118 protein-coding genes, 1 tRNA gene and 2 pseudogenes (2 of these 121 only partly in view) are annotated in these 110134 nt (G+C 66.0%); 81 read left to right on the forward strand and 40 right to left on the reverse strand.

Annotated elements, in window-relative coordinates:
- A protein-coding gene (locus CDA09_RS07960; RefSeq protein ID WP_121428125.1) for a lanthanide ABC transporter ABC transporter substrate-binding protein PedA1 crosses the window boundary here: on the forward strand, positions 1-824 show its 3' portion. 367 nt of this gene lie to the left of the window's left edge; only the last 824 of its 1191 coding nucleotides appear in the window; its start codon lies beyond the left edge, outside the window; its stop codon occupies positions 822-824.
- A 17-nt stretch (positions 825-841) separates the two neighbouring features.
- Complete coding sequence (locus tag CDA09_RS07965; RefSeq protein WP_121428126.1) at positions 842-1654, forward strand: lanthanide ABC transporter permease protein PedC; 813 nt, start codon at positions 842-844, stop codon at positions 1652-1654.
- A gap of 149 nt (positions 1655-1803) precedes the next feature.
- Here CDA09_RS07965 and CDA09_RS07970 read toward each other — a convergent pair whose 3' ends face one another.
- Together CDA09_RS07970 and pedF are read right to left on the reverse strand one after the other, a co-directional pair.
- Complete coding sequence (locus CDA09_RS07970; protein WP_121428127.1) at positions 1804-2646, reverse strand: substrate-binding periplasmic protein; 843 nt, start codon at positions 2644-2646, stop codon at positions 1804-1806.
- A complete protein-coding gene (gene pedF / locus CDA09_RS07975) occupies positions 2636-3094 on the reverse strand; it encodes a cytochrome c-550 PedF (protein ID WP_121428128.1) in 459 nt (152 codons plus the stop codon). The genes CDA09_RS07970 and pedF overlap by 11 nt, the downstream gene beginning before the upstream one ends.
- 251 nt (positions 3095-3345) lie before the next feature.
- Here pedF and CDA09_RS07980 point away from each other — a divergent pair, with 251 nt between their 5' ends.
- The 8 genes from CDA09_RS07980 (at position 3346) to CDA09_RS08015 (ending at position 11316) form a co-directional block, all read left to right on the forward strand.
- Positions 3346-5382 (forward strand): sigma-54-dependent Fis family transcriptional regulator, encoded by a 2037-nt coding sequence (locus CDA09_RS07980; RefSeq protein ID WP_121428129.1) that lies wholly within the window; start codon positions 3346-3348, stop codon positions 5380-5382.
- A gap of 97 nt (positions 5383-5479) precedes the next feature.
- Positions 5480-5956 carry a 4Fe-4S dicluster domain-containing protein gene (locus tag CDA09_RS07985; protein ID WP_121428130.1) on the forward strand — a complete coding sequence of 159 codons (477 nt, stop codon included), beginning with the start codon at positions 5480-5482 and terminating at the stop codon, positions 5954-5956.
- A 15-nt stretch (positions 5957-5971) separates the two neighbouring features.
- On the forward strand, positions 5972-7819 hold the full coding sequence (locus tag CDA09_RS07990; RefSeq protein ID WP_121428131.1) for an aldehyde ferredoxin oxidoreductase family protein: 1848 nt from the start codon (positions 5972-5974) through the stop codon (positions 7817-7819).
- A gap of 93 nt (positions 7820-7912) precedes the next feature.
- Positions 7913-9181, forward strand: coding sequence for an NAD(P)/FAD-dependent oxidoreductase (locus tag CDA09_RS07995; protein WP_121428132.1), 1269 nt, complete (start codon positions 7913-7915; stop codon positions 9179-9181).
- 17 nt (positions 9182-9198) lie between these two features.
- Positions 9199-9450 (forward strand): sulfur carrier protein ThiS, encoded by a 252-nt coding sequence (thiS, locus tag CDA09_RS08000; protein ID WP_121428133.1) that lies wholly within the window; start codon positions 9199-9201, stop codon positions 9448-9450.
- Between the two features lie 55 nt (positions 9451-9505).
- Complete coding sequence (locus CDA09_RS08005; RefSeq protein WP_121428134.1) at positions 9506-9814, forward strand: hypothetical protein; 309 nt, start codon at positions 9506-9508, stop codon at positions 9812-9814.
- A 78-nt stretch (positions 9815-9892) separates the two neighbouring features.
- Complete coding sequence (locus CDA09_RS08010) at positions 9893-10597, forward strand: ABC transporter permease (RefSeq protein WP_121428135.1); 705 nt, start codon at positions 9893-9895, stop codon at positions 10595-10597.
- Positions 10598-10602: 5 nt separating this feature from the next.
- Entirely contained in the window at positions 10603-11316 is a 714-nt protein-coding gene (locus CDA09_RS08015) for an ABC transporter ATP-binding protein (protein ID WP_121428136.1), read from the forward strand.
- A 14-nt stretch (positions 11317-11330) separates the two neighbouring features.
- On the opposite strand, the gene CDA09_RS08020 is transcribed toward CDA09_RS08015, so the two are convergent.
- Positions 11331-12227, reverse strand: coding sequence for a LysR family transcriptional regulator (locus tag CDA09_RS08020; protein ID WP_121428137.1), 897 nt, complete (start codon positions 12225-12227; stop codon positions 11331-11333).
- A gap of 107 nt (positions 12228-12334) precedes the next feature.
- On the opposite strand from CDA09_RS08020, the gene CDA09_RS08025 reads away from it, so the two are divergent.
- The 6 genes from CDA09_RS08025 (at position 12335) to CDA09_RS08045 (ending at position 16187) form a co-directional block, all read left to right on the forward strand.
- Positions 12335-13207, forward strand: a complete 873-nt coding sequence (locus tag CDA09_RS08025; protein WP_121428138.1) for an SDR family oxidoreductase — start codon at positions 12335-12337, stop codon at positions 13205-13207.
- A gap of 37 nt (positions 13208-13244) precedes the next feature.
- Positions 13245-13787 carry a cytochrome b gene (locus CDA09_RS08030; RefSeq protein WP_121428139.1) on the forward strand — a complete coding sequence of 181 codons (543 nt, stop codon included), beginning with the start codon at positions 13245-13247 and terminating at the stop codon, positions 13785-13787.
- Positions 13788-13813: 26 nt separating this feature from the next.
- Positions 13814-14401 carry a YceI family protein gene (locus CDA09_RS08035; protein ID WP_121428140.1) on the forward strand — a complete coding sequence of 196 codons (588 nt, stop codon included), beginning with the start codon at positions 13814-13816 and terminating at the stop codon, positions 14399-14401.
- Complete coding sequence (locus CDA09_RS23315) at positions 14370-14522, forward strand: hypothetical protein (protein ID WP_164844384.1); 153 nt, start codon at positions 14370-14372, stop codon at positions 14520-14522. Before CDA09_RS08035 ends, CDA09_RS23315 begins: the two co-directional genes overlap by 32 nt.
- 44 nt (positions 14523-14566) lie before the next feature.
- On the forward strand, positions 14567-15607 hold the full coding sequence (locus tag CDA09_RS08040; protein WP_128106543.1) for a hypothetical protein: 1041 nt from the start codon (positions 14567-14569) through the stop codon (positions 15605-15607).
- A gap of 238 nt (positions 15608-15845) precedes the next feature.
- Positions 15846-16187, forward strand: a complete 342-nt coding sequence (locus CDA09_RS08045; RefSeq protein WP_286164418.1) for a c-type cytochrome — start codon at positions 15846-15848, stop codon at positions 16185-16187.
- Between the two features lie 129 nt (positions 16188-16316).
- On the opposite strand, the pseudogene CDA09_RS08050 reads toward CDA09_RS08045, so the two are convergent.
- Positions 16317-16421: pseudogene (locus CDA09_RS08050) on the reverse strand (cyclic pyranopterin monophosphate synthase MoaC); the annotation flags it as partial.
- Between the two features lie 459 nt (positions 16422-16880).
- Here CDA09_RS08050 and CDA09_RS23135 point away from each other — a divergent pair.
- On the forward strand, positions 16881-17372 hold the full coding sequence (locus CDA09_RS23135) for a hypothetical protein (protein WP_128106544.1): 492 nt from the start codon (positions 16881-16883) through the stop codon (positions 17370-17372).
- A gap of 22 nt (positions 17373-17394) precedes the next feature.
- On the forward strand, positions 17395-17802 hold the full coding sequence (locus CDA09_RS08055) for a hypothetical protein (RefSeq protein ID WP_121428143.1): 408 nt from the start codon (positions 17395-17397) through the stop codon (positions 17800-17802).
- A 190-nt stretch (positions 17803-17992) separates the two neighbouring features.
- Here CDA09_RS08055 and CDA09_RS08060 read toward each other — a convergent pair whose 3' ends face one another.
- The 9 genes from CDA09_RS08060 to moaC form a co-directional block, all read right to left on the reverse strand.
- Positions 17993-18424, reverse strand: coding sequence for a hypothetical protein (locus tag CDA09_RS08060; RefSeq protein WP_121428144.1), 432 nt, complete (start codon positions 18422-18424; stop codon positions 17993-17995).
- Positions 18421-18648 (reverse strand): hypothetical protein, encoded by a 228-nt coding sequence (locus tag CDA09_RS08065; protein ID WP_121428145.1) that lies wholly within the window; start codon positions 18646-18648, stop codon positions 18421-18423. Before CDA09_RS08065 ends, CDA09_RS08060 begins: the two co-directional genes overlap by 4 nt.
- A 419-nt stretch (positions 18649-19067) precedes the next feature.
- Positions 19068-21521 carry a bifunctional DNA primase/polymerase gene (locus tag CDA09_RS08070; protein ID WP_121428146.1) on the reverse strand — a complete coding sequence of 818 codons (2454 nt, stop codon included), beginning with the start codon at positions 21519-21521 and terminating at the stop codon, positions 19068-19070.
- Positions 21514-21762 carry a helix-turn-helix domain-containing protein gene (locus CDA09_RS08075; protein WP_121428147.1) on the reverse strand — a complete coding sequence of 83 codons (249 nt, stop codon included), beginning with the start codon at positions 21760-21762 and terminating at the stop codon, positions 21514-21516. Before CDA09_RS08075 ends, CDA09_RS08070 begins: the two co-directional genes overlap by 8 nt.
- Positions 21763-21765: 3 nt before the next feature.
- Complete coding sequence (locus CDA09_RS08080; RefSeq protein ID WP_121428148.1) at positions 21766-21999, reverse strand: hypothetical protein; 234 nt, start codon at positions 21997-21999, stop codon at positions 21766-21768.
- A gap of 117 nt (positions 22000-22116) precedes the next feature.
- The gene (locus CDA09_RS08085) at positions 22117-22908 is read right to left on the reverse strand and encodes a hypothetical protein (protein WP_121428149.1); all 792 of its coding nucleotides are present in this window, start codon (positions 22906-22908) and stop codon (positions 22117-22119) included.
- 145 nt (positions 22909-23053) lie between these two features.
- Entirely contained in the window at positions 23054-23521 is a 468-nt protein-coding gene (locus CDA09_RS08090) for a hypothetical protein (protein ID WP_121428150.1), read from the reverse strand.
- A gap of 29 nt (positions 23522-23550) precedes the next feature.
- Entirely contained in the window at positions 23551-24411 is an 861-nt protein-coding gene (locus tag CDA09_RS08095; protein ID WP_286164419.1) for a tyrosine-type recombinase/integrase, read from the reverse strand.
- A 251-nt stretch (positions 24412-24662) separates the two neighbouring features.
- Positions 24663-25157 (reverse strand): cyclic pyranopterin monophosphate synthase MoaC, encoded by a 495-nt coding sequence (gene moaC, locus CDA09_RS08100; RefSeq protein ID WP_121428152.1) that lies wholly within the window; start codon positions 25155-25157, stop codon positions 24663-24665.
- Between the two features lie 76 nt (positions 25158-25233).
- Between moaC and CDA09_RS08105 the strand changes: the two genes are divergently transcribed.
- Positions 25234-26688 carry a beta-barrel assembly-enhancing protease gene (locus CDA09_RS08105; RefSeq protein ID WP_121428153.1) on the forward strand — a complete coding sequence of 485 codons (1455 nt, stop codon included), beginning with the start codon at positions 25234-25236 and terminating at the stop codon, positions 26686-26688.
- Positions 26689-26760: 72 nt separating this feature from the next.
- Positions 26761-26991: a sulfurtransferase TusA family protein gene (locus CDA09_RS08110; RefSeq protein WP_121428154.1), complete on the forward strand. Its 231-nt coding sequence runs from the start codon at positions 26761-26763 to the stop codon at positions 26989-26991.
- Between the two features lie 102 nt (positions 26992-27093).
- On the opposite strand, the gene CDA09_RS08115 is transcribed toward CDA09_RS08110, so the two are convergent.
- The 4 genes from CDA09_RS08115 to CDA09_RS08130 form a co-directional block, all read right to left on the reverse strand.
- Positions 27094-29940, reverse strand: coding sequence for a valine--tRNA ligase (locus tag CDA09_RS08115; RefSeq protein WP_121428155.1), 2847 nt, complete (start codon positions 29938-29940; stop codon positions 27094-27096).
- 84 nt (positions 29941-30024) lie between these two features.
- Entirely contained in the window at positions 30025-30504 is a 480-nt protein-coding gene (locus tag CDA09_RS08120) for a hypothetical protein (protein WP_121428156.1), read from the reverse strand.
- Positions 30501-30941 (reverse strand): DNA polymerase III subunit chi, encoded by a 441-nt coding sequence (locus CDA09_RS08125; protein WP_121428157.1) that lies wholly within the window; start codon positions 30939-30941, stop codon positions 30501-30503. Before CDA09_RS08125 ends, CDA09_RS08120 begins: the two co-directional genes overlap by 4 nt.
- 17 nt (positions 30942-30958) lie before the next feature.
- Positions 30959-32458, reverse strand: a complete 1500-nt coding sequence (locus tag CDA09_RS08130) for a leucyl aminopeptidase (protein WP_121428158.1) — start codon at positions 32456-32458, stop codon at positions 30959-30961.
- A gap of 106 nt (positions 32459-32564) precedes the next feature.
- Between CDA09_RS08130 and lptF the strand changes: the two genes are divergently transcribed.
- Both lptF and lptG read left to right on the forward strand, forming a co-directional pair.
- Positions 32565-33644 (forward strand): LPS export ABC transporter permease LptF, encoded by a 1080-nt coding sequence (lptF, locus tag CDA09_RS08135; RefSeq protein ID WP_121428159.1) that lies wholly within the window; start codon positions 32565-32567, stop codon positions 33642-33644.
- Positions 33641-34720, forward strand: coding sequence for an LPS export ABC transporter permease LptG (gene lptG / locus CDA09_RS08140; protein ID WP_121428160.1), 1080 nt, complete (start codon positions 33641-33643; stop codon positions 34718-34720). Before lptF ends, lptG begins: the two co-directional genes overlap by 4 nt.
- A 42-nt stretch (positions 34721-34762) precedes the next feature.
- Here lptG and CDA09_RS08145 read toward each other — a convergent pair whose 3' ends face one another.
- Both CDA09_RS08145 and CDA09_RS08150 read right to left on the reverse strand, forming a co-directional pair.
- The gene (locus CDA09_RS08145; protein WP_121428161.1) at positions 34763-35539 is read right to left on the reverse strand and encodes a ferredoxin--NADP reductase; all 777 of its coding nucleotides are present in this window, start codon (positions 35537-35539) and stop codon (positions 34763-34765) included.
- A 91-nt stretch (positions 35540-35630) separates the two neighbouring features.
- Positions 35631-35870: a hypothetical protein gene (locus CDA09_RS08150; protein ID WP_121428162.1), complete on the reverse strand. Its 240-nt coding sequence runs from the start codon at positions 35868-35870 to the stop codon at positions 35631-35633.
- Between the two features lie 167 nt (positions 35871-36037).
- On the opposite strand from CDA09_RS08150, the gene CDA09_RS08155 reads away from it, so the two are divergent.
- Positions 36038-36475 (forward strand): RrF2 family transcriptional regulator, encoded by a 438-nt coding sequence (locus CDA09_RS08155; RefSeq protein ID WP_121428163.1) that lies wholly within the window; start codon positions 36038-36040, stop codon positions 36473-36475.
- Between the two features lie 137 nt (positions 36476-36612).
- The gene (locus CDA09_RS08160) at positions 36613-36930 is read left to right on the forward strand and encodes a CBS domain-containing protein (protein ID WP_286164420.1); all 318 of its coding nucleotides are present in this window, start codon (positions 36613-36615) and stop codon (positions 36928-36930) included.
- 24 nt (positions 36931-36954) lie between these two features.
- On the opposite strand, the gene CDA09_RS08165 is transcribed toward CDA09_RS08160, so the two are convergent.
- A complete protein-coding gene (locus tag CDA09_RS08165; protein WP_502697091.1) occupies positions 36955-38199 on the reverse strand; it encodes an MFS transporter in 1245 nt (414 codons plus the stop codon).
- 120 nt (positions 38200-38319) lie between these two features.
- Here CDA09_RS08165 and CDA09_RS08170 point away from each other — a divergent pair, with 120 nt between their 5' ends.
- Entirely contained in the window at positions 38320-39219 is a 900-nt protein-coding gene (locus CDA09_RS08170; protein ID WP_121428165.1) for a LysR substrate-binding domain-containing protein, read from the forward strand.
- Between the two features lie 76 nt (positions 39220-39295).
- On the forward strand, positions 39296-39940 hold the full coding sequence (locus CDA09_RS08175) for an RluA family pseudouridine synthase (protein WP_121430787.1): 645 nt from the start codon (positions 39296-39298) through the stop codon (positions 39938-39940).
- Between the two features lie 12 nt (positions 39941-39952).
- Here CDA09_RS08175 and CDA09_RS08180 read toward each other — a convergent pair whose 3' ends face one another.
- The 5 genes from CDA09_RS08180 to CDA09_RS08195 are packed head-to-tail and all read right to left on the reverse strand — an operon-like array spanning position 39953 to position 44007.
- A complete protein-coding gene (locus CDA09_RS08180) occupies positions 39953-42370 on the reverse strand; it encodes a heavy metal translocating P-type ATPase (protein WP_121428166.1) in 2418 nt (805 codons plus the stop codon).
- 10 nt (positions 42371-42380) lie between these two features.
- Positions 42381-42539: a hypothetical protein gene (locus CDA09_RS23320; RefSeq protein ID WP_164844385.1), complete on the reverse strand. Its 159-nt coding sequence runs from the start codon at positions 42537-42539 to the stop codon at positions 42381-42383.
- A 33-nt stretch (positions 42540-42572) separates the two neighbouring features.
- Positions 42573-43070 (reverse strand): hypothetical protein, encoded by a 498-nt coding sequence (locus tag CDA09_RS08185; RefSeq protein ID WP_121428167.1) that lies wholly within the window; start codon positions 43068-43070, stop codon positions 42573-42575.
- Entirely contained in the window at positions 43067-43759 is a 693-nt protein-coding gene (locus tag CDA09_RS08190) for a methyltransferase family protein (protein WP_121428168.1), read from the reverse strand. The genes CDA09_RS08185 and CDA09_RS08190 overlap by 4 nt, the downstream gene beginning before the upstream one ends.
- Complete coding sequence (locus tag CDA09_RS08195) at positions 43756-44007, reverse strand: DUF2933 domain-containing protein (RefSeq protein ID WP_121428169.1); 252 nt, start codon at positions 44005-44007, stop codon at positions 43756-43758. The genes CDA09_RS08190 and CDA09_RS08195 overlap by 4 nt, the downstream gene beginning before the upstream one ends.
- A gap of 237 nt (positions 44008-44244) precedes the next feature.
- Between CDA09_RS08195 and CDA09_RS08200 the strand changes: the two genes are divergently transcribed.
- Positions 44245-44640, forward strand: a complete 396-nt coding sequence (locus CDA09_RS08200; protein WP_286164421.1) for a CopK family periplasmic copper-binding protein — start codon at positions 44245-44247, stop codon at positions 44638-44640.
- Between the two features lie 262 nt (positions 44641-44902).
- On the forward strand, positions 44903-45952 hold the full coding sequence (locus tag CDA09_RS08205) for a patatin-like phospholipase family protein (RefSeq protein WP_121428170.1): 1050 nt from the start codon (positions 44903-44905) through the stop codon (positions 45950-45952).
- A gap of 45 nt (positions 45953-45997) precedes the next feature.
- On the opposite strand, the gene CDA09_RS08210 is transcribed toward CDA09_RS08205, so the two are convergent.
- Positions 45998-46525, reverse strand: a complete 528-nt coding sequence (locus tag CDA09_RS08210) for a CYTH domain-containing protein (protein ID WP_121428171.1) — start codon at positions 46523-46525, stop codon at positions 45998-46000.
- 114 nt (positions 46526-46639) lie between these two features.
- On the reverse strand, positions 46640-46867 hold the full coding sequence (locus CDA09_RS08215; protein ID WP_121428172.1) for a hypothetical protein: 228 nt from the start codon (positions 46865-46867) through the stop codon (positions 46640-46642).
- A gap of 297 nt (positions 46868-47164) precedes the next feature.
- Here CDA09_RS08215 and dksA point away from each other — a divergent pair, with 297 nt between their 5' ends.
- Positions 47165-47599 (forward strand): RNA polymerase-binding protein DksA, encoded by a 435-nt coding sequence (gene dksA, locus CDA09_RS08220; protein WP_121428173.1) that lies wholly within the window; start codon positions 47165-47167, stop codon positions 47597-47599.
- Between the two features lie 39 nt (positions 47600-47638).
- Here dksA and CDA09_RS08225 read toward each other — a convergent pair whose 3' ends face one another.
- Together CDA09_RS08225 and parA are read right to left on the reverse strand one after the other, a co-directional pair.
- Positions 47639-48322, reverse strand: coding sequence for a hypothetical protein (locus tag CDA09_RS08225; RefSeq protein ID WP_121428174.1), 684 nt, complete (start codon positions 48320-48322; stop codon positions 47639-47641).
- A 2-nt stretch (positions 48323-48324) separates the two neighbouring features.
- Positions 48325-48984, reverse strand: coding sequence for a ParA family partition ATPase (gene parA / locus CDA09_RS08230; RefSeq protein WP_121428175.1), 660 nt, complete (start codon positions 48982-48984; stop codon positions 48325-48327).
- Positions 48985-49334: 350 nt separating this feature from the next.
- Between parA and CDA09_RS08235 the strand changes: the two genes are divergently transcribed.
- The 3 genes from CDA09_RS08235 (at position 49335) to CDA09_RS08245 (ending at position 53111) form a co-directional block, all read left to right on the forward strand.
- Complete coding sequence (locus tag CDA09_RS08235) at positions 49335-50354, forward strand: IS110 family RNA-guided transposase (protein WP_121428176.1); 1020 nt, start codon at positions 49335-49337, stop codon at positions 50352-50354.
- Between the two features lie 270 nt (positions 50355-50624).
- Positions 50625-51557 carry a polyphosphate kinase 2 gene (gene ppk2 / locus CDA09_RS08240; RefSeq protein ID WP_121428177.1) on the forward strand — a complete coding sequence of 311 codons (933 nt, stop codon included), beginning with the start codon at positions 50625-50627 and terminating at the stop codon, positions 51555-51557.
- 84 nt (positions 51558-51641) lie between these two features.
- Positions 51642-53111 carry an ArnT family glycosyltransferase gene (locus tag CDA09_RS08245; protein ID WP_121428178.1) on the forward strand — a complete coding sequence of 490 codons (1470 nt, stop codon included), beginning with the start codon at positions 51642-51644 and terminating at the stop codon, positions 53109-53111.
- Positions 53112-53219: 108 nt separating this feature from the next.
- On the opposite strand, the gene CDA09_RS08250 is transcribed toward CDA09_RS08245, so the two are convergent.
- On the reverse strand, positions 53220-55877 hold the full coding sequence (locus tag CDA09_RS08250; protein WP_164844386.1) for a glycosyltransferase family 2 protein: 2658 nt from the start codon (positions 55875-55877) through the stop codon (positions 53220-53222).
- 222 nt (positions 55878-56099) lie between these two features.
- Complete coding sequence (locus CDA09_RS23605; protein ID WP_286164423.1) at positions 56100-56225, reverse strand: hypothetical protein; 126 nt, start codon at positions 56223-56225, stop codon at positions 56100-56102.
- A gap of 154 nt (positions 56226-56379) precedes the next feature.
- On the opposite strand from CDA09_RS23605, the gene CDA09_RS08255 reads away from it, so the two are divergent.
- Both CDA09_RS08255 and CDA09_RS08260 read left to right on the forward strand, forming a co-directional pair.
- Positions 56380-57504, forward strand: a complete 1125-nt coding sequence (locus tag CDA09_RS08255; protein WP_121428180.1) for a M14 family zinc carboxypeptidase — start codon at positions 56380-56382, stop codon at positions 57502-57504.
- Between the two features lie 4 nt (positions 57505-57508).
- Positions 57509-58279, forward strand: coding sequence for an alpha/beta fold hydrolase (locus CDA09_RS08260; protein ID WP_121428181.1), 771 nt, complete (start codon positions 57509-57511; stop codon positions 58277-58279).
- 111 nt (positions 58280-58390) lie between these two features.
- On the opposite strand, the pseudogene nosZ reads toward CDA09_RS08260, so the two are convergent.
- Positions 58391-60323, reverse strand: a pseudogene (nosZ, locus tag CDA09_RS08265) (TAT-dependent nitrous-oxide reductase).
- A 245-nt stretch (positions 60324-60568) separates the two neighbouring features.
- Between nosZ and CDA09_RS08270 the strand changes: the two are divergent.
- From CDA09_RS08270 to nifA, 10 genes are all read left to right on the forward strand, one after another.
- Positions 60569-62029, forward strand: a complete 1461-nt coding sequence (locus CDA09_RS08270; protein WP_121428182.1) for an aminotransferase-like domain-containing protein — start codon at positions 60569-60571, stop codon at positions 62027-62029.
- A 101-nt stretch (positions 62030-62130) separates the two neighbouring features.
- Positions 62131-62880 carry a sulfite exporter TauE/SafE family protein gene (locus tag CDA09_RS08275; RefSeq protein WP_121428183.1) on the forward strand — a complete coding sequence of 250 codons (750 nt, stop codon included), beginning with the start codon at positions 62131-62133 and terminating at the stop codon, positions 62878-62880.
- A 262-nt stretch (positions 62881-63142) separates the two neighbouring features.
- A complete protein-coding gene (gene nifV, locus CDA09_RS08280) occupies positions 63143-64282 on the forward strand; it encodes a homocitrate synthase (protein WP_121428184.1) in 1140 nt (379 codons plus the stop codon).
- Between the two features lie 10 nt (positions 64283-64292).
- On the forward strand, positions 64293-64652 hold the full coding sequence (gene nifW, locus CDA09_RS08285; RefSeq protein WP_121428185.1) for a nitrogenase-stabilizing/protective protein NifW: 360 nt from the start codon (positions 64293-64295) through the stop codon (positions 64650-64652).
- A 275-nt stretch (positions 64653-64927) separates the two neighbouring features.
- On the forward strand, positions 64928-65146 hold the full coding sequence (locus tag CDA09_RS08290) for a 4Fe-4S binding protein (protein ID WP_121428186.1): 219 nt from the start codon (positions 64928-64930) through the stop codon (positions 65144-65146).
- A 24-nt stretch (positions 65147-65170) separates the two neighbouring features.
- Complete coding sequence (locus CDA09_RS08295) at positions 65171-66016, forward strand: electron transfer flavoprotein subunit beta/FixA family protein (RefSeq protein ID WP_121428187.1); 846 nt, start codon at positions 65171-65173, stop codon at positions 66014-66016.
- Positions 66017-66058: 42 nt separating this feature from the next.
- Positions 66059-67150, forward strand: coding sequence for an electron transfer flavoprotein subunit alpha/FixB family protein (locus tag CDA09_RS08300; protein WP_121428188.1), 1092 nt, complete (start codon positions 66059-66061; stop codon positions 67148-67150).
- Between the two features lie 127 nt (positions 67151-67277).
- Entirely contained in the window at positions 67278-68582 is a 1305-nt protein-coding gene (locus tag CDA09_RS08305; protein ID WP_121428189.1) for an FAD-dependent oxidoreductase, read from the forward strand.
- A gap of 24 nt (positions 68583-68606) precedes the next feature.
- A complete protein-coding gene (locus CDA09_RS08310) occupies positions 68607-68894 on the forward strand; it encodes a ferredoxin family protein (RefSeq protein WP_121428190.1) in 288 nt (95 codons plus the stop codon).
- Positions 68895-69000: 106 nt separating this feature from the next.
- On the forward strand, positions 69001-70644 hold the full coding sequence (gene nifA / locus CDA09_RS08315) for a nif-specific transcriptional activator NifA (protein ID WP_121428191.1): 1644 nt from the start codon (positions 69001-69003) through the stop codon (positions 70642-70644).
- A gap of 13 nt (positions 70645-70657) precedes the next feature.
- Here nifA and CDA09_RS08320 read toward each other — a convergent pair whose 3' ends face one another.
- Together CDA09_RS08320 and CDA09_RS08325 are read right to left on the reverse strand one after the other, a co-directional pair.
- A complete protein-coding gene (locus CDA09_RS08320; protein WP_121428192.1) occupies positions 70658-70861 on the reverse strand; it encodes an FmdB family zinc ribbon protein in 204 nt (67 codons plus the stop codon).
- A 78-nt stretch (positions 70862-70939) separates the two neighbouring features.
- Entirely contained in the window at positions 70940-71509 is a 570-nt protein-coding gene (locus CDA09_RS08325; protein WP_121428193.1) for a hypothetical protein, read from the reverse strand.
- Positions 71510-71847: 338 nt separating this feature from the next.
- Between CDA09_RS08325 and nifB the strand changes: the two genes are divergently transcribed.
- From nifB to nifT, 3 genes are all read left to right on the forward strand, one after another.
- Positions 71848-73392, forward strand: coding sequence for a nitrogenase cofactor biosynthesis protein NifB (gene nifB, locus CDA09_RS08330; protein WP_286164424.1), 1545 nt, complete (start codon positions 71848-71850; stop codon positions 73390-73392).
- Positions 73393-73476: 84 nt separating this feature from the next.
- Positions 73477-73818, forward strand: a complete 342-nt coding sequence (locus tag CDA09_RS08335; protein WP_121428194.1) for a nitrogen fixation protein NifZ — start codon at positions 73477-73479, stop codon at positions 73816-73818.
- The gene (gene nifT, locus CDA09_RS08340) at positions 73815-74027 is read left to right on the forward strand and encodes a putative nitrogen fixation protein NifT (RefSeq protein ID WP_121428195.1); all 213 of its coding nucleotides are present in this window, start codon (positions 73815-73817) and stop codon (positions 74025-74027) included. The genes CDA09_RS08335 and nifT overlap by 4 nt, the downstream gene beginning before the upstream one ends.
- Here nifT and draG read toward each other — a convergent pair.
- Positions 73993-74910, reverse strand: a complete 918-nt coding sequence (gene draG / locus CDA09_RS08345; protein ID WP_286164425.1) for an ADP-ribosyl-[dinitrogen reductase] hydrolase — start codon at positions 74908-74910, stop codon at positions 73993-73995. The genes nifT and draG overlap by 35 nt on opposite strands.
- Positions 74907-75728, reverse strand: a complete 822-nt coding sequence (locus tag CDA09_RS23610; RefSeq protein WP_286164426.1) for an NAD(+)--dinitrogen-reductase ADP-D-ribosyltransferase — start codon at positions 75726-75728, stop codon at positions 74907-74909. The genes draG and CDA09_RS23610 overlap by 4 nt, the downstream gene beginning before the upstream one ends.
- 249 nt (positions 75729-75977) lie before the next feature.
- On the opposite strand from CDA09_RS23610, the gene nifH reads away from it, so the two are divergent.
- The 10 genes from nifH (at position 75978) to CDA09_RS08395 (ending at position 84700) form a co-directional block, all read left to right on the forward strand.
- The gene (gene nifH, locus CDA09_RS08350) at positions 75978-76850 is read left to right on the forward strand and encodes a nitrogenase iron protein (protein WP_121428196.1); all 873 of its coding nucleotides are present in this window, start codon (positions 75978-75980) and stop codon (positions 76848-76850) included.
- A 24-nt stretch (positions 76851-76874) separates the two neighbouring features.
- Complete coding sequence (nifD, locus tag CDA09_RS08355) at positions 76875-78344, forward strand: nitrogenase molybdenum-iron protein alpha chain (protein WP_121428197.1); 1470 nt, start codon at positions 76875-76877, stop codon at positions 78342-78344.
- An 11-nt stretch (positions 78345-78355) separates the two neighbouring features.
- Complete coding sequence (nifK, locus tag CDA09_RS08360; RefSeq protein WP_121428198.1) at positions 78356-79882, forward strand: nitrogenase molybdenum-iron protein subunit beta; 1527 nt, start codon at positions 78356-78358, stop codon at positions 79880-79882.
- 69 nt (positions 79883-79951) lie between these two features.
- Complete coding sequence (gene nifE, locus CDA09_RS08365; RefSeq protein ID WP_121428199.1) at positions 79952-81391, forward strand: nitrogenase iron-molybdenum cofactor biosynthesis protein NifE; 1440 nt, start codon at positions 79952-79954, stop codon at positions 81389-81391.
- Positions 81384-82784, forward strand: a complete 1401-nt coding sequence (nifN, locus tag CDA09_RS08370; protein ID WP_121428200.1) for a nitrogenase iron-molybdenum cofactor biosynthesis protein NifN — start codon at positions 81384-81386, stop codon at positions 82782-82784. The genes nifE and nifN overlap by 8 nt, the downstream gene beginning before the upstream one ends.
- Positions 82785-82815: 31 nt before the next feature.
- A complete protein-coding gene (nifX, locus tag CDA09_RS08375) occupies positions 82816-83214 on the forward strand; it encodes a nitrogen fixation protein NifX (RefSeq protein WP_121428201.1) in 399 nt (132 codons plus the stop codon).
- Between the two features lie 4 nt (positions 83215-83218).
- Positions 83219-83716 (forward strand): NifX-associated nitrogen fixation protein, encoded by a 498-nt coding sequence (locus CDA09_RS08380; protein ID WP_121428202.1) that lies wholly within the window; start codon positions 83219-83221, stop codon positions 83714-83716.
- A 13-nt stretch (positions 83717-83729) separates the two neighbouring features.
- Positions 83730-83921: a CCE_0567 family metalloprotein gene (locus CDA09_RS08385; protein WP_121428203.1), complete on the forward strand. Its 192-nt coding sequence runs from the start codon at positions 83730-83732 to the stop codon at positions 83919-83921.
- Positions 83922-83969: 48 nt separating this feature from the next.
- A complete protein-coding gene (gene fdxB / locus CDA09_RS08390) occupies positions 83970-84269 on the forward strand; it encodes a ferredoxin III, nif-specific (RefSeq protein WP_121428204.1) in 300 nt (99 codons plus the stop codon).
- A 2-nt stretch (positions 84270-84271) separates the two neighbouring features.
- Complete coding sequence (locus tag CDA09_RS08395; RefSeq protein WP_121428205.1) at positions 84272-84700, forward strand: nitrogen fixation protein NifQ; 429 nt, start codon at positions 84272-84274, stop codon at positions 84698-84700.
- Positions 84701-84768: 68 nt separating this feature from the next.
- Here the strand turns inward: CDA09_RS08395 and CDA09_RS08400 are convergent.
- A tRNA-Met gene (locus CDA09_RS08400) sits at positions 84769-84845 on the reverse strand.
- 186 nt (positions 84846-85031) lie between these two features.
- Here CDA09_RS08400 and CDA09_RS08405 point away from each other — a divergent pair.
- Positions 85032-85589: a 1-acyl-sn-glycerol-3-phosphate acyltransferase gene (locus CDA09_RS08405; protein WP_121428206.1), complete on the forward strand. Its 558-nt coding sequence runs from the start codon at positions 85032-85034 to the stop codon at positions 85587-85589.
- A gap of 84 nt (positions 85590-85673) precedes the next feature.
- On the opposite strand, the gene CDA09_RS08410 is transcribed toward CDA09_RS08405, so the two are convergent.
- Entirely contained in the window at positions 85674-86531 is an 858-nt protein-coding gene (locus tag CDA09_RS08410; protein WP_121428207.1) for a Tim44 domain-containing protein, read from the reverse strand.
- A 171-nt stretch (positions 86532-86702) separates the two neighbouring features.
- On the opposite strand from CDA09_RS08410, the gene nhaR reads away from it, so the two are divergent.
- From nhaR to CDA09_RS08435, 5 genes are all read left to right on the forward strand, one after another.
- Positions 86703-87596, forward strand: a complete 894-nt coding sequence (nhaR, locus tag CDA09_RS08415; protein ID WP_121428208.1) for a transcriptional activator NhaR — start codon at positions 86703-86705, stop codon at positions 87594-87596.
- Positions 87597-87707: 111 nt separating this feature from the next.
- Positions 87708-88613 (forward strand): YihY/virulence factor BrkB family protein, encoded by a 906-nt coding sequence (locus tag CDA09_RS08420; RefSeq protein ID WP_121430791.1) that lies wholly within the window; start codon positions 87708-87710, stop codon positions 88611-88613.
- 64 nt (positions 88614-88677) lie between these two features.
- The gene (locus tag CDA09_RS08425) at positions 88678-90099 is read left to right on the forward strand and encodes an AAA family ATPase (RefSeq protein WP_121428209.1); all 1422 of its coding nucleotides are present in this window, start codon (positions 88678-88680) and stop codon (positions 90097-90099) included.
- A gap of 6 nt (positions 90100-90105) precedes the next feature.
- Entirely contained in the window at positions 90106-91692 is a 1587-nt protein-coding gene (locus CDA09_RS08430; RefSeq protein WP_121428210.1) for a VWA domain-containing protein, read from the forward strand.
- Positions 91689-92528, forward strand: a complete 840-nt coding sequence (locus tag CDA09_RS08435) for a Rossmann-like domain-containing protein (RefSeq protein WP_121428211.1) — start codon at positions 91689-91691, stop codon at positions 92526-92528. Before CDA09_RS08430 ends, CDA09_RS08435 begins: the two co-directional genes overlap by 4 nt.
- On the opposite strand, the gene CDA09_RS08440 is transcribed toward CDA09_RS08435, so the two are convergent.
- On the reverse strand, positions 92525-93451 hold the full coding sequence (locus CDA09_RS08440) for a LysR family transcriptional regulator (protein ID WP_121428212.1): 927 nt from the start codon (positions 93449-93451) through the stop codon (positions 92525-92527). The genes CDA09_RS08435 and CDA09_RS08440 overlap by 4 nt on opposite strands.
- Positions 93452-93619: 168 nt before the next feature.
- Between CDA09_RS08440 and CDA09_RS08445 the strand changes: the two genes are divergently transcribed.
- The 10 genes from CDA09_RS08445 to CDA09_RS08490 all read left to right on the forward strand — a co-directional run bounded on the left by CDA09_RS08445 (position 93620) and on the right by CDA09_RS08490 (position 102522).
- Positions 93620-94657, forward strand: a complete 1038-nt coding sequence (locus CDA09_RS08445; RefSeq protein WP_121428213.1) for a cupin domain-containing protein — start codon at positions 93620-93622, stop codon at positions 94655-94657.
- Positions 94658-94690: 33 nt separating this feature from the next.
- Entirely contained in the window at positions 94691-95401 is a 711-nt protein-coding gene (locus CDA09_RS08450) for a fumarylacetoacetate hydrolase family protein (protein WP_121428214.1), read from the forward strand.
- Positions 95402-95434: 33 nt separating this feature from the next.
- The gene (locus CDA09_RS08455; protein WP_121428215.1) at positions 95435-96631 is read left to right on the forward strand and encodes a 3-hydroxybenzoate 6-monooxygenase; all 1197 of its coding nucleotides are present in this window, start codon (positions 95435-95437) and stop codon (positions 96629-96631) included.
- Between the two features lie 12 nt (positions 96632-96643).
- A complete protein-coding gene (gene maiA / locus CDA09_RS08460; protein WP_121430792.1) occupies positions 96644-97300 on the forward strand; it encodes a maleylacetoacetate isomerase in 657 nt (218 codons plus the stop codon).
- Positions 97301-97371: 71 nt separating this feature from the next.
- Positions 97372-98535: an ABC transporter substrate-binding protein gene (locus tag CDA09_RS08465; RefSeq protein ID WP_121428216.1), complete on the forward strand. Its 1164-nt coding sequence runs from the start codon at positions 97372-97374 to the stop codon at positions 98533-98535.
- Positions 98536-98610: 75 nt separating this feature from the next.
- Positions 98611-99468, forward strand: a complete 858-nt coding sequence (locus CDA09_RS08470; RefSeq protein WP_121428217.1) for a branched-chain amino acid ABC transporter permease — start codon at positions 98611-98613, stop codon at positions 99466-99468.
- A 10-nt stretch (positions 99469-99478) separates the two neighbouring features.
- Positions 99479-100468, forward strand: a complete 990-nt coding sequence (locus tag CDA09_RS08475; RefSeq protein ID WP_121428218.1) for a branched-chain amino acid ABC transporter permease — start codon at positions 99479-99481, stop codon at positions 100466-100468.
- Positions 100465-101220 carry an ABC transporter ATP-binding protein gene (locus CDA09_RS08480; RefSeq protein WP_121428219.1) on the forward strand — a complete coding sequence of 252 codons (756 nt, stop codon included), beginning with the start codon at positions 100465-100467 and terminating at the stop codon, positions 101218-101220. The genes CDA09_RS08475 and CDA09_RS08480 overlap by 4 nt, the downstream gene beginning before the upstream one ends.
- The gene (locus CDA09_RS08485; RefSeq protein ID WP_121428220.1) at positions 101213-101920 is read left to right on the forward strand and encodes an ABC transporter ATP-binding protein; all 708 of its coding nucleotides are present in this window, start codon (positions 101213-101215) and stop codon (positions 101918-101920) included. Before CDA09_RS08480 ends, CDA09_RS08485 begins: the two co-directional genes overlap by 8 nt.
- Positions 101921-101937: 17 nt before the next feature.
- Positions 101938-102522: a hemerythrin domain-containing protein gene (locus tag CDA09_RS08490; protein WP_121428221.1), complete on the forward strand. Its 585-nt coding sequence runs from the start codon at positions 101938-101940 to the stop codon at positions 102520-102522.
- A 33-nt stretch (positions 102523-102555) separates the two neighbouring features.
- Here CDA09_RS08490 and CDA09_RS08495 read toward each other — a convergent pair whose 3' ends face one another.
- Positions 102556-102978: a CBS domain-containing protein gene (locus CDA09_RS08495; protein ID WP_121428222.1), complete on the reverse strand. Its 423-nt coding sequence runs from the start codon at positions 102976-102978 to the stop codon at positions 102556-102558.
- Positions 102979-103129: 151 nt separating this feature from the next.
- Between CDA09_RS08495 and CDA09_RS08500 the strand changes: the two genes are divergently transcribed.
- The 8 genes from CDA09_RS08500 to CDA09_RS08535 form a co-directional block, all read left to right on the forward strand.
- Positions 103130-103627 carry a hypothetical protein gene (locus CDA09_RS08500; protein ID WP_121428223.1) on the forward strand — a complete coding sequence of 166 codons (498 nt, stop codon included), beginning with the start codon at positions 103130-103132 and terminating at the stop codon, positions 103625-103627.
- Between the two features lie 100 nt (positions 103628-103727).
- Positions 103728-104225 (forward strand): hypothetical protein, encoded by a 498-nt coding sequence (locus CDA09_RS08505; protein WP_286164427.1) that lies wholly within the window; start codon positions 103728-103730, stop codon positions 104223-104225.
- 139 nt (positions 104226-104364) lie between these two features.
- Positions 104365-105396: a GlxA family transcriptional regulator gene (locus CDA09_RS08510; protein WP_121428224.1), complete on the forward strand. Its 1032-nt coding sequence runs from the start codon at positions 104365-104367 to the stop codon at positions 105394-105396.
- Positions 105397-105803: 407 nt separating this feature from the next.
- Positions 105804-106019, forward strand: a complete 216-nt coding sequence (locus CDA09_RS08515; RefSeq protein ID WP_121428225.1) for a hypothetical protein — start codon at positions 105804-105806, stop codon at positions 106017-106019.
- 69 nt (positions 106020-106088) lie between these two features.
- Positions 106089-106859: a creatininase gene (locus tag CDA09_RS08520; protein WP_121428226.1), complete on the forward strand. Its 771-nt coding sequence runs from the start codon at positions 106089-106091 to the stop codon at positions 106857-106859.
- A gap of 118 nt (positions 106860-106977) precedes the next feature.
- Complete coding sequence (locus CDA09_RS08525; RefSeq protein WP_286164428.1) at positions 106978-108459, forward strand: purine-cytosine permease family protein; 1482 nt, start codon at positions 106978-106980, stop codon at positions 108457-108459.
- A gap of 584 nt (positions 108460-109043) precedes the next feature.
- Positions 109044-109877, forward strand: coding sequence for an outer membrane protein OmpK (locus CDA09_RS08530; protein ID WP_286164429.1), 834 nt, complete (start codon positions 109044-109046; stop codon positions 109875-109877).
- Positions 109878-110025: 148 nt separating this feature from the next.
- A protein-coding gene (locus tag CDA09_RS08535; RefSeq protein ID WP_121428228.1) for a polyamine ABC transporter substrate-binding protein crosses the window boundary here: on the forward strand, positions 110026-110134 show its 5' end (the start). It continues 1049 nt past the right edge of the window; 109 of the gene's 1158 nt are visible here — the first part of the coding sequence; its start codon is at positions 110026-110028; the stop codon falls past the right edge of the window.

Genomic DNA, 110134 nt, shown 5'->3' on the forward strand with positions numbered 1-110134 from the left:
TCGCCAAGGCCGTGCGGGGCAGGGAACTCCTGCTCTTCAACGTCTCGGCGCCCGACGACGCCCTGCGCCAGGCGCAGTGCCAGCCGAACCTCCTGCACACGCTGCCGAACGACGCGATGCGGATGGACGCGCTCGCGCAATATCTCGTGTCGAAGAAATGGCGCAACGTGCTGATGCTCGAAGGCCCGCGTCCCGAAGACAAACTCCTCGCCGAAGCCTTCGATCGCGCCGCCAAGCGTTTCGGCCTCAAGCTGGTCGAACGCCGGCCCTTCGTGCTCAGCAACGACCCGCGCCAGCGCGACCAGGGCAACGTCGGGCTGCTCACCGCCGGAGCCGACTACGACGTCGTCTTCATCGCCGACAGCGACGGCGAGTTCGCGCGGAGCGTTCCCTACCGCACGGTGCGCCCGCGCCCGGTGGTCGGCTCGGAAGGGCTCACCGCCGCCGCCTGGTCGTGGGCGTGGGAGCGCCACGGCGCGCCGCAGTTGAACAGCCGCCTCGAGAAGCACGCCGGGCGAAAGATGGCCGATCCCGACTGGGCCGCCTGGATGGCCGTGAAGGCGGTCGTCGAGGCGGTCGTGCGCACGCAGAATGCGCCGTTCGGCACGGTCGCGAAGTATCTCAAGGGCGACGAGATCGCCATCGACGGCTTCAAGGGCAACCGCCTGGGCTTCCGCCCCTGGGACAATCAGCTGCGCCAGCCCATCCTGCTCGCGACCCACAACGCCGTGATCGAGCGCGCCCCGATCGCGGGCTTCCTGCACCCGACCAACAACATGGACACCCTCGGCTTCGACCAGCGCGACAGCCGCTGCGCGTTCTGAACGGAAAAACCGGCCCCATGAGACTCTCCCACGCATGGCTCGCGCTGCAGGCGATCGCGGGCCGCGAGATCGCCAAGTTCGTGCGCCAGGGCGGGCGCTTCGCCTCGGCGCTGGTGCGCCCGCTGCTCTGGCTCGTCGTCTTCGCAGCCGGCTTCCAGAACGTCTTCGGCGTGTCGATCATCCCGCCTTACGACACCTACATCCCGTACCAGGTCTACATCGTGCCGGGGCTGCTCGGCATGGTGCTGCTCTTCAACGGCATGCAGTCCTCGCTCGCGATGGTGTACGACCGCGAGATGGGCATGATGCGGCTCCTGCTCACCGCACCGCTGCCGCGCAGCTTCCTCCTGTTCGCGAAGCTCCTCGCCGGCACGCTGCTGTCGGTGCTGCAGGCCTACGTCTTCCTCGTGATCGCGTGGCTCTTCGGCGTCGAGGTGCCGTGGAGCGGCTGGCTCTATGCGTTGCCGGTCGTCGTGCTGTCGGGAATGATGCTCGGCGCGCTCGGGCTGCTGCTGTCCGTGCAGGTGCGCCAGCTGGAGAACTTCGCCGGCACGATGAACTTCGTGATCTTCCCGATGTTCTTCCTCTCGCCCGCGCTCTATCCGCTATGGAAACTGGAAGAATCGGGCGCGGCCGCCGTGCATCTGGTCGCGCAGTGGAACCCCTTCACGCACGCCGTCGAGGCGATCCGCTTCGCCCTCTACGGCCAGCTCGCCGCGACCTCGCTCGCGATCGTCGCGGGCTGTCTCGTCGCCTTCTTCACGCTCGCGGTGCGCGGATACGACCCGCAGCGCGGAATGCTGAGGCGAACCGGCGGCAAACCGGCCTGAGCGGCCTGGGGTTCGGCTGTAACGTCGTGGAGCAGGTGTTCCAGAACGGAGCAGTCGCGGCCAAAAAAAGCCGGATGTTCGGCAAAACCTTGCATGGGTTTTGCCGTGCATCCGGCAATTTCGCGGGTCCGTTCGCGCCCGCGGGTGCTTCACGGCACGTGGTGCGTGATTCCGTAGGCCGTAAAGATGCGGTCGACCTCGCCCGAGCGCTGCAGGTCGGCGAGTGCGCCCGACAGCGCCGACGCGAGTTCCTTGCTGCCGGCCTTCACGGCCATGCCCAGCGGCCAGCCCTTGACGCGCATTTCGGGCATGTCGAGCGTGTTCAGTTCGAACTGCTTGTGGTCCTTGAGCGCCGCTTCGAGCTGGCTGCGCGGCGCCATCACCGCGCTGACCTCACCCTTGACCATGGCCGCGGCGGCTTCATCGACGCTGCGGAAATGCACGACGTTCTCGCGCAGCCGGCCGTTCAGCACGTGCAGCATGAAGTCGCTCGCGTGCGTGTCCAGCTCGACGCCGATCTTTTCGCGCGTGAAGGCCTCGAACGCGACCGCGGCCGAACCCGACACCGGCGGCACGCGCTCGGGATTGCGCGCGATCGCCATCGTTTCGAGGTGGTAGGGGCCGAAGATCGCGACCTTGTCGTTCTGCGCCGCGAACTGCGCATCGACCGGCACGTGCAGCATCACGTCGGCCGTGCGGTGGCCGAGGTAATGCCCTTTCCACACCATGTTGCGCAGGTCGTCGCCCATGTTCTCGTCGGGCGGGAACTCGACGATCTCGGCGCGCAGGCCCAGTCGTTCCGCGAGGGCCTGCGCGAGGGCCACATCCACCCCCTTGCCGTGCGCCGAGAACGGCGGGTAGTCCGCATACACGGCCACCCGCAGGGTGCCCGCCTGCTGCACCTCGAGCTGCGCGGCCGCGTGGGCCGGAAGCAGGGCGCCCGCGCAGAGGGCGCCCGCTGCGATCAGGAATGCGCGTCGGTCATTTTTCACGTACGGTCTCCAGCCAGGCCTTGATTGCCCACATCGCCTCCTGCTGCAGCATGCCTTCGAACGGCGGCATATAGACCGCGCCGTTGCGGCTCACGCCGTGGCGGATGCGCTGCAGGAAATACTCGTCCGTTTCCGGCGCAATGTCGAGCTTGCGCAGGTCCGGCGCGATGCCGCCCGAGACCGCGCCGAGGCCGTGGCAGCGCGCGCAGTTCTGGTTGAAGGCCGAGCCGCCGATGCGGATCGCCTCCTGGTTGTCGCGGTACGGATTGACCTCGCGCCATTCGTCGCCGAGCTTCGGCAGGGTCGATACGTCCACCGCCTGCGGCGTGACGTCGCCGTGTGCGTGGGCCAGTCCCGCTCCGAGCGCGAGGGCGGCGGCGAGGGCCGCGGTGCGCAGTTTGCAGGTCAGTGTCTCCTTGTTGTGCTTGTCCACCTTGTAATTCCTCATCTCTGATTGACGACGCCCGGGGAACCGGATCTGCCCAGTCCTTCGCAAGCCCTGTGCCACGTTCGCGGAACGGGGCGGAATCCGGCGTATTTCCTTGGTAAGGCACCTGAAAGCTACTGGCAGGAAAATTGCTCACCATTGTTGCCGGGGCGGGAGAACGATTGCTTCGACCTGGTGCAGGTGCTACTTTCTGACACAAGGGACAAACAAAAAAATAGTCCCAAAAGTGATGCGCTGGAGAGGAGGAGAAGATGGCTGTATTGCCGCAATTGCGGGATCGCCGCGAGAACACCGTTTCGGACGCGCGACGATTTTTCTTCGAGCTTGGCCAGACGCCGGAGGCCGGGCTCGCTGCTCCCGTGCTGCGTTCCTGGCAACGCTGCCGGACCGACGGGCTCGACCACCTCGATGCCTACCTGATCGACCCGGCGGGCCGCGCCCAGCTCTCCGATGCACGCGACCGCAGTGCTCGGCTGCTCGAGCACGCGGGCGGGATCATGGAGCATGTGTTCGAGCAGATTCGCGCCTCGGGCAGCATGGTCATCCTGGCCGACACGCGAGGCATGATCCTGCACTGCCTCGGCGACCCGGATTTCGTCGGCCGCGCGCAACGCGTCGCGCTCCAGCCCGGCGCGTCATGGGACGAGCACGTTCGCGGCACCAACGCAATCGGCACCGCGATCCTGGAGAGCGCCCCGGTCGAAATCCACGGCGCCGAACACTACCTCGAACGCAACGGCTTCCTGACCTGCAGTGCAGCACCGGTATTCAACGCCCAGGGACGCATCGCGGGCGTGCTCGACATCTCGGGCGACTCGCGCAACAACCAGCGCCACACCCTGGGTCTCGTGCGCCTCTCGGTGCAGTTGCTCGAAAAGCGCCTGTTCGAGGCCGAGTTCGCCAGGGAAATCCGCATCGCCTTCCATCCCCGCCCCGAGTACGTCGGCAGTCTGCAGGAGGCAATGCTCGCGGTCGATGCGGACGGCCGGATCGTCGGCGCCAACCCCGTCGCGCGCGAGTGGCTCGGCCTCGGCGCCGGGCTCGCCGAGGCGCCGTCCTTCGGCACGCTCTTCCGCACCGGCTTCGGCCAGCTGCTCGACCGCGCGGCCAACGCACCCGATGACCTGCTGCTGCTCGAAATGCGCCGCGGTGAAGCCGTCTACGTGCAGGTGCGCGGCCACCGGCGCACGCGCCCGGAAGCCCCGGCCGCCAGGTTGCAGGACGCCGCGCCCCAAGCGGCGAAGGCTGCGGCGAAAACCGCCGACGGATCGAAGCACCGCATCACGCTCGACTGCCTCGCGACCGGCGACGCGCGCCTGCAACTCGCGCTCGACCGCGCGCGCCGCGTCCAGGGCAAGGACATCCCGCTGCTGATCCAGGGCGAGTCGGGCGTCGGCAAGGAACTCTTCGCGCGCGCCTTCCACAACAGCGGCGTGCGCAGCGACGGCCCGTTCGTCGCGCTCAACTGCGCGGCGATTCCCGAGAACCTCATCGAATCGGAACTCTTCGGCTACGTCGGCGGTGCCTTCACCGGCGCGCGGCGCGAGGGCGCGGTCGGCAAGCTGCAGCAGGCCCACGGCGGCACCCTGTTCCTCGACGAGATCGGCGACATGCCGCTCGGCATGCAGGCGCGCCTGCTGCGCGTGCTGCAGGAGCGCAGTGTCACGCCGATCGGCTCGATGAAATCGATCCCGGTCGATATCTCCCTCGTCTGCGCGACGCATCGCGTGCTGCGCGACGCGGTGAAGCAGGGGCTGTTCCGCGAAGACCTCTACTACCGCGTCAATAGCCTCACCGTCACGCTGCCGCCGCTGCGCGAACGCACCGACATCCGCAGCATCGTCGCGAACCTGCTCGAGCTCGAGTCGGCCGACCGGCACAGTGGGCCGATCGACATCAGCGAAGAGGTCATGAGCTTCTTCGAACGCTATCCCTGGCCCGGCAACGTCCGCCAGCTCCAGAACGTCATCCGCGTCGCGGTCGCGCTGCTCGATGACAACGAACACGAGATCGCGTCGATCCATCTGCCGGAGGAACTCTTCGGCATCGACGGCGAGGACGGCGGCGAAGCCTTTGCGCCGGCCGCGTCGATGTCGGGTGGGTCCGTCGCTGCTGCTACCGCGACGCCCACGCCGGTGGCCGCGACGGGTGCGCGCAGTCTGGACGAAATCGAACTCGACGCGATCGCGACGGTCATGCGTGAAGTGGGTGGCAACGTCTCTGCCGCCGCGCGTCGCCTCGGTGTCAGTCGGAACACTCTCTATCGCAAGCTCGGACGGATGGGCTGATCTTCCGTTTATGCGGTAGGCATTGTCAGGGGCATGGTATTTGCCTAAAGTTGTCAGTTGTGTCCCGTAGCGAATCAACCGACGGAGGAGAGCATCGATGTGGAAATCGCTCTACATTGACCCCGCGAAGTGTACCGGCTGCCTGCAGTGCGAGATGGCCTGCTCGTACGAACACACCGGCGTCATCAATCCCAGCAACTCGTTGATCAAGGTCTTCAACTTCGAGCACGAAGGGCGCAAGGTGCCTTACACCTGTACCCAGTGCACCGATGCGTGGTGCATGCACTCCTGTCCGGTCGATGCGATCCGGCTCGACCTGACGACCGGCGCCAAGGTGGTGTTCGAGGACACCTGCGTCGGCTGCAAGGTGTGCACGATCGCCTGTCCGTTCGGTACGGTCAATTACAACCAGGCCACCGGCAAGGTCCAGAAATGCGACCTGTGCGAGGGCGATCCGGCGTGCGCCAAAGCCTGCCCGACCGGCGCGATCACCTACATCGACGCCAACTGGACCGGACTCGGCCGCATGCAGGCCTGGGCCGCCAAGGCGAACACCCCCGCAGCGGCGGCCTGAGAGGAGAGGAATACCATGGCATGGAATCGCAAGCTCCTGCGCGTGAACCTCACCCAGGGTACGTGCAAGGAAGAGCCCCTCAACATGGAGTGGGCCAACGAGTACCTCGGCTCGCGCGGCCTCGCGGCGAAGTATCTCGTCTCGGAGATCGACCCCAGGGTCGACCCGCTGTCGCCCGACAACAAGCTGATCATGGCGACCGGTCCGCTTACCGGCACGATGGCCTCTACCGGCGGGCGCTACACCGTCAGCTGCAAGGGACCGCTCACCGGCGCGATCGCGTGCTCGAACTCGGGCGGCTTCTTCGGCGCCGAGATGAAGTTCGCCGGCTGGGACATGATCATCTTCGAGGGCAAGTCGCCGAAGCCCGTCTACCTCTTCATCGAGAACGACAAGGCCGAGTTGCGCGACGCCGCCCACCTGTGGGGCACCAGCTGTTGGCACACCGAAGAGCAGATCAAGGCCGACCACCAGGATCCGCTGATCCGCGTCTCGTCGATCGGCAAGGCGGGCGAGAACCAGGTGCTGTTCGCGGTCGTCATCAATGACCTGCACCGCGCCGCGGGGCGCTCGGGCGTCGGCGCCGTGATGGGCTCGAAGAACCTCAAGGCGGTCGCCATCCGCGGCACCAAGGGCGTGTCGGGCATCAAGGACTTCCCGGCCTTCCTCAAGGCGACCCAGGACGCGAAGAAGGTGCTCGCCGACAACGCCGTTACCGGCGAGGGCCTGCCCAAGTACGGGACCCAGGTGCTGATGAACGTCATCAACGAGATCGGCGCACTGCCCACGCGCAACCACCGCGACGTGCAGTTCGAGGACGCCGCCAAGATCTCCGCCGAGGCGATGCACGAGAAGCGCCCCTCCGACGGCAAGACGCACCTCATCACCAATGCCGCCTGCTTCGGCTGCACGATCGCCTGCGGACGCATCTCGCAGATCGACAAGGACCACTTCACCGTCAAGAACAGCCCGCAGTATTGGGGCGCCTCGGGCGGTCTGGAGTACGAAGCCGCGTGGGCGCTGGGGGCCGCGAACGGCGTCGGCGACCTCGAAGCCCTGCAGTACGCGAACCTGCTGTGCAACGAGCAGGGCATGGACCCGATCACCTTCGGTGCCACCGTCGCCGCGGCGATGGAACTCTACGAGATGGGCATCCTGACCAAGGAGCAGATCGGGATCGAGAGTCCGTTCGGATCGGCCGCGGCGCTCGCGAAGTTCGCAGAAATGGCCGCGAACGGTGAGGGCTTCGGCAAGGAGATCGGCATGGGTTCGGCACGCCTGTGCGAGAAGTACGGCCACCCGGAACTGTCGATGAGCGTCAAGAAGCAGGAATTCCCGGCCTACGACTCGCGCGGCATCCAGGGCATGGGCCTCGCCTATGCGACCTCGAACCGCGGTGCCTGCCACCTGCGCGGCTACACCGTCGCGTCCGAAGTGCTGGGCATCCCGGTCAAGACCGACCCGCACGTCACCGACGGCAAGGCCGAGCTCGTGAAGGCCTTCCAGGACGCGACCGCGGTGTTCGACGCGGCCGGCATCTGCGTGTTCACGTCCTTCGCCTGGACGCTCGCGGACGTGCAGCCCCAGCTCGCGGCAGCCTGCGGGCCCGAATGGACGATGGAGAAGCTCAACGAAGTGGGCGAACGCATCTGGAACCTCGAGCGCCAGTTCAACAACGCGGCCGGTTTCACCGCCAAGGACGACAACCTGCCGCCGCGCCTGACGACCGAACCAGCCAAGACCGGCCCGGCCAAGGGCCTGGTGAACCAGCTCGACAAGATGCTGCCCGAGTACTACAAGGTCCGTGGCTGGACGCCCGACGGTGTGCCGACCTCGGAGACCCTGGCGCGACTGGGACTCTGAGCATCGCCTGACGCTCGCCTGTCGAGCGTGTGATCCCTTCCCGGCGGCCCGCTGCCGGGAAGGGCGCCTGATCGCCCAAACGAGGACGAACCGATGAAACACGTGATACTCGGCAACGGACCCGCTGGCGTCGTCGCGGCCGAAACGCTGCGCCGCGCCGCCCCCGCCGACGATATCCTGATGGTCGGCAGCGAGAGCGCACCGCCGTACTCGCGCATGGCCATTCCCTACCTGCTGGAAGAGAACATCGACGAGTCGGGCACTTACCTGCGCAAGGCGCCCGACCATTTCCGCCGGCTCAACATCGGCGAACTGCGCGCACGCGCCGTGTCGCTCGACACCGACAAGCGCCGCATCCTGTTCAACGACGGCCGCTTCGAGGACTACGACCGCCTGCTCATCGCGACCGGCTCGCACCCGGTGCGCCCGCCCATCCCCGGCGTCGACCTGCCGGAAGTGCAGACCTGCTGGACCCTCGACGATGCGCGCGCGATCGCGCGTCTGGCCAAGCCCGGCTCGCGCGCGCTGCAGCTCGGCGCCGGCTTCATCGGCTGCATCATCATGCAGGCGCTGGCCGCGCGCGGCGTGCAGCTCACCGTCGTCGAAATGGGCGACCGCATGGTGCCGCGCATGATGACGCCCCAGGCCGGCGGCATGATCAAGCGCTGGGTCGAGAACAAGGGCATCCGCGTCGTCACCAACGCCGGCGTGCAGCGCATCGACCGCAGCGGCGAGGGGGTCGTCGACGTCACGCTGTCGACCGGCGACGTCCTGCCGTGCGATCTCGTCATCGTCGCGGCCGGCGTCGCCCCGAACATCGCCTTCCTCGACGCGACCCCGGTGCATGTCGCCAAGGGCGTGCTGGTCGACGACAGGCTCGAAACCAGCGTTCCCGGCATCTTCGCCGCAGGCGACGTCGCCGAGGCGCCCGACCTCTTTACCGGCGCGCACCTCGTCGCCGCGATCCAGCCCAACGCTGCCGACCAGGCGCGCGTCGCCGCGCTCAACATGGCCGGCCGCCACACCAAGCTCAACGGCGTGCTCGCGATCAACGTGCTCGACACGCTGGGCCTCATATCGGCGTCCTTCGGCCAGTGGTGGGGCGAGGGAAGCGATGCCGGGGGAAAGGGCGTCGAGCATGTCGACGAGAACGGCTTCCGCTACCTGAGCCTTCAGTTCAAGGATGACGTGATGATCGGCGCGACCGCCATCGGTCTCACGCAGCACGTCGGCGCGCTGCGCGGCCTGATCCACGGCCAGGTGAAGCTCGGCGCGTGGAGGGACCGCCTGCTCGCGAACCCGCTGCAGTTCGTCGAAGCCTACGTCGCACGCTCGCAGCAACCGATGGCGCTCGCGCGCTGAAGGAAGATCACGCGGAAATGAAGATCGGCTTCAAGCTCTTCGCCTCGCTCACCGACTACCTCCCGTCCGACCGCAAGGGCAACCGCGTCGAACTGGAGGTGGGCGAAGGCGCGACCATCTCTGAACTGATTGCGCGCTTCAACGTCCCGGAACGCAGCGCGCATCTCGTGCTGGTGAACGGCCACTTCGTTCCGCCCGCGCAGCGCACCTCGCGGCATCTCGCGGAGGGCGACGAACTGGCCATCTGGCCGCCGATTGCGGGGGGGTGAGCGGGCTGGGTGTCGCCCCTTTTCCTGCCTGCCCAGCCTGACCGGATAGCGATACATGGCATTCATCAGCGGCTTCGTCCCGGAGCAGTTCGAGCGCGAGGTCACGGCCTCTCCGGCGGAGTTCGCACGCGACCTGCGCAAGGCGTCATCGGTCGAGGTCGAAACCGTCGCGCCCGGCCATTTCCGCCTGTGCGGCGGGGCGACCCGCCTCGACATCCATGTCGCGGCCGGGGCCGTGCGGCGCATCGGCTTGCTCGAGCTGCCGACGCTCTCGGTCCGCTACCTGTTCTCCGGAGGCGGCGAAGCCGACCGCCGGGCGCTTCTCCTTCCGCTGGACCGTGGGATGCAACGCGGCGGCGGCTGACATCCGGATGCGGTCCGAATGCCGCCGGCGTGCAGGGAAGGGCTGCCGAAGTGTGGCGCTTGCGCTATCCTCCCGGCGATGTACGGACTAGCCGCGACCTTTGCCGACGCTTTCGCACTACTCGCAACCTTCGATCAGCGCGCAGTGGAGATCGCCAGCCTGTCGTTGCGGGTGAGCGGTTCGGCGGTGATCCTGGGCACCCTCGTCGGCCTTCCGCTGGGCGCCTGTCTCGCGGTCGGCCGCTTTCCCGGGCGGAGCGCCGCGCTGGTGATCATAAGCGGCCTGATGGGGGCGCCTTCCGTGGTCGTCGGCGTGGTCGTCTATCTGATCCTGTCGCGCTCGGGGCCGCTCGGCGAACTGGGCCTGCTCTACACCCCCTTCGCGATGGTCGTCGCGCAGACCGTGCTCGTGATTCCGCTGATGGCCGCCATCGCACGCCAGATCATCGAGGATGCGTGGCAGCGTTATGCCGAAGAGTTTCGCGCGATGCGCTTCTCGTGGTGGCAGAGCGTCACGACGCTGCTGTACGACTGCCGCCATTCCCTTGTCGTCGCCGTCCTTGCCGGGCTGGGGCGGGCGATGAGCGAAGTCGGCGCGGTGATGATCGTCGGCGGCAACATCGACCACGCGACGCGCGTCATGACCACCGCCATCGCGCTCGAAACCAGCAAGGGCGACCTGCCGCTCGCCATTGCGCTCGGCATCGTGCTCGTCGTGGTCATCCTGATCCTCAATGCCTTCGCCTTTGCCATGCGGGCGTGGGCGATGCGCCGCTACGGGTGAGCGAGATGTTCCCGTTGCGCCTGTGCGACATCCGTTTCCAGCCCGACGGCCGCCCCGTCCTCGATGGCATCGACCTCGAACTGGGCGGGGAAGGGATCACGCTCGTGCTGGGCCCCAACGGTGCCGGCAAGAGCGTGCTGCTGCGCACGATCTGCGGGCTGCTCCAACCGACCGGCGGGAAGATCGACTGGGGCGGAGAAAAGCGTCCCGACCTGGGTGTGATGATGGTCTTCCAGCATCCGATGATGCTGCGTGCCTCGGTGCTCGAAAACGTTGCCCTTGCGCTCAAGCCGCATGGCGTTCCGCGCGTCGAGCGCCGCCGCCGCGCGGCGGGCGTGCTCGACCGCGTCGGCCTGCTCGCGCGCGCGGCCGACAGCGCGCGCCTGCTGTCGGGCGGCGAACAGCAGCGTCTCGCCCTCGCGCGCGCCTGGGTCACGGCACCGCGCCTTCTCCTGCTCGACGAACCCACTGCCAGCCTCGACCCGTCTGCCACGGCCGAAGTCGAACGCATCGTGCGCGAGATCCGTACCGACGGCACGCGCATCCTGCTGACCACGCACAATCTCGGCCAGGCGACCCGCCTCGGGGACGACGTCGTCTTCATGAGCGCCGGGCGGGTCCGTGAGCACGCCCCGGTGCAACGCTTCTTCGCGCGCCCCGCCTCCGACGAGGCCCGCCTGTTCATCCAGGGCGAGCTGCCCTGGCGGATGAACTTCTGACTTCCGGCGACGCCTCAGGCCCAGTACGGAACCGGTCCGATCCGCTCGGCCAGGTAGTCGACCAGCGTACGCACCCGGTGCGGCACGTAGCGGGTGCCGGGAAACACCGCGTAGATGTGCAGCTCCGTTGCCGAATATTCCGGCAGCAGCACCTCCAGCAGGCCCGCGCGCACCGCCTGCGACGTGAGGAAGGACGGCTCCCGCACGATCCCCATGCCGCGGATCGCGGCATCGAGCAGTGCGTCGCCGTTATTGGCGCGAAACCGCCCCTTGATCGGCACCGAGTAAGGCTCGCCGTTTACCCGGAAGCCCCAGCCGAGACTGGAGCCCAGCGTGTAGGTCAGGCAGTGGTGCTGCAGCAGGTCGTCGGGATGTTGCGGACGGCCGTGACGGTCCAGATAGTCGGGAGCCGCTGCGACGGCGAGCGAGCTGCGGCTCAGGCGCCGGATCACCAGTGACGGGTCGATATGCTCCGAAATCCGCACCGCGAAATCCATGCCTTCCTCGATCAGATTCACCCGCCGATCGCTGAACTCGATGTCGACACTGACTTCCGGATAGGTCGTGATGAAGTCCGCGACCAGCGGCATCAGGTGGCGCACGCCGAAACTCATCGGCACGCTGGCGCGGATCTGGCCGCGCGGTGCCTGTTTCTCGCCGGCCAGGTCGCCCTCGGCGGCCTCGACCATCGCCAGGATCTCGCGGCACTTTTCGAGATAGGCCGAGCCGGACGAGGTCAGGCTCAGGCGCCGCGTGCTGCGCGCGAGGAGTTTCGTGCCCAGATGGGCCTCCAGCGCCGCAATCTGCCGCGTGATCGCCGAACGGGCGACATTCAGCCGGTCCGCGACCGCGGTGAAGCTTCCCGCTTCCGCGACGCGTACAAACACCTCCATAGCCTGCAGGCGATCCACTGTTGTCCTCGACGCAACAAAGAGTTTGCTTGGTTCCGCTATTTTAGGACTAATCGATCCCCTAAAGTGCGCCCATACCCCAACGATGCAGTCCCAAGGAAAATAAAATGATCCTCGTAACCGGCGCGACCGGCCATCTCGGCCAGCTGATCGTGCAGCAACTGGTGCTCCGGCTTCCGGACGCAGGCGCCCGGAAGCTGGCGGTCAGCGTCCGGGAGCCCGCCCGCGCGCAGGTTTTCGCCGCGCGCGGCATCGAGGTTCGACGCGGCAATTTCGATGAGCCCGAAAGCCTGCGCGCCGCGTTTGCCAGCGTGTCGCGGCTCGTGATCGTATCGACCGACGGTCCCAAGGCGAGGCGGATCGCCCAGCACCGCAACGCGATCGAGGCCGCCCGTGCGGCCGGCGTCGAGCACATCCTCTATACCAGCTTCCTCGACGCCGATCCTGCCTCGCCCTCCGAATTCGCGCAGGTCCACGCCGACAGCGAGGCCGCGCTGGCGGCCTGCGGCGTCGCCCACACGGTCCTGCGCAACGGCATGTATGCCGATTTCCTGCCGATGACCTTCGCCGGTGCGCTGCAGGGCGGCGTGCTGCACTTGCCGGCGGCCGGGGGCAAGGTCAGCTACGTGACGCGCCATGAGCTCGCGCAGGCGATTGCGGCAGCCACCGTTGCGCCGCGCCTCGAAAAGCACATGTATGAATTGACCGGCCAGACGGCCCACGATTACCACGACCTTGCCGCACGTGTCGGCGCCGCCACAGGCGTGGCCCTGCGCTACGAACCGGTCGGCGAGGATGCCTATGCCGGCGTGCTCGAAGCTGCCGGCATGCCCGCGTGGGTTGCCCGCGCGATGGCGAACATGTTCACGGCCGCTGCCGCGAATCGCCTGGCGCGCACCACCAACGATTTTGCCGCGCTGGTCGGCCATCCGCCCAAATCCATCGACTGTCTTGTGGCTGAATTCTTCCGCGCCGTGTGATGATGTGCGCGAATACACTCAAAAAAGGGGAACTTCGTTGAAAACTCCGGAACACTACGCGCGGCCGGCGGTCGTCGTGCACTGGCTGATCGCGATTCTGGTGCTCGTGGCGCTGCCGCTCGGCTACTACATGACGGACCTTTCCCTGTCGCCGCGCAAGCTGCAATTGATCTCGTGGCACAAGTGGATCGGCTTTACCGTGCTGCTGCTGTTCATTCCCCGCCTCATCGTGCGCCTCACCCGGCCCGTGCCGGTGCCGGTCACGACGATGCCCGGCTGGCAGCGCATCGTCGCGTCGATCACCCATGTCGTGCTCTATGTATTGATGATCGCCGTGCCGGTCACCGGCTGGCTGATGAGTTCGGCGAAAGGCTTCCCGGTGGTGTATCTGGGGCTCGTCCCGCTGCCCGACCTCGTGGGCAAGGACGAAGCGCTCGGCGATCTGCTCAAGTCCGTACACGAAGTCCTGACCTCCGGTCTGCTCACCCTGGTCGGTCTGCACATCGCCGCCGCTCTCAAACATCACATCATCGACCGAGACGAAACGCTGGCACGCATGGTGCCCCTGCTCAAACGCTGAACCCGACAAACAAAGGAATGCCTCACATGAAACACAATCGAATCCTGGCTGCCGCCCTGGTCTCCCTCGTCCTTCCGTTCGCCAGCGCCGACGCGGCGCAAGCCGCCGGCCTGTTCGATCAGGTCCAGCCGGCGAAGAACCGCATCGACTTCGTCTTCAAGCAGATGAACGTGCCGGTCAATGGCCACTTCAAGAAGGCGAAGGTCGATCTGGCGTTCGATCCGGCTACCCCCGCGAAATCGACAGTCCGCCTCGACCTCGATCTCGCCAGCATCGATGCGGGTTCGTCGGATGCGAACACGGAGGTCGTCGGCAAGCCCTGGTTCGACGTGAAGGCCTTCCCGACCGCGACCTTCGTCTCGTCGTCGGTGAAGCCGGTCGGTGGCGACCGCTACGAAATGACCGGCAAGCTCACGATCAAGGGCAAGACCCGCGACGTGACGACGCCGGTAACCGTCAAGCAGAACGGCAACACCGCCACGTTCGACGGTGCCTTCACGCTCAAGCGCCTGGAGTTCGCCATCGGCGACGGCACCTGGTCCGACACCTCGATCGTTGCCGACGAGGTCAAGGTCAGCTTCCATGTCGAAGCCGAGCGCGCCGCGGCCAAGTAAAACGCCGCACTACCCATTCGGCGCGGGCAAGTTCCCCGGCATCGGCGGCGAGGTCACGCTCGCGATCGCCGCCGATGCCGTCAAGCAGCTTGGTGAATTTGTCCGCAATCACCAACTGTAAAGAATCGCCTCTGTCAGCATAGCTCAAGAAAGGTTGGCAATATCATGCTCGCTTCGACAGCATCCCCCACCCCTGGCAGCAGCACCTCCTATTTCTCGGTCGCTATCGCCCTGTGTGGATCTATTGCTTATCCATTCCTGTTGAAAGCATTTCATGCTGGCACTTCTAGTGGTGCCGGAGGTATGCCATTCCTTGGCTGGCTGTTGCTCTTGCTGGCCATCGCTGTCCCGGTCGCCGGTATCGAGGCTGCCACGCGGCTCGGGCAACTCACCGTACCGTCGCGTCGCGACCTGCTTGCTAAGCGCTTGGCGCTGCTGACGATCGCTGCAGCGCCTATTTTTACCGCCAGCGGCGTATTGTTACATATGGCTGGCGGCCCAATTAACGATACCATTTTCTGCCTGCTCTTCTGGGGCGGCGCTATCGCTTTGCTGCTAGCCCGCTGGGGCGACACCGCCACGACATCCCCGGTGCCTTTCGCCAAAGTCCCGCAGTTGCGCGTCGCACACGGAATCGGCGCGCTCGCAATCGTGCTGCTCTTTCTAGCGATGCATCTAACTAACCATCTGTTTGGATTAGCTGGCGAGGCCATGCACCGGCACTACATGGAGATGTTTGAATCCGTTTATCGCGCACGCTGGATCGAACCTGCCGTCGTCCTTCTTTTTCTGTTCCTGGTGATTACTGGCATCAACCTGTTTTGGCAGCATACGAAACGGCCGGCAGACGTATTTCGCACGCTTCAAATCGCGAGCGGCATCTACCTCGTCTTTTTCGTTCTGGCCCATATGAACTCGGTGTTCTTTTACGCTCGAACATTCGCCAATATTCCGACCGATTGGAACTTTGCCATTGGAGCGCCTGCCGGACTTCTCCAGGATGCGTGGAATATCCGTCTTGTGCCTCACTATTTATTGGGTGTGTTCTTCGTATTGCTGCACCTGGTACTCGGTGCAAGGGGTGTCGCCCTCGCACACGGTCTCCAAGAAGCTCGTGCAAACCGCCTGACATGGCTGGGCATGCTATTGTCCGGCGCGATTTCGGTGGCAATCATTCTCGGCATGACAGGTGTACGTGTTGTGTAATCGATTTGCCGGTGGACTGCTTGCCGGTCGCCCGTAGTCATTCACCGGGCGTTTCGGCGCGCGCCGAAGGTGCGCTAAGCCTAGTCGCTATTCGCCACGCTAGAGATTGAGCCGTATCACCACAAAAGCAAGCCCTATTACTCTTTAGGGGTATATTCCACTCCCGGAATACTCGCCGAGGGGCCGGCTCCCCTGTCTGGCGGGCATTTTGATCTGCAGCCATTAAAGGAGAATCAGCATGAAGGCACGAATTCTTGCAGGCATGATCGCGGTCGGCCTGACGGCAGCGTTTGCATCCTCGGGCGCAATGGCCGTGGATGAGGATGCCGCCAAGGCAACTGCCAAGCGCAACGACTGTTTCAAGTGCCACGCGATCGACAAGACCAAGAAAGGCCCGTCGTACAAGAAGGTCGCGGCGAAGTTCAAGGACAAGGCCGACGCCGAGCAAAAAATGATCGATCAGATCACCAAGGAGCACAAGGTGAAGCTCGAGGACGGCACCGAGGAAACGCACAAGGTGATCGACACCACGGACAAGGCAGAGATCAAGAATCTCATCGACTGGATCCGTGCCCAGTAATCGCTGAGGAAGCGACCGCCTCACGTGGGCGGATATCGACGCCATTTCCGGTCTACGGATCGGTTCTGCACGCCGCTGCCAGCGGCGTGGCGCGCTGCAAGCGCGTCACGGCGAGGGCCGCACGACGAGTTACTCCGCGGCGATCCAGTGCCCCGATTTCCCCCCGAGCTTCTCCATCAACTGGATCCCGTCCATGCGCATGCCGCGATCGACGGCCTTGCACATGTCGTAGATCCACCCGGAAAGCATTGTAAACACGTGGGTTTGGTGCCTGAAACTGTGACTCTGCCCATCTCAGGTTGGACAGAAACTGGACACGTTTCTGCCAGGGTGAGCCATTCGCCCTCATATCACATTAACACCGCGTCATTGTTTATGCGACTATCAACTTCGTTACGACGATAGTTTTAATGACGTAGTGAGTTTTATTTCGGTAAATTTTTGCTATCGCGACCCAGGGGGCTCTGAGATCACGGCCGGGTTTTCAAACTTTTGGATTTCGGGTTCTGAATTGACGGGGCGGTCGCGTTGTCGCCTCCCGTTCCGTTCGTGCGATGTGTGAAATGTCACATCATTTTTTCCTATGATGTGAATATCGTATGTAATTAGGATTAAATTGAACCAAGAAGAGAGAAGACAGCGGGCAGGGGCGACAGATCTGCCTTCATGCTCATAGAAGGGCGATTTATGCGAATGGATCACGTAATAGGCGTCGGCCTAATCATCATGTTTGTGAGTGCATGCAGTCTGTTTGAAAGTGAAGATGAAACACGCGTCAGATATTTACTCAAAGATCCTTCGTCCGCGGAATTTAGAAACCAGCGGACCGGGGAATTTTCAGAGGCGGACAATGAGAAAGTATATTGTGGCGAGGTAAATTCAAAGAACTCTTTTGGCGCAATGGTGGGGTTCACGCAGTATGTCGTTATTGGAAACGCTGTACTTGTAGGAAGTGAATCCGGCGTGTTTGCGAGTGGCGAAAAGAGTCGTGATGAAATTGAGAGAAAAATTGACAATTTCTCTGCTCGCTTAACGATTGAAAAATTCGAATCGGAAGCGAGAATAAATGCGGCAAATTTGCAGTTAATGGCGCTAAATCTAATTCCCCATAATAAATATTTGAGCGCTGAATCGATACCAACGACTGCGTTAGCGGTGGCATGGAAAAAATTTTGTTCTCATTGATGCCCAACGACGGAGGTCGAATATGACGCGACGCAGGCTCATGATTGGTGCGATTGCCGGATTGCTCGTTGCCGGATGTGCCGGGACGTCCCAGTATTATCACGTCGAGGTGCCCGCGGGCACGCCGTCTGCGACGGTGCATCTGGTTCGCGCGAACAACTTTACCGGCGCGGCCATTGCGGCCCCGGTATTCATCAATGGCATGCAGATCGGCGACATCGGGCCGGGCGGCCACCTGAAAAGTTACGTCCCCGTGGGCAAGGCGCTGGTCTCCTCAACCGGATCGCCAGCCTCGTTCGTCGTAGAGGCCGGCAAGATCTATTACATCGAGATCGGCTACTCGCTGCAGATGTGGCTATGGCGCCCCGTATTCACGGCTACGCAGATCGACGCCGCGAGGGCTGCCGACATTGCTGGGCGCAAGCTATAAGGTAGGACCGTGAGCCAACTGGTCAAGTGTACTCAACCACTCTCGCAATGCCCGTGCCCCGGTGCCACTCAAAAAACCATCACCCATATTCGCCCACGCCTGAACCGGAACATCCAGGTAACGCTGGGTGAGGTCGCGGCGCCGCTTGGCGCCAGCGCTCTCCATCCGCTGCGCCTTCATGCGCAGCAGCTTAGACGTTGATCGCTTCGCCATTGCGCTGGTCCTCGCTAACGCGATGCAGAGCAAGCAAGACTTGCGTGAGCGTCGTTGAGGCGCGGAGCGCGACCCCGGCGAGGGCGCGGCGATTCTCGAGCTTGCGTTCGCGGGCGGCGGCGATGGTGTAGGCGGAAACCGTCGCCTCCAGGAGTGCGACTTGATCGGCAAGGGCGCTGCGGATTTCGGCGGGGCTGCCGCTTGTAAGCTGGCGGTTGCGCTCGGCCAGGGCGTTGAAGGCGTCGCGGGCCGCGATCAAGGGATCGCCGGTCCACAGAACCGCAAGGGCGCGGGCCTTGGCTTCACGATGATCGAGGGCGAGGGCAGGCACCACGGCAACTGCTTGGGCCGTGGTGCGGCTTTCCTCGCGGTTGGCATCTACATGGGTGGTGGGGGTAAGGTCGCTCATTGGTCGTTCTCCTTGTCCTCTTCGACGGACTCGACGGACAGGGTGCAGTCAGCCTCCAGAATCAGGCGTTCCAACATCGCGCGCCGCGTTGTCGCCTGTTGCCGCGCCAGGCGGTCAAGGGCTGCGCTGGCGGTTGCGCTGATCCACGTGTTGAGGCGCTTGTCACTGTCGCCTTCGGTGCGTCGGCGGCGGTATGCCGCTTGGCGTTCTGCTGCTGTTGCCATGTGAGGATTTTGGGTTGTTACGCAGTAACGAGTATTGTAGCAGTGTTACGCAGTAACGGCCATACGGTGACGCACTGGCTTAACGCTGATATGTACCCCCTGAACCGGTCCTGATCCCCGTCCTTGAGGGGGTACATAGACGGCAATGCGCTTGGAAGCCTTGCGGTTGCTGGGTTTTAAGTATGCAAACGGCGAAAACCTGACACCCTGAACCCCCGCAAGGGTGGGGTGTGTGGCGCGGAGCGCATATGGCTAGAGTGATACCTTATTTCCAGCGTTCCAGCATAGGGTAAGGGGTTCAGGGTGTCAGGTTTCGGCCTGAAAACCCTTGCCGTTGCTGGGTTTATGGCTATGTACCCCCCCTGACCCCCCCCTGTTCCGCTGACGCTGCAGCACCTCCAAGCCGCTTGTCTCGGGTGTCAGAACGATACCTGCCACGCCACACCCTTGTAAGTGCGACCGACCCGCATCAGCCGCTTGCCCTGCACGATCCGCCCTTGCCGGGCGCCAAGCCAGTTGCCGAGCGCTTGGGCGTCAATCTCTCCGCGCCTCAGCGCGACGTCCTCGAAGGCAATCCGCAGTGCTTCCCGCGGTCCAGCCGCCATGCCCCGCACATCAAGCAGGGCGTCGCGCAGCGTCATTGGTTCCTCGCCGAACGCGTCGTGCCACGCAAGCAGAACGCGGCCCAACAGTTCGCGCTCGTCGTCGTCCTCGACGTTGCGACTGACCGCGCGCACCGGGTCGGGCAGGCCGTGTGAGACCAGGGCGCCGCGCACGATCCGCGACCACTCCGCGAAGGAGCCGAAGGGGGAAAGCTCGATCAATGTCCCCGACTGGCTGAAGTCCTGCAAGACGCGCAAGGCAGTCATGACCCACTTGCCCCGGTCCGCACTCACGATTGCGAGTGGGTCGAACTCGAAGCTCCGCTCCCACGGACGTTCGACGCGCGGATCAAGCTCGACAGTAACGACGCGCCTTGCCAAGTCGGCAGCGGGGCGGACGTTGTTGCCGTTGGCGATGATCAGGCAGCGCGTCGAGAGCCTCGCCACCTCATTGCCGCCCAAGAGCCTATCCGAGTACGTCGGCGCGGTCAGGATCGCGGCCAAGGTCGCCGAACTCCAATTGACTATGAGGTTGTCGAAGAACATGACGGGCTCGCCGGTCAGCAGCGCGCTTGTCAGCACCTTATCTTGTTCTTCGCTGCGCCCCGGCCAACGCTTCATATCCGTGTCGTCAGTCGCGAACGAGGCGATCACTTGCGACAGGAAGGACTTCCCGCTGCCGAGATCGTGACCAGCGACCAGGAACGCGGGCGCAGTCGGCAGCATCGGGCGACACGCTGCGGTCAGAATCGCGCTGAGCGCTGCCGATTCATCGACTGGCGAAGCGAACGGGAACTCGGCGAGGAGCCCGCGCACCGCTTGCAAGGCGTCGGCGCCGGTCCCGTCAAAAGGGCAAAACTGCGTGGGGTCGAATACGGCTTCCCAGCCCTCATGGTTTCCCGGCGTCAGCAGGATTTCACCGCTTGCCGTCAGCGAGGGCTGCGTCATCAAGCCGCACAACTCCGGCACTCCAGGCTTCGGCCCCGCCAAGACCGCTTGCAATACAGCGGGGTCGGGCGTCCCAAAATCGTCGCCGTAGCGCCAGCGGGCCGCGTCCGCAAGCATGAACGCCAAGCGGGCGGGCGGAACCGCTACGATGGAAGCCCGCTTGCCGCTCCGCACGACCTCCACCAGGGCGCCGGAACGGGCACGCAGCCCCGGCACTGAAGACAACATCGCTTCGGCACTTCGGACGCTCCCCGCAAAGTCACCGCGCCTGACCTCGATCACCGGGGTGTTTCCTGCATCGACAGGCGCCCGCAGGTCGGCCGACAGCACCTTCATGGAGACGCCCGCTGCCTTTGACGCCCGCTTGAGCAACGCTTGCGCTTCTGTCCTCGAAAGCCGCTCGTCGGCATCGATTCTGCGCGCGACTGCGACCACGGCCCCGGCGTCGCCTTCCACCTCGTCAAGCATTGAAGCGTAGTTGTCAGCGTCAACAACGTTTGCGAGGTCCGCTTCCTCGTCGGGATCGAACCCGCATGCCCAGCGTGCCACCTCGCGAATTTCCCTGTCGTCGCAAGGCGGGTCGAACTGGCACTCGGACAAGGCCGTGAGGCTCTCCACAATCGCAGTAAAGCCCCAGCCCCGGCGCCGCAGTGCGCCCGCTTCCGAAACAAGCGTGGCATTCCGGGCACCCGCCCGCACCTTGCCATCAGCACCCCCAACACCTTGCCCCCCGGTCGCTGCAGTTGCCCTTGCACCCTTCCCATTCGCTGTATCACGCCCGCAGGCAAGGCGAACCAGCCAATCAGGGGCGTCCGCGATCTGCGGGGCGTCCTCTGCCATCGGGTTCCACCCGTCCCACTGGTAGAGCCCTTCTGTACGAACGGACGGCGCGACGACGATTTGTCCGCTGGAGGCACGGATGTCGATGCCGCTGTACCCGAGCTTTGAGCCGACAATCGATTTAACCGGAACATCGATATCACACCGGAAAAGCATGTGTTTGCCGCCTGTCGGTGTGGTCGCGGCTAATGTCAAGGGCAGGGCGCCGAACTTCGACTCCAATTCGCGCAACGTGTCGAACCCGTTGCACCCTTCCTCATCCGCCTTCGTGTCGATGTCCAATACGAACACACCGCGATCCGGCGTCCAACCGACGTTGTAGGCCGTGTCACTGAACCAGTGCTGTAAGGTATCTTCGTCGCGCGACGCGGCATTGACCCAGTCATTGATAGCGGGCCGCTTGCCATTGGGGACAACGGGCAACATGCGTCCCGGCAGTTTCGCCGCATAGGCGAGGGCGTAATCACGCGTCGTTTCAGCCATGATTGCCAGCCTTCCGCATCAGGGTATAGACGCCTTGACGATGGATGACGCCCTCGCTGTCCGCAATGTGGCGCCAAGTGGTCAGGATGGTATAGCCATGCCGGCGCAACTCCATGATGCGTGCGGCAGGGGACATGCAGGCGAGGTGTTCCCGTGCCTCGCTGGTTGCGATAGATCCGAAGTTCTGAAGCCAATCGAGCAGCCGTTCGCGTTGTGCTTCTTTCGTGAGAGAGATACCCATGATTCAGGCCCTCCCGCTTGCGTGCCGACGCCTGTGTTCGCGTTCGGCATAGGCGATCTGCCCAAGCTCATAATGCAAACGCCCGATCGCCGAAAATAGCTGGTCGGCCAGAACCGGGGAACTCCCTTGCTGCAAGATTTCGACCAGATAGCGCCGGTCGGCTTCAAGCTGCCATACTGCATCATTGAACCTGCGTACAGCCTTGTACGCTTCCGTTTTTACGATTTCCTTTGCCATTTGGGTATCTCCGTATGTCGCGAGTTGCTACGCACGGACGATAGGCTTCTAGGAAATGCGATCGCCGATTGCCGAAACGCTTAGCGGCAATCGGCAATCGGTGATCGACTCGCGGGTCTAGTTCTGGGACACGTCGCGCAGGTGCGCACCCTTCGGTTCGCCCGGCTGGCTCGCCTTTTCTTTCCCCTTCTCCCAAGCTTTGGCGAGCGCCTCCCACGCCTCCCTGTTGAACCCAGCGGTCTGTTTCTTCGTTTCGATGCCCGATGGTTCGAGCCGGCGAACTTTAAGGTAAGTATCGCGAATCGTCGCATCGGTGATGTTGAGCACGAGGTCACCGAGATTCTGATGGAGAAACTGCGCCAGAATTTGACGCGATACGGCCCCAAAATCACACCCGCCTTTGTCGAGCCGCCCGATCGCGCTCTCGATCGCTCGGATTACATTGGCCTTGGCGGGACTCCGCCTGCGCTTCTCGGAATTTCCTGCGGACGTGTCAGGGGAGTGCGCTTGTGCCGTCTCCAGTTCAGTTCCACGCGTCCGTCGCGCCTCCTCTGCAAGAAACAACGTAGCGTCCTCGAACTCGCGCCGACGTTTCCTCTCTTCATTGTCCCTCGCCAGGCGGCCGCGCTGCGAAACCAGTAGATCGTTTTCGCATCGCTGCCGAGCTTCTGCCTCAAGTCGTGCAAACTCTTCGGCGGTCGGTGTGGGCGCGTTCATCGCCTTGAGGTATTGCTGCGCGCACGCACCGATTGAAAGGCTTGGCAGCCGCGTCGTCAGCTGCGCCACAAGTTGCTTGACTCCGGCCGATGGGGCGAGCAACGGAGTCCCCCGACTGAGGTTCGTCTGGATCGAACGCGGATCGACGTCTCCCTCCGGTGCAGCGCCGGAAAGGCGGAATGGCTCTTTCATTGTGGTCTCCCGTCCTGAGCCCGCCCAATGAAAAAGGAAGCCGGGGCAGGGAGCGCAGACGGGGGTGCGCTCCGGTTCGATTGGCCGATCTAGCCCCGGCCCGAGAATACCTTTCGAATTTTTAAAGAGCAACCATCTGGAATAATCAGCCGCGACCGCCTACCCACCCGGCGAGCGTGGGAGCCAGTCGCGTGAAGAACGCGTCCTGCTCGCGATATTCCAGCCAGTTAGGACCACAAAGTCCTCGGGCCGTCTGATGAGGCACGCCCATCAACCGCCCCATCTGTCCGAAGCTGAGCCCGCACAGCCGCCTGACGCTGCCAATGGGCGCCGATTTGGTGATGTTCGCGAGCAGGAAGCCGACGCGGTCCTCCACCCCCGGCAGCGCGTCGATAAGGTCGTGGGCCAGAGTCGTGACCTCAACCAGGTTAGCGGTGATCCGCTGGTGCACGGCTTCGCCTGCATAGGCCCGCGCGAAAGTCTCCTTTCGCATGAAGCTGCCGCGCCGCTGCAGGCCGGCGTCTTCCGGCCAGCGAATGAGGCGTTCCACGCCTTCAAGGTCGGTGTTGAGGAGGGCGGCGAGGTGGTCCGCAAGGGCTTTAAAGGTGTTCATGGTGGTTTCTCCGGTGCGTTGTCAGACGGTTAGCCGAGCTTGGCTGCAAGGGCTTCCGCGCTCGGATGGTAGTAGCGCTTCAGCATCTGCAGCGACTTGTGTCCGGTTACCGCGGACAACTCCGCAAGGTTGGTGAGCTTGTCCGCCAGCCTTGTCGTCGCCGTATGGCGCAGGTCGTGGAAGTGAAGGCCGGTGATGCCCGCACGCTTGCAGGCGAGCTTGAAACGCAGGTGCAGGGCCGGGGCAGAAATCGGGAATACCCGGCCGTCGATCGACCGCGGCATGCCGCGCAGGGTATCGACGGCGCGCGACGACAGGGGGACGACGCGACGCGAGCCGTTCTTGGTGTCGGGAAGTAGGGCGGTCCGCTTGTCCAGATTGACATGCTCCCAGCGCAGCGCGAGCAGTTCCCCGCGACGCATGGCCGTTTCCAGGGCGAAGACAATGATCGGCTGTACCCAGGGACTACGACGCCCGATCGGGGCGACTGCATCGAGCAGGGCGCGTTCTTCTTCGTCCGACAGTAGCCGTTCCCGCCCCTGCGGCTGTCTCGGCTTCCTGATCGACTCGACGACGTTCGCGACGGGGAAGCCCCATTCGCGGCGCGCATGATTCAGGATGGACGACAGCACAGCCAGGTCACGGATCACGGTCCCGGCCGATACCGCCTTCAAGCGCTCGTCCCTGAAACTTGCAACGACGGCCGGGGTCAGGTTGGCGAGGGCGAATTTACCGATGCGCATTTTGCGCAATGCGGCAAGGCGGATCGTTTCTTCCTTAGCGCCCTTCTTGGAGGGGGTGACCTCTTCGGCATACCGCTGCAGGATGTCCCCCAGGCTTGTCTGTTCAGCCGCTGTTCGACTTTGATAGACACCCTTGTCGACTTCCACTTCGACGGATCGCGCCCACGCTTCCGCTTCTTGGCGGGTACGGAATGTCTTCGCCTCGGGCGGGAACCCGTGTCGTGTGATGCGAGCCTGCCAGTGCTCGCCACGTTGTCTTACAGATGCCATCGCTGCCCCCATGTGGACATACGATGGACAGAACTCAGTTCAGCGCACCTAAAGCAGCAGTAACGACGTTGGACGCATGACCAACCACATATTCAGGTGGTAATTACATGTGCAACGAAAACAACGAGTTACTCCGCGGCGATCCAGTGCCCCGATTTCCCCCCGAGCTTCTCCATCAACTGGATCCCGTCCATGCGCATGCCGCGATCGACGGCCTTGCACATGTCGTAGATCGTCAGGAGCGCAACGTTCACGGCGGTCAAGGCTTCCATCTCCACGCCCGTGCGGCCGACTGTCTCCGCGGTGACGCTGCACCCGATGCGGCTTTGCGCCTCGTCGAGGTCGAACTCGACCGCCACGCGGGTGAGCGGAATGGGATGGCAGAGCGGGATCAGGTCGCTGGTGCGTTTCGATGCCTGGATCGCCGCGATGCGGGCGATGCCGAGGACGTCGCCCTTCTTTGCGCTGCCCGACTTGACCATCGCGAAGGTGTCTGGCTTCATGCTGATCGAGCCGCGCGCGATGGCGACGCGGCGGGTTTCGCTCTTGTCGCCGACGTCGACCATGTGGGCCTGGCCTTGGGCGTCGAAGTGGGTGAGGGCGGAAGGTTTCTGCTCGGTCATGGCTCGGGCTGCGCGGCGTACAGAGGGATACATTCCGCGCGGAACGGTTGATGGTTGCCCGGTATCATAGCACCCGATGATCAGACGACTTCTTATCCTGCTCCTGTGCATCGCCCTTGTGCCGCGCCTGAACGCGGCCGGTTTGCCGGATCTGGGCGACGTGGGGGCGTCCGAACTTTCGCCGCTCGCCGAACGCAAGCTCGGCGAATCGATCATGCGCGACATCCGATGGCGCGATCCGGCTTATCTCGACGATTCCGAGGTCGAGGATTACGTCAATCGCCTGGGGCGGCGGCTCGTCGCGGCGAGCCCGACGCCACAGCAGGATTTCGATTTCTTCGTCGTGCGCGACGCCACGCTGAACGCGTTCGCCTTGCCGGGGGGCTACGTTGGCGTGCATACGGGGCTGATCCTCGCCGCCGAATCGGAGTCCGAACTGGCGTCGGTGCTCGGGCACGAGGTCGCGCACGTGACGCAGCGGCATATCGCACAGATGTTCGGCAAGCAGAGCCAGACCAGCATGGTGATGTTGGCATCGCTGCTCGTTGCAGTGCTGGCGGCACGCAGCAATTCGCAGGTCAGCGAGGCAGCCATCGCGGCAGGGCAGGCCGGCGCCTTGCAGGCGCAGCTCGGCTATACGCGCGACTTCGAGCGCGAGGCCGATCGTATCGGCTTGCAGAGCCTGGAAGGCGCGGGTTTCGACGTGCGCGGCATGCCGAGCTTCTTCGAGCGCCTGCAGCGCTCCAGCCGTCTTTACGAGAACAATGCGCCGAGCTACCTGCGCACCCACCCGCTGACGCAGGAGCGGATTTCCGACATGGGCAACCGCGTCGGGCAGATGCGCTACAAGCAGGTGCCCGATTCGGCCGACTTCGGATTCGTGCGTGCGAAGCTGCGCGTGGCCGCAATGCCGCCGATCGACGCCGTGCGCGAGTTCGAGCCCCAGGCGGCCAGGAATGGCGCCGACGTCTCGGTGCGCTACGGGTTGGCGCGCGCGCTGTTGGCGGCGGGGCGGCTGGACGACGTCGGGCGGCAACTCGAGACGCTGCGCAAGGATGCGCCGCCGTCGACCTTTGTCGAGATGCTTGCGGCTGAGCTCCGGCTGGCTCAGCACGATGCGCCCGGCGCGGTGAAGGTGCTCGAGGTTGCGCGGAAGCGGTTTGCCGACAGCACAGCGGTCCAGTACGCCCTCATCGACGCGTTGCTGCAGGCGGGGCAGGCGAAGGAAGCCGGCACGATGGCGCGCGCCGCGGTGCAGAGTCGCAGCCGCGATTCGCGCATGTGGGCCTTCGTGGCGCGTGCGGAAGCGGACCAGGGCCACCGCGCGGCCCAGCATCGGGCGCAGGCGGAAGTCTATGTACTTCGCGGTGCGGTGCCTGCGGCGATCGAGCAGCTGGAATGGGCGCGTCGCGCCGGCGACGGCAATTTCTACGAGTTGTCCGCAGTGGATGCGCGCCTGCGCGAACTCAAGGAGCAGGAGCGCGAGCGTCGGCGCGAGGAGCGCGAGCGCGGCGGGAACCGCGGCGAATGACGGTCGCGTGCGGCGGGCGTCGCCATGGCGCTGGGGTAGAATGGCGGCAACTGTCTGTGAGGATGTCGCGTGATGCAAGTTGACAAGGAAGTCGATGCGCGCGGGCTGACCTGCCCGCTGCCGATTCTGCGCGCCAAGAAGGCGCTCGCCGAAATGACTGCCGGCCAGGTGTTGCGGGTGCTGGCGACCGATCCGGGCTCGGTGAAGGATTTTCAGGCGTTTGCCCGGCAGACCGGGAACGACCTGCTGCAGCAGGGCGAGACCGGGGACAATGCGTTCGAGTTCTACCTGAAGCGCAAGTAAACGTTTGCCGGCGCGCCTGGCCTTGATGGTCGACGTGGCGGCGATACGAAAAGGGGCCACCCCGATGGCGGGGCGGCCCCTGTTGTTCTCAGCCGTGCGGAATCAGCGCTGCGCGAGTTTTTCGAACTGCGGGCGAAGCTTGTCCAGCGTCGCGACGAAGCCGGCGAGGCGTTCGCGTTCCTGCTGCACGACCGCGGCAGGGGCGCGTTCGACGAAGCTCGCGTTGCCGAGCTTGCCTTCGGCCTTGGCGATTTCGCCTTCCAGCCGCGCGATTTCCTTGGCGACGCGCTCGCGTTCGGCGGCGATGTCGATCTCGACACGCAGCATCAGCTTGAAGGCGCCGGATACCGACACCGGGGCGAGTTCGTCCGCGCCGATATCATCGACGATCTCGACGCCCGACAGGCGCGCAAGGCCGGCGAGGTAGGGCGCGTAGACGTTCAGTGCGGCCGCGTCGCCCGCCGCGACCAGCGGCATGCGCTGGGCGGGCGAGATGCCCATCTCGCTGCGCAGGTTGCGGCAGCTGCCGACGATGGCCTTCAGCTCCGCGATCTTCGCCTCGGCGGCTTCGTCGATGCGGCCGAGGTCGGCTTGCGGGTAGCGTGCGAGCATGATGCTCTCGGCGTCCTTGCGGCCGGCGAGCGGGGCAACCGTCTGCCACAGCTCCTCGGTGATGAAGGGGATCAGCGGGTGGGCGATGCGCAGCACCGTCTCGAGCACGCGCAGCAGCGTGCGGCGGGTGGCGCGCTGCTGGGCTGCGCTGCCGTTCTGGATCTGCACCTTTGCGAGTTCGACGTACCAGTCGCAATACTCGTCCCAGACGAACTCATAGACGGCCTTGGCGACGAGGTCGAAGCGGTAGTCCTTGAAGTGCTGCCCGATGTCGGCTTCGGCGCGCTGCAGGCGCGAAACGATCCAGCGGTCGGCGAAGGAGAAGTCGAGCGTCCCGGCATTGCAGGCGGCGCTGCCGGCGGCGGCGTCGATGCCACAGTCGTGGCCTTCGCAGTTCATCAGCACGAAGCGCGTGGCGTTCCACAACTTGTTGCAGAAGTTGCGGTAGCCTTCGCAGCGCGATAGGTCGAACTTGATGTCGCGGCCCGGCGTCGCGAGCGACGCGAAGGTGAAGCGCAGCGCGTCGGTGCCGAAGGCGGGGATGCCTTCGGGGAATTCCTTGCGCGTCTTCTTCTCGATGCTTTGCGCCTGCTTGGGGTTCATCAGGCCGAAGGTGCGCTTCTTCACGAGCTCCTCGACCGCGATGCCGTCGATGAGGTCGATCGGGTCGAGCACGTTACCTTTCGACTTCGACATCTTCTGGCCTTCGGCGTCGCGGATGAGGCCGTGGACATAGACGTCGCGGAACGGAATCTTGCCGGTGAGGTGCTTGGTCATCATGACCATGCGCGCGACCCAGAAGAAGATGATGTCGAAGCCGGTGACGAGGACCGACGACGGCAGGTAGAGGTCGAGGGCGTCGTTCGACTTCGCCGGCCACTCGGAGGTCCAGTCGAGCGTCGAGAACGGCCACAGCGCGGATGAGTACCACGTGTCGAGCACGTCCTCGTCGCGGCGCAGCTTGCCGGTATAGCCGTCCTTCGCGGCGAGCGCCTTGGCTTCGTCCTCGGAATGCGCGACCCACACGCGTGCGTCGCCTTCGGCGTCGGCGTACCACGCCGGGATCTGGTGGCCCCACCACAGCTGGCGCGAGATGCACCAATCCTGGATGTTGTTGAGCCACTGGTTGTAGGTGTTGACCCAGTTCTCGGGGTAGAAGCGGATCTCGCCCGAGGCGACGCAGTCGAGCGCCTTCCCGGTGATGCTCTTGCCGTCCGCGCCAGCCTTGCTCATCGCGACGAACCACTGGTCGGTGAGCATCGGCTCGATGACCGCGCTGGTGCGGTCGCCGCGCGGCACCATCAGCTTGTGCGGCTTGACGGCGGCGAGCAGGCCGAGCGCTTCGAGGTCTTGCACGATGACTTCGCGCGCGACGAAGCGATCGAGGCCGCGGTACTTTTCCGGCGCGTCGTCGCTGACGTGGGCGTCGAGGCGCAGGATGCTGATCATCGGCAGCTTATGGCGCAGGCCGACGGCGTAGTCGTTGAAGTCGTGCGCCGGGGTGACCTTGACGCAGCCGGTGCCGAATTCGCGGTCGACGTAGTCGTCGGCGATGATCGGAATCTCGCGGTCGCACAGCGGCAGGTGGACGGTCTTGCCGATCAGGTGGGCGTAGCGCTCGTCTTCCGGATGCACCATGACGGCGACGTCGCCAAGCATGGTTTCGGGACGTGTCGTCGCGACGGTGAGGCCCTTCAGGTCACCGATCGGGCCTTCGCTGAAGGGGTAGGTGATGTGCCACAGGAAGCCGTCTTCCTCTTCCGACACCACTTCGAGGTCGGAGACCGCGGTGCCGAGCTTCGGATCCCAGTTCACGAGGCGCTTGCCGCGGTAGATCAGGCCTTCGTTGTAGAGGCGCACGAAGGTTTCGGTGACGGTCTTCGACAGGCCGGCGTCCATCGTGAAGCGCTCGCGCTTCCAGTCGGGCGAGGTGCCCATGCGGCGCATCTGGCGCGTGATCGTGCCGCCGGAGTATTCCTTCCATTCCCAGACTTTTTCCAGGAACTTCTCGCGGCCGAGGTCGTGGCGCGAGATGCCCTTGGCGTCGAGCTGGCGTTCGACGACGATCTGCGTCGCGATGCCGGCGTGGTCGGTGCCCGGCTGCCACAGCGTGTTGAAGCCCCGCATACGATGGTAGCGGGTGAGCGCGTCCATGATGGTCTGGTTGAAGCCGTGGCCCATGTGCAGCGTGCCGGTGACGTTGGGCGGCGGCAGCAGGATGCAGAAGGCATCGGGGTTGGACTTGTCCAGTCCGGCGTCGAAATGACCGCGCGACTCCCATTCCGGATACCAGCGGGCTTCGATGTCCGCCGGCTCAAAACTCTTGGCCAGTTCCATGGTGTGCTCTGGGGCTGAAGGCAAAGGGTCGATTATAGCGGATCGAGGCCGCCGCCCTTGCGCCCGAGCGCGGTTCCAGCCTGTTCAGGGTTCGTCCGGCGGGAGAACGTCGGTGTTCTTCTCGAGGTGGTGCGAGATATGCGCGGACAGCGCGGGCAGCAGCGTTGCGCGTAAGTGGGCGAGCGCCTGTTCGCGGATGCGGGCGCCGAGCTTGTCGAGTTCGCGCGCGACGATCTCCGGCAGTTCGGCGTGGAACCACGCTTCGACGGCGCGGGAGACTTCGGTGTCGAGGCTGATGAGCTGTTCGGCGAGTGCGCTGGCCGGGCGTTTCGATGGGGACGGTTGGGGCGCCTTGAGTGCCGTGGGCAGGTTTTCCGCCGCGACGACTTCTGTCAGGACGGGGAGGTCTTCCTCTTCGAGGGAGACTTCCTCCACGGGCTCGGGCAGGTTCGGTTCCGGGCCGCGGTGCCGCTTGAGCAGGGCGTCGGCCTTGCCCAGGAGGAGATCGGCAGCCTTCAGGTCGTCGTCGGGCTCGAGTCGTGGCGGTAGCGGCCAGGGGCTCATAGGGCCTCCCTGCGGATGGCGTCGAAGGCCTGCAGGGGCAGGTCCTTCTGTTTGTAGTGCATCCAGCGCGCGCGCGCCGGGCGCTTCTGTGCTTCGCTCTGCCCGATGATCTCGACCACCATGCGGAAGCGCTCGAAGCCGGGCGGCACGTCGTCGGCGAGGTTGAAGAGGATCTCGGTGTGCGGCCATTCGCCGGGCGCTTCGGCGTGGCCGACGACGACCGGCGTCTCGGCTGCGAGCGCAGAGCCGGCCATCACGTGCGGGACGAAAGCCTGCTGCTCGAAGCTCCATAGCAGCTGGTCGAGCTGGCGGGCGGATGCGGCGTCGGCCGTGCGCAGGGCGACCTTGCGGCCGCTGCCGAAGGCACGGGCGGCAAGGTCGCAGGCCAGCGCGAGCGGGTGCTCGGCGTTGTGGTAGAACTGCACCCGCGGCGGCATCGCGACGGTTCCCTGCCTCAGACCTTGCCGCCCTGGCTGCGGGCGATCAGGAATTCGGCCAGCAGCGGCACGGGGCGGCCGGTGGCGCCCTTCGCGTCGCCGGACAGCCAGGCCGTTCCCGCGATGTCGAGGTGCGCCCACTTGTAGGCCTTGGTGAAGCGCGCGAGGAAGCAGGCCGCGGTGATCGTGCCGGCGTAGCGGCCGCCGATGTTGGCGACGTCGGCGAAGTTGCTCTTGAGCAGGTCCTGGTACTCGTCCCACAGCGGCAGCTGCCAGACGCGGTCGCCGGAGACGGTGCCGCAGTCGGTGAGCTCGCGCGCGAGCTCGTCGTCGTTGGCGAGCAGGCCGCTCGGGATCTTGCCCAGCGCGACGACGCAGGCGCCGGTGAGGGTGGCGATGTCGATGACGCAGGCGGGCTTGAAGCGCTCGGCGTAGGTCAGCGCGTCGCACAGGATCAGGCGGCCTTCGGCGTCGGTGTTGAGGATCTCGATGGTCTGACCGCTCATCGACGTGACGACGTCGCCCGGTTTGGTCGCAGCGCCGCCGGGCATGTTCTCCGTGGTCGGGACGATGCCGACGACGTTGATCGGCAGAGCCATGCGTGCGAGAGCCTTGAAGGTGCCGAGGACACTGGCGGCGCCGCACATGTCGAACTTCATCTCGTCCATCTCGGTACCGGGCTTGAGCGAGATGCCGCCGGTGTCGAAGGTGATGCCCTTGCCGACGAGCACGACGGGCTTGTCCTTGGCCTTGCCGCCCTTGTACTGCATGACGATGAACTTGGGCGGCTGGTGCGAGCCGCGCGCGACCGAGAGCAGCGAGCCCATGCCGAGCTTTTCCATGTCCTCGCGTTCGAGCACTTCGACCTTGAGCTTGAACTGCTTGCCGAGTTCGGCGGCGGTTTCCGCGAGATGGGTCGGCGTGCAAATGTTGCCTGGCAGGTTGCCGAGCTCCTTCGCCAGCGCCATGCCTTCGGCGATGGCCTGGCCGCGCTTGACCGCGGCTTCCATGGTCGCCGAGATCTTGTTGCCCGTCGCAAGCACGACCTTGCGGGCGCCGCGCGGCTTGTCGTCCTTCTTGTTCGACTTGGTCGCGTCGTAGCGATACGTGGCATCGGCCAGTACGCGCGCGAGTTGCTGCAGGGCCCATTCGATGCTGCGTCCGGGAATCTCCACGTCCGCGAGGCAGACCGCGGCGTCGTGCGCGGGAGAGGCCGCGAGCGTCCGGGCTACCGAACCGATGGCATCGCGCCAGGCGCGGTCGCCGAATTCGTCCTGCTTGCCGAGGCTGACGACAATGACGCGTTCTGCGGCGCAGCCGGGGAGATCGTGCAGTGCAAGCAGGGAGCCTGCCTTCTCGTCCAGGTCGCCGCGCGCGACAAGGGCCGCAAGCTTGCCCTTGGAGGCCTTGTCCAGGGCTGCGGCGGCATCGTCGAGTTTTCCGTCCGCAAACGTTCCGACAACGAGGCTGCCGGTTTTCAGCTTTTCCGGGGCTCCGGTCTTTATGGTAAATTCCACGCCCAGCTCCTTTATAAGACGCGTCGTTCCGATTGCCGCCGATTATGGCCTGTTCGCGGCAAATGCGTCAAAAACCCCGTACTCCATTGAGATCGAAGTCCGCGCGATGATTTTCAGCCGCGCCCTCCGGCGTGAATTCTCCCAATCGGCCGTCGGTGTGTTCGTCGCGCTGTTCGCGATCGTCATCACCGTGGTGCTGGTGCGCCTGCTCGGGCAGGCGGCCGGCGGCCGCGTACCCTCGGACGCGGTGCTCGCGCTGATCGGCTTCGGTGCGCTGACCCAACTGCCCATCGTGCTGTCGCTCACGGTGTTCATCGCGGTGCTGATGCCCTTGTCGCGTTCGTATCGCGACTCCGAGATGGTCGTGTGGTTCGCCTCGGGCGTGCCGCTGACGGCCTTCATCCGGCCGGTGCTGCGCTTCGCGCTGCCGATCGTGCTGGGCATCGCGGCCGCGACCCTGTTCCTGTCGCCCTGGGCGCACTTGAAGAACGCGGAGTTCCAGGCGCGGCTCGATGCGCGCGACGACGCTTCGCGGGTGGCGCCGGGCGTTTTCCGCGAATCCGCGGGGGCGCAGCGTGTGTTCTTCGTCGAGATGGGGGCGGGAGAGAACGGCAAGGCGCGCAACGTGTTCATCAGTTCGGAGCAGAACGGGCGCCTCAGCGTGATCATGGCCGCCGAGGGGTCGCTGCACACCGATGAGAACGGTGACCGTTTCGTCGTGCTGGAGAAGGGGCGGCGCTACGAAGGGGAACCTGGCACGCCCGAGTACCGGGTGATGGAATTCGAGACTTATTCGGTGCTGATCGAGGAGCGCAAGACGGAGAGCCAGGGCGTGCGCTCGCGCGTGATTCCCACGCTCGAGCTGTTGCAGTCGCCGACGGAGCACAACCTGGGCGAGCTGCTGGGGCGTCTGGGCGTGCCGGTCGCGGCGCTGCTGCTGGCCTTGATGGCGATCCCGCTGTCCTTCGTGAATCCGCGCGCCGGGCGGGCAAACAACCTGATGTTCGCGATCCTGACCTATCTCGTGTATAGCAACGCGATCAGCATCTTCCAGTCCTGGGTGGGACAGGGGCGGCTGCGTTTCGGGCTTGCCGTGTGGCTGCCGCACGTCGTCGTGCTCGCCCTGCTGGCGCTGATGTTCTACCGGCGCCTCGCGGTGTCGCCCTTCTGGCGGGCCCGTCCATGACGAAGGTGCTCAGCCGCTATCTCGCGCGGGAAATCGTCGGTGCGACCTTCATGGTGCTGCTGGCCTTCCTGTGCCTGTTCGCATTCTTCGACTTCCTCAACGAGCTTGATTCCGTCGGCAAGGGCGGCTACGAGCTGCATCATGCCCTCCTGTACGTGGCGATGATCCTGCCCGGGCGCGTGTACGAGCTGCTGCCGATCGCGGTGCTGATCGGCACCTTGTATTCGCTGACGACGCTCGCGCGGCATTCCGAGATCACCGTGATGCGGGCCTCGGGGATGTCGACGCTGAAGATGTTGCGCGTGCTCGCCGGAATCGGGGTGATCTTCGTCGCTGCGACCTTCATCGTCGGTGAGTACATCGCGCCGCCGGCCGAGCGGGCTGCCCAGCAGTGGCGTCTGACGGCGACCAGTTCCACGGTTTCGAACCAGCTGAAATCGGGTCTGTGGGTGAAGGACGGACCGCGTTTCGTTAACGTGCAGACCCTTCAGCCGGATCGCAGCCTGGAAAAGGTGCGGATCTACGAGTTCGATGACCATCGTGCGCTGCAGTCGGTCACGGAAGCGGAGGGGGGCAGGTATTACACGGACGCGAACATCTGGCGCCTGAGCGGTATCCGGCAGACGCGCTTCCTCGGGAATCGCACGGAAGTGGTGGACATGCCGGAACTGGACTGGAAATCGGAACTGACGCCGGAAGTGCTGAGCGTGCTGATGGTGCTGCCGGAGCGGATGTCGGTGATGACGCTCGTGGCGTATGTGAACCACTTGCGCGAGAACCAGCAGAACTCGGATCGCTACGAGATCGCGCTGTGGAAGAAGCTGAGCTATCCGTTCGCCGCGCTGGTGATGATGGCGCTGGCGCTGCCGTTCGCGCTGACCCACGACCGCAGGGGCGGGGTCAGCGTGAAGGTTTTCCTCGGCGTGATGCTGGGGGTCGGCTTTCACCTGCTGAACGGCCTGTTCTCGAATCTCGGCGTGATCAACAACTGGTCTCCCGCGCTTGCGGCGGTGACGCCCAGCCTCCTGTTCCTTCTCGCGGCGGCGGCGCTGCTGTTCTGGGTCGATCGGCGCTGAAGCGTTCGCGCGCCGGCGCTGTCCTTCGGGCGCCGGCTGGCGCTACCAGCCGTTCTCGACCGCGATCTGCGCGGGAGCGGCGAGCCGGCTGAGTCGACAGCCTTTCGCGATCAATGCCCGATGCGTGTCCCGGACCATGTCGGGACTGCCGCACACCATCACGCGGGAGTGCTCCGGAGTGATCCGAAGGCTTGCGCGCGCTTCCAGCGAGCCGTCGTCGAGAAGCGCCGGAATCCGTCCCGATAGCGCCTGCGGCAATCGGTCGCGGCTCAGGACCGGCTGATAGCTCAGGCGTTCTCCGACGTCTGACCACAGGGGGTGATCGCGCAGGGCGGCGATCTCTTCCCGGTACGTGAGTTCGGCCGATTCGCGTACACCATGGACGAGGACGAGGCGCTCGAAGCGGCGCCAGCTTGCCTCGTCCTGGAGGATCGACAGGAAGGGGGCGAGACCTGTGCCGGTTGCGAGCATCCACAGGTCGCGACCGTCGGCAAAGCGGTTGGTGGTGAGGAAGCCGTAGGGTGCGCGCTCGATCATCACCTCGTCACCGACTTCCAGCTTATCCAGCAGGCTTGTGAATTGCCCGCCCGGGACGATGATCGAGTAGAACTCGAGATGGTCGTCCCAGGTTGCCGAAGCGATCGAATAGGCGCGCCATACCGGACTGCCGTTCGGCTTGCGCAGGTCGAGTCGCGCGAACTGCCCGGGAGCGAAGCGGAATCCGGGGTCGCGTGCGAGGCGGAACGAGAGCAGCTTCGGCGTCCAGCGCCGCTTCGACAGCAGGCGGGCGACGGTGATTTTTTCGTCGAGTGCGATCATCGGATCCTCGTTATTGCCGGATGGGTCCCGGCATCGAAGTTCGGCAGCGGTGGTGTTCCAGCAGGTGCAGGCCTGCGCGGGAAGCTGCGGCTCAGCCGGCGGAGATGTTGCCCAGGGCGTGGTGCGAGGCGAGGCGCACGACATAGCCGATCTTGAAGAACGCGGCGGAGATCGGCAGGGCCAGGTGGCTGGCGATCTGGATTCCCATGCTGAAACGTTCGGCGTAAGGGTAGGCGACCAGCGTGGCGGCGACCATTCCGAGGGCGGAGAAGGCCATCGTCAGGCGGCCGATGGTGAGGCTGCGGCGGGTGAAAGTTGGGGCGGGTTGCATCGCGGATCCTCCTGTGGGGATGGCGTCGTTTTCGAGCGCGGCGGATGCGCGCCTTAAGATGAATATAAAGTTCATCTTTAAAAAGAGTCAACTGATATGAATCTTTGTGCACTGGCGTCTATAATGGAACGCCGGATTCGTCCAACAAACGATGACAGAGAGGGCCCATGCATCTGACCCAGCACACCGATTACGCCTTGCGGGTGTTGATCTACCTCGCCGTGAATGGCGAGCGGCTGGTCACGATCGCGGAGGTGTCGGAACGGTTCGGGATCTCGCGCAGCCATCTGATGAAGATTGCCAACCATCTCGTTCGCGACGGATTCGTCGAGGGCTTGCGGGGCAAGGGCGGCGGGTTGCGGCTCGCGCGTGCACCCGCGGCAGTCAACGTCGGCGAGGTGGTGCGCAGCATGGAGCGCGGGATGGCGCTGGTGGAATGTTTCGGCACCGACAGCCAGTGCCTGCTGACCCCCGATTGCAGGTTGAAGGGGGTGCTGGGCAAGGCGTTGGAGGCCTTCCTGCACGTGCTGGACGGCGTTTCCCTGGCCGAGCTGTTGGACAGCCCCCAGGGACAGGTCGTGCACATCCTGCGGCGCAGTGCGTGAACTCACCTCGCGCCTCGAGAACCGCCTGCAGGTCGTAGTGGCTGGACATCAGCAACGACGACCTGGAGGAGATCATCGTTGCAGCGGAGGCACGCGCGCATCGTCGCCGCATGGGGGAAATCCGTTGCGCGGACATCATGGCGGCCGACGTCGTCACGGTTTCGGCAGATGCGCCGATTGCGGCAGCATGGGCGCTGCTCGCGCGCCATCGGGTCAAGGCCCTGCCGGTGGTGTCTGCCGGCGGCAGGCTGGCGGGCGTGGTGACGCTGCACGACTTTTTTGTTCAGGGCAATGGATTGCCGCGCGCACGCATTGCCGAACATCCCGGCGGGGACGTTGCGGTGCGTGAGCTGATGTCGCCGCGGGTGGTCACGGCGCGCATGCAGCTGGAGGAGCCGGCGGCAAACGGACCTGCGAAGCTCAGGGTGGTCGAGCAAGTGCGCAAGTCCGCCTGACGCGGCGCGCGCCGATCCGCCGGATCAGGCCGTGAGCGCTTTGCTCGATGTGGAAGGCACCAGCTTGCGCAGCCGCCTTGCAGTGAAGAAGGCGAGGGTGATGCAGACGCCGAGTGCGGCGGTCACGCCCGTCCACCCACGGGATTCCCATGCCAGACCGGAGAGCGTGCCGATGACGCTCGCGCCGAGGTAGTAACTGCACAGGTAGATTGCGGTGGCGAGTGCGCGGCGCTCGCCGGCGCGACGCCCGACCCAGCCGCTGGCCGTCGTATGGGCGCCGAAATAGCCGAAGGTGAAGACCGCGACGCCGACGACGATCGCCAGGAGGTGGTTGGCCGTCGTCACTGCGAGTCCCGTGCTGCTTACGAGGATCATCGTCCATAGGACGGCGCGGCGCCCGATGCGGTCGACGAGTCGTCCTGTCCAGGCCGATGACAGGGTGCCGACGAAGTAGAGCAGGAAGACGGCGCCGATCGCGCTCTGGCCCAGTTCGAAGGGCGCCGCGTGCAGGCGGAATCCGAGGTAGTTGTAGAGGCTGGTGAAGACGCCCATCAGCAGGAAGGCGGTTGCGAAGAGGCGACGCAGCCCGGCATCGGCGAACAGTGTGCGGACGTCGGCGAGGATGCGCGCGGGGTGGATGTCGCGCGCGCGAAAATGCTGCGAGGCCGGCAGGCAGCGCCAGAACACGATCGTTGCGACGAGGCCCAGCACGCCGAGCGTCGCGACGGCGATCCGCCATGAACTCCAGTCGGTGATGCAGGCGACGAGAAAGCGCCCGCTCATGCCGCCCAGCGCGTTGCCGGCGATGTAGAGGCCCATTGCCCGTCCCTGCGCGCGCGGGGAGATTTCCTCGCCGAGCCAGGCCATCGCCGACGCAGGCAGGCCGGCGAGGACGGCGCCCAGCAGCATGCGCAGCACGAGCAACTGGTTGAAGTCGGCCGCCAGGGCGGTCGCGAAGGCGATGACCGTCGCGAGGGCGAGCGAGGTCTTCATCAGGGGCTGGCGTCCGTAGCGGTCCGACAGCACGCTGGCGGGCAGCAGCAGCATCGCGAGGGCGGCGGTGCCAAGGGAGACGGCAAGGCTGGCAGTGGTGGGCGCGACAGCGAAGTCGGACACGAGGCGCGGCAGGATCGGCTGGGGCGCGTAGAGGAGGGCGAAGGTCGCGAAGCCGCCGACGAACATGGCGAGGTTGGCGCGCCGGAAGGCGGGTGTGCCAGCCTCGATGTGGGAGGAATCCTTGATGGCGGCTTCTGGCGCAGGGTCTGGCATTGTCGTGCGAATCTCCGGTCGGTCGCTGGCCGCGATGCGGCACGTGACTGAATGCTAGGTTGCGCACGATGCATACGTCCAATATATTCAATTGGATAAATAAATCTGTAAAACAGATCAATGGAGCTACGCCACCTTCGTTATTTCCTTGCCGTTGCCGAGGAACTGAACTTCACGCGCGCGGCGGCCCGCCTGCACATCGGCCAGCCGCCGCTGTCGATGCAGATCCGCGACCTCGAGGACGAGATCGGCACGCCGCTCTTCGAGCGCAGCAAGCGGCGCGTGGCGCTGACCGAAGCGGGCAGGCGCTTCCTAGATCACGCGCGGGAGATTCTTTCGCGCTCGCAGGCCGCGGCCGAGGATGCGCGTCGTGCGGGGCGGGGCGAGCTCGGTGAGTTGCGCGTCGGCTTCACGTCCTCGCTGCCCTACACGACGACGCTGGCCGACGTCCTTTACACCTATCGCCGCGACTTTCCGCAGGTCGATCTGCAGTTGCGCGAGATGTTCACGGGGGACCAGTTTGCGGCGCTGCTGCGTGGCGACATCGATGTCGGGCTCGTGCGCTATCGCGGACTGGTCGTGCCTCCCGGCGTCGTGACGCGGGAGATCGGGCGGGACAGGCTGCGGCTCGTCGTCAATTCCGCGCATCCGCTCGCCGCGCGGAAAGAGGTTTCGCTGGCCGAGTGTCGCGACGAGGGCTTCATCGCGTATCCACTCGACATCGGAACCGGGCTTCCCGCGATCGTCGGCGATCTGTGCCGCGGGGCGGGTTTCGAGCCGCGTGTCGTGCAGCGGGCGCGCGAAGCGACCACGCAGATCGGTCTCGTCGCGTCGGGGCTGGGTGTCGCTGTGTTACCGGCCCCGCTCGAATGCGTGCAACTGCCGCGCGTCCGCTATCTGGCGATCAGCGACGAGGATGCCTACCTGTCGCTCGCTGTGGCGCGCGCGGACCGGCCGCCCAGCCCGGTAATCGGTACCTTCCTCGATGTGCTGGACAGGATTGCCGTTCCGCCGGCGTGAGTGATCCGCGGCCGGTTTGCCGGCGCCGGGGAATCCTGATAAAAGACGGCGACCGTTGCCCGCCCCGCCTGAAATCGTGCCGCACCTCGCTCCCGCCATCGTTTATGCGGACGACGCCATCGTCGTCGCCGACAAGCCGTCCGGCCTCCTTTCGCAGCCCGCGCGCGGCGAGGATCGGCAGGATTGCCTCGAGCTGCGGGTGCAGGCGCAGTATCCCGATGCGCTGCTCGTGCACCGGCTCGACATGGCGACCTCGGGCCTGATCCTGCTCGCGCGTGGGCCGGAGATGCTGCGGCGGATGAATCACGCGTTCGCGCAGCGCACGGTCGGCAAACGTTATGTCGCTGCGGTGCATGGACTGGTCGTGGGTGACCGCGGCGAGATCGACCTGCCGCTGGCCGCCGATCCGGACAACAACCCGCGCCAGATGGTCGACCGCGAGCGCGGGCGGCGGGCGCTCACGCGGTATCGCGTCGTCGCGCGCAGCGGCGAGGGCGACACTGCAGTGTCGCGCGTCGAGCTGGAGCCGGTGACGGGGCGCACCCATCAGCTGCGCGTGCACCTGATGTCGCTGGGGCACCCGATCCTCGGCGACGTCCTTTACGCGCCGCCGCACAGCGCGCAGCGCCACGCGCGCCTGCACCTGCACGCCGCGGCGATCGCCTTCATCCACCCGGAGCGGCGCGTTCCGCTGACGTTCGAGAGCGCCGTCCCGTTCTGATGCGACGGAGGCTCAGTTCGCCGCGCCGGCCGCGCGGCGCAGGCGCAAGGCGTTCGTGACCACCGACACCGAGCTCGCGCTCATCGCCAGCGCGGCCACCAGCGGCGAAAGGAGCAGGCCGGTGAAGGGGTAGAGCAGGCCGGCCGCGAGCGGCACGCCGAGCGCGTTGTAGGCGAACGCGAAGGTGAGGTTCTGGTGCATGTTGCGCACCGTGTCGACGGAGATGCGGCGTGCGGCGGCGATGCCGCGCAGGTCGCCCTTGACCAGCGTGAGCTGCGCGCTCGACATCGCGACGTCGGTGCCGGTGCCCATCGCGATGCCGACGTCGGCGCGTGCGAGCGCCGGCGCGTCGTTGATGCCGTCGCCGGCCATCGCGACGACGCGGCCTTCGCGCTGCAGTTTGGCGACCAGATCGTCCTTGTCCTTCGGCTTGACTTCGCCGAGCACCTCCTCGATGCCCAGGCGTTTTCCGACCGCGCGCGCCGTCGTCAGTCCGTCGCCGGTCGCCATGATGATGCGGTCGATGCCGTGCGCGCGCAGCTCCGCGAGCGCCTCGGGCGTCGTGGCCTTTACCGGGTCGGCGACGGCGACCAGCCCCACGGCGACACCGTCGGCGGCGAGCATCATCACGCTTGCGCCTTCTGTGCGCAGGGCTTCGGCCTGCGCCGCAAGGGCGTGCCACGCGATGCCTTCCTCGTCCATCAGCGCGGTGTTGCCGAGCACCAGCCGGCGGTCGTCGACCGTGCCGCGCACGCCGATGCCCGAGGACGATTCGAAGTCGTCGGGTTTCGACAGCGCCAGATTGCGGCGTCGCGCCTCGCCGACGATCGCGTGGGCAAGCGGGTGTTCGCTGCCCTGGTCGAGGCTCGCGGCGAGGCGCAGCACTTCGTCGGCCTCCCGGCCGGGTGCGGCGACCGTCGAGTGGAATGCGGGTTTGCCTTCGGTGAGTGTGCCGGTCTTGTCGACAATCAGGGTGTCGACGCGGCGCAGGTTCTCGATCGCGGCGGCGTCGCGGAACAGCACGCCCTGCGTCGCAGCATTGCCGGTCGCGACCATCACCGACATCGGCGTCGCGAGCCCCAGTGCGCACGGGCAGGCGATGATCAGCACTGCGACCGCGTTGATCAGCCCGTAGGCCCATGAGGGCGAGGGCCCGAAGAGGCCCCAGCCGAGGAAGGTCAGGATCGCGATCGTGACGACCACGATGACGAACCAGCCGGCGACGCGGTCGGCCAGACGCTGCATCGGCGCGCGCGAGCGTTGCGCCTGCGCGACCATCTGCACGATCCGCGCGAGTACGGTCTGCGAGCCGATCTTCTCCGCCTGCATCACGAGTGCGCCGCTGGTGTTGAGCGTCGCGCTGATCACCTTGTCGCCCGCCGCCTTCGACACCGGCATCGGCTCGCCGGTGAGCATCGATTCGTCCACGGCGCTGGCGCCTTCGAGCACCACGCCGTCCACGGGCACCTTCTCGCCCGGGCGCACGCGCAGGCGATCGCCGGGATGGACGTGGGTCAGCGGGATGTCTTCCTCACTGCCGTCCGCGTTGAGGCGCCGTGCCGTCTTCGGCGCGAGGCCGAGCAGGGCCTTGATCGCGGCGCCGGTCTCGGAACGCGCGCGCAGTTCCAGCACCTGCCCCAGCAGGGTCAGCGACACGATCACCGCCGCGGCCTCGAAATACACGGCGACGTGCCCGCCCATGCGGAAGGAGTCGGGGAAGACGCCCGGCGCGAGGGTGGCCACCACGCTGTAGACGTAGGCTGCGCCCACGCCGGTGCCGATCAGCGTCCACATGTTCGGACTGCGGTTGGCGATCGATTGCGCCCAGCGCACGAAGAACGGCCATCCGCCCCACAGCACCACCGGCGTTGCGAGGAGCAGCTCGATCCACGGACGTGCGCTGCCGAGCAGTGGATCCAGGACGCCGCCGGACATCGCGATCACGGTGACGAGCACGGTTGCCGGCAGCGGCCACCAGAAGCGGTGGCGGAAATCGGCCAGTTCCGGGTTTTCGCCTTCCTCGAGCTCGGGAATCACCGGCTCCAACGCCATGCCGCATTTCGGGCAGGTGCCGGGGCCGCTCTGGCGGACCTCCGGGTGCATCGGGCAGGTGTATTCGGTGCCCGGCGCGGCCTCGTCGCCGGTGGTCGCGGGCTGTGAGGGTTGTGGGGGCTGCACATAGCGCACGGGATCGGCGCGGAACTTGTCGAGGCATTTCGCGCTGCAGAAGCGATAGTCACGCCCCTCGAATGAGGCGTGGTGGGGCGAGTCGGGCTTCACGCTCATGCCGCAGACCGGGTCCGTCAGCGCGGCGGAATCCGGCGCCGCAGCGGAAGCGGCGGGGGCATGGTGAGGGTGGTCGGCGTGCCCCACGTGTCCGTGATGTTCTGCGCCGTGATGCTCATGTTCGTGATGGGCGTGTGCGTGCATGGCACGTGGTTCAGTCATGGCTGTGTTCCTTGTTGCGCGGGCGACGGGCTGCGTAGATGGACGACGGCGAACTGCAGCAGCCGTACGGTTTCGCGGCGCGGTGGGCGCGCTCGTTCTCCGCCATCCACGCGCGCAGGCGCTGCAGCTGGGCTTTCACGGATTCGAGCATGGCGCTTTCCTCGTTTCGCACATGGGCGATCGATCACTTTGCGGGTGCCTTGCGTGCGGGGGCCGCGGTCCGCTCCATCATCGACTGCATCATGTCCATGCGTCGTTCCATCTGATGCATGCGCTGCGCCAGGGCGTCGGGCGATGCGTCGGACGCGGTGCCGCCCATCATTCCCATGCCGCCTCCCATCATTCCCTTGCCGCCCATCATCTGACAGCCCATCGACGGACCGTCGCCAGCGGCAATCTGCTGCCCCAGCATCATGTTTTCGCGCATCGTCTGCATGTGGTCCATGAGCAGCTTCTGCCGTTCCTCGGGGGTTTTCGCCGCCGCCAGAGCCTCGAGCTGCGACTGCATGGTGGTAGTGTTGTCGCGCATGCGCTGGATCGTTTTTTCAGGTGCCGGAGCGGGCGTGGCCGCGGCCGGTGCCGTCGCGGCGGGGGCCCGATCGGGGTGGTGGGCGTCGTCGGCCCAGGTCGGCGATACGGCGGCGAGCGACATTGCGAGTGCGGTGATCAGCATCGGTTTCATGAGCGTTCTCCTGATGAGTGTTCGCCGCGGCCGTCGGCGATCGGGTCGGGGTGATGCCTTGTTCGAAGCGGGAAAAAGGCCGGGGTCTGGTGTGCGTACTGCTGCCATTCGGAGCCGAAGGTCGCAGCGGCCGCGCGCTCCTCGTTTCGGGCGAGACGGACGTAGGCGACGACGAGGACGGGGAACATCGCGAGCGTGATGACGGTCGGCCACTGCAGCAGAAAGCCGGCCATGATCACGACGAAAGCCGCGTACTGCGGGTGGCGCAGGTGCGCGTAGGGGCCGGTGGTGGCGAGCGTGCCGGCTGCCTGCGCCGCGTAGAGCACCTTCCATGCCGAGGCGAGCAGCCAGAATCCGCCGGCAATCAGGATGTTGGAAACGATGTGGAACGGCCCGAAGTGCGGATTGGCGCGCCAGCCGAACATCACTTCGAGCAGGTGGCCGGCATCGTGGGCGAGGAAATCGACACCGGGAAAGCGTGTCGCGAGCCAGCCCGACAGGAGGTAGATCGTTAGCGGAAAGCCGTACATTTCGGCGAATAGCGCCACGATGAACGCCGAGAACATGCCGAGCGTGCGCCAGTCGCGCGATGAATGCGGCTTGAAGAAGCTCGCGGCGAACACGATGAACACCGCCGAGTTGATGACGACCAGCGACCAGAGGCCGTAAGCGGGGCTCGAATCGGTCATTGCGCACCTCCGTCCTTCGGGTGGTCGTGGTGAGCGCCGTGACTGCCGTGGCCGTGATGCATGAACAGGTGCATCAGCGGACAGGCCAGCAGGAACAGCCAGGGGAGGATGCCCAGCAGATGGGCGCGGTGTTCCAGGGCGAGCAGGACTGCGGCAATGGCGAGGAAGGCGCCGAACACCCAGCGGATGCGTCTCGTCTGCCTGGCCTCGCGGGAGGCGCTGGACACGGGAAACTGTTTCGGGCTCATGGCTTCAATCCGGAGTTCCGATGAATCCATCATAGCCCCTCGAGGGCGACGTCGCCCTGACGCGAACATTACATTCCTGTCAGCTTTGGGCGTCCGCGGAAGGATGTCCGGAAAATGACATTCCGCTGAACGAAAAGTAATTTCAGAGTCATGCTCCCGTCGAGAGTGGTCTCCTAGCATTCGACCAAGGTTGCCCGCTGCAGGGCGCCTGATCCAGTCACCGCAAGGAGAAACATCATGAAAGCCACATCGATCCGCATCGTTTTCGCATCCATGCTGCTTGCCGGCTCGCTCGCTGCATCGGCGCATACGGATTACTCGGAGGCGGGGTCGTCGCATTGGCTCGACGACGTCCGGGCAACGCCCGCCGCGCCGGTGACTCCCGCGGCACGCGAGGTCCTGCGGGACGGCCACGGCTCGACTGCGCTGGAGAAATCCTACGATCTGAGGGACGGTTCGACGCTGCACGTCTTCAAGGACGGCAAGATGGCCATGGAGGACAAGTACGGCCGCGCCTATTCGATGGAGCAGGGGCACCAGATGGTGACCGCCGATGGCCAGACGATCGCGATGCAGGGCAACGAGGTGTGGCGCCTCGACAGTCTTCTGCCGTCCAATTTCCGCGGGCGTTGATCGGTATTTCTCGTGGGCGGCCGCGTTGGTGACCGCCTGCTCGCGCAGGGAACGGCGACTATGCCGTTTCCACATTGCATTTCACCGTGAACGTGCAGCCGAGGACCTATCGATTGCCGGTTAATCGCTGGTGGAGCGACCCGGCTGGCTGCATCTCCGGTGGTCGTATCCGCGAGTCGAGCTTCTGAAACATTCCCGTGCGTATTTTGCGGTATGCTGCAACGCAGCAAACACGTTCCCGACCGCGGGAAGGGAGTCGAACATGCTTCGGAAACGATGGTGGACGACCAAGAACGGCGAACTGCCTGCAATCAACCTCGCGCTGCAGGGCGGCGGGGCGCATGGCGCCTACACCTGGGGCGTGCTGGACCGCCTGCTCGAGGAAGGCTGGAAGCTCGAAGGCATCAGCGGAACCAGCGCCGGTGCGATGAACGCCGTTGCGCTCGCGCAGGGCTGGACGCGGGGCGGAGGCGAGGGCGCGCGCGAAAGCCTGTCGAATTTCTGGGAGGCCATTGCGGGCAGCTCCCCGCTGGAACTGGACCTGCTGCACAGCCTGAATCCCGCAGGAAACGGCGCCTTGCCCAATCCCCTCAGTGTGATGGTGGGGATGACGCGGCTGCTGTCGCCCTACCAGTTCAACCCGCTGGAGCTGAATCCGCTGCGCGACGTGGTCCGCGCGCAGTTCGATTTCGAGTACCTGCGCAAGGAGTGCCGACTGAAGCTCTTCATTGCTGCGACGCGCGCGCAGTCGGGGAAGGTGCGCCTTTTCCGCACCGCCGAGCTGACCGAGGACATGCTGCTCGCCTCGGCGTGCCTGCCGACGATGCATCATGCGGTCGAGATCGGCGGCGAGGCCTACTGGGACGGCGGCTTCAGCGCGAATCCGGCGGTGTACCCGCTGATGTACGAGTGCGACACGCCGGACATCCTGCTCGTGCTGCTCAATCCGCTGCAGATCTCCACTGCGCCGCGAAGCGCCGCGGAGATTGCCGATCGCACGGTGGAACTGGGCTTCTCCGCGACCTTCCTGCGCGAGATGCGGATGATCGCCCACGCCCGTGCCTACATCGAAGCGGGCAGCAACTGGGTGCCGCAGGGGCGGTTCGAACGCAAGCTGATGGCCTTACGCTTCCACATGATCGAGGCGCAGGAACTGGCCGATACCGGGAACGGAAGCAAACTCAACGCGGCCCGTGCCTTCCTGCATGAACTGCGTGATCTCGGCCGCGCCCGTGCCGCGCGCTGGATCCGCACGAAGCGTCCGCAGGTCGGGAAGCAGGGGACGGTCAACCTCGGCGACGTGTTTGCCTGAAGGCGGGCGGCGGCCTGCGCGACGCCGGCCGGGCAGCCGACGCGATCAATGCAGTGCCTGGAGATGCCGGTTCGGCGCAGGGCTTTCGAGGCGGCGCCTGTCCTCCGGGAAGATGGGGCCTTCGAACAGCGCGAGGGAGAAATTGCCGAAGCGCTTGTTAAGGGTGACCTCTTCGCCGATCCAGGGCGGAAGTATCAGCGACTGCGCTTCATGCGCCAATTCGACTTCGGCGATGACGAGCCCCGCATTGCGGCCGGCGAAGACGTCCACTTCGAAGAGATGGTCGGCGTACGCGACGTTGTAGCGCGTCTTTTCGACGATCCGACCGCCGCAATAGTCGAAAAGGATGCGCCACGCGTCGTCGACCGGGATGGGGTATTCGAACTCATCGCGACCGAGCCCCTGTCGCGGTCCCTTGAGTGCGAGAAAGGCGCGATCGGCGCGGATCCGTACCCGGGTGGTCATCGCCCCGGATTCCTTCGCGACATAGCCCTGCACGATGCGCTCGCCGGTACGGCCATCCAGGAATCGCGAATCACAAACCAAAAACCTGCGCTCGATTTCGCGACCCATGGGCGTGAACTCCGTTTGCAGCAAAATGGGATTTTAGCACAAAAGGTGCGGCTGATTGTTGCGGTGCAACATGAAAAATTGGGCTCTATAGCTACAGCTGATCGAGCGGGGCCGTCACCGACCGGTGTGCTGCCGCAAGGCGGCGAGGTTGGCGCGCCATGCGGCCAGGTCCTCATCTTCCTTGCGTAACAGATGGGCGATCTTTTCCGTTGCCGCCATGTTTCTAAACCGGGAATTCCTGGAGCAGTACACATCGAATCGCTGCAACAGCCGCGAGGATTCCTCGGCCGGCAACGTCTGTGCCTTTTCGATGTAGTTCGGCGATGCATTGTCAGTCGGCATTTGGGACCTCCACGCGCATGAAAAGCCATCCATGACGGCTCCGACGCATAGAGTCTAAGTGTGCCGCGGTGTTGTCAGATGAATCTATGGTTACAGCCATGCTACAAGTGCAGGGTGTTTGATGGCTTGCACACCACTTGAGGGCTACAGGTGGCGCTGATCGCGGCGAGGCGACGGACTCTCCCCGCCGCCTCGGCACCGACGATGCATTGGCGCCTTGATCTTGCGGAAACATAAGGTGAATACGCTTGTCCGGCTTTTCGATCACTTTTCCTTTCGCACCGCCCAGTCAGAACCATGATTGTCAGCCCGATTCCTGATGAGCAGATGCCGACCGAGGCGGAGATACTTGCCGCGCCGGATGAAAATTACATGGATCCAAGGCAGCTTGCGTTCTTTCGAGCACGCCTGCTGCACGAGCGTGAAACCCTGCTGGACGCGGCGAGAGAAACGGCAATCAATCTGCAGCAGCAGGTCGATGCCCCCGCCGATCCGATGGATCGCGCGACGCTGGAGGAAGACCACACGCTTGAGCTGCGGGTGCGTGATCGCGAGCGCAAGCACTTGCACCGGATCAACAAGGCGTTGGCGCGCATCGAGAATGGCCGTTACGGCTGGTGCGAGGAAACGGACGAGCCGATCGGCGTTCGCCGCCTGATCGTGCGCCCGACGGCAACGCTCACCCTGGAAGCGCAGGAGCGGCGCGAATTGCGCCGGCGCTTCGACGACTGAGCCGCCGGGGCAGGGCCGCGGCGAGACGCGCGCGAAGTGTCAGTGCTTCTTGCGCTTGCCCTTGTCTGCGACGGGGAGTCCGTCGAGAACCGCCAGCACGTCGGCAACGCTGCGCTCCCCCAGTACCTTGAGGCCCGCGCGCAGCACTTCCGATTTGCTCGCAAGCCGGCCGGCCTTGCCCAGCGCGATCCGCAGGGACTTGATGCCCGCGTGTTCGCTCGCCGGCATCGAGAAGGAATCCCGCACCACCTTTTCGCTCTTCGGCTTCTTCGCGTGTTCGGTGTTCTCGGGCTCGCGCTTCGCGTGGGCCTTCTTCGCCGGTTCGGCTTTCGCCTCCGCTGCCGCGGTCACGGCCTTGTGTGGCGATTTCCGCGTGGGAGCCGCTTTCGCTTCCACGTTCGCCGGTTCGGCGACCACGGTCTTGGGCGTGGCGGCCTCGGCGGACGTTTTCGCGCCCGCCTTGGCGGCGGTCTTCGTGCTTGCCTTGGCGGCGGGCTTGGCGGGTGCCCTGGCCCTGGCTTTCGCGGGTGCATCGACCTTGGCGACCGTCGCGACGCTGACGTCGGCTGCAGCGGATGCCGGGGGCGTGGCGGAAGCCGGTTTTTCCTCCGCTACGGACGCTGCCGCTGCCGCGGCGGCGTCCGGAATGCGGTCCGCGAGGGCGGCGTCTTCGTGCTTCAGTGCCTCGCGCAAGGCGGACCGGGTCTTGGTGTTCGTGCTCATTCTTACTCTCCTAGTTGTTCGAGAACGACTGAAACGAGTCGGTCGACTTCTTCCTGGGCCGGTGCGGCGGCTCGTCCCAACTCGTACACCGACGCACCCATGACGGCGCTTTGTGCGTAGGCGCTGCGTTGGGAGAGCGCAGCGTCGAGCACCGGCAACGAGAAGTCGCGCATGACCTCGAGGACGTCTGCGGCGAGTGCGGTGCGCATGACGCGATTCGGCAACAGGGCGGCACGCTGAAGCTGGCCCGACCCGATCCGGTTGAGGATCACCTTCTCGATCGCGCGGGTTGACCAGAGGTCGGTCGGGCTCGGGACGACCGGAACGATCGCGAAATCGCACAGTTCGAGCGCACTGACCGTGTGCGGATGTTCGATCGATGGCGGGCAGTCGAACAAGATGAAATCCACCTCGCGCGTTGCGGGCCAGAGGGTCTGCCGGATCTCTTCGGTGTCGCCCAGGGGGCGCAGCATGCGTGCCGGGAAGGGGGCATCGGCCGGGGCCGACTCTGCCCAGCGCGTTGCGCTCTCCTGCGGGTCGAGATCGGCCACGGCGACCCGGTAGCCACGCAGCACCAGGGCAGCGGCCAGTTGCATCGTCACGGTCGTCTTGCCGGAGCCCCCTTTTTGCGAGAGCAGTGCAATGACCTTGCTTCCGTTCATGGTGTATGCATGTTATTACGGTAATACTTTATTATTAGCCTCGCTTCGGCTGCATGCAAGTACCCATTTTGCCCTCGGTGCGGGACTTGCAGCGGCGGTACACTCGACCCCTCGCCACTCGGGTGGAACTGCTTTCCGCGACCCGGATCTCAGGGGGCGGGTGTCGATGCGGTCATGGCGATTGCGTCGTGTCTGCACACCCGATAACCGCAGGAGATGTAATGGACGCCTCCCTCCCGCCGCGGGTACCTGAGGGCCGAAGAGATAACGGAGCCCTCGCGATACCTGACGGCATCAAAGTGCCAAAGTGGTGGTGTTGCAACGACCACAAACGGTACGGAGGGCTCGAGATGAAGATTACGACATATGGCCTGGATTTGGCGAAACGGGTGTTCCAACTGCACTGGGTCGATATGGAAACGGGCGAGATTTGTCGGCGGCAGCTAAAGCGCGCCGAGGTGGCGGAGTTCTTCGCCAACCGGGCGCCGGCGGTCATTGCGATGGAAGCGTGTGGCAGCGCGCACTACTGGGCGAGGCAGTTTGCCGCCCTGGGACACGAGGTCAGGCTCATCGCGGCGCAGTTCGTGCGGCCCTTCGTGAAGAGCAACAAGACCGATGCGGCCGATGCCCACGCGATCTGGGAAGCGGCGCAGCGACCGGGGATGAAGTTCGTGGCGGTCAAGAGCGAAGGTCAGCAGGCAGTGCTGACACTGCACCGCATGCGTGAGCTGCTGGTCAAGATGCGGACGATGCAGATCAACCAATTGCGCGGTCTGCTGTACGAATTCGGCGCGGAGCTGCCGCCCGGACGGCAGAAGGGGTTGGCGCGGATTCCGACGGAACTGGCGAAGCTCGAAGAGGCGTTGCCGGCCATGGTGATTGAGGTCATGCATGGCCAACTCGAGCGGATCGCAGCCTTGGACGAGGACATTGCCGAGATCGAGCGGAAGCTGTCTGCATGGAAGAAGGAGGATGCCGCCAGCAGGAAGCTGATGGACATCCCCGGCGTGGGGCTGCTGACGGCAACGGCGGCGGTGGCCACCATCGGCGACGCCGGAGCGTTCAAGTCCGGTCGCGAATTTGCCGCCTTCCTCGGCCTGGTGCCGCGACAGTGCGGCACCGGCGGGCGCGTGAAGCTGTTGGGCATCAGCAAGCGCGGCGACGTGTATTTGCGCACCCTGCTCATTCACGGGGCACGTTCGGTGATCACGCGTCAGAAAACGCATGAGCCCTGGCTGGACAACCTGCTGGCGCGACGGCCGTTCAATGCCGCCGTGGTGGCACTGGCCAACAAGATGGCACGCACGATCTGGGCGCTGCTCGCCCTCGACCGGACGTATCAGAAAGGTTACGCGGCTACAGCCGCGTAGAAGATCAACGCACCACAAGGAGTGGATCGCTGAAAGGTTGCGCAGGTTGATGTGCGATTGATGGCGTAACAGGTCGGACCGCGGGGAAGCAAACCTGCATGGGCGCAGGCCCTTCGAGGACTCCCAGGAGATGAGGCCTTTCCCGGCGAATTCCATCAGGGCCAGCAGACTTCGGTCTGCACGACAGGCCGGATATAAGTCTGCAGCCGGATCCTAGAAGCCAGCATCAAGCATCACTTGCCAAACCGGGAGGCGTCCATATAAGTGCTCATGGAGAAACCGAAGGCCCAGGATCATAGGGATTACGACACCCGGATGTATGCCGACCTGCTCGACAGTTTCGACGAGGAACTGGAGATGGAGATCGACGATCACCGGATGGACCGGTTGATGGGTGACATGCCGATGCGCCCGGAGCTGGAGAGCCTCACGAAGGAGCGGCGCTTCTATTTCAAGGAGCTGTTCCGGCTGCAGGGCGAGCTCGTCAAGCTGCAGGACTGGGTGGTGCACAATCAGCTGAAGGTCGTCGTGCTGTTCGAGGGGCGCGATGCGGCCGGCAAGGGCGGCGTGATCAAGCGCATCACGCAGCGCCTCAATCCGCGCGTATGCCGCGTTGCCGCACTGCCGGCGCCGAACGACCGGGAGCGTAGCCAATGGTACTTCCAGCGTTACGTCAGCCATCTGCCTGCGGGCGGGGAGATCGTGCTCTTCGACCGCAGCTGGTACAACCGCGCGGGCGTCGAGAAGGTGATGGGCTTCTGTACGGCCGACGAGTACGAGGAGTTCTTCCGTACGGTGCCCGAGTTCGAAAAGATGCTCGTCCGTTCCGGCATCGTGCTCATCAAGTACTGGTTTTCGATCACCGACGAGGAGCAGTACGCGCGCTTCCAGATGCGCATCCACGACCCGCTCAAGCAGTGGAAGCTCTCGCCGATGGACATGGAGTCGCGCCGCCGCTGGGAGGATTACACCAAGGCCAAGGAGGAGATGCTGGAGCGCAGCCACATCCCCGAGGCGCCGTGGTGGATCGTCGAGGCGGTGGACAAGAAGAAGGCGAGGCTCAACTGCATCCACCACCTGTTGAGCCGGATTCCTTACGAGGAAGTGCAGCGCGAGGCGGTTGCCATGCCGCAGCGGGTGCATCACCCGGACTACATCCGGGAGCCGATTCCGGACGCGATGTACGTGCCTTCGGTCTACTGAGCGTTCGACGGGGCTGGGCGCGTGCGGTCCGGTTCGCCGGGACTGATCGTGTTGAGGCGGGCGCCAACGTATAATCGGCGCCCTATGAATCATTCGACCCTCGCCAACCCGTCGCACCGCCGCTCTTCGTTGTTCCTGTTCGCCGTCATCGCCCTGGCGTTCGTGCTGTACCGGGTTGCCGTGATCGCGCGCCTCGGTCTCGATCCTTATGTCGATGAGGCCTATTACTGGGGCTGGGCGCAGGCGCTCGACTGGGGGTATTACTCGAAGCCGCCGGTGATCGCCGCGCTGATTGCCTGGTCCGGTGCGGTGTTCGGCGACAACCTCCTCGCGCTGAAGGCGCCGTCGCTGATTCTTTACACCGGTACCGCTTTCGTGGTGCGCGAAATCGGGCGCGAACTCTTCGATGACCGCGTCGGCTTCTGGTGCGGCCTGGCCTTCCTGACCTTGCCGTTGACCGCGACCCTGTCGCTGTTCGCGAGCACCGATGCGCCGTTGCTGTTCTTCTGGGCTGCCGGGATGCTGCTGATGTGGCGTGCGCTGGATGGCGGCGCGTTGCCGTACTGGGTCGGTATCGGCGTTGTCGCGGGTCTCGGGCTGATGTCCAAATACGTCATGCTCGCGTTCGGCGGATCGGCCTTCCTCGCGCTCTTCGTGCGCCGGGGCGGGCCGAACAGGGTGCTCGGCCCGACGATTGCCGTCATCATCGCGCTGGCGATCTTCGCGCCGAACCTCGTATGGAACTGGGAGCACGGTTTCCCGACCTTCCGGCACACCGCGGAGATCACGCGGATGGGCGCTCACAAGTGGAGTCCCGGCGAGTTCGTGGAATTCGCCGGTGCCCAGTGGCTGCTTCTCGGTCCCTTGCTGGCGGTGTGCCTGGGGTGGGCATTGCTGCGTTGGCGCGATAACTGGGCGGATCCGCGCTTCCGTTTCCTGCTCGTCTTCGCCCTCCCGCTCTGGGCCGTGGTCGGCCTTCAGGCGCTGGCCGGCCGGGCCAACGGCAACTGGGCGGGGCCTGCGCTGGTGGCTGCAACCGTCCTGACGATTGCATTCCTCGCCCGGCGAGGACGCTGGCGGCTGGCTGTCGTTGCCATTGCACTGAACATCGTCGCCGGTTCGGTGTTGTACCACTGGCCGGATGTGGTCCGCCTTGCCGGCAAGGAGCTCAACGGCCGGATCGATCCCTACAAGCGGGCGCGCGGCTGGCACGAGCTCGCCGAGGCGGTGCGCCCGCGGCTCGAAGCCCACCCCGATGCCGTGCTCGTCGCGGACGAGCGCGAGTTGCTCGCGCAACTCGTGTACAGCCTGCGGCCGAGCCGCTACGCGCGCTGGCAGCCGGACCCGCACGTGATGGACCACTATGGTCTGACCGTGCCACTGACGGCGGCGTCGGGTGACCCGGTGTTGTTCGTCTCCGAGCGTGCGGAGCCCGCGGAAGTGATCGAGCGCTTTGCGGACGCGAGGAGGCTCGGCGACGTCGACATCGCCGTGTACCCGAATTTTCACCGCCGGGCTTCGGTCTGGCTGCTGCGCGGATTCAAGGGCTACTGAGCGTCGCGTGGTGGCGGCAGATCGAGGGCAGCGGCAGCCGGATGTGAAGCATTCGTTTGCACCGGAAACGTCTTTCGGACGCTGCCGCTCTTCGGCGCCGTAGCGCTGTCATTGCCCGGTCGAGGAGGGGAGGGCGCAATCGGTCGCGGCCGGCAGGCTCTTGCCCTGCGACGCTCCCACAGGATGGGGGCCCGGGCGGCCGCCGCGCGGCGCAAAGCTCAGCCAGAGCGCGGCGCAATGGGGTAAGGCCATCACGACCAGGGCGACGGCCCAGCACAGCGGCTCGGGTGCGTCGACGCCGTTCTGGATCAGGGTGGCGATGGCCGCAACGAGCAGGGCAAGGGCCCACTTCGCTTCCGGCGGCAGGCGCCGCCTGCCGCGCCGTGCGCTCGCGCCCGCTTTCGCGGTGACGATGAAGCGCGCGTGCCGGCCCAGCAGCCCGGCCCACACGCCGCACGCCACCGCATAGTTGAGGGCCATCGACGCGATGGCGGCTTCGAGCGATTCGCGCCACGTGCAGCGTACCTTGGTCGCATAGACAGCCGCGCCGATGGCAGTGCGGCCCAGCACCACGGCGAGCATCAGGGCGAGGGTTCCGGGAATGGGCGGCTCGATGTACCGCGGCCACAGCAGCATGCCGAGCGTCCAGCACACGCTCGTCAGCATCACTGCGACCTGCAGGGCCTCCTGCAGCCACGGCAGCCAGCCCGCGACGAAGTGATAGCGCTGCGCCAGCGTGAGCTGGCTGCGTCCGCACAGTGCTCCGGCGTGGCCCTTCAGGATCTGCATCGCGCCGAGCGCCCAGCGGCGGCGCTGGCTGCGCAGCGCGGCGAAGTTCTCCGGGGTCAGGCCGCGCCCGTAGACGCGGTCGACGTAGCGCAGCTCCCACCCGCGCGTGAGGAGGCGCAAGCCGAGCTCGGTGTCCTCGCACAGCGTCCATTGGCCCCAGCCGCCTGCGTCGCGCAGCGCCGACGTGCGCACCAGGCACATGGTCCCGTGCTGGATGATCGCGTTGCGTTCGTTGCGGTGATGCATCCCGGCACGGAAGAATCCCTCGAACTCCCAGTTCGCGCTGCGTGCGAGCAGGTCGGATTCGTAGTCCCGGTGCGCCTGCGGCGCCTGGACGACGGCCACTTCGGGCGAGGCGAAATGGCCCATGACTTCGCGCAGCCAGAACGGCTCGACCTGGTAGTCGGCATCGACGATGCCGATGACTTCGGCGTGCGGATCGGTCTGCGCAAGGGCGAAGTTGAGGGCGCCGGCCTTGAATCCTTCGCAGGCGGGGAGGGTCCAGAAGCGGAAGCGTTCGGGGTGTTGTGCGATCCACGCCTGGACCGGCCGCCACAGCGCTTCGTTTGCGGTGTTGTTGTCGATGACCAGCACTTCCAGCGCCGGCCAGTCCAGGCGCCGGAGACTTTCCAGCGTCGCGATCACCATGTCCGGCGGTTCGTTCGAGATGGCGACATGCAGGCTGACCATGGGCACGGGGCGTTCGTCCGGCCACGGGGTCGCGGCGAAGGCGCGGCGCCAGCGGCGCGTGCCCAGCACGTCGAGCGCTTCGATCAGCTGCACGGCAAAGACCAGCAGGGACACGAGCAGCAGACCGGCGAGCGCGGCATCGATCAGGGTCGATTGCACGGGGGCGTAACTGCCGACGCCCGCCATGCCGCGCCACAGGACGAAGCTGGTCCCCGCCGCCACGGCGAGCACCGCGCTCAGGCGCGCCCACCAGTGCCAGCGCCGGAAGCGCCAGGACAGCAGCACGCCCAGCGCCAGCACGCAGCCGAGGGCCGGCACGACGCGATCCTGCCAGCCCTGATGAACCCATAGCGGGCCCTCGGTCGGGATCTTCCACTGCCGGAAGGCATCGAACAGTCCCCAATAGGGGCCCGGGCGTCCTTCCTCGTCGCGCTTCCACTGGCCGTCGAAGGCTTCGATCACGTAATAGTCGATGCCGAGACTGCGCGCCCGGGCGATGAATTCGCGCAGGTAGCGCGCCTGGGCCTGCGGGGTCGGGATCGCGTCCCACTGCACGTCGCCGTGGCTCGGCCAGCCCGTTTCGGTGATCACGACGGGCTTGTTCGGGTAGGCGGCCTTGACGCGCTTGAGCCGTTCGAGGGTGTAGGCGGCCGCCTCTTCGATCTTGACCCCTTCCCAGTAGGGGAGGATGTGGATGGCGATGAAGTCGACGTGCGCGGCGAGCTTGGGGTGCTGCAACCACATGTGCCAGGTGTCCGCGGTGGACACCGGCTTGCGCGTGCTGCGGCGCACGCGGTCGAGCGCCGCGATGAGCTCCGCTTCCGCGAGGTCCTCGCGCAGCATGACCTCGTTGCCGACGATCAGGCGCGACACGTTGCGGTGTTCGCTCGCCTGTCGCATCAGCCCCTGCAACTCCCTTTCGTTCTTCGCGCGATCCTTGCCGAGCCACGCGCCCGCCATGACGTCGAGGCCGTGCCGCGCGGCAATCTCCGGGACGTCGGGGCCTTCCGTCGAACTGTAGGTGCGGACGCGTCGGGTGTGCGGGGCAAGAAGCGCCATGTCCTGCGCGACTTCCTCCGCGCCCGGGTAGCGTTGCTGCGCCGGACCTTGGCCGGGCCGATAGCCGCTGTACGTGACGCCGGGGACGCGGCCATCCCAATCCGGCGGCGTGATCGGGCGTTCCAGCGCAGACCAGGCGACAAGCACGATCGCGCAGGCGGAGAGGGCCAGGCCGAGATCCACGAACAGTCGGCCCAGGGCGGCAAGGAAAGCGAGGGGTGAGCGCAAGTGCGGGCCTGCGGCGAAAGGGGAGGATCCGTCACTATGTGACGGATACATGACGGCGTTATTAACCCGGCAACCCGATACCGTTCGGGCTGAGCCTGTCTGAACCGGGCCCTTCGACAAGCTCAGGGCGAACGGGGTGATCCATTCACTTGCCGGGTTGATGACACGCATGCATGACAGCACGGCGCCCGCGGCCATGCCGGGAAGCGGCGAGCCGCCGCGCTAGCGGGGCGGCCTCGTCGCGCGTCGCGCGCGCTGCAGCGCGACCAGCTCCGACATGCCCCACACGAGCGTGCCGCACAGGGAGAGCAGCGGCATCCCGACGACCCGGCGCATCATGCGTTTCATTGTGAGACCTCGCCTTTCGTCGTCGCGGACCGCCACGGATAGAGCCAGTCGTCAACGAACAGTTCGTCGATAATTCGCTGCAAATTGAACAGTTTCCATTTCATTTGCGTGACGGTGCCTGCATTGTCGAACGTGTCCACCGTAGCAGCGAAACATGGCAATCTTGTTTAACTTGCGTGAAGTGGTCGAGCGCACCGTGCGGCGCCTGCACAGGGCGCTGGATTTCGGGAGGGGAGATGCTGACGTGACCGACTTGCGACAGCCTGCGGGGCTGCATTCCCCGCTTCCCGAACTCAGCGAACTCGAGGACGTGATCGCGCTCGGCGGTGATCGCCTGGAAGTGCGCATCGTCTGCGAAATCGCCGGCGAATCCCGGTTTCCGGTCTATGCGATCGCCTTGGGCAACCCGGACCCCGCGGTGCCTGCCATCGGATTCTTCGGCGGAGTGCACGGCCTCGAACGGATCGGCGCCGACGTCGTCATTGCCTACCTGCGGCACCTGGTGATGCGGCTGCGCTGGGATTCGACCCTGAACCGGCAGCTCGAATCGGTGCGCCTGGTCTTCATGCCGCTGGTGAACCCCGGCGGCATGTGGCTCGGAACGCGTGCAAACCCGAACGGCGTGGACCTGATGCGGAACGCGCCGCTCGACGCCGAGGAGCATGTGCCGCTGCTCGCCGGCGGACAGCGGATCAGCTCGCGCCTGCCGTGGTATCGCGGCCATCGCGACGACCCGATGGAGCTCGAAAGCCAGGCCCTCTGCCGGACCGTCGGCGCGGAGCTTCTCACGCGGGACTTCAGCATCGCGCTCGACTGCCACTCGGGCTTCGGCCTGAGGGACCGCATCTGGTTTCCCTACGCCTACACGCGCAAACCTCTCAAGCACCTCGCCGAGATGCACGCGCTGAAGGAGATCTTCCGTCAGGCGCACACCTACCATCCTTACATTTTCGAGCCGCAGAGCCATCAGTACCTCGCCCACGGAGACTTGTGGGACTACCTGCACCTGCGTGCCTGCGATGCCCCGGAACGGATCTTCCTGCCGCTGACGCTGGAAATGGGGGCGTGGCTGTGGATCAAGAAGAATCCGCGCCAGATCTTCTCGCGCCAGGGGATCTTCAACCCCCAGATCGCGCACCGGCAGCAGCGCGTGCTGCGTCGCCACCTGTCCTTCCTCGATTTTCTCGCGCGCGCCGCGTGCAGCTACAACCTCTGGACGCCGAAGGGCGAGGAACGGGACAGGCATCACGCGCTTGCAATGGCCCGGTGGTATCAGTGAGCGCATGACAAGCTGGATCTTCCTGCGCGGTCTCACCCGCGAAAGCCGCCACTGGGGCGATTTCGTCGACGTCTTCGAACGCACCGTGCCGGATGCGCGCGTCGTGACCATCGACCTTCCCGGCAACGGTCCCCTCCATCGCCTGACCAGCCCCGCCGACGTGCGCGCGATGGCCGAGTTCTGCCGGCAGGCCGCGGCGGGCGAGGGGCTTGCGCCCCCCCATAACCTGCTCGCGATGTCGCTGGGGGCGATGGTCGCCGTGGCATGGGCGCAGGCGCATCCGGACGAAGTCGCGCGCTGCGTCCTGATCAATACCAGCGTCGGGCGTTTCAGCCCGTTCTACCGGCGCCTGCGCCCGCGCAACTACCTGCCGTTGCTGAAGCTCGCCCTGTGCGACGGCAGCGGGCGCGCATGGGAGGAGCAGATTCTTGCAATGACGAGCCGCCTGCATGTCGGCTCCCCGGACGTGCTTGACGCCTGGGTCGCGATCCGCGAGAGCCGTCCCGTCACGCGCGGGAATGCGCTGCGGCAGCTGTGGGCGGCCGCCCGCTACCGGCCTGCGGCCGAACGCCCCGACGCCGAGATGCTGATCCTCGCCAGCCGCAACGACGGCCTGGTTCACGTCGATTGTTCGCGCACACTTGCGCTCAGGTGGGGGGGCGAGTTTCGGGTCCACCCGCGGGCGGGGCACGACATACCGCTGGACGACGGTGCGTGGGTTGCGGCGCAGGTACGCGACTGGGTCGGGAGCCCGGACCACGCCGATCGGGCGTGAAAAAAAAAGAGGGGCGCGAAGCCCCTCCAATGAGCCCATCGTGGCCCCCAGGACGGGGCACGACGTCCGCACCGGAACCGGGAGGTTCCGGCGCAGCCCTGCGGAGGCCGTTCAGGCCTCGACGATCATGCGTGAGCGCATTTCCATGTGCATCGCGTGGCAGAAGTGCGTGCAGTAGCACCAGAACACACCCGCTTTGTCGGCCTTGAAGGTCACGGACTTGGTTTCCTGCGGATTCACGATGAAATTGATGTTGTGGCGCTGGATCGCGAAGCCGTGCGTCAGGTCCTCGATCTTGTCGAGGTTCGTGACGATGATGGTGACCTCGTCGCCCTTCCGGACGCGGAATTCGGGCAGACTGAACGCGGGCGCCTGGCTGACGAGCTTCACCGTGACCTTGTTGCCGTTGCGGAAGACGCCGGAGTCCTTGTAGTCCTTCACCGCGTTCGGGAAGTCGTCGACGTTGTAGATCTGGCGTGTCTTGATGATTTCGCGGCGGACGATGATGGAGTCGTGCGGTTCCGAGGTCACGGGGTTGTCGTGCACGAGCACCATCTTGTCGCCGCTGATGTCGATCAGCTGCGAGGTTTCGGGGTGCAGCGGCCCCACGGGCAGGAAGCGGTCCTTCGAGAACTTGTTGTCGGATATGAGGAACTTGCCGTCGCATTCGCGCGTTTCGCCCATCGACGTGAAGCCGTGCCCGGGCTGGTAATGCACATCGAGGCGATCGACCACGACGGTCGCAGTCTTGTCGCCCTGATACGACTTGATCGCGCCCTCGATGTTCCACTTCACGATCTGGCTGTCGAGGAACAGCGTCGTGTAGGCGTTGCCGCGGTTGTCGAAGGCCGTATGCAGCGGCCCGAGGCCCAGCTCGGGCTCAGCCACCACGGCCTTGCGCGGCTCGTCCAGTTCGCCGTCGAACCATTTGAGCACGAGCTCGTGGGCAATGAGGCTTCCGGAGGGCGAGAGCTTTCCCGCGCAGGCGTAGTATTTTCCGTCCGGGCTGGCGTTCACGCCGTGCGGATTCTTCGGAATCGGCACATAGCAGGTGAGGGCCGTCTTCGGGTCGGCGTTGGCCGATTTGGTGCCGTCGACGACCGGCACTTTCGAGTCGCCGTAGGTCTTGAACTTGCCGTCCTTGACGGCCTGCTCGATGCGGGCGATGTTGAAGAACAGGCACGAGTCCATCTCCGCGGCCATCATCTCCGGGTAGGTCGTGCCCATCTCGGTGTTGTACTGGGTGGTCGCCGCCAGCTTGCCGTCGTAGGACGTCGCGACAAGCTCGCAGTTGCCATCGATCAGGACCTGCCAGCGCACCTCCATCGACTCGGCGTCGATACAGGTGAAGAGCGAGCGATAGTGCGCGGGGTCGTCGAGGCCCTTGCCGAAGTTCGGCAGGGGAACCGAGAACTCGGCGCCGCAGAACACGCGGGTCGTGTGGTTGATCGAGGCGTCGAGCGGATCGCGCTTGTCCGGGAAGGTGCCGTGAAAACCCTGGATGTTGGGGATCTGGGTGATCTTGTCGCACTCCATCGTGTCGAGGCGGACACGGCCGAGGCGGCAGTTGATCTTGTCATTGACGAACAAGTAGCGGCCGTCGTAGGTGCCGTCGGTGTAGGACGGGTGGATGTGGTGCGTGTCGCCCGTGTTGTACTTGACCGAACCGTCCGGGTTGGTGCCGATGATGGCCTTGGATTCGTTGGTGATGCCCCAGCCGACCATGCAATCGGTGTTGAAGACCGGGATGCGCTTGAATTCGCGCCCCGACGGCAGGCCGAACACGCGCACGTCGCCCGCGTGGCCGGCGCTCGAGAACATGTAGTAGATGTCGAGTTGCCCCGGCGGCACCGAGTATTCGCCTGCGTGTGCGGCCGCTGCAGGGGGGGGGCGATGCAGGCTGTGCCGACGCGGCGGGGGAGTCCTGCTTGCAAGCGGCCAGCCCGACGGACAGTCCGGCACCGGCAATGCCGGCGACGGCCGCCGTATTCAGGAACCGGCGGCGGCTGGTGTCCGTGGGGTTTTGGGGGCGCTTCTCGCTCATGTCAATTCGGCTCCGTGTTCGATCGATGCTGCAGCGGGGGCTGCCAAGGGCTTGAATGTTGCGCTTCCGCGATTCCGGGCGTCAGTCACAGAGGCGGACGTTTTCGACCGGTACAGAGGGCGGCGCAGGATCCGCCACCGGAGGAATTGCGGCGAAGGAAACGAGCTAAATCAAGGAAGCGCGTTCGGGTTTTCGATATCTTCGCCAAGCCCCCGGAGATACCCGTGGGGCGAGAGGAATGGCGAATGAACCTTTACGATCGTCTGACGCTGGACATCGAACAACGCATCCGGGAAGGGGTCCTGCGTTCCGGCGAGCGTCTGCCATCTGTCCGGCAGGCTTGCCAGGCACAGCGCCTGAGCCCGGCAACCGTGCTCAAGGCGTATTACCAGCTGGAAAGTCGCGGACTGGTCGAGGCGCGGCCCAAATCGGGATTCTTTGTGCGCGCGCGGCCGCGGCGGGCTGCCACGGATCCGCAGGCGAACCGCCCGGCCGGCCCTTCGCGTGCGCTGCAGGTGAGCGATTTCATCTTCCAGATCCTCGAATCGGTGAAGGACCCGACGGTCGTGCCGCTCGGGTCCAACTTCGCGAGTCCCGACCTCTATCCGCTCGACAAGCTCGGCCGCTTCCTCGCGGCGGCCGCCCGGCGCATGGATCCGCGCGCGACGGTCACTGACCTCCCGCCCGGCAACGACGAGCTGCGGCGACAGATCGCGCTGCGCTATCTCGCCGGGGGCGCCGCCGTGGCCCCGGCGGAGATCGTCATTACCTGCGGGGCGATGGAGGCGCTGAACCTGTGCGTGGAGGCGGTCACCCGGCCCGGTGACCTGGTGGCGGTGGAGTCGCCGACCTTTCCGCCGGCGTTGCAGATGATCGAGCGTTACGGTCTCAAGGTCATCGAGATCCCCTCCCACCCGGAAGAGGGCGTCGATCTCGCCGCGCTGGCGGACGCCTTGCGCCACCACCCGATCAAGGCCTGCCTGTTCATGCTGAACTTCCAGCATCCGACCGGCAGCCTCGTGCCCGACGACACCCGTCGCGCGCTCCTCGATCTGTTGCGGCAGCACGACGTGCCGCTGATCGAGGACGATACTTACGCCGAACTGCACTTCGACCGGCATGCTCCACTTGCCACCAAGTCGCTCGATCCGACAGGCCTGGTGATGCACGTATCGAGCTTCTCGAAGAGCCTCGCACCCGGCTATCGCGTGGGCTGGGTCGCGGCCGGCCGCTACGCGCAGAAGATCCAGCGCCTCAAGGTGCTGACGAGCCTCGCGACGACGATCCCGGTACAGATCGCGCTGGCGGAATTCCTCAAGCAGGGAGCGTTCGATGCGCATCTTCGCCGGCTGCGCAGCACCCTCGAGACGCGGGAGGCGGCGATGGCCGCCGCGATCAGGCGCCATTTCCCTGCGGGAACGCGGCTGACGCGGCCGCGCGGGGGATATTTCACGTGGGTGGCATTGCCGCCCGACCACGACGCGCTCGTGCTTCATCGTCGCGCGCTGGAGGAAGGCATCAGCATCGCCCCGGGCCCGATGTTCTCTGCCGCGCGGGAGTACCGCAACTGCATCCGCCTGAACTTCGGCCACGCCTGGTCGGAAGAACTCGAGCAGGCGCTGGTGCTCCTCGGTGCGATGAGCGAGGGCCTCATGGGCGATGCGGGTGCCGAGGGCCGCAGTGCCTGCGCCGGGGCGTGCGTGTGATGCGCTGGCACGTGGCGTAGAATTCGGCGCCCCCGCATCGAACCGTCTCCATCCGTGTACCAAGGGTCGGAGGCGGTTTTTCGCATCTTCCCGAATCTTCAATGACTTTCGATACCACCGGCTGGATCGTCGCCGGCATTGCCGTGTTGCTCACCGGCATTTCCAAGTCCGGCCTCGGCGGCGCCTTCGGCGGGCTCGCCGTGCCTTTCATGTCCTTGTGGATCACGCCCGCCCAGGCGGCCGCGGTGATGCTGCCCTTGCTCGTGTTCATCGACTGGATCGGTATCCGCGCCTACTGGCGCAAGTGGTCGAACGAGGAAATCCGCCTGTTGCTGCCCGCGGCAGCGCTCGGCACGCTGGTCGGGGCGGCGGTGTTCGGCTGGATGCCGGAGAAGGCGGTGAAAGGCTGCGTCGGGGCGATCGCCGTGCTGTTCGCGTTCGATCGCATCTTCGGGCTGCGCGCGCGGCTGAAACTCTCGGGCCCGCCGGGGACCGCCGCCGGGCTGTTCTGGGGGGCGGTGTCGGGTTTCACCAGCACGATCGCCCACGCCGGTTCGCCGCCGCTGCTCGTGTACCTGCTCAACCGTGGCCTCGCGAAGGATACTTTCGTCGCGACGACGGTGATCTACTTCACCGCGGTCAACGCGGTGAAGATCGTGCCGTACGCGGTGCTGGGGCTGTTCTCGTGGGAATCGCTGAAGATGTCGCTGCTGCTCGCGCCGGTCGCGCCGGTCGGCGTGTGGCTGGGCCTCAAGGCGCTGAAGCGCGTTCCCGAGCGTGCGTTCTACGTCGCCGCGACCGCGATGCTGGGGGTTTCGGGCGTGAAGCTGTTGTGGGACGCGTTTGCCTGAGGGGGACGCAAATCCTCAGCCGGGCCGCGGCTGAGGCATCCGGATTACCGAATGCGCTGGTGAGCGGGCGCGATGTCGCAGATGCGACAAAGTCGTCGCTTTTCCTGCATCGGCCGGGCGCGCCGGGCAGGCCGACGGCGTCCGGGGCATCGGTACGGTCGGCCGGATTGCCGGCAGCGGCGGGGCGGGGCGGCTGTGGAGAAACAGTTGGCATCGTCCTTGCGGAGGTCGGGCCATCGCTCTCCCTTGCACGCAAATCGTCATGGACACCCCATCGGTCCGCATCAACGACACCACCCTGCGCGACGGCGAACAGACTGCCGGCGTCGCCTTCACCCCCGAAGAGCGCCTGACGATCGCCCGCGCGCTGGCGCAGGCGGGCGTGCCCGAGCTGGAGGTGGGCATCCCGGCAATGGGTGAGGGCGAGCGCGAGAACATCCGCGCCATTGCCGCCCTCGGGCTGCCGGCCCGGCTGATGGTGTGGTGCCGTCTCAACGAGGCCGACCTGCGCGGCGCCCTGGGCTGCGGCGCCGACATCATCCATCTGGCGACGCCCGTCTCCGACCAGCAGATCGCCCACAAGCTGGGCAGGGACCGCGCCTGGGTGCTGGCCGAGGTGCGCCGGGTGGTGCGGCTGGGGCGCGAATGGGGGGCCACGGTGTCGGTCGGCGGCGAGGATGCGTCGCGGGCCGATCCGGACTTCCTCTGCGCCGTGCTGGAGACGGCCCAGGCGGCCGGAGCGGTGCGTTTCCGTTACGCGGACACGCTCGGCGTGCTCGACCCCTTCGCCACCTACGCCGCGATTCGCCGCCTGCGGGCCGTGTCCGACCTCGACCTGGAGATGCACGCCCACGACGACCTGGGGCTCGCCACCGCCAATACCCTGGCGGCGGTGCGCGCGGGTGCCACGCATATCAGCACGACGGTGAACGGCCTCGGCGAGCGGGCCGGCAATGCCCCGCTGGAGGAGTCGGTGATGGCGCTGCGCCATCTCCATGGCTGTGACACCGGCGTCGACCCACGGGCGCTGCCGCGCATCTCGGCGCTGGTGGCCGCCGCCTCGGGGCGACCCGTTGCCGCCAACAAGCCGATCGTCGGCGGCGGGGTGTTCACCCACGAGGCGGGCATCCATGTGGATGGCCTGCTCAAGAATCCGCGCAACTACCAGAGCATCGACCCGGCGGAACTGGGGCGCAGCCATACCCTGGTGCTCGGCAAGCACTCCGGCACCGGCGGCGTGATCAACGCCTACCGCGCCCTGGGCGAAGAGATCGACGAAGTCCGGGCGCGCCGCCTGCTGCCGGCCATCCGCGACTACGCCATGCGCCACAAATCCCCCCCCAGCCCGTCCACCCTGCAGCGCCTGTTGCGCGGCTCGGCGGTGGACGCTTGCCAGCCCTGAGGAGCTTCCCATGTCGAACGATTCGGTCACCGCCGCCCCTACCAATATCTCCGCCCTCGGCTGTGCACTCAGGCGGCTGGAGAGCGCCGAGGAATTCCTCGACTACTTCGCCGTGCCCTACGAGCGGGCGGTGGTGAACGTCAGCCGCCTGCACATCCTCAAGCGCTTCTACCAGTACCTGGCGAAGCAGGGCGGCATCGACGGGCTGCCGCCCGACAATGCCCACGCGATCTGCCGCGAACTGCTGGCCCGCGCCTACACCGACTTCGTCGGCTCGTCGGGCGTCGAGCAGAAGGTCTTCCGCGTGTTCCAGCGGGCCCGGGGGGAGCACCGCGTAGCCCTCGGCGGCCTGCGCCGCGGTTCCAGCTAGGCCATCGCCGTCTCTGGGCTGCAGGCGTTCGCGAGGACGCCTGCCTTGTGGTCCATCGCACCTTTCCGGGAAGGGTGCGATGGACTTTTTTCTTTCCGCGATGACCGGTCTGTGCGCATCGGGATTCTGCCCGCATCGCGACATCCTGTCGGGTTTGCGACACGGCACGAAATCGTGGGAAAACCATTCAAGGTATTGTTTTTACGGTGTTTGTAATCCATGGCACAGGTCCTGCATTGAGGTGAGCGTCATCCCTACTTCCGAGGAGCTCCACCATGGCCTACAAGATCGTTTCCTCCCAGTGTTCCGGCTGTTCGGCGTGCGAACCGGAGTGCCCGAACGACGCCATTCATGAGAAGAACGGCGTCTTCGCCATCAAGGCGGAAAAGTGCACCGAGTGCATCGGCTTCTTCGACGACCCGCAGTGCGTGGTCGCCTGTCCGGTGGACAGGACGGTGATCGTCGACAAGTCCGTGCCGCGCTACCAAGCCTGACCTGACACCGACGAGGAGCGCAGCATGCACAGCGTCGTCTGCATCAAGCAGGTGCCGGATTCCGCGCAGATTCGCGTCCATCCGGTGACCAACACCATCATGCGCCAGGGGGTGCCGGCGATCATCAACCCCTACGACCTCTTCGCCCTCGAAGAGGCGCTGCGGTTGAAGGATCGCTTCGGCGGCACGGTCACCGTCATCACCATGGGGCCGCCCCAGGCCGAGGTGGCGCTGCGCAAGTGCCTCTCCTTCGGCGCCGACCACGCGATCCTGGTTTCCGACCGCGCCTTTGCCGGTGCCGACACGCTGGCGACTTCCTTCGCGCTGTCGGCGGCGATCAGCAAGGTGCGCGAGGAGCAGCCGGTGGACCTCATCTTCACCGGCAAGCAGACCATCGACGGCGACACCGCCCAGGTCGGCCCGGGGATCGCCAAGCGCCTCGACTACCAGCTGCTCACCTACGTCTCGAAGATCGTGGACATCGACTTCGGGAAGAAGGAGATCACCGTCGAGCGGCGCGCCGAGGGCGGCGTGCAGCTGCTGAAGACGGCGGTGCCCTGCCTCATCACCATGCTCGAGGGGACCAACGAGATGCGCTTCGGCGACATGGCCGACATGTTCCGCGCCGCGCGCTATCCGCTCAAGGTGTGGGACCGGGTCGCCGCCGGCATCGAGGACGTGGCGAAGATCGGCCTCAAGGGCAGCCCGACGGTGGTGGGCAAGGTCTTCGCGCCCAAGCCCCGCAGCCAGCGCGCCGAGATGATCGAGGTGCACGACAACGATCCGCAGGACCTGGTGGTCACCCTGCTCGCCAAGGTGTTCACCAGGCATCCGAAGATCGAGGCGGAAATCATCAAGCGCGCTTCCTGAGCGCCCACCCGTACCAAGCTCAGTTACCAAGGATCAGCGATCATGAGCGATAGCAACGACGCCCCGAGGAAGCCGGCCCGCAAGAAGGTCGAACTCGACCCCCGCTTCCTGTCCTACAAGCACGTCTGGGTGTACATCGAGGCCGAGCGCGGCGAGGTGCATCCGGTTTCCTGGGAGCTCCTCGGCGAGGGCCGCAAGCTTGCCGACCAGCTGGGCGTCGACCTGGTGGGCGTGGTCCTCGGCCCCCCCGAGGCGCGCACCCGGGCGATCTGCGAGGAAGCCTTCCACTTCGGCGCCGACCGCTGTTACCTGGTGCAGCACGACGCCCTGCGCGACTACCGCAACGAGCCCTACACCAAGTGCCTGACCGAGCTGGTGGATACCTACCAGCCGGAGATCCTCATGCTCGGCGCCACGACGCTGGGCCGCGACCTCGCCGGCTCGGTGGCGACGACGCTCGCCACCGGCCTGGTGGCCGACTGCACGGAGCTGGTGATCGAGGCCGAATCGCGCTGCCTGGCCTCCACCCGGCCGACCTTCGGCGGCTCGCTCCTGTGCACCATCATGACCCAGCGCCACCGGCCGCAGATGGCCACGGTGCGGCCGCGGGTGATGGCGATGCCCGACGCGGATGCCTCCCGCACCGGCGAGATCATCGAGCACGCCTTCAGCATCGTCGAGACCTCGATCATCACCAAGATCCTGCAGTTCATTCCCGACGACACCCGCGACAAGCCGAACCTGCCCTTCGCCGACATCATCGTCGCCGGCGGCCGGGGGTTGAAGAAGCCGGAAAACTTCCAGCTGGTGTGGGACCTGGCCAAGGTGCTGGGCGCCGAGGTGGGCGCCTCGCGGCCGGTGGTGCAGGCGGGCTGGGCCGAGCTCGACCGCCAGGTGGGCCAGTCGGGCAAGACGGTGCGGCCCAAGCTGTACATCGCCGCCGGCATCTCGGGGGCGGTGCAGCACCGGGTGGGCATGGACGGCGCCGACGTGATCATCGCCATCAACAACGACAGCAACGCGCCGATCTTCGACTTCGCCCATTACGGCATCGTCGGCAACGCCATGCAGATCCTGCCGGCGCTGACGGAGGCGTTCCGCAAGCACCTCGCGCAGGCGCGCAAGGCCGGTTGAGAAAGCGACAGCAAAATGCCCCTGACCGCGTTGCGCCTCCTTGCCGTACTGGTCGTACTGTCTGCGTCGGCTCGCCTTGTCAGGGCCGCTGCGCTTCATTTTGTTGCCGCTTTCTGGAGTAAGCATCATGGCCGAGAAATTTGACGTCATCGTGGTGGGCGCCGGCATGGCCGGCAACGCCGCCGCCTACACCCTCGCCCAGGCGGGGCTCAGCGTCCTGCAGATCGAGCGCGGCGAGACCCCGGGCTCGAAGAATGTGCAGGGCGCCATCCTCTACGCCGACGCCCTGGAAAAGATCATCCCCGACTTCCGCGACGACGCGCCCCTGGAGCGCCACCTCATCGAGCAGCGGGTGTGGATCCTCGACGACGAGTCCTACGTCGGTTCCAACTACCGCTCGGAAGAGTTCAACCGCGAGCCCTACAACCGCTACACCATCATCCGCGCCCACTTCGACCAGTGGTTCAACAAGAAGGCGCGGGACGCCGGCGCCTTGGTGCTGTGCGAGACGACGGTGACCAGGCTGCTGCTGGACGGCAAGCGGGTGATCGGCGTCGCCACCGACCGCAAGGGCGGCGAGATCTACGCCGACTGCGTGATCCTCGCCGACGGGGTGAATTCCCTGCTCGCCAGGAAGGCCGGCTTCCACGACGAGATCAAGCCGAAGGACGTGGCGCTGGCGGTGAAGGAAATCCACTTCCTGCCCCAGGAGACGATCGAGTCGCGCTTCAACATCGGCGAGGAGGAGGGGGTGGTGATCGAGATGGCCGGCAAGATCACCGCCGGCATGATGGGCACCGCCTTCCTGTACACCAACAAGGAGTCGATCACCCTGGGCATCGGCTGCATGTTGAGCGACTTCAAGGAGCAGTCGGTCACGCCCTACCAGCTCCTCGAGAAGATGAAGGATCATCCGGCGATCCGCCCGCTGCTGGCCGGCTCGGAGATGAAGGAGTACGCCGCCCACCTGATTCCCGAGGGCGGTTACCACGCCATGCCGCAGGTCTATGGCGACGGCTGGATGATCGCCGGCGACGCCGGGATGTTCGTCAATGGCCTGCACCGCGAAGGCTCCAACCTCGCGATGACCACCGGCAAGCTCGCCGCCGAGACGCTGATCGAACTGAAGGAGCAGGGCAAGGCGTGGAACGCCCGCAGCCTAGCCCGCTACCAGGCCAAGCTCGACGACTCCTTCGTCATGAAGGACCTCAGGAAGTACCGGCAGGCCCCGGCCATCTTCGAGAAGAATCCGCACTTTTTCACGACCTACCCGGAGCTCCTTAACAAGGCGGCCCACACCCTGGTCAAGGTGGACGGGGTGGACAAGAAGAGCAAGGAGCGCTCGATCCGAAGCGCCTTCGTCGAGGCGCGCAGCCGCCTCGGCCTGCTCGGCGATGCCTTCAAGATGTGGCGTGCCTTCCAGTCGCGTTGAGTGGATCAGAAACGGAGAGCGATCATGATCAAGGTTGAAGAAAAGCTGTTCCAGAACCGCTACCGCGTTGATGCCGGGCGGCCCCACATCACCATCAAGGATCCGCAGCTCTGCGCCACCGGCTGCGACAAGAAACAATGCACGGTGTGCTGCCCGGCCGGTTGCTACACCGAGGAGGGCAACGGCCGGGTGGTGATGATCGCCGACGGCTGCATGGAGTGCGGCACCTGCCGCATCATCTGCGACGAGCACCGCAACGTCGAGTGGGACTGGCCGCGCGGCGGCTTCGGCATCCTGTTCAAGTTCGGTTGAGGGGAAATGGCCGCTCGTGGCATGGCGCTTGCATCGCGTGGCGGGGAGGGTGGAGGCCACCAGAACAAGAAAACCCGGCTACGACCGGGCGCCAGGAATCGCAATCATGTCATATGGCAAGCCCGGTCATTCGTCCGAGCTGGAACTGCTGACCATCTACGAGATCAGCAAGGTTCTCACCGGCACGTTGAACTTCCGGCAATCGGTGCGGAACGTCCTCAAGCTGCTGCTGACGCAGCTGCAGATGGAACACGGCATCGTCGGACTGGTGCAGGACGATGGAAAACTGCACATCATTGGTGCGGCGGGCGTGCCCTGGCCGCTCGACGAGGCGCCGGTGCTCGATATCTCGGAGGGCATGGTCGCCCAGGTGCTGCGCCACGGCTCGCCCATCGTCGTCCCCGACCTGACGAAGGATCCGCTGTTCCTCAACCGCACCGGACACAATCCGGACGACGTCGCGGGCACGGCCTACATCGTCGTGCCGGTGAAGAGCGAGCGCGAGGTGATCGGCATCCTGTCGGCCGACCGCAAGCCCGGCGGCGAGCGGCCGATCAACTTCGAGCGCGACGTGCGCATCCTGTCGCTGGTGGCGAACCTCCTGGGCCAGACGTATCAGCTGCACCGGGCGGTGGCGGTCGACCGCCAGCACCTGCTGGAGGAAACCAGCCGGCTGCAGAAACAGCTGCAGGGCCGGTACGACATCGAGAACGTCGTCGGCAAATCGAAGCGCATGAAGGAGGTTTTCGCGGACGTGCATCAGGCGGCCCGCGGCTCGGACGCGACGGTGCTGCTGCGCGGCGAGTCGGGTACCGGCAAGGAGGCCATCGCGCACGCCATCCATTACCTGTCGGCGCGCAGCAAGGGACCCTTCGTCAAGCTCAACTGCGCGGCCCTGCCGGAAACGCTGCTGGAGTCCGAGCTCTTCGGCCACGAGAAAGGCGCCTTCACCGGCGCGACCTCGGAGCGCAAGGGACGCTTCGAGATGGCGAACGGCGGCACGGTCTTCCTCGACGAGATCGGCGACATCTCGCCGGCCTTCCAGGCCAAGCTGCTGCGCGTGCTGCAGGAGCACGAGTTCGAGCGGGTCGGCGGCAGCAAGACGATCAAGACCGACGTCCGCCTCGTGGCGGCGACGAACCGCAACCTGGAGGAGATGGTGCAGAAGGGGGAATTCCGCGCCGATCTCTATTTCCGCCTCAACGTCGTGACGATCTTCCTCCCGCCGCTGCGCGAGCGGAAGGACGACATCCCGCTGCTGGTGGATTTCTTCCTGTCGCGCTTCAACACGGAGAACAACCGCGCGCTGGCGATCACCAGCGGCGCGGTGGAGATCCTGATGCAGTGCAACTGGCCGGGCAATGTGCGCGAACTGGAGAACTGCATCCAGCGGGCCGCCACCATGACCCGCGGCAACCTCATCCGCGAAAGCGACATGCGCTGCCAGAAGGGCCAGTGCTTCTCGGCGATGCTGCTGGAGACCACCCAGTCGCGCAGCTGCTTTCCGGTGGTTGCGGCGCCACCGTCACGGATACGTTCCGCCGCATCGCTGCCGATCGTGCCGGGCGAACCGGCGGCAACCCGCGCCGGCGAAGGCGGTGCGGTGTCCGCCGACGAGCGCACCCGCCTGATCGACGCGATGGAGCGCTGCGGCTGGGTCCAGGCCAAGGCCGCGCGCCTGCTGGGCCTCACCCCCCGCCAGATCGGCTACGCGCTGCGCAAGCAGGGGGTCGAGATGAAGCGCCTGTAGGGGCGCTGCCGCTTCAGTCGTTGCTGAAGTGTCCTTCCCGCGCCGCCCGCGCGCGGGCGCGGGCGATCATGCCGGCGCTCTTGCCGGGTGCGGCGGGGAGGGACACCAGGCGTTCCAGCGGCTGGCCGCAGGTACCGCAGGCCGGTGTGCTGTCGGCGCGCACCAGGCGCTCGTGTACGGTCTGGCAACGGGGGCAGCGGAAGTCGTAGAGGGGCATGCTCGCTCCTGGGGCGTTCGTCGATGCGATCCGTGAAGGGCGCGGGTAGCCTCCGGGCCACCCCGCGCCGCGGCGAAGTTACACGGGACGGTTTTCCGCCACCTTCACCGGCCCCATCTCGGCCAGGGCCTGCGCGTAGGGTACGAGGGGAAAGCCGCCGCGCGAGGCACCGGCCGCCGTGACGATGGCGTCGATCTTGGCATCGTTGCCCAGCTTCTTGAGCTCGTTCTTCTCCAGGTAGAACAGGTCGAGGATCTCGTTGTACACCGTCGCCTCGTCGAGGGGCAGCACGTGGAAGGTAATGCCCTCGATGTCGAGCTGGTACTTCTTCGAAATGTCCACGTTGCCGGCGAAGATGAAGTACTTGCCTGCGGGCGTCAGCGCGCTGCCGAAGGTCTCGCGGATCAGGTCGAGGTGGGCGAGGGACTCGACGTGCAGGGTGAGGAAGACGAGCTGCTCGCCCTCGGCGGCGAAGATCACCTGGTCGGCCTTGATCTCGGGCGGGCGCTTCTCGCCGGCGACGGAGGGCGGGAAGCGCAGGCCGAGTTCGCCGCGGAAGCCGTAGCGGTCGGCTTTCCGGGTCGGGCCGCTGAAGGTGGGGGACAGCAGCTTGTCGCCGAGGGTGCTGAAGAGGGGGGAGGTGCTCATGGTGGTCTCGCTTGTCGATGAGGATCGGATCAGTCCGGTCACTGCGAGAACCGTGCCATGCGCCGTGATCGCCGGCTGGCAAGGGTTTCCGAAAACCGCCCGCGTCCGCCTGTCGCGACAATGTCCACTTTGCAACACGCCGGACGCCGCGACGCCAATGTCGTGATTCCGCCCCGCTTGTTGCGAACCGGACATCCGCCGCGGACCCTGAAAAATCGCGGAGAGCCGCTCGCCGCAAGGATTTCGGCGATGTCGCCCGCGGTGGCACGGGCGTTGCAATGGGGGGAGCCATGGCGCCGCCTTGCGCGCCGAGACGAACAGGCTCAACGGAGAATGCCATGGCCTTGCCCCCTTCGACCGTCGCACTGTCTGCTTCCCAGTCCATGCGGACGGCGAGCGCGCCACGCCGCATCATCCCTCTCGCCGTCGGCCGCGCCGCGCCGCCCGCCGGCGGCTGCGGGACGGCGCAGCAAGGCGGCTGCGGTTCCGCTTCGTCGTCGGCGCTGCCCGAACACATCCGCGCCAAGGTGCATGACCACCCCTGCTACAGCGCCGAGGCGCACCACCACTTCGCCCGCATGCACATCGCCGTGGCGCCGGCCTGCAACATCCAGTGCAACTACTGCAACCGCAAGTTCGACTGTGCCAACGAGAGCCGCCCGGGCGTCGTCAGCGAGAAGCTCACGCCCGAGCAGGCGGCGACCAAGGTGCTGGCGGTGGCGGCGCACATTCCGCAGCTGTCGGTGGTGGGCATTGCCGGCCCCGGCGATGCGCTGGCGAATCCGGAGAAGACTTTCCGCACCTTCGACCTGATCAAGGCCGCCGCGCCCGATCTGCGCCTGTGCCTGTCCACCAACGGCCTGGCGCTGCCCGACCACGTCGAGCGCATCCGCGACCTGGGGGTGGACCACGTCACCATCACCATCAACATGGTCGATCCCGAGGTGGGGGCGCGCATCTACCCGTGGATCTTCTACCGGCACAAGCGCTTCCACGGCATGGAGGCGGCGCGCATCCTCCACGAGCGGCAGATGCTGGGCCTCGAGCGCCTGGTGGCGGCCGGCGTGCTGGTGAAGGTGAACTCGGTGATGATTCCCGGCATCAACGACGCGCACCTCATGGCGGTGAACGCTGCCGTGAAGGCCCGCGGCGCCTTCCTGCACAACATCATGCCGCTCATCTCCGACCCGGCCCATGGCACCCACTTCGGTCTCACCGGCCAGCGCGGGCCGACGCCCGAGGAGCTGAAGGCCCTGCAGGACCGCTGCGAGGGCGACATGCAGCTGATGCGCCACTGCCGGCAGTGCCGCGCCGACGCCGTGGGCATGCTCGGCGAGGATCGCGGCGGCGAGTTCGGCATGGAGAGCATCGCAGCGATCGCCGCGGGCATCGAGCCGGCACGCGTGGTGGAGGCCCGCCAAGCCTACCGTGCCTTCGTGGACAAGGAGCGGGGCGATCAGGCGGCGGCGCGCCAGGTGGCGCTGGCGGCCCTGCCGGTCGTAGCCGGGCAAGTCGATGCATCCCGGCTGGTGGCGGTGGCCACCAAGGGCTCAGGGCGCATCAACCAGCACTTCGGCCACGCCGAGGAATTCCAGATCTACGAGGTCTCTGCCGCCGGCGCGAGATTCGTTGGACATCGCAAGGTGGAGCTCTATTGCCAGGGCGGCTATGAGGACGACGAGGCGATGCCCGGCATCGTGCAGGCGCTGGCCGGCTGCAGTGCCGTGCTGGTGGCGAAGATCGGCCACTGCCCGCGCAAGGACCTGGCCGCGGCGGGCATCGCTGCGGTGGAGGACTACGCCCACGAATACATCGAGGCTTCGCTCCTCGACTGGTTCGGCAAAACCGTCGCCCGCCAGGCTGTTGCGGCGTCCGCCGCCTGAGCTTCGCAATACTTCATCGACCTTCAGGAGAACGACGATGTGTCTCACCCTCACTTCCGCCACGGCCGCCTTGCGAGGGCCGGCATGCTAGCCCGCGACTCGGACTTCGTCGAACTCGACGGCCCGCCCGCCTTCGACTACGGCGAAAAGGTCGTCTCGCGCAAGAACGTGCGCAACGACGGCACCTTCGGCGGCAAGGAACTCGGCGACCTGCTGGTGAAGAAGGGGGATGTCGGCTACGTCAAGAGCATCGGCTCCTTCCTGCAGCAGTTCTACATCTACGGCATCGATTTCGTCGACCGCGGCTACGTGGTGGGCATGAAGGGGCGCGAACTGCGCTCCCTCGACCGCATCGCGGCGGACGATGCCGACGTCCCCGGCGAGGTCATCGGCGGCCTCGCGGAATCCATGGAGGCAACAGCATGAAAGTGACAGTACGCAAGGAAGCGGGCGGTGGCTATTCCATCTACGTGCCGAAGAAGGACCTCGAGGCGCGCATCGTCGAACTGGCGGACGACCGTCTGTGGGGCAGCACGGCCACGCTCGACAACGGCTGGCAGTTGGAGCTGCCGGACCTGCCCTTCGACACCCGCCTGCCGGTCACGGTCGAGGCGCGGCGGTTGGCCGGCGACTGATTGCGTCGCCCAGGGCGAGGAGGGCCGGCACCTGCCGCTCGATGGCGGCACGTGCCGGCCGCTCCAGTTTGCGTAGCCAGCGCGCGGGAATCGCCGCCGCGCCCCAGCGCGCCCCGGCCAGCATGCCGGCGATGGCACCGGTGGTGTCGGCGTCGCCGCCGAGGTTCACCGTCCGCCGCAGGCAATCCTCGAAACCCGCGCTGGTGAAGAAGGCGTGCAGTACCGTCTGCACCGTGTCCACGACGTAGGCGCTGGTGCGCCCCGGGTAGGGGGCGAAGCGGAACTGCCGGTGGCGCGCCACCAGATCCTGCGCGATGCCGATCACCTCGGAGCGCTTCGCACCGTGAAGCAGCGCCGCGGTCATCTGCGCGAGCGCCTCGGTGGCGGCGTCCGACAGCGGGTGATGGTGGGTGATGCGGGCCTGGTCGATCGACAGGCGGTGCAGCAGGGCCGGGTCGTAGTGGGCCAGCAGCACCGTCGGCAGGTTGCGCATCAGCGCGCCGTTGCCCGCATCGCCGTCGTTCGCCGGGCCGTGCAGGCTGCCCTCGCGCCCGTAGCGGGCAAGGCCGCGGCGACAGGTGTTGCCGACGTCGATCGGCTTGCCCTTCAGCCATGCGAGCCAGTGCTCGGCGATGGTCGGCAGGTGCCAGCCGTCTGCGACGAGGATCGCTTCGCCGAGGGCGAGCGACATCTGCGTGTCGTCGGTCACCTGGCCCGCCTTCAGCCTGAGCCAGCCGCCGCCCACGATGTCCTTCAGCTCGCCGTACTGGTGGCGGATCTCGCCGGGAGTGAGGAACTCCACGGTCGCCCCCAGGGCGTCGCCCACCGCGAGCCCCAGGTAGGCGCCACGGGCGCGGTCGAGCAGGGTGGGTTCGCCGCTCACAGGTAGCCCAGCCGCACGCGGTAGTCGCCGCCGATCACCAGCACCTCGCCTTCGCCGCGCAGCACCGGCCCGGGGGCCATCGCGTTGCAATAGAGGATCTTCGACAGCGGCACGTCCACTTCGAGGATCGTGTCGCCGAACTGGTCGGCCACGTCGCGTTGTGTCGTGAACGAGACGAGATTGTTCTGTCGTACGACAGCGCGCCTGCGGTCGAGGCGCTCGACCAGCAGATGCTCGCCGAAGTCGTTCACGCCGCGGTAGAGGGTGACGTGGCTGCGCCCGGGGTAGAGCCAGCGGCGCAGGAAGCGCTGCGCGAACTCGTAGAGCAGGTCGAGCTGCAAGAGGATGCAGTTGTTGTGGAAGCGCGCCGCCATCTTCTCCTCCGTATAGGCCATCCATGCGGGGGACGGATAGCGCCCCAGGATCTCCTTGTGGAAGGTCGGCAGCAGGCCGAAGCGCGACTCCACCCAGCCCTTGAGCACCGCCCCCTCCTTGCCGTTGGCATCGAATCCCCAGCCGCGCAGCAGCCGCTGATAGTTCGCACGATAGCGCCTGCGGCCGGCGGCGTCGCGCTCCGGCGGGCCATCCAGATCGAATACGGCGCGCATGTAGATCCGGAATGCCGCAACCGCATCGCTCGCGGAGCGGGCGTCGTGGAGCATCGCGAAGAGCGCCCCGTTCGTCTGCCGCACGCCGCTGATGGCAAGCGGCAGCGGGGTGTCCTGGAAGGCGCTGCTTGCCAGCACGGCGGTGGGGACGCCGATCAGGTTCGTGCTGTGGCCGATCGGGAGGGGCGGAAGGGAGCGCGGGGAGTCCATGCCCGCCCCGTGCAAGAAGCGCGCCGTGCCGCCGGCGTCGCTTCGGCGCCACTGCCGACACGTCGCGTGTGGGACAGGACCACGCATTTGTCGGCTTCGCGACATGCCTCCACGTGGCCCCCGAGATCGCCGGAAAGCCGCGCCAGACGGGCGTTTCCGCCGGTTTTGCAGCGCTTGGCACAGCCATTGCTGAAAGGAGGTCGTGCCGGCCTCGCCGGATGCCAGTTAAACCACTCAAGGAGAGTTGAAATGAGTCTGCGTCAAATCGCGTTCTACGGCAAAGGCGGGATCGGCAAGTCCACCACCTCCCAGAACACCCTCGCGGCGCTGGCCGAAATGGGCCAGAAGATCCTCATCGTCGGCTGCGACCCGAAGGCCGACTCGACCCGCCTGATCCTGCACGCCAAGGCGCAGGACACGGTGCTCTCGCTCGCCGCCGAGGCCGGCTCGGTGGAGGACCTGGAGCTCGAGGACGTGCTGCGCGTCGGCTACCGCGACATCCGCTGCGTCGAGTCGGGCGGCCCGGAACCCGGCGTCGGCTGCGCCGGCCGTGGCGTCATCACCGCGATCAACTTCCTCGAGGAGAACGGTGCCTACGACGGCGTGGATTACGTCTCCTACGACGTGCTCGGCGACGTGGTGTGCGGCGGCTTCGCGATGCCGATCCGCGAGAACAAGGCCCAGGAAATCTACATCGTCATGTCCGGCGAGATGATGGCGATGTACGCCGCGAACAACATCTCGAAGGGCATCCTGAAGTACGCCAACACCGGCGGCGTGCGCCTGGGCGGCCTGGTGTGCAACGAGCGCCAGACCGACAAGGAATGGGAACTGGCCGACGCGCTGGCGAAGCGCCTTGGCACCTCCTTGATCCACTTCGTGCCGCGCGACAACGTCGTCCAGCACGCCGAACTGCGCCGCATGACGGTCCTTGAATACGATCCCGAGTGCAAGCAGGCCGAGGAATACCGCCAACTCGCGCGCAAGGTGCATGCCAACAAGGGCAACGGCACTATCCCCACCCCGATCAGCATGGAAGAGCTGGAAGACCTGCTGCTCGAGTTCGGGATCATGCAGAAGGAAGACGACAGCATCGTCGGCAAGGCCAAGGCCGTGGCCTAAGCGCCAGCGCACAGGAGAATCGAGATGAGTGCTGTAATCGACGAAACTGCGGATGACAAGACCCGCGAAGTTGCCGACAGGAGGGCCCTCATCCAGGAGGTCCTCGCGACCTACCCGGAGAAGGCCGGGAAGAAGCGCGCCAAGCACCTCAACGTGTACGAGGAAGGCAAGCCCGACTGCGGTGTCAAGTCCAACATCAAGTCCCTGCCCGGTGTGATGACCATCCGCGGCTGCGCCTACGCCGGTTCCAAGGGTGTGGTGTGGGGTCCGATCAAGGACATGGTGCACGTCTCCCACGGTCCCGTGGGCTGCGGCCAGTACTCCTGGGCTACCCGCCGCAACTACGCCAACGGCACCTCGGGCGTGGATAGCTTCGCCGCCCTGCAAATCACGTCCGACTTCCAGGAGAAGGACATCGTCTTCGGCGGCGACAAGAAGCTGGACAAGCTGATCGACGAGCTCAAGACCGTCTTCCCGCTGGCCAAGGGTGTCTCGGTGCAGTCCGAGTGCCCCATCGGCCTCATCGGCGACGACATCGAGGCGGTCGCGAAGAAGAAGCACAAGGAGACCGGGTTGACCGTGGTCCCGGTGCGCTGCGAAGGCTTCCGCGGCGTGTCCCAGTCCCTGGGCCACCACATCGCCAACGACGCGATCCGCGACTGGGTGTTCGACAAGGCGGACTACGAGGCGCCTTTCGAGTCCACCCCCTACGACGTGGTGCTGATGGCCGACTACAACATCGGCGGCGACGCCTGGGCCTCGCGCATCCTGCTCGAGGAGATGGGCCTGCGGGTCATCGGCCAGGGCACCGGCGATGCGACCCTCAAGGAAATCGAGATGATGCCGCGGGCCAAGGTGCTGCTGCTGCACTGCTACCGCTCGATGAACTACATCGCGCGGCACGTGGAGGAGAAGTACGGCGTGCCCTGGATGGAGTACAACTTCTTCGGCCCGACCAAGATCGCCGAGTCCCTGCGCAAGATCGCCGCGCTCTTCGACGACACCATCAAGGCCAACGCCGAGAAGGTCATCGCCAAGCACGAGCAGCTGTGCGCCGACGTGATCGCCAAGTACAAGCCGCGCCTGGAAGGCAAGAAGGTGATGCTCTACGTCGGCGGCCTGCGCCCGCGCCACGTCATCGGCGCCTATGAGGACCTGGGCATGGAAGTGGTCGGCACCGGCTACGAGTTCGGCCACGGCGACGACTACCAGCGCACCACCGGCTACATCAAGGACGGCACCCTGATCTACGACGACGTCTCCGGCTTCGAACTGGAGAAGTTCGCCGAGAAGATCCGCCCCGACCTGATCGGCTCCGGCGTGAAGGAGAAGTACATCTTCCAGAAGATGGGCATCCCCTTCCGCCAGATGCACAGCTGGGACTACTCCGGCCCCTACCACGGCTACGACGGCTTCGCGATCTTCGCCCGCGACATGGACATGGCGATCAACAGCCCCGTGTGGTCGCTGACCAAGGCGCCCTGGAAAAAGTAAGGAGAATCAGCATGGCTCAATCTGCCGAGAAAGTGCTCGACCACAGCGCACTCTTCCAGACGCCGGAGTACAAGGAGCTGTTCGAGCGCAAGCGCGTCTTCGAACACACCGTGCCGGTCGACGAGGTGAAGAAGACCTGTGACTGGACCAAGACCTGGGAATACCGGGAGATCAACTTCTCCCGTGAGGTCCTCACCATCAACCCGGCCAAGGCCTGCCAGCCCCTCGGCGCCGTCATGGCCGCCGCCGGCTTCGAGGGCACGCTGCCCTACGTGCATGGCTCGCAAGGCTGCGTCGCCTACTTCCGCTCCCACTTCAACCGCCACTTCAAGGAGCCGGTGTCCGCCGTCTCCGACTCGATGACGGAAGACGCGGCGGTGTTCGGCGGCCTGACCAACATGGTGGACGGCCTCGCCAACGCCTACGCCCTCTACAAGCCGAAGATGATCGCCGTCAGCACCACCTGCATGGCGGAAGTCATCGGCGACGACCTGGATGCCTTCATCAAGACCGCCAAGGACAAGGGCTCGATCCCCAAGGACTTCCCGGTCCCCTTCGCCCACACCCCGAGCTTCGTCGGCAGCCATGTCACCGGCTACGACAACATGCTCAAGGGCTGCCTCACCCACTTCTGGGAGGGCAGGGAGCGTAAGGAATCGGCGTCGATCAACATCAACGGCGGCTTCGACGGCTACTGCGTCGCCAACCTGCGGGAGGTCAAGCGCCTGCTGGCGGAGATGGACGTCGAGTACACCGTCCTCTCCGACACCTCGGACGTCTACGACACGCCCACCAACGGTGAATTCAACATGTTCGCCGGCGGCACCAGGTACGACGACGCGGTCAATGCGCTGCACGCCAAGGGCACCATCTTCATGCAGGGCATCTCGGCGGCGAAGTCGGCGGAGTACGTGGAGAAGGTCGGCCAGAAGGCCGTCAGCCTCCACTGCCCGATCGGCGTGGCCGGCACCGACGCCTTCCTGATGGCGGTCTCCGAGCTCACCGGCAAGCCGATCCCGGCCAGCCTGGAGCTGGAGCGCGGCCGCCTGGTGGACGCCATCGCCGACTCCCAGGCCTACCTCCACGGCAAGAAGTTCGCCCTCTTCGGCGACCCCGACATGCTGCTGGGCCTCACCGGCTTCCTCCTCGAACTCGGCGCCGAGCCGGTGCACATCGTGTGCACCAACTCGACCAAGGACTTCGTCGAGAAGATGGAACAGCTGCTGGCCGCCAGCCCCTTCGGCCAGGAGGCCAAGCTGTGGCCGGGCAAGGACCTGTGGCACATGCGCTCGCTGCTGGCCACCGAGCCGGTGGACTTCCTCATCGGCAGCTCCCACGGCAAGTACCTGGAGCGCGACACCGGCACGCCGCTGATCCGCATCGGCTTCCCGATCTTCGACCGCCACCACCACCACCGCTTCCCCATCTGGGGTTACCAGGGCGGCCTCAACGTCCTGGTGAAGATCCTCGACAAGATCTTCGACACCCTGGACGCGAGCACGGTGGACGGCTCGCCGAGCTTCGACCTGGTGCGCTGACCGGCACCGGCGGGCAGCCACTGCGGTAGCTGCCCGCCGGTGGATTCGCAGGACCGACGAGAGACCATCATGAGCGTCCCCAAACAGAGAATCGACAGCCTGCTGATCGAACCGGGATGCGCCACCAACCAGGCCAAGAGCGACAAGGCGCGCAAGGCCGGCTGCAAGAAGCCCTTGACCCCCGGCGCCGCCGCCGGCGGCTGCGCCTTCGACGGCGCCAAGATCGCCCTGCAGCCGATCGTCGACGTCGCCCACCTGGTGCACGGCCCCATCGCCTGCGAAGGCAATTCCTGGGATTCGCGCCACGTCTACTCCTCCGGCGCCCAGACCTACCGCACCGGCTTCACCACCGACATGGGCGAGTTCGACGTCGTCTATGGCGGCGAGAAGCGCCTCTACCGGGCGATCAAGGAGATCGCCGAGACGGTCAGGCCGCCCGCCATCTTCGTCTACCAGACCTGCCTGCCGGCGATGATCGGCGACGACATCGACGCCGTCTGCCAGGCCGCCAGCGCCAGGTTCGGCCTGCCGGTGATCCCGGTGAACGCGCCGGGCTTCGCCGGCAGCAAGAACCTCGGCAACAAGCTCGGCGGCGAGGCGCTGCTCGACCATGTGGTGGGCACGCTGGAGCCCGAATTCACCACGGACTGCGACATCAACCTCATCGGCGAGTACAACGTCGTTGGCGAGTTCTGGCAGGTGCAGCCGCTGTTTGAAGCGCTCGGCATTCGCGTCCTCGCGAGCTTCTGCGGCGACGCCCGCTACCGCGACATCGCCGTCTCCCACCGCGCGAAGGCGGCGATCATGCTGTGCTCCCAGGCGCTCATCAACATCGCGCGCAAGATGGACGAGCGCTACGGCATCCCCTTCTTCGAGGGCAGCTTCTACGGCATCGCCGACATGTCCGACTGCCTGCGCAGGATCAGCGCCCTGCTGGTGGCGCAGGGCGCTCCCGCCGACCTGCCGGCCCGCGCCGAGGCCCTCATCGCCCGCGAGGAGGCCCGCGCCTGGGCGCGGCTGGAGCCCTACAAGGCACGCCTCCAGGGCAAGCGGGTGCTGCTGTTCACCGGCGGCGTGAAGTCCTGGAGCGTCGTCTCCGCGCTGCAGGAGGTGGGCCTGGAGATCGTCGGCACCTCGATGCGCAAATCCACCGCCCACGACCGGGAGAAGGTGGTGGAGATCATGGGTACCGACGCCCATATGTTCGACGAGCTGCCGCCCCGGGAGATGTACCGCATGCTCAAGGAGTCGAAGGCCGACGTCATGCTCTCCGGCGGCCGCTCCCAGTTCGTGGCGCTGAAGGCCAAGACCCCCTGGGTGGAGATCAACCAGGAGCGCCACCACGCCTACGCCGGCTACGACGGCATCGTCAATCTCGTCGCCGAGATCGACAAGGCCCTTCACAACCCCATCTGGGCCCAGGTGAAGACGCTGGCCCCGTGGGACCTTCAGGAAGTCGCGGACGAGGGCGAGAGCGCGTTCGCGGACCAGGAGTTGCGTCATGGCTGAGATCCTCGCCGGCCGCAAGGCCTGCACCGTCAATCCCCTGAAGATGAGCGCCCCCATCGGCGCCGCCCTGGCCTTCCTCGGCATGGACCGCTGCCTGCCCCTGCTGCACGGCTCGCAAGGCTGCACCGCCTTCGGCCTGGTGCTCTTCGTGCGCCACTTCCGGGAGACCATCCCCCTGCAGACTACTGCCATGAGCGAGGTAACCACCATCCTCGGCGGCCAGGAGAACATCGAGCAGGCCCTGGTGAACATCCACAAGCGGGCCAACCCGGCCTTGATCGGCCTGTGCTCCACCGGCATCACCGAGGCCAAGGGCGACGACGTGGCCGGCTTCCTCACCGACATCCGCGCCCGCCATCCCGAGCTCGCCGGCATGGAAGTGGTCTTCACCCCCACCCCCGACTTCGTCGGCGGCTTCCAGGAGGGCTGGGGCAAGGCGGTGGAGTGCATGGTGACGAGCCTGGTGCGGCCCTCCAAGGTGCGCACCCCCTGGCAGGTGAACATCCTCGCCCCCTGCCACCTCACTCCCGGCGACCTCGAGGAACTGCGGGAGATCGTCGAGGCCTTCGGCCTCTACCCGGTGATCCTCCCCGACCTCTCCGGCTCCCTCGACGGCCACATCCCCGAGACCTTCCTGCCCCACACCCTGGGCGGCACCCGCGTCGAGGACGTGCGCAGGATGGGCGAAGCGGCGCTGACCATCGCCATCGGCGAGCAGATGCGCCCCGCGGCGGCCGCCCTGGAGCGCATCGCCGGCGTCCCCTTCCGGCTCTTCGACCGGCTCACCGGCCTCGCCGCCAGCGACGCCCTGATCGGCCTGCTGGCCGAGGTTTCCGGCAACGAGGTGCCGGCGAAATACAAGCGCCAGCGCAGCCAGCTGCTGGACGCCATGCTCGACGGCCACTTCTACTTCGGCGGCAAGCGCATCGCGGTCGCCGGCGAGGCCGACCTGCTGCACACCCTGGTCTCCTTCTTCACCGAGATGGGCGCCGAGGTGCCGGTGGCGGTGGCGCCCACCGAAACGCCGATCCTGCCGCAGTTGCCCTGCGCCACGGTGCGTATCGGCGATCTCGACGACTTCGAGCATGCCGCGGCCGCAGTGGAGGAGGGCTGCGACCTCCTGGTGACCCATTCCCACGGCCGCCAGGCCGCCCAGCGTCTGGGTCTGCCCCTCTACCGCGCCGGCATCCCCAGCTTCGACCGCCTGGGCGCCACCCACCAGGTGTCGGTCGGCTACCGCGGCACCCGCAATCTCATCTTCGAGGTGGCCAATGTCTTCATCGCCCGGCTCAACGACCACGAACAGCACGCCAGCCCCGCCGACTTCCACCCCGCCGGACGCGGGGAAGCGGCCGGCGGGGCGCTGGAGCCGCCGCCTGTCACTCGTCACTGATTCCCCCACCAATCCCCAAGGAGCGCCCCGTATGAAAGTCGCGTTTGCCACCGAAAACATGCTCGAGGTGGACGCCCACTTCGGCTGGGCGAGGAAGATCGCCATCTACGAGGTCCAGCCGGAGGCCAGCCGGCTGGTGGGGATCGCCGAGTTTGCCGGCGACCTCGCCGAGGACGGCAGCGAGGACAAGCTGCAGCCCAAGCTGGAGGCCATCAAGGACTGCGCCATCGTCTATGTCGCCGCCATCGGCGGCTCGGCGGCGGCCAAGGTGGTGAACCTGCGGGTGCATCCGGTGAAGGTGCCCATCCCGCAGCCCATCGCCCAGATCATCGAGCGCTTGCAGGAAGTCCTCAAGGGCACACCGCCGCCGTGGCTGCGCAAGGTTCTGCTCAAGGGCCAGGAACGCTCCTTCGACTTCGCCGAGGAATAAACCCATGTCCGAGACGCCCATGACCACCGCGCCGGCAGGCGTGGCCTCCGCAGACTTTGCGACGCTCGTCTCCGCCTCGCCCTTCCTCGCCGAGCTCGTCAAGCAGCTGCGCGCCCAGGATCCCTACGGCCGCTGGGGCAGGAAATCCGACGCCGAGGTCCTCGCCCCCTACGTCGTGGACAAGGCGGCGCGCAAGCTCATCTCCATCATCGACGACCCCGATCCGGCCGTCCTCTGGCGACTCGATCTCTTCTACGCCGCCGCCGGCCTCGCCATCGAGCGCCAGTGCGGGCTGATCGCCTCGCCGACGATCAAGATCAACCATGAGGGCTTCGGCCGCGCGATCCTGTCCAGCGGCCGCCTGATCGTCTATTCGAAGTACCACCGCGACATCCACCGCTTCGGTTTCGACAGCCTGGCGGCCCTCGCCGAAGCGGGCGACGGCATCGTCCGCGAGGCCGTGGCGATGATCGCCCGCTTTCCCGAGGTCGCCAATTTCTGATCGAGGTGTGCCCATGAACGCCGACGAACTCAAGGCCCTGGTCAGGAAGCTCAACGCCCAGGCCACGCAAAGCAAGATGGACCTCCACGACCTGTCGGAGGAACTGCCCACAGGCTGGGAGCGCATCCCCGAGCAGGCGCAGCAGACCTTCGACGCCTACGCCCGGCTGGCCGAAGCACGCCGCCAGCTGGCGGCCCTCGGCTGAACGTTTCCGCCTGTCGCAGCTCTCCCGCCTTCACTACGGAACCCGCCCATGAGCCACTACACCGTCATCCTGCCGTCGGGCGTCGCCTGGACGCCCCGATTCATCGCCGCCATCAACCAGGAGAAATGCATCGGCTGCGGCCGCTGTTTCAAGACCTGCGCTCGGGAGGTGCTGCAGCTCATGGCGATCGATGATGATGGCGAACTGGTGGCGATCGACGCCGACGACGATGAGGAATACGAGAAGAAGGTGATGAGCATCGCGCAGCCGGAAAACTGCGTCGGCTGCGAATCCTGCAACAACAACTGCGCGCGGCGCTGCATCAGTTACGCGCCTGCGGCGGTCTGATCATGATGCCCGCCGACTATCTGGCGCTGATCTCGCCCCGCTGGAAAGAGGGCGGCGAACTGCAGGTGGCCGGCGAGCGCCATGAGGAGTACGCCGACCTGCGGGCGCTGTTGCTGGATGCCAGTGCCGCCGAAGATCCCGACGTAATCGCCCTGGCCGAAGCCGTGGCCCGCGCATGCATGGGCGACGACCACCTCTGGCACGACCTCGGCCTGCCCTCGCGAACGGTGCTCTCGGAACTGTTGCACGCCCATTTCCCGCGCGTCGCTGCCCGCAATGTGAGCCGGATGCGCTGGAAGAAGTTCTTCTATCGGGAGCTCTGCGCCCAGGTCGGCATCCGTGCCTGCCGCGCCCCGTCCTGCGGCGTCTGCGCCCACTACGCCGACTGCTTCGGCAGCGAGGAACTGCCGCTGCGGCAACTGGCGATCTAGCGCGAAACGGCGCCATGTCAATTGCAAACGAAAATGGCCTGCACGAACGTGCAGGCCATTTTCTTGTTTGGTTGCGGGGGCAGGATTTGAACCTGCGACCTTCGGGTTATGAGCCCGACGAGCTGCCAGACTGCTCCACCCCGCGTCTGGAGAAGCAAAACTATAGCGAATTTCAGATCCGTGCGCAAGAACTTTTTGCAAAATCTTTTTGCCGGCGCCACGAGTTGTCACCCGGGGGGCATTTGCCGGATAGTGCACTGCGGTCTGGTGAGGGCTGCGAATTGTCCGCAGATTCAGCGGATTTTGCAGGTTTTCGGGGGAATTGCGGTCGATGCTGGCGCGATTGTTGTTACGTCTGGCGGGGTGGCGCGTGGTGATCGCGCCGCCTCCGGGCCCGAAGGGAGTGCTGATGGTGTATCCGCACACGTCCAACTGGGATTTCCCGCTTGGTGTGCTGGCGCGTTCGGCCTCCGGGCTGGGGATCTCGTATGTCGCCAAGGATTCGCTCTTTCGTCCGCCCTTCGGCGTGCTGTTCCGCTGGTTGGGTGGTATTCCGGTGAATCGACGCGTGAGTACGGGTTTCATCGGGCAGCTGGTGCGGCGCTATGCGGAGTCCGAGCGGCTGTTCATCGCGATCGCGCCCGAGGGAACGCGCGGGCATGTGCCGCAATTGAAGTCCGGTTTCTATCACCTGGCGGTGCAGGCGGGGGTTCCGCTCGGGCTCGTGTTTATCGACTACGGCCGTCGCGAACTGGGAATCGGTGCGTGGCTGACGCTCAGCGGCGATGCGGAGCGCGATCTCGCCGCGATTCGCGACTTCTATGCGGGCCGGCAGGGGAAGCACCCGCAGAATGCGGGGGAGATCCGCTTCGGGGAAGAGCGGGGCTGAGTCGCCGCGCGAATCAGGAAGGAAAAAAGGGCGACCGGCCTGTGACCGGTCGCCCTTTGCGCTCTCTTGGGGTTGGGGTTTTTATCAGTTCAGTTGCTGGATGCCTGCGACCAGCCAGCCCTGGTTGCCGTCGACCGGCTTGGTGAGGTGCCAGATCTCGCTGAAGTCGACCGGGGCCGCGCCGGCTTCTTCGCGGATCAGGCCGCTGAAGCGGACCGCGACGCGGTAACGGCGGTTTTCCTCGACGACTTCGGCGATTTCGGCGTTGAGTTCCATCACTTCGGTCTGCTGCGGCGCAGTGCCGCGCTCGCGGATCTGCATCTGCAGTTCGGCGAAGATCTCGGGCGTCACGAATTCGCGCAGGTCGTCGAGGTTTGCCGCATCGTTGGCCGCTTGCAGACGGATGAAGTTCACCTTGGCCTGGCGCGCAAAACCTTCCGCGTCGAAGCCGGCGGGCAGTGCGTTGGCGGCGGCCGGCGCGGCTGCAGGCGCGGCGCTGCCGTCGGCGGGCAGGGGTTGCGACTGCGTCGGGATGCTGCCGCCACCGGCGCCCATGCCGGCATACTGCATGGCGGGGCCCTGCGTGCGCTTGCGCGTCAACATGCGGAAGGCGACCACGGCGGCTAGCACGAGGAGGCCGATCATCATCATGTTGGCGAATTCTTCGCCGAAGCCGAGATGCGAGGCGAGGGCGGCAAGGCCGAGGCCGGCTGCCAGACCGGCGACGGGGCCGAGCCAGGAGTTCTTGCGCGGCGCCTGTGCGGGCGCAGCCGCGGCCGGCGGGGTGGCCGTGCGGGCGCTGGCGGTGGATGACGGCGCCGTGCTGCTTTGCGTGCCGAACGACTTGCCGCCGCCGAGACGCTTGGCTTCGGCATCGTTCGCCGTCAGGCCGACGCTCAGCACGAGCGCGCAGACGGTGAGCAGGATTCGGGTGAGTTTCATAAGGGTTGAGCCTCCTCTGGATGTTTGAATTCCATGTCCCGCAGGCTCCCCGCAGGGAGCTGGCGGTCCGCAGCACCGGTTGGTGCGCACGACCGTTGGAGGATACGGATACTTGAACTTCCGATGAAGATGAGTTTAAAGTACATTAACTCAGAAAAAATGGAAGTAAGCATGCAACCGCTCAACTACCGTCACCTGTACTACTTCTGGGTCGTCGCGAAGGAAGGCGGCATCGCGCGGGCCGCGGAGCGGCTCGAAATGGCAGTGCAGACCGTGAGCACCCAGGTCCGGGAACTCGAACGCGCGCTCGGATTTTCGCTGTTCCGGTCGGTGGGGCGCGGCATCGAGCTGACCGAAGCCGGCGCGACGGCCGTGCGCTACGCCGAGCAGATCTTCCAGCTGGGCGAGGCCCTGCCGGCGGCGGTGCAGGAGGCGGCGGAAGCGCAGGGCGTGCGCCTCGCGGTGGGAATCGCCGACGCCTTGCCGAAGCCGGCGGTGCGCCACCTGCTGCAGCCGGCCGTCGAAACGCCCAACCTGCGCCTGCAGTGCCAGGAGGGCGATTTCGACGACCTGCTCGCCGATCTGGCCTTGCACCGCCTGGACGTGGTGCTCGCCGACCGGCCGGCGCCGGCGAATCCGAACCTGCGGGTGTTCAGCCACCGCATGGGCAAATCGCCGATCGCGTGGTACGTGCGGGCCGACATCGCGCGGACGGTCGAACAACGTTTCCCTGCCTGCCTCGCGGAGCTGCCGCTGCTGTTGCCGACGGCCGACTCGGCAGTGCGCAGCCGGCTCGACGACTGGCTGGCACGCCAGGGCATTCGTCCCCGCGTGGTCGGCGAGTTCGAGGACAGCGCGCTGCTGGCGACGTTCGGCGAAAGCGGTCTCGGGGCCTTTCCTGCGCCCGAGCTGTCGTCGGAGGAGTTCACGCGCTCGCGCGGGCTTGCGTTGCTGGGGCGCTGCCCGGACGTGGTCGAGCATTTCTATGCGATCTCGGCGCAGCGCAAGGTGGACCATCCGGTGATCCGCCGCCTGCTTGCCGGGGCGGAGCAGGCCTCCGCCTGAAGGGATGCGGAACGCTTGCCCTCATGCTCGCCGGAGGGTATCAAGGCGGCAATCACATGCAAGCGAGCTGTCGGGCCGGAAAAAGGAGCTCATCGGATGGGAGTGGCGACGATGACGAGATGGGCGCGTTACTGGATCGGCGTGCTGAAGCGGAGCGTGCGGCTGTGGCTGGACGCGCAGGTGTTCGTGCATGCGGCGGCGCTGGCGTTCTTCACGGTGTTTTCGGTGGCGCCGGTCGTGATCGTCGTGGTCACGGTCGTCGGCCTGGTGCTCGGGGAGTCCGCGGCACAGGGCGAGATGGCGCAGCAGCTGGAGGCGGCGATCGGTGCGCAGGCGGCCCAGGCGGTGCAGACGGCGGTCGCGGCGAGCCGCATCAAGCAGAGCGGCATCCTGCCGACGCTCGCGGGTTTCGCGGCGATGCTGTTCGGTGCGGCGACGGTGTTCGGGCAGATGCAGACGGCGCTGAACTCGATCTGGTCGGTCGCGCCGCGGCCGACGCGCAGCAGCATCGTGATCTATCTGAAGAACCGCCTGCTGTCGATGACGATCGTGCTTGCGATCGGGTTCGTGCTGCTGGTGTCGCTGCTCCTGAGCGTCGCGGTGCGGGCGGTGGTCGAGTTCGCGAGCGACTGGGTGCCGATTCCGTCGCCGCTGTTGATCGGGCTCGACTGGGGGGTGTCGCTCTTCGTCGTGACGCTGCTGTTCGCGACGATCTTCCGCGTGTTGCCGGACGTGCTGCTGCGCTGGCGCGACGTGTGGCTCGGGGCGCTGGTCACCGCGCTGCTGTTCGCGGTGGGGCGCAGCCTCATCGCGTTGTACCTGTCGACGACGGCTACCGCGTCGACATATGGGGCGGCGGGTTCCCTGGTGCTCCTGCTGATGTGGGTGAACTACTCGTCGCTGATTCTGCTGCTGGGTGCGGCGTTTACGCGCGCCAACGTGGAGGCGCGCGGGCAGGTCATCCAGCCGCGGGTCACGGCCGTGCGCGTGCATCGCGAGCTGATGCAGGACGACTGAATCGGGCCGGACAAATTTCGCAGGGATCAATTCCCTTGCCGATGGGCCGCGCTACTATCGCCAAATGCCGACAGTCCGCCCATCCGTTCCGGATCTCCATGACCGCCTCGCCGGTCTCGTCGCGACGCTCGAGCGTGGCCTGGTCGAGCGTTCCCATGTCGTGCGCCTTGCGCTGCTCGCGGCGCTCGCGGGCGAACACACGCTGCTGATCGGGCCGCCGGGCACCGCGAAGAGCGAGCTCGCGCGCCGGCTGCATCTCGCCTTTCGCGATGCGCGCTACTTCGAGCGGCTGCTGACGCGCTTCTCGGTGCCGGAGGAGCTGTTCGGGCCGCTGTCGATCCAGGCGCTCGAGCAGGATCGCTACGAACGCCATACCGCGGGTTTCCTGCCGGATGCGTCGATTGCCTTCATCGACGAGGTCTTCAAGGCCAACAGCGCGATCCTCAACGCGCTGCTGACGCTGCTCAACGAACGCGAATTCGACAACGGCGCAGGGCGGCAGCGCTGCCCCCTGATCAGCGCGATCGGGGCGACCAACGAGGTGCCGGAGGACGAGATCGCGGAAGCCTTCTTCGACCGCTTCCTGCTGCGGGTGACGGTCGCGCCGGTGAGCGCGGAAGGTTTTGGCGAGCTGCTGGGCGCCGATCTGGCGCGGTGCTGGGAAGCGCCGGAGCATGACGAGGCGCTCGGTGCGGCCGACCTTGATGCGCTCGGTGCCGCGGCGGGGCTGGTGGTGGTGCCGGCCGAGGTGACGGCGATGTTCGCCGAGCTGCGCGCGCATCTCGGGGCCGCGGAAGTGTACGTGTCCGACCGCCGCTGGGTGAAGGCGGCGCGCCTTCTGCGCATCGCCGCGGCGAGCGAGGGGCGGGGTGTCGTGTCGCTGTGGGATCTGCTGCTGCTGCCGTGGTGCACGGCACCCGACGCGCCGCGCCAGGCCGCGCTCGGCGACTGGCTGTGTGCGCGGCTCGGCGTGCGCGAGGCGTTTGCGCCGCCGCGTGTCACGCGCATCGTCGAGGCGTTCGACGCGCAGCTGCAGGCCGAGCGCAACGCGAACGACCTGGATTACGACGAGAGCGGCCGCTTGCGCTTCTCGGCCACGGATCTCGCCGAGGAGATCGGCGACGCCAAGCGCGGGGCGCAGGCGCTGCGGCTGACGCACACGCGGCAGCGCCGCTACGGCCCGGCGCACATCGGCGCGCGTACGCGGCAGATCGACGAGCTGGTCGTGCGCCTCGATGCGTACGCTGCGGAGCTCGATGCGCGCCGCCGGGATCTGACCGCGTACCGCGCGCGCAGTCTGTGGCTGGATGCGGAGCTCGTGGGACGCGCTGACGGGAGCCTCGCGGGGACGGCGCGGGTGATCGCCGATCTGCGTGAGCGGATCCTCGAAGCGCGTGCCGGCTTCGAGTCGCTGCCGCGCCTGCCGGCGGGGGAGGGCGGCGAGGTTCCGGCGCCTGTCCGGCACGAGCCGCTTTCCGCCGCCTGAGCGAGCATGACCGCCGTCGCCACGCCCGCGCCGCTGCTCTTCGAATCGCAGGAAAGCCGGCTCGTGGCGCTGGACGGGCTGGTGCGCGGCTTGTGGCTGGGCGGGCTCACGAACGCGCAGGGCAGCGTGGAGGCGCGCCTCGCCGCCCTGGCGGAGCTGCGCGCGGCGCTTGTCACGGGGCGGTTGCTGCCGTTCGAGGCGTGGCGCTGGCCGCCGCCCGCGATCGCGCGCGGACTGGCCGAGGCGATGCAGTCGCTCGAGCTCGCGCGCTACTGCCGGGAGGAGGGCGAGCTGGCGGACACGGTGCTGATGAGCCTCCTCTTCCATGTCGATTTCATCGTCGATTACCGCGACCGGGGCGCCGACGAGGCGCGGGCGGTCGCGATGGCCGTGGACGCCTTCGCTGCCGACTGGCAGGACCGTTGCGGCGACATGGACGAGCTGGCCGACGTCTTCGGCATGTGTCCCGACGATGCCAAGAGCACGCGTTTCGACCGCATCCGCGGCTTGCTGCGCAGCGAGGGCTGGCAGGAGGTGGTGCGCATCCGCCGCTTGCTGGAGCGCCTGCCAGAGCTTGCGGACCTCATCCGTCGCTTGGGGCGGGCGTCGGAGACGGACGAGCCGGATGCGGCCGGGCGCGTCACCGAGCTGGCGATCGAGGAGGCGACGGCCCATCGCGCGGAACGCAGCACGGTGCGCGTGCCCGACATGCCGGGCGAGACGCGCGGGATCCACCGCGCCGATCGCGTCGCGCGCATGCTGCCGGCCGAGGCGATGCTGCTCGGCCATCCGCGCCTGCGTCTCGTGTGGCATGCGCGACGCGCCGAGCGGACGCTGCTGTGCTACGAGGACGACGACCGCATGCAGGAGATCCGCCGCCACGAAGAGGCGGTGCAGCGTCCGACGCCGCGGCCGCAGTCGGCGAAGCGCCTGGAGATGGGGCCGATGCTGCTGTGCGTCGACACCTCGGGGTCGATGCGCGGGGGCGCCGAGGCGGTGGCGAAGGCGACAGTGCTGGAGGCGGTGCGCACGGCGCATGCGCAGAAGCGGGCGTGCCACGTGTTCACGTTCGGCGGCCCGGGCGAGATCGTCGACATGAGCCTGCCGGTCGACGCGGACGGCATCGGGCGGCTGGCGCGCTTCCTCGGCCAGGCGTTTCGCGGCGGCACCGACGTGTGCGGGCCGATCGAGGCGGCGCTCGCGAAGCTCGAGGAGGCGCGCTGGCGCGAGGCGGACCTCGTGATCGTGTCCGACGGCGAGTTCGGTGCGACGCCCGACGTTGCCGCACGCCTGCGGACGATGCGCGACGAGCGCGGACTGCGCGTGCAGGGCGTGCTGGTGGGCGACCGCGAGACGATCGGCTTTCTCGAAGTCGCCGACGACATCTTCTGGGTGCGCGACTGGCGCCGCTGCGGCGGCGTCGACACCGAGTCGCCGCTCGAATCGAACAGCCTCACCGCACGGTTCTTCCCCGGTGCGCTGCGCACGCAGGCGAACCGCGATTCCACGACTTCCGGGGCGGCGGCTTCCGCCGCAGTGCGCGCGGGCCGGCACCGGGGCGACCTTGAGGATTCCCCGGAGACTTCCGCATGAACTTTGCCGAAACCTACCTCGCACAACTCGAACGCTTCGCCGCGCGCGGACCTCTGCCGCGGGTACGCGCGCTGCATCTGCCGCCGGCCGGGGACGCGCCCTTGCCCGGCGATCGCGGGGAGTTCTGTGCGCTGGAGCTCGACGACGGTTCGCTGGGGCTCTCGTACGTGCTGCTCGACGACACGCTGGAACGCATGCGCGAGGGGGAGGGCGGCTTTGCGCTCGCGGGCGCCGATGCGCTCGACCTCGCGCGGGCCTATGCGAAGGGCAGCGGCATCCGGCGCACGCTCGGTTTCGCCGCCGCGAACGCGCTGACGCGCTGCTTCTTCGACCGCGCCGGCTATCGGCCCGATACCAGTGCCGATTCGATCGGCGGGCTGGACCCGCAGGCGGGCGAGCGCATCGGCATGATCGGGCTGTTCACGCCGCTCCTTGGCCGCATCCTGAAGGCCGGCGCCGAGCTCACGGTCGTCGAGCTCAAGGCGGAACTCGCGGGTGACCGGGACGGCTACCGCGTGACGCTCGACCCGGCGGAGCTGGCGGGGTGCGGCAAGGTGCTGTCGACCAGCACGCTGCTGCTCAACGACACCCTCGACCACATGCTGGGTTTCTGTCGCGACGCGCGCTGGTTCGCAATGATCGGACCGAGCGCGGGCTGCCTGCCGGATGCCTTGTTCGCCCGCGGCGTGACGCTCGTGGGCGGGACCTGGGTGCAGGATCGCGGGGGCTTCGTCGATGCGCTGCGCAGCGGGCGCGAGCGCGGCGACTATGCGCACAAGTGCGCCATCGCGGCGGCTGCCTATCCGGGCTTCGAGGCCCTGCTCGCGAGGATCTAGGTCGCTTCGGCAGGTGTCGGGCGCGCGCCCGCCTCCGACATCAGCTCCGCGATCAGGGCTCGCAGCCAGCGATTGCCCGGGTCGTGGTGGAAGCGCGCGTGCCAGTGCTGCTTGATCGTGTAATCGGGTAGCGGGAAGGGAACGGGCAGGACGCTGAAGTCGCCGCGGCCGCGCAGCAGCTCGCCCAGCCGGCGCGGCACGATCATCAGCAGGTCGGTGTGCTCGACCACGAACGCAGCGCCGAGGAAGTTCGGGATGTCGAGCACGATGCGGCGCTTGATGTCCTGGCGGGCGATCTCCTGCTCGATGACGTGGTGGCCGGTGCCGCTGGTGCCGAACACCGCATGGTCTTCCGCCAGGAACTGTTCCAGCGTCAATCCGCCGTGGATGCGGGGGTGGTCGGCGCCGGCGAGGCACACGTAATGCTGGCGGAACAGCGCCTGCTGGTAGAAACCGGCCTCCAGGCCCGGGATGAAGCCGACCGCGAGATCGGCTTCGCCCGATTCGAGCTTGCGTCCGGTGTCGTCGTCCAGCGGGGCGATCTCGATGCGGATGCCCGGCGCCGTCGCGCGCAGCGTGCCCCACAGGCGCGGCAGCAGCACGAGATGGGTGATGTCCGTCATGCACACGCGGAAGCTTCGCTCCGACGCGGCAGGGTCGAAGGTGCTGCGATGGCCGAGGGCGGCGTCGAGGGCGTCGAGCGCCTTGCGGATCGGCTGCACCAGCTCGTCGGCGAGCGGGGTGGGTTCCATGCCTTTCGACGTGCGCACGAAGAGGGGATCTGCGAAGTGCTCGCGCAGTTTGCCCAGCGCGATGCTGACGGCGGGCTGGCCGAGTTCCAGCAGGTCGGCGGCACGGCTCACGCTGCGGGTCCGGTGGATGGCGTCGAAGACTTGCAGCAGGCGAAGGTCGGGGGGGCTCATCGCGCGATCAATATTCGAAATTCGAATTTTAATTATTGCATGCATTGCATCGACGAAATATTTATCGATCGATAAATTTCGCCCATCACAACGAATCGCTGCACGCCTTGATCTGGCGCAAAGGTTTTTCACCTGAACGGCAGCGATACCCCGATGGAGGAGTCACGAATGCAGGAACTTGGTCGTCTCGATGATCTGCCGCTCGCCTACCGCGAGTCCCTCGGCGCACAGAACCTGGTGCCGCTGTGGCCCAGCCTGCGCGCGGTGCTGCCCCCGGGCACGCCTTCCCGCCGCACCAAGCCCGTGATGTGGTCCTACGAGGCGCTGCGCCCGCTGCTGATGCAGGCTGGCGAGCTGACCCCGATCGAGAAGGCGGAGCGCCGCGTGCTGGTGCTCGCGAACCCCGGCCACGGCCTGGAGAAGATGCAAGCGAGCGCGGCGATGTACCTCGGCATGCAGCTGCTGCTGTCGGGCGAGTGGGCGCCGTCGCACAAGCATACCCCGAACGCTGTGCGCATGATCGTCGAAGGCGAGGGCGCCTACACGACCGTCGATGGCGAGAAGTGCCCGATGAGCCGCGGCGACCTGATCCTGACGCCGACCGGGCTGTGGCACGAGCACGGCCACGACGGCAAGGGGCCGGTGGTGTGGCTCGACGTGCTGGATCTGCCGCTCGTCTATTACACGGAAACCTCCTACGCCGTCGAAGGCAAGGAGCAGGCGGTGACTGGCTCGTGCCTGGAGCGCAGCTACGCTCGCGGCGTCGTGCCCTCGCCGGTGTTCTCCCGCGGCAGCTCGCGCCAGTACCCGATGCTGCGCTACCCCTGGGCCGACGCCCGCGCCGCGCTGCTGAGCCTGGCCGAGACCCAGCCCGCCATCGAGGCCGTGCAGGTCGCCTACGTGAATCCCGAGAACGGCGGCGACTGCCAGAACATCCTCGGCTTCTCGGCGCTGATGCTGCGCCCGGGCGAGACGCTGAACCTGCCCGCGCGTTCGCCGGCAATGGTGTTCCACCTGATCGAGGGCGGTGCCGAAGTGGCGGTCGAGGATCAGTCCTTCACGCTGTCGCCGGCCGACACCTGCTGCGCCCCCGGCTACACCCCCGTGACGCTTAAGAACCGTTCGGCGAGCGAGCCGGCCTTCATCTTCGTCGCCGACGAGAGCCCGCTGCACAAGAAGCTCGGCGTGTACGAAGTGCGTGCCTGATCGCCGAATTAAAACGACCCACAGAGAACCGACATGTCCCAGACCCAATACCTGTTCCCGCCGTCGCCGGTGTATTCGCTGCCGGTACGCGGCATCGAGTCCCGCTACCCGGTCAAGCGCATCTTCTGCGTCGGCCGCAACTACCACGCCCATGCCGTCGAGATGGGCCGCCCGGTCGACAAGGCCACCGCCCAGCCCTTCTACTTCACGAAGGCCGCCTCGACGCTGGTCGAATCCGGCGCGACGGTGCCGTACCCGACCGGCACTTCCAACTACCACTACGAGATGGAACTGGTCGTCGCGATCGGCGCGCCGGGCTTCCGCGTGACCGAATCCGACGCACAAAGCCTGATCTACGGCTACGCCGCCGGCCTCGACATGACGCGCCGCGACCTGCAGCTGGTGGCCCGCGAGCAGGGCCGTCCGTGGGACCTGGGCAAGGACTTCGAGCTGTCGGCGGTGTGTACCGAGATCGTGCCGATCGGCGACCTGGGCGTGCTGACGACGGGCGCGATCAACCTGCAAGTGAATGGCGAGACGCGCCAGACCGCCGACCTGTCGCAACTGATCTGGAGCATCCCCGAGCTGATCGCCGATCTGTCGAAGTTCTATCATCTGCAGCCGGGTGACCTGATCTACACCGGCACGCCGGAAGGTGTCGGCGCGGTGAAGAGCGGCGATCGCATCACCGGCCACGTCGACCGTGTCGGCGACATCGAACTGACGATCGGCGCCGCCGAGTAAGTCGCGCAACGAACCGAATTGGAGGAGACAATCATGACCGAGCAACAGCTTCCCGTAATCGTCGCCGGCGGCGGCATCGGCGGCCTCGCGGCCGCACTCGCGCTGGTGCGCCAGGGTTTCCGCGTGCTGGTGCTGGAGCAGGCGGCCGAGATCGGCGAGATCGGCGCCGGCATCCAGCTCGGCCCCAACGCCTTTCACGCCTTCGACGCGCTGGGCGTCGGCGAGAAGGCCCGCGGCCGCGCGGTGTATACCGACGAGATGGTCATGCACGACGCGCTCGACGAGACCCTCGTCGGCCGCATCCCGACCGGCGAAGCTTTCCGCAAGCGTTTCGGCAACCCCTACGCGGTGATCCACCGGGTGGACGTGCACCTGTCGCTGCTGGAAGGCGCGCAGGAGACCGGCCGCGTCGAGTTCAAGACCTCGACCCGCGTCCAGCGCGTCGAGCAGGACGCCAATGGCGTCACGGTGTATGACCAGCACGGCAACGCCTTCCGTGGCGTCGCGCTGATCGGCGCCGACGGCGTGAAGTCGGTGGTGCGCGCGCAGTACGTCAATGACCCGGCCCGCGTGACCGGCCATGTCGTATATCGCGCAGTCATCGACAAGAAGGACTTCCCCGAGAACTTGCAGTGGAACGCCGCGAGCATCTGGGTCGGCCCGAACTGCCACCTCGTGCATTACCCGCTGCGCGGCGGCGAGCAGTACAACATCGTCGTGACCTTCCATAGCCGCGACAAGGAAGAGTGGGGCGTCACCGAAGGCAGCCGCGAGGAAGTGCAGAGCTACTTCCAGGGCATCTGCCCGAAGGCGCGCCAGCTGATCGAGCTGCCGAAGAGCTGGAAGCGCTGGGCGACCGCCGACCGCGAGCCGATCGGCCAGTGGTCCTTCGGCCGTGCCACGCTGCTGGGCGACGCCGCGCATCCGACGACGCAGTACATGGCGCAGGGCGCGTGCATGGCGCTGGAAGACGCCGTGACGTTGGGCGAGGCGCTGCGCGTCAAGGGCAACGACTTCGAGAAGGCCTTCGACCTGTATCAGCGTTCGCGCATCGCCCGCACCGCGCGCATCGTGCTGTCGTCGCGCGAGATGGGCCGCATCTACCACGCCAAGGGCGTCGAGCGCCTGGTGCGCAACGATCTGTGGAAGGGCCGCACGCCGGAGCGCTTCTACGACGCGATGGAGTGGCTGTACGGCTGGAACGTCGATAACTGCCTCGCGAAGGACTGAGCGGACATGGCGATGAAGCTCTACAACTTCTTCCGCAGCGGCACCTCGCATCGTCTCAGGATCGCGCTGAACCTGAAGGGCATCGCGTACGAGTACGTGCCGGTGGACCTGCGCACCGAGGAGCACCTCGGTGCGGCCTTCAAGGCGGTGAATCCGCAGGCGCTGGTGCCGGCGCTGACGACCGGGCCAACTGAGGGTGACCTGACCCTGATCCAGTCGCCGGCGATCATCGAGTGGTTGGAGGAGCGTCATCCGGCGCCCGCGCTGCTGCCCGCGAACGCCGCGGACCGCGCCCGCGTGCGCGCGCTGGCGGCGATTGTCGGCTGCGACATCCACCCGATCAACAACCGTCGCATCCTCGAATACCTGAGGAAGACGTTGGGCTGCGACGAGGCGGCGGTGCAGGCGTGGTGCGCGACGTGGATCGCGGCCGGTTTCGACGCGCTCGAAGCGCTGCTCGCTGCCGACAAGTCGCGCGGCGCGTTCTGCTTCGGCAACGCGCCGACGCTCGCCGACGTGTACCTGGTCCCGCAGGTCGAGAGTGCGCGCCGCTTCAACGTCGATCTGACGCCGTATCCGAACATCGTTGCGGTCGACCGCGCCTGCGGCGAACTGGATGCTTTCCGCCGCGCGGCGCCCGCCGTGCAGCCGGATGCGCCGAAAGCGTAATCACAAGATTTAGAAGAAGTCGGGGGACGATCCGCCCCCGACACCCCCGAAGAGAGATGAGGAGATCAAACATGGCATTCAGGAAATCCGTTGTTGCGATCGTTGCTGCGCTGGCCGCTATTCCGGCGCTCGCCGCCGAGCCGCTCAAGATCGGCATGGTGCTGCCGATGTCGGGCCCGTTCGCCGCCTACGGCAAGCAGATCGAGAACGGTGCGCGCCTGTACCTGAAGCAGAACGGCGACACGCTCGCCGGCCGCAAGGTCGAGCTGATCGTCAAGGACGACACCGGCATCGCGCCCGAGATCAGCAAGCGCGCCGCGCAGGAGCTGGTGGTCAAGGACAAGGTCGACATCCTCGCCGGCTTCGGCCTCACGCCGTCGGCCTTCGCCGCGGCGCCGGTGTCGAAGGAAGCGAAGAAGCCGATGATCGTGATGAACGCCGCCGCGTCCGCGATCACGACGAAGTCCGACTACATCCTGCGCGTCTCCCACACGCTGCCGCAGATCACCGCGCCCGTGGCCGAGTGGGCGGCGAAGAACAAGATCCGCAAGGTCTATACGCTGGTCGCCGACTTCGGCCCCGGCCAGGATGCCGAGGCGCAGTTCAAGAAGACCTTCACCGCCGGCGGCGGCGAGATCGTCGGCGAAGTGCGCACGCCGGTGAAGAACCCCGACTTCGCGCCCTTCCTGCAGAAGATCAAGGACGTGAAGCCCGATGCGGTCTTCCTCTTCGTGCCGCCGGGCGAGCAGACCATCGCCTTCATGAAGGGCTTCGCCGAGCGCGACCTCGCCAAGGCCGGCATCCGCGTGATCGCGACCGGCGACCTGACCGAGGAGGACATCCTCGACGCGGTCGGTGACAACGCGCTGGGCATCATCAACTCGCTGCAGTACTCCGAAGTGCATGACTCGCCGGAGAACAAGGCCTACGTCCAGGCCTACTACAAGGCCTATCCGAAGGACCGCCCGAACTACATGTCGGTGAGCGGCTACGACGGTATGCAGCTGATCGCCAAGACGCTGGAGAAGACCGGCGGCGACGCGAGCGGTGACAAGTTCGTCGCCGCGGCCAAGGGCATGAGCTGGGTCAGCCCGCGCGGCAAGATCGCCATCGACGCGCAGACGCGCGACATCGTGCAGACGATCTACATCCGCAAGGTCGAGAAGGTCGCCGGCAAGCTGCAGAACGTCGAGTTCGACAAGGTCGTGGACCTGCGCGATCCGGGCAAGCAGTAAGCGACAGGCGGGGGAGGGCGGTCTGCCTTCCCCTGCGTCCGGATTCCCACGGAAACACCGCAACAGGAGACTCCCATGACCGTCATTTTCGACGGCATCGCCTCGGGGATGTTGCTGTTCCTGATCAGCGTCGGCCTCTCGGTCACGCTCGGTCTGATGAACTTCGTCAACCTCGCGCATGGTGCCTTCGCGATGCTGGGCGGCTACGTCTGCGTGACGCTGCTCAACCGCGCCGGCGTGCCTTTCCTCGCCTCGCTGCCCGTCGCCGCGCTGGCGACCGCGCTCGTCGGCGTCGTGCTCGAGCGCACGCTGTACCGCCGCCTGTACGCCGCCACCCACCTCGACCAGGTGCTGTTCTCGATCGGCCTGGTGTTCATGTCGATCGCCGGCGCGCACTACTTCTTCGGCGCGCAGCAGCAGCCGATGGTGCTGCCGCAGTTCCTGCAGGGGCAGATCAACCTGCCGGGGCTCGACATCGGCATCTACCGCCTGTTCCTCGTCGTGCTGAGCCTCGCGATCGCGTACGGCCTCAACCGCCTCGTGCGCGGCACGCGCTTCGGCGCGCAGCTGCGCGCCGCGGTCGACAACCCGCGCGCCGCGCGCGGCATCGGCATCAACGTCGAGCGCATCTTCACGCTGACCTTCGCCCTCGGCACCGCGCTCGCGGGCCTGGGCGGGGCGCTCGGCGTCGAGATGCTGGGCCTCGATCCGAGCTTCCCGGTCAAGTACATCGTGTACTTCTTGATCGTCGTCGCGGTCGGCGGCAGTGGCAACATCATGGGCTCGCTCGTCGCGTCGTTGATCCTCGGTGTCGTCGACGTCGCCGGCAAATATTACGTGCCGCAGATCGGCGCCTTCGTGATCTACGCGGTCATGGTGGTGATGCTGATCGTCCGCCCGCAAGGCCTGTTCGGCCGCCGCGCCGCCCGCTAAGGAGACTTCCATGCAAGCCACCCTCGCCCTGGACCTCGCGCCGATCGCGCGCGCGGACCGCTGGCGGCCGGCCGAACTCGCGTTCTGGCTGATCCCCGTTGCGGCCTACTTCATCTTTCCCGAGAACCTCGTGCTGCTGACGCAGATCGCGATCACCGCGCTGTTCTGCCTGTCGCTCGACCTGATCCTCGGCTACGCCGGCATCGTCTCGCTCGGCCACGCGGCCTTCTTCGGCCTGGGCGCCTACGCGGCGGGGCTGCTGGCCGCGCACGGCTGGGGCGACCCGCTGATCGGGCTCGCCGTCGCGGCCGTCGTGACCGCCGTGCTCGGCTACGTGACGAGCTTCCTCGTGCTGCGCGGCGCCGACCTCACGCGCCTGATGGTCACGCTCGGCGTTTCGATGATGCTGTACGAGATCGCCAACAAGCTCACCGACATCACCGGCGGCGTCGACGGCCTGCAGGGCATGGAAGTGCTGCCGGTGCTCGGGCAGTTTGAGTTCGACCTCTACGGCAAGACCGCCTACTGGTACGCGGTCGCGGTGCTGTTCGTGCTGTTCTGGATTGCCCGCAAGCTCGTGCATAGCCCTTTCGGCCTGAGCCTGAAAGGCATCCGCCTCAACGCCGGCCGCATGCCTGCGCTCGGCGCACCGGTGAACGGGCGGCTCTCGACGGTCTACACGATCGGCGCCGCCTACGCGGGCATCGCGGGCGCGCTGCTCGCGCAGACGACCCAGTTCGTCGCGCTGGACGTGCTCGCCTTCAACCGCTCGGCCGAGCTGCTGCTGATCCTCGTGCTCGGCGGCTCCGGCAGCCTCTACGGCGCGCTGCTCGGCACCATCGTGTTCATGTCGGCGCACCACCTGCTGTCCGACCTCAACCCCCAGTACTGGCAGTTCTGGCTCGGCGCGCTGCTCGTCGTGATCGTGCTGTTTGCGCGTGACGGCGTGATGGGTGGATTGCGCCGCTTCGGTGCCAGACTCGGGAGGATTCAGCAATGACCACCTACGCCCTGCAAACGCGCAACCTCGTCAAGAAGTTCGGCGGCTTCGTCGCGACCAACGACGTCAGCCTGAACGTCGAGGCCGGCGCGCGCCACGCGCTGATCGGCCCCAACGGCGCCGGCAAGACGACGCTGATCAACCTGCTCACCGGTTTTCTCGAACCGACGAGCGGCGACGTCATCCTCAACGGCGAGCCCGTCACGCATCTCGCCCAGCACCAGCGCGTGAAACGCGGCCTCGCGCGCACCTTCCAGATCAACCGCCTGTTCGCCGACCTGACGGTGCTCGAATCGGTGACGATGGCGGTGAACGAGCGCATCGGCATCGGCGCGCGCTTCTGGCGCCCGATCGGCGCCTACGCCGAAGCCGTCGACGAAGCGGCACAGCTCCTCGCGACCCTGCGCCTGCTGGATCTCGCGCACGAAAAGACGCGCAACCTCGCGTACGGCAAGCAGCGCCTGATCGAGATCGCCCTGGCGCTCGCGATGAAGCCGCGCGTGCTGCTCCTCGACGAACCCGCCGCCGGCGTGCCGACCTCCGAGAGCCGCGAGCTCTTCGAGACCATCGCCGCACTGCCGCGCGACGTCACGATCCTGCTTATCGAGCACGACATGGACCTCGTCTTCCGCTTCGCCGACCAGATCTCGGTGCTCGTCAGCGGCGCGCTCCTCACCGGCGGCACGCCCGACGAGATCGCCGTCAATCCGAAAGTCAAGGAAGTCTATCTGGGGGAGGCGATCAGTGTCTGAGCTCCTGAAACTCGAAAACGTGCGCGCCGGCTACGGCGACGCCGTGGTGCTGGAGGACATCTCCTTCAGCCTGGGCGAAGGCGACAGCCTTGCGCTGTTGGGCCGCAACGGCATGGGCAAGACGACCCTGCTGTCGACGCTGATGGGCGCCGCGCGCCAGCATTCCGGCTCGCTGCGCTTTGCCGGCGAAGACCTCGCGATCGTCCCCGCGCACGCCCGTGCCCATCGCGGCCTCGGCTGGGTGCCGCAGGAACGCGACATCTTCCCGTCGCTCACCGTCGAGGAGAACCTCACCGTCGTCGCCACGTCCGGCCACTGGAACCTGCAGCGCGTCTACGACATGTTCCCGCGCCTGAAGGAACGGCGCGCGAACATGGGCAACGAGCTCTCGGGCGGCGAGCAGCAGATGCTCGCGATGGGCCGCGCGCTGATGCTGAACCCCAAGCTGCTGCTGCTCGATGAGCCGCTCGAAGGTCTCGCGCCGCTGATCGTGCAGGAGCTGCTGTCGATCATCCGCCGCCTCACCGAGGAAGGCGGCATGGCCGTGATCCTCGTCGAGCAGCACGCCCGCCAGATCCTGCCGCTGACCCGCCAGGCCCTCGTGCTCGAGCGCGGCCGCGCCGTGTACCTCGGCGACAGCGAAACCCTGCGCGCCGACCGTGACCTCCTCGACAGCTGGCTCGGCGTCGCCGCGCACTGACCCCAAGGACGCACACCATGAATGCCCTGGACATCATCCACGACGAACACCGCGCCCTCGGCGCCGTCCTGCAGGCCTTAGGCTTCGTGCTCGACGGCATCCGCGACGGCCGTTTCGAGCCCGACTTCGCGCTGCTGGCGGCGATGATCGAATACATCACGCAAGTGCCGGACAAGCTGCACCACCCGAAGGAGGACGACTACCTCTTCGTGAAGATGCGTGAACGCATTCCCGCCGCGGCGGCGCTGCTGGACCAGCTCGAAGCCGAACACGCCGAAGGCGCGCGCCGCACCGCCGCCTTGCGTGGGGCGCTCGTGCACTACCAAGGCATCGGCCCCGCCGTGTTCGCCGAGTTCGAGGCGGCCGCGCGCACCTATCTCGCGGCCTCCTGGAGCCACGTCAATCGCGAGGAGACCGAACTCCTGCCACTCGCGCGCACGGGGCTTGCGGCGCAGGACTGGGCCGAGATCGACGCCGCTTTCGAAGCCAACAAGAGCCCGTGGTCCGGTCCTGCGGGGGAATTCCGGGCGCTGTTCTCGCGCATCGTGAACATGGTCCCATCCCCCATGGGGGTCGGCGCTTCCGCCGCCGCACGGGGGTGAAGAATCGGGGGCGCGCTGCCGTGCCCCCTTTCCTCAGCAGATCCGTTCCCAGAGCGCGTTTTCCACCTCGATGCGGTCGAGCTCCAGCCCCTCGAAATCCGAGCGCGTGACGATCCCGAGCAACTTGCCGTCGACGACGACGGGCAGGTGACGGAAGCCACCGTCTCTCATCAGCCTCAGCGCGTCGATCGCATGGGAGTCGGGCTTGATCGTCACGGGGTGCGGCGTCATCGCGGCGTCGAGGCGCGCTGTGCCCGCGTCGCCTCCCTCTCCCATCATGCGTGCAGCGTCGCGGCCGGTGAATATCCCGATCAGATGCTGCGCGCGATCGGTGACCAGCACTGCACCCACGCTGCGCTCGCACATTCTCCGGCACGCCAGTTGCACCGTTGCGTCCGGCTGGAGGACGAGCGGATCCTGTCCCTCGATGATGTTCGCGATGCATCGATTGGTCATGGCGATCCCCCTTTTCGATCGTGGTCGGTGGAATCTCCCTTCAATTCAATCTAGCAAATTCCACGCTGTCTGCACGGGTATTCCATTCAGTCTCCGTTCATGAAACCGGGCGTAACTTGAGCGCCGGATACAGAAGACAGGAGAGGGTCCCATGCGCGCGAAATATCTTGCGGTCGTGACCGCGGCAATCGTTCTTGTTCCCGCTGCGGTAGCGGCGACGTCCGCCGGCCGCACCGACATCCCCGCGTCCGTATCCGCAGTCGAGGCCGAGGCCGCCCGCCGATGGCGTCCGACCGAGGCGGTGCGAGGGGGCATCGACGAGATCCGCACCGCCATTTCGACCAGTGTCGACGCCAGGCCGGCGCGACCGCTGGACGCCGTGCGCCTTGCCGAACTGGGCCGCACGATCGATGCGCGGATTTCGCAGCTGCTTGACTGCTGTACCAAGGACGAGACGTCCGCGCGGCACCTGAACATGCTGCTGGCCGAAATGTCCGACGGTACCCAGCTGATGCGCCGTGCCGGCAGCGTCGACGCACGCCGGATGGGACTCCTGAAGGTGCTCCAGGCGCTCAACCTGTACGGCACGTTGTTCGACCATCCCGGTTGGCGTGCGCTGGACGAACGTATCGAGGTTTCGGCGCGGTAATGCATCCGGCCGTGCGTGTGCAGGGGCGGCGTACGCGTCGCCCCCTTTCTCGCGGCGAAATACCCCAATCGACCAATGTACTTGAATGAGGATCGGATAAATGAAGGAAATCACCGCAAAGGGAATGCTTGTCGCCTGTGCCATCACGGCGGCGACGGGATTCGGGGGCGTGTCCCAGGCGCTCGCCGCAGGGGGACATGACCACGGTTCGAATGCTCCGGTGCTGAAGCTCAATGCGGGCAGCAAATGGCAGACGGATGCGCCGCTGCGCGAGGGCATGGTCAAGATCCGCGCGAACGTCGAGCCCAAACTCGACGCGGTCCACGCCGGACGGCTCACCGCGACGCAGTACGAGGCGATGGGCAAGGCGGTCGACGAACAACTCGCCTACATCGTCGGCAACTGCAAGCTCGCACCCGAGGCCGATGCGGTCCTCCACGGGGTGATCGCGGAGATGTCGGACGGCGCGGAGGTCGTCGGCGGCAAGAAGGCGGTCGATGACCGCAGCAAGGGCGTCGTGCATATCGTCAATGCCCTCAACAACTACGGCCAGTACTTCGATCACCCCGGCTGGAAGCCCGTCAAGGCCGGTCACTGATTCTCGCGGCGCCGCCCGGGCGGCGCCACCGGGAAACAAGCTGGTCGAATTGCCCTGATCCGGACGGTTGCTCGGCCCGACGCCTTGATGGCATCGCCGATGTGTATAGACTGGACGCCTCGACTTTCAGGGCACCTCGATGAGCAACGCGACTTCCGGCCAGGGGCCGGGCCACTGGGCCGGACGGGGCGGCGACAGGCCGATCCGCTTCGGCTTCCTTCTCGTTCCCGACTTCACGCTGATCGGTTTCGGTGCGGCGGTGGACCCGCTGCGCCTGGCGAACATGGTCGCCAAGCGCAAACTCTACGAGTTTGTGACCTTGACGAAGGACGGTGAGCCCGTGCGTTCGAGCGCGGGCGTCTGCGTGCAGCCCGACCGTGCGGCGACCGACGTGGCCGACCTCGACGGTGTCTTCGTTGTCGGACCCAATCCGCTGCCGAGCGCTAGCGCCGAGCCCATTCTGCGTTGGCTGCGCGCGCTCGCGAGCCGGGGTGTCGCGTTGGGCGGCATCGATACGGGCAGCTACTTCCTCGCTTGCGCGGGGCTGCTCGATGGCTACCGCAGCACGATCCACTGGGAAGACATGGATGCGCTGCTCGACCGCTTTCCGCGCCTGGTCGTGTCGAACAAGATCTACGAGGTCGACCGCAACCGTTGCTCGTGCAGCGGCGGGATCGCGCCGGTGGAGATGATGATCCACCTGATCGGTCTCGGCGGCGGCGGGCGCAAGGTGGCGACGGCGGTGGCCGAACTGCTGATCTACGACCGTCGCGGCCCGGACGAGAAGCAGAAGACCTCGTTGCGCGACGTCTCGAACGCGTCGCATCCGAAGCTCGTCGAGGCGATCAAGCTGATGGAGTGCAACATCGAGGAACCGCTCTCGATGGAAGAACTCGCCGCGCACATGCAGTTCTCCGCGCGCCAGCTCGAACGCCTGTTCCGCGAGACGCTCAACTGCACGCCGCGTCAGTACTACCTGCAGATCCGCCTCGAACGTGCGCGCCAGCTCCTCACGCGCACCAACCGTCCGATCGCTGACATCGTGATGGCCTGCGGCTTCGTGTCCTTCGCGCACTTCTCGCACCGCTACAACGCCGGTTTCGGTATCTCGCCCAGCGCGGAGCGGCGGCGGCAGACGGCGCCCGAGGTCCGGACCGACGCGTCGGTCTGATCCCCGCCAGTTCCTGTCCGCTACACGTCTGCGACCGGATTGCGCAGGGGCGCCCCGCTGGCACTCCTTGCGTCGGTTTCACGAAAATCCTTGTCGCGCGTCGGATATTGACACGCCGCGGTCGCACCTACGATGGCATCAAATACGGACCTGCTTGCGAAGACCCGTGCGCGGTGGCGTACGGTGTGCTGACAGGCCCGCCGCATGACCGGAGCGACAAGAGACTTCCGGCATGCCCGGTTCGCGCCTTGGGGCCGGATCGCATAACAAATACAAGACAGCAGCACTACAAAGGAGGCAGCAACATGGGGTACGGCACTGCGTGCGTCCCGCATGGCAAGCGGGAATACGGGTTCGCGGACACGGTGTTTACGTGGTCCCGACCCCGGGGCAATACGGATTCCCGGGTGTTCGACGACCTGGCGGCCGCGTTGCTCCGGCTCATCGGTCGGCCCGGCATCAACACCTTCATCGCTGCCATCTCCCTGACCCACATCTTTAGCGCGACCTTCGATGGGCCCGCCGATGGCGAGCGTCCGACCTGGCCGCTGGTCGCCGGCATCCTTGCCTCCGCGGTGCTGCAGGGCATCGTCGTGTGCATCGGACACGGCGCGATCGAGTAACTCAAACGACCCGACGGCCCGTCCCGCAGGCGTCGTCGTCCGGTCCTCAACTGAAACGGAGACGATTGAATGAAAAGCGTGCACATTTCCGAACTCGCATGGCCGGAATACGATGCGCTGGTCCGCGACGGCCGGACTCCGGTGCTGATTCCGGTCGGTGCCCTCGAGCAGCACGGCCCGCACATGTCGATGAACCCGGACGTGCTGCTCCCGACTGCGATTTCCGAGCGCGTCGCTGACCGCATCGGCGCGCTCGTCGCACCTCCGATCGCCTACGGCTACAAATCGCAGCAGAAGAGTGGTGGCGGAAACCACATGCCGGGCACCACGAGTCTGGATGGCCTGACCGTAACCTCGACGATCCGCGACGTCCTGAAGGAACTTGCACGTCATGGCGTGCGGCGGACGGTTCTCGTCAATGGCCATTACGAGAATTCGGCATTCATTGTCGAAGGGGTCGATCTGGCCCAGCGCGAATTACGCTGGGATGGCATCCGCGATTTCTCTACCGTGGTTCTCTCGTATTGGGATTTCGTCACGCAGGAGGCGATCGACGCCATCTACCAGGGCGAGTTTCCGGGCTGGGCGGTCGAGCACGGCGGGGTGCTGGAAACCTCGTTGATGCTCCATCTGCATCCGCACCTGGTCGATATGGAGAAGGTCTGCGATCACGCGCCGGCGCAATTTCCCCCGTACGACTTCTTCCCGATCAAGCCCGAATGGACACCTGCATCCGGTTGCCTGTCGTCGGCGAAACGCGCGAGCGCGCAGCATGGCGAGACGCTGCTGAAGGTTTGCGTTGACGGCATCAGCCGCGAACTGGCACGCGCGTTCGACTGAATGCTGGCGACCGTTTCGTATCAAGGAGGTTCCGACCGAAATTCATAGGTATCAGGAATGCCGCGGGCGTCGCCCAGACTTACCCCGCGAGTTATAAGAATTATTGGAGACATGCAAAATGAGTAACCATGGAAGCGACGCCGCTGACCTTGAAGAGATGCTGCAACCGATCCCCGAGCATCGGCGAACCAAATCCGTTTGGGGGCAATTCTGGATCTGGTCGGGGGCAAACGTTGCGCCCATCAACTGGATTCTGGGCGCACTCGGGATAAACCTCGGACTCTCGCTCGCGGACACGATCACCGTCCTTGTGGCCGGCAACCTGCTTGGAATGCTTGGCTTTGGCGCCTTTGTGTTGCTTGGGCAGCGAACCGGCGTCACCGGAATGGTGCTTTCGCGTGCCGCGTTCGGTCGGCATGGGGCCTACCTCCCGGCCGCCATTCAGGCATTGCTCGCAGTCGGCTGGTCGGCGGTGAATACCTGGATCATTCTCGATCTGGTGATGGCACTCTTCGGCCAACTTGGCTGGGTCGATCCGACCGCGGAAAATTTCTGGTGGCGTCTGTCGACGGCAGCGATCATCATGACCACCCAAGTCGTCATTTGCTACATCGGGTATCGGGCCATTGCCGCCTTCGAAAAATGGACCGTTCCGCCTACGGTGCTGGTGCTTGTGGCAATGAGCGTCGTTGCCTGGACCCAGTTCGATATCAACTGGGCATACGCAGGACCCGAAGGCAAGGTGCTGGCCGGCATGCCGCGACTCGCGGCCATGAGTGCCGTGATGACCGCCATCGGCATTGGCTGGGGAATCGGCTGGTTCACGTATGCACCGGACTATTCGCGCTTTGTGTCGACCACTGTGTGCAAGACGCGCCTTTATCTTGCCAGTACGCTCGGTCAATTCATCCCCGTGGTGTGGTTGGGCGTGCTGGGCGCGACCCTGGCAACGAAGAGTGGAAGCGCCGACCCCGGCGCACTGATCGTCTCCAATTTCGGGGTGCTCGCGATCCCTGTGCTGGCGCTCGTCATTCACGGCCCGATTGCCACCAACATCATCAACCTCTATACATTCGGCGTGGCGGCTCAGGCCATGGATATCAAGATCTCCAGGCACAAGCTGTCGATCATGGTCGGCGTCTTCGCAATGTTGGCGGTCATGTTCTTCATGAAACAGGACAACTTCGCACACGCGCTTGATGCGTGGCTGATCTCCATCGTGGCATGGGTTGCCGCCTGGGGCGGCATCATGGGGGTGCATTGCTTCGTGTTTGAACGCAATACCAGGAATTTCGACTTCCTCTTCGAGGGGCCGGAATCCCGGCACATGCGAAAATTCAATCCGGCGGCGATGGTGGCGTTCTTTGGCGGTCTGGGATGCACGTATCTGTTCATGTACGGAATCATTCCGCTGTTTCAAGGCCCCTTTGCCGTGGCAATGGGTGGAGTCGATCTTTCCTGGCTCGCCGGCGGCGCAAACTCTGCAATTCTCTACTATGTGTTGGGCCGTCGGTACGCGCTGCGTTACTCACAAGGGGCAAGGGCACGAGCAGCGAAGGGACACGTAGCGGGGGTACAACTGGCAAGGGGCAGAGCCTGAGTCGCAATACCTTTGCTGTCGAGGCGATGAACGTATCGAAGCACGCCTGAGCGCGATGGACTGAGATCGTGGGCCGGTGGGCGTTCGCGGAGCAGCGAGCGACATCGGGCCCATAACCCGAAGGAGATTCGCGCCCGCAATACGCTGGCGAACGGAATCGGCCCTGGCCGCGTCTTCAACGACGCGGCCAGGGCCGATTTTCTTTTACGCCGCATTCGTCGCGGCGAATTTCAATTGCAATAAAACCTCTGCATTTCGGCACGGAATTCCCTTATTTGCGCGTTTTCGACATTTCCTTCGATGTCGGCAGCACGACAAGGCTTGTCGATATCAGGAAATGCGCCCGCGCGGCACGTTTCCATACTTGCCTCCACCTGATTCCGGAAAGTACAGCAGGAAAATCAAAGCGGAGCAGGCGGGGGCGCCGCACGCGCCCGGAAAATCTCGTCGAAGAGGAGGGACCTGCGCAGATCGATTTGTGTGTCGGGCAGCAAGAAAAATATCCGGATGGCCATTTGAGAGCTGCAAGAGCAGTCACGCCCCGGAAAGCAAAACAATGAAATTCAGACCAAAGGAAAAAACAGATGAAGAGCAAGGTGATTGGACGGAGGTCCGGCGCTGCCTTGATTGCCGGGTGCTGTGTGGCTTTGGGGATGGCCACGGGGAAGAGTGCCTTCGCGACAGAAAGCTGGCAGAACACGAACGTGACGGTCGGCTATACGACCGAATCCAAGTTCGATCCGGTTTTCGGCACCGGCACGGCCGACGAGAAAATGACGACCGTGCGCCTCGAGCATTTTGGCGTGCATGAGTATGGCGACAATTATTTCTTTGCTGACACCTACTACGGCAAGGACGTTGGAAGCTTCAATGGATTCGGCGCGGGCTCGTTCGGCGAGCAGACCAGGAATCAGTATTTTCTGGTGTGGAATCCGCGCCTGAGCCTTTCCAAAATCACCGGTGCGAATGTCTCGTTCGGGATCATCCAGGACGTGTATCTCGCAGCGCGCCTCGAACGGGGCTCCTATGCGAACTTCCGCGCAAACAATTTCGGTATCGCGTTCGACCTGAAACTGCCCGGTTTCAGCTTCTTCGAAACCGATTTCTACACGCGCGGCGCGCGCTTCACCGGCGACGAAGGGAAGACCATCCGCACCCTGTTCTGGCGCACGTTTGCCATGCTGCCGTTCGAAGTAGCGGGGCTGAAATTCACCTGGTCGCCGCTGCTGCTGGTGAATTTCAACAATAAGGAGCGCGACAACACGGTCTTCGTCCAGCCCGACCTGTGGCTGAAACTCAACAAGCATTTCGACGTCGGCTACCGCCACGAGTACGCCACCTACAGCAAGACGGCGGGCGAGGGCGGCGGCACGTACTCGCGCACGACTCCGACGCTGCTGGTGCGCTGGAACTTCTGATTTTCCTTCTGCCGCAACCGGCGCGACGGTCATCTGACAGGGTGTCCGCGGCCGGTTGCGGGTGTGTTCGCGGTGTTTCGCCGGCGAGGCAAGACAGCTGCCCGAGCAGCCGCAGCCTGCCGATTCGTTCGTACCAAAGGAGATCGAAATGAAAGAGGAAGACAAGTCTCTGCAGTCGCCGTTCCGCCGCCGCTTTCTCCAGGGCAGCACTGCACTGGCTGCGGGCAGTGCACTGCCGCTGTCGCTGACGGCCGCAA

Source organism: Azoarcus sp. DN11 (assembly GCF_003628555.1).
GTDB lineage: Bacteria > Pseudomonadota > Gammaproteobacteria > Burkholderiales > Rhodocyclaceae > Aromatoleum.

Bases quoted from the DNA above. Each gene is read 5' to 3' on its own strand.
- CDA09_RS07965 (WP_121428126.1), top strand. From the start codon at position 842: ATGAGACTCTCCCACGCATGGCTCGCGCTGCAGGCGATCGCGGGCCGC.
- pedF (WP_121428128.1), bottom strand. From the start codon at position 3,094: ATGAGGAATTACAAGGTGGACAAGCACAACAAGGAGACACTGACCTGC.
- CDA09_RS07980 (WP_121428129.1), top strand. From the start codon at position 3,346: ATGGCTGTATTGCCGCAATTGCGGGATCGCCGCGAGAACACCGTTTCG.
- CDA09_RS07985 (WP_121428130.1), top strand. From the start codon at position 5,480: ATGTGGAAATCGCTCTACATTGACCCCGCGAAGTGTACCGGCTGCCTG.
- CDA09_RS07990 (WP_121428131.1), top strand. From the start codon at position 5,972: ATGGCATGGAATCGCAAGCTCCTGCGCGTGAACCTCACCCAGGGTACG.
- CDA09_RS07995 (WP_121428132.1), top strand. From the start codon at position 7,913: ATGAAACACGTGATACTCGGCAACGGACCCGCTGGCGTCGTCGCGGCC.
- thiS (WP_121428133.1), top strand. From the start codon at position 9,199: ATGAAGATCGGCTTCAAGCTCTTCGCCTCGCTCACCGACTACCTCCCG.
- CDA09_RS08005 (WP_121428134.1), top strand. From the start codon at position 9,506: ATGGCATTCATCAGCGGCTTCGTCCCGGAGCAGTTCGAGCGCGAGGTC.
- CDA09_RS08010 (WP_121428135.1), top strand. From the start codon at position 9,893: ATGTACGGACTAGCCGCGACCTTTGCCGACGCTTTCGCACTACTCGCA.
- CDA09_RS08015 (WP_121428136.1), top strand. From the start codon at position 10,603: ATGTTCCCGTTGCGCCTGTGCGACATCCGTTTCCAGCCCGACGGCCGC.
- CDA09_RS08025 (WP_121428138.1), top strand. From the start codon at position 12,335: ATGATCCTCGTAACCGGCGCGACCGGCCATCTCGGCCAGCTGATCGTG.
- CDA09_RS08035 (WP_121428140.1), top strand. From the start codon at position 13,814: ATGAAACACAATCGAATCCTGGCTGCCGCCCTGGTCTCCCTCGTCCTT.
- CDA09_RS23315 (WP_164844384.1), top strand. From the start codon at position 14,370: ATGTCGAAGCCGAGCGCGCCGCGGCCAAGTAAAACGCCGCACTACCCA.
- CDA09_RS08040 (WP_128106543.1), top strand. From the start codon at position 14,567: ATGCTCGCTTCGACAGCATCCCCCACCCCTGGCAGCAGCACCTCCTAT.
- CDA09_RS08045 (WP_286164418.1), top strand. From the start codon at position 15,846: ATGAAGGCACGAATTCTTGCAGGCATGATCGCGGTCGGCCTGACGGCA.
- CDA09_RS23135 (WP_128106544.1), top strand. From the start codon at position 16,881: ATGGATCACGTAATAGGCGTCGGCCTAATCATCATGTTTGTGAGTGCA.
- CDA09_RS08055 (WP_121428143.1), top strand. From the start codon at position 17,395: ATGACGCGACGCAGGCTCATGATTGGTGCGATTGCCGGATTGCTCGTT.
- CDA09_RS08060 (WP_121428144.1), bottom strand. From the start codon at position 18,424: ATGAGCGACCTTACCCCCACCACCCATGTAGATGCCAACCGCGAGGAA.
- CDA09_RS08065 (WP_121428145.1), bottom strand. From the start codon at position 18,648: ATGGCAACAGCAGCAGAACGCCAAGCGGCATACCGCCGCCGACGCACC.
- CDA09_RS08070 (WP_121428146.1), bottom strand. From the start codon at position 21,521: ATGGCTGAAACGACGCGTGATTACGCCCTCGCCTATGCGGCGAAACTG.
- CDA09_RS08075 (WP_121428147.1), bottom strand. From the start codon at position 21,762: ATGGGTATCTCTCTCACGAAAGAAGCACAACGCGAACGGCTGCTCGAT.
- CDA09_RS08080 (WP_121428148.1), bottom strand. From the start codon at position 21,999: ATGGCAAAGGAAATCGTAAAAACGGAAGCGTACAAGGCTGTACGCAGG.
- CDA09_RS08085 (WP_121428149.1), bottom strand. From the start codon at position 22,908: ATGAAAGAGCCATTCCGCCTTTCCGGCGCTGCACCGGAGGGAGACGTC.
- CDA09_RS08090 (WP_121428150.1), bottom strand. From the start codon at position 23,521: ATGAACACCTTTAAAGCCCTTGCGGACCACCTCGCCGCCCTCCTCAAC.
- moaC (WP_121428152.1), bottom strand. From the start codon at position 25,157: ATGACCGAGCAGAAACCTTCCGCCCTCACCCACTTCGACGCCCAAGGC.
- CDA09_RS08105 (WP_121428153.1), top strand. From the start codon at position 25,234: ATGATCAGACGACTTCTTATCCTGCTCCTGTGCATCGCCCTTGTGCCG.
- CDA09_RS08110 (WP_121428154.1), top strand. From the start codon at position 26,761: ATGCAAGTTGACAAGGAAGTCGATGCGCGCGGGCTGACCTGCCCGCTG.
- CDA09_RS08115 (WP_121428155.1), bottom strand. From the start codon at position 29,940: ATGGAACTGGCCAAGAGTTTTGAGCCGGCGGACATCGAAGCCCGCTGG.
- CDA09_RS08120 (WP_121428156.1), bottom strand. From the start codon at position 30,504: ATGAGCCCCTGGCCGCTACCGCCACGACTCGAGCCCGACGACGACCTG.
- CDA09_RS08125 (WP_121428157.1), bottom strand. From the start codon at position 30,941: ATGCCGCCGCGGGTGCAGTTCTACCACAACGCCGAGCACCCGCTCGCG.
- lptF (WP_121428159.1), top strand. From the start codon at position 32,565: ATGATTTTCAGCCGCGCCCTCCGGCGTGAATTCTCCCAATCGGCCGTC.
- lptG (WP_121428160.1), top strand. From the start codon at position 33,641: ATGACGAAGGTGCTCAGCCGCTATCTCGCGCGGGAAATCGTCGGTGCG.
- CDA09_RS08145 (WP_121428161.1), bottom strand. From the start codon at position 35,539: ATGATCGCACTCGACGAAAAAATCACCGTCGCCCGCCTGCTGTCGAAG.
- CDA09_RS08150 (WP_121428162.1), bottom strand. From the start codon at position 35,870: ATGCAACCCGCCCCAACTTTCACCCGCCGCAGCCTCACCATCGGCCGC.
- CDA09_RS08155 (WP_121428163.1), top strand. From the start codon at position 36,038: ATGCATCTGACCCAGCACACCGATTACGCCTTGCGGGTGTTGATCTAC.
- CDA09_RS08160 (WP_286164420.1), top strand. From the start codon at position 36,613: ATGGCGGCCGACGTCGTCACGGTTTCGGCAGATGCGCCGATTGCGGCA.
- CDA09_RS08165 (WP_502697091.1), bottom strand. From the start codon at position 38,199: ATGCCAGACCCTGCGCCAGAAGCCGCCATCAAGGATTCCTCCCACATC.
- CDA09_RS08170 (WP_121428165.1), top strand. From the start codon at position 38,320: ATGGAGCTACGCCACCTTCGTTATTTCCTTGCCGTTGCCGAGGAACTG.
- CDA09_RS08180 (WP_121428166.1), bottom strand. From the start codon at position 42,370: ATGCACGCACACGCCCATCACGAACATGAGCATCACGGCGCAGAACAT.
- CDA09_RS23320 (WP_164844385.1), bottom strand. From the start codon at position 42,539: ATGCTCGAATCCGTGAAAGCCCAGCTGCAGCGCCTGCGCGCGTGGATG.
- CDA09_RS08185 (WP_121428167.1), bottom strand. From the start codon at position 43,070: ATGAAACCGATGCTGATCACCGCACTCGCAATGTCGCTCGCCGCCGTA.
- CDA09_RS08190 (WP_121428168.1), bottom strand. From the start codon at position 43,759: ATGACCGATTCGAGCCCCGCTTACGGCCTCTGGTCGCTGGTCGTCATC.
- CDA09_RS08195 (WP_121428169.1), bottom strand. From the start codon at position 44,007: ATGAGCCCGAAACAGTTTCCCGTGTCCAGCGCCTCCCGCGAGGCCAGG.
- CDA09_RS08200 (WP_286164421.1), top strand. From the start codon at position 44,245: ATGAAAGCCACATCGATCCGCATCGTTTTCGCATCCATGCTGCTTGCC.
- CDA09_RS08205 (WP_121428170.1), top strand. From the start codon at position 44,903: ATGCTTCGGAAACGATGGTGGACGACCAAGAACGGCGAACTGCCTGCA.
- CDA09_RS08210 (WP_121428171.1), bottom strand. From the start codon at position 46,525: ATGGGTCGCGAAATCGAGCGCAGGTTTTTGGTTTGTGATTCGCGATTC.
- CDA09_RS08215 (WP_121428172.1), bottom strand. From the start codon at position 46,867: ATGCCGACTGACAATGCATCGCCGAACTACATCGAAAAGGCACAGACG.
- dksA (WP_121428173.1), top strand. From the start codon at position 47,165: ATGATTGTCAGCCCGATTCCTGATGAGCAGATGCCGACCGAGGCGGAG.
- CDA09_RS08225 (WP_121428174.1), bottom strand. From the start codon at position 48,322: ATGAGCACGAACACCAAGACCCGGTCCGCCTTGCGCGAGGCACTGAAG.
- parA (WP_121428175.1), bottom strand. From the start codon at position 48,984: ATGAACGGAAGCAAGGTCATTGCACTGCTCTCGCAAAAAGGGGGCTCC.
- CDA09_RS08235 (WP_121428176.1), top strand. From the start codon at position 49,335: ATGAAGATTACGACATATGGCCTGGATTTGGCGAAACGGGTGTTCCAA.
- ppk2 (WP_121428177.1), top strand. From the start codon at position 50,625: ATGGAGAAACCGAAGGCCCAGGATCATAGGGATTACGACACCCGGATG.
- CDA09_RS08245 (WP_121428178.1), top strand. From the start codon at position 51,642: ATGAATCATTCGACCCTCGCCAACCCGTCGCACCGCCGCTCTTCGTTG.
- CDA09_RS23605 (WP_286164423.1), bottom strand. From the start codon at position 56,225: ATGAAACGCATGATGCGCCGGGTCGTCGGGATGCCGCTGCTCTCCCTG.
- CDA09_RS08255 (WP_121428180.1), top strand. From the start codon at position 56,380: ATGGCAATCTTGTTTAACTTGCGTGAAGTGGTCGAGCGCACCGTGCGG.
- CDA09_RS08260 (WP_121428181.1), top strand. From the start codon at position 57,509: ATGACAAGCTGGATCTTCCTGCGCGGTCTCACCCGCGAAAGCCGCCAC.
- CDA09_RS08270 (WP_121428182.1), top strand. From the start codon at position 60,569: ATGAACCTTTACGATCGTCTGACGCTGGACATCGAACAACGCATCCGG.
- CDA09_RS08275 (WP_121428183.1), top strand. From the start codon at position 62,131: ATGACTTTCGATACCACCGGCTGGATCGTCGCCGGCATTGCCGTGTTG.
- nifV (WP_121428184.1), top strand. From the start codon at position 63,143: ATGGACACCCCATCGGTCCGCATCAACGACACCACCCTGCGCGACGGC.
- nifW (WP_121428185.1), top strand. From the start codon at position 64,293: ATGTCGAACGATTCGGTCACCGCCGCCCCTACCAATATCTCCGCCCTC.
- CDA09_RS08290 (WP_121428186.1), top strand. From the start codon at position 64,928: ATGGCCTACAAGATCGTTTCCTCCCAGTGTTCCGGCTGTTCGGCGTGC.
- CDA09_RS08295 (WP_121428187.1), top strand. From the start codon at position 65,171: ATGCACAGCGTCGTCTGCATCAAGCAGGTGCCGGATTCCGCGCAGATT.
- CDA09_RS08300 (WP_121428188.1), top strand. From the start codon at position 66,059: ATGAGCGATAGCAACGACGCCCCGAGGAAGCCGGCCCGCAAGAAGGTC.
- CDA09_RS08305 (WP_121428189.1), top strand. From the start codon at position 67,278: ATGGCCGAGAAATTTGACGTCATCGTGGTGGGCGCCGGCATGGCCGGC.
- CDA09_RS08310 (WP_121428190.1), top strand. From the start codon at position 68,607: ATGATCAAGGTTGAAGAAAAGCTGTTCCAGAACCGCTACCGCGTTGAT.
- nifA (WP_121428191.1), top strand. From the start codon at position 69,001: ATGTCATATGGCAAGCCCGGTCATTCGTCCGAGCTGGAACTGCTGACC.
- CDA09_RS08320 (WP_121428192.1), bottom strand. From the start codon at position 70,861: ATGCCCCTCTACGACTTCCGCTGCCCCCGTTGCCAGACCGTACACGAG.
- CDA09_RS08325 (WP_121428193.1), bottom strand. From the start codon at position 71,509: ATGAGCACCTCCCCCCTCTTCAGCACCCTCGGCGACAAGCTGCTGTCC.
- nifB (WP_286164424.1), top strand. From the start codon at position 71,848: ATGGCCTTGCCCCCTTCGACCGTCGCACTGTCTGCTTCCCAGTCCATG.
- CDA09_RS08335 (WP_121428194.1), top strand. From the start codon at position 73,477: ATGCTAGCCCGCGACTCGGACTTCGTCGAACTCGACGGCCCGCCCGCC.
- nifT (WP_121428195.1), top strand. From the start codon at position 73,815: ATGAAAGTGACAGTACGCAAGGAAGCGGGCGGTGGCTATTCCATCTAC.
- CDA09_RS23610 (WP_286164426.1), bottom strand. From the start codon at position 75,728: ATGGACTCCCCGCGCTCCCTTCCGCCCCTCCCGATCGGCCACAGCACG.
- nifH (WP_121428196.1), top strand. From the start codon at position 75,978: ATGAGTCTGCGTCAAATCGCGTTCTACGGCAAAGGCGGGATCGGCAAG.
- nifD (WP_121428197.1), top strand. From the start codon at position 76,875: ATGAGTGCTGTAATCGACGAAACTGCGGATGACAAGACCCGCGAAGTT.
- nifK (WP_121428198.1), top strand. From the start codon at position 78,356: ATGGCTCAATCTGCCGAGAAAGTGCTCGACCACAGCGCACTCTTCCAG.
- nifE (WP_121428199.1), top strand. From the start codon at position 79,952: ATGAGCGTCCCCAAACAGAGAATCGACAGCCTGCTGATCGAACCGGGA.
- nifN (WP_121428200.1), top strand. From the start codon at position 81,384: ATGGCTGAGATCCTCGCCGGCCGCAAGGCCTGCACCGTCAATCCCCTG.
- nifX (WP_121428201.1), top strand. From the start codon at position 82,816: ATGAAAGTCGCGTTTGCCACCGAAAACATGCTCGAGGTGGACGCCCAC.
- CDA09_RS08380 (WP_121428202.1), top strand. From the start codon at position 83,219: ATGTCCGAGACGCCCATGACCACCGCGCCGGCAGGCGTGGCCTCCGCA.
- CDA09_RS08385 (WP_121428203.1), top strand. From the start codon at position 83,730: ATGAACGCCGACGAACTCAAGGCCCTGGTCAGGAAGCTCAACGCCCAG.
- fdxB (WP_121428204.1), top strand. From the start codon at position 83,970: ATGAGCCACTACACCGTCATCCTGCCGTCGGGCGTCGCCTGGACGCCC.
- CDA09_RS08395 (WP_121428205.1), top strand. From the start codon at position 84,272: ATGATGCCCGCCGACTATCTGGCGCTGATCTCGCCCCGCTGGAAAGAG.
- CDA09_RS08405 (WP_121428206.1), top strand. From the start codon at position 85,032: ATGCTGGCGCGATTGTTGTTACGTCTGGCGGGGTGGCGCGTGGTGATC.
- CDA09_RS08410 (WP_121428207.1), bottom strand. From the start codon at position 86,531: ATGAAACTCACCCGAATCCTGCTCACCGTCTGCGCGCTCGTGCTGAGC.
- nhaR (WP_121428208.1), top strand. From the start codon at position 86,703: ATGCAACCGCTCAACTACCGTCACCTGTACTACTTCTGGGTCGTCGCG.
- CDA09_RS08420 (WP_121430791.1), top strand. From the start codon at position 87,708: ATGACGAGATGGGCGCGTTACTGGATCGGCGTGCTGAAGCGGAGCGTG.
- CDA09_RS08425 (WP_121428209.1), top strand. From the start codon at position 88,678: ATGCCGACAGTCCGCCCATCCGTTCCGGATCTCCATGACCGCCTCGCC.
- CDA09_RS08430 (WP_121428210.1), top strand. From the start codon at position 90,106: ATGACCGCCGTCGCCACGCCCGCGCCGCTGCTCTTCGAATCGCAGGAA.
- CDA09_RS08435 (WP_121428211.1), top strand. From the start codon at position 91,689: ATGAACTTTGCCGAAACCTACCTCGCACAACTCGAACGCTTCGCCGCG.
- CDA09_RS08440 (WP_121428212.1), bottom strand. From the start codon at position 93,451: ATGAGCCCCCCCGACCTTCGCCTGCTGCAAGTCTTCGACGCCATCCAC.
- CDA09_RS08445 (WP_121428213.1), top strand. From the start codon at position 93,620: ATGCAGGAACTTGGTCGTCTCGATGATCTGCCGCTCGCCTACCGCGAG.
- CDA09_RS08450 (WP_121428214.1), top strand. From the start codon at position 94,691: ATGTCCCAGACCCAATACCTGTTCCCGCCGTCGCCGGTGTATTCGCTG.
- CDA09_RS08455 (WP_121428215.1), top strand. From the start codon at position 95,435: ATGACCGAGCAACAGCTTCCCGTAATCGTCGCCGGCGGCGGCATCGGC.
- maiA (WP_121430792.1), top strand. From the start codon at position 96,644: ATGAAGCTCTACAACTTCTTCCGCAGCGGCACCTCGCATCGTCTCAGG.
- CDA09_RS08465 (WP_121428216.1), top strand. From the start codon at position 97,372: ATGGCATTCAGGAAATCCGTTGTTGCGATCGTTGCTGCGCTGGCCGCT.
- CDA09_RS08470 (WP_121428217.1), top strand. From the start codon at position 98,611: ATGACCGTCATTTTCGACGGCATCGCCTCGGGGATGTTGCTGTTCCTG.
- CDA09_RS08475 (WP_121428218.1), top strand. From the start codon at position 99,479: ATGCAAGCCACCCTCGCCCTGGACCTCGCGCCGATCGCGCGCGCGGAC.
- CDA09_RS08480 (WP_121428219.1), top strand. From the start codon at position 100,465: ATGACCACCTACGCCCTGCAAACGCGCAACCTCGTCAAGAAGTTCGGC.
- CDA09_RS08490 (WP_121428221.1), top strand. From the start codon at position 101,938: ATGAATGCCCTGGACATCATCCACGACGAACACCGCGCCCTCGGCGCC.
- CDA09_RS08495 (WP_121428222.1), bottom strand. From the start codon at position 102,978: ATGACCAATCGATGCATCGCGAACATCATCGAGGGACAGGATCCGCTC.
- CDA09_RS08500 (WP_121428223.1), top strand. From the start codon at position 103,130: ATGCGCGCGAAATATCTTGCGGTCGTGACCGCGGCAATCGTTCTTGTT.
- CDA09_RS08505 (WP_286164427.1), top strand. From the start codon at position 103,728: ATGAAGGAAATCACCGCAAAGGGAATGCTTGTCGCCTGTGCCATCACG.
- CDA09_RS08510 (WP_121428224.1), top strand. From the start codon at position 104,365: ATGAGCAACGCGACTTCCGGCCAGGGGCCGGGCCACTGGGCCGGACGG.
- CDA09_RS08520 (WP_121428226.1), top strand. From the start codon at position 106,089: ATGAAAAGCGTGCACATTTCCGAACTCGCATGGCCGGAATACGATGCG.
- CDA09_RS08525 (WP_286164428.1), top strand. From the start codon at position 106,978: ATGAGTAACCATGGAAGCGACGCCGCTGACCTTGAAGAGATGCTGCAA.
- CDA09_RS08530 (WP_286164429.1), top strand. From the start codon at position 109,044: ATGAAGAGCAAGGTGATTGGACGGAGGTCCGGCGCTGCCTTGATTGCC.